This window comes from Anaerobium acetethylicum, assembly GCF_900096945.1.
GTDB classification, from domain to species: domain Bacteria; phylum Bacillota; class Clostridia; order Lachnospirales; family Lachnospiraceae; genus Anaerobium; species Anaerobium acetethylicum.
In genome coordinates this window covers 1-115,343 of the sequence record NZ_FMKA01000009.1, presented here as the reverse complement: position 1 = coordinate 115,343, position 115,343 = coordinate 1, and the positions used below count along the sequence as shown (strand labels likewise).

Genomic DNA, 115,343 nt, shown 5'->3' with positions numbered 1-115,343 from the left:
GAAGAAGCGGACTACGACAGCAAACTGACGAACTCTTCTTCGGTTATGATTTTCACGCCGAGTTCTTTTGCCTTCTTGTTTTTTGATGATGAAGACGCGGCATCGTTGTTGATCAGAAAATTGGTCTTTGCTGTGACGGAACCGGTTACTTTTCCGCCCTTTGATTCAATGATGTCCTTGACTTCGTTGCGGTTGGCGAAATGCTCGACGCTTCCTGTAATGACGAAATTCATGCCGGTGAAAATCTTTTCTTCTGCACTGACAACGGGGGCGGCCTCGATTTCCAGCTCCTTCAGAAGGTGGTCCAGTTTCCTGTTGTTCTCTTCCTTTTCAAAATATGCTGCAAAGGTATCCGCGATGATCGGGCCGATCCCGGCAATTGCATTCAGTTCCTCCCTGGTGGCTTTCCTTACTTTTTCCAGGTCAAATCCAAGTTCCCTGCAGATTACTTTTGCGTTGGAAAGTCCGACATTCTCGATCCCAAGGCTGTATATGAGCTTTGGCAGAGTCGTCTTCCTTGATTTTTCGATGGTTTCAATGAGGTTGACATAGGATTTTTCGCCGAAGCCTTCCATTTCCACAATCTCGTCCCTGCGTTCTGCAAGATGGAATATGTCTGCGTATTCATGTATGAAACCTTTCTGGATCATTTTTTCAAGAGTTGCTTCGGAAAGCCCTTCCATGTTCATGGCATCGCGGCTGACGAAAAGCGTGAAGGATTTTATTTTTTTCGCCTGGCATTCGGGGTTTGTGCAGTACAGGGCCTGAACGTCGTTGGCCTGCCTGATTTCAGTTGCTCCTCCGCAGACAGGGCATGTTTCAGGGATGTCCCTGACGCCGCTGCGCGTATGGTTGGATGCTACCTGTGGGATAATCATGTTCGCCTTGTAGACTTCGATGGTATCTCCCGCACCAAGCTCCAGGCTCTTCATGATGCTGATGTTGTGCAGGGAAGCGCGGCTGACTGTGGTGCCTTCCAGCTCCACCGGTTCGAATACGGCGATCGGATTGATGAGGCCGGTTCTTGACGGGCTCCACTCCACATAAAGGAGTTTCGTTTCCTTGATCTCGTCTGCCCATTTGAAGGCTATGGCATCCTTTGGAAATTTTGCAGTTCTTCCCTGGGATGCGCCGTATTCCATATCGTCATAGAGGAGCACCAGACCGTCGGACGGAAAATCATTATACTGTATGCTGCTTTCGAATTCCCTGACTGTCGTCTCAAGATTTTGTGCTGTGACAGCCTTGTATTCCACTACTTCAAAGCCCAGTGTCTTAAGCCATCTGAACTGTTCTTCCCTTGAATTCCCGAAATCCAGGTCGTCTGCTTTGACCAGTGAAAATGCGAAGAAATTCACGTTTCTCTTCGCCGTTATTTCGTTGTTGAGCTGGCGGACGGAACCGCTGCAAAGATTTCTCGGATTTTTGTATTTTGCATTTACGTCTTCTATTTCTGCGTTTATTTTTTCAAAATCGGAATAGGTGATGACTGCCTCTCCCCTGATGATGAGTTCATCCTTAAAATTGATGGAGTGGGGAAGGTTCTTGAATACCTTTGCATTGGGGGTTATGACTTCCCCGATTTCGCCGTTGCCCCTCGTAACGGCTTTCTGAAGCTCTCCGTCACGATAGGTGAGCACGATGGTCAGGCCGTCCAGTTTCCAAGACAGGAGAGCCTTCTGGTTTCCTACCCAGCTAACAAGCGCTGATACGTCCTTTGTCTTGTCCAGGGAAAGCATGGGTTTTTCATGCCTCTCCTTCGGAAGCTGGTCCAGGGATTCGTATCCGACCTGAGCTGACGGACTCCCGGCCATGATCATGCCTGTTTCATCCTCCAGCTCGAGCAGCTCATCATAAAGCCTGTCATACTCGAAATTGCTCATGATTTCCGTATCCTGCTGATAGTATGCCTTACCGGCTTCGTTCAGTATCTTTACCAGTTCTTTTATTCTTTTTATCTTATCTTCCATTACGTGATCTCCTCGGAGGTTGTTGTTTATTATGTTGTTTCTATGTTGTTATTTGTATTTTTCATGACAGCCGTCAATACCGCAATTCTACTTCTGGTATCCCCTGCTTTTGTTCTGGGGTTTCCTGTTGCCTGGCTTCTGGTTCGTGAAATTTTCTTTCTTATAACCAGGCTTATTCCCTGCCGGCTTCTGCTTCGCATTTTTCTGTAGTTCCTGCTTATATGGGGTGGTTTTCTGGGATGCTGGTTTCCCGGATGCTGGTTTCCCGGATGCTGGTTTCTGGAATGCCGGCTTCTGGGATTCTGGTTTCTGAGATTCTGGTTTCTGGGATGCCGGTTTCCACGATTCAGGCTTCCCTGATTCATGCTTCCCTGATTTAGGCTTTCCGGATGCTGGCTTCCTGGATTCATATTTCTGGGATTCCGGCCTTTTCCCGCCTGCTGCCGGGATCACCGTGGTGTTTGAAGAATTTTCCATCAATGAATTGAGGACCTTCAGTTCGGCATCGGTCACGTTCCGGTATCCGCCTACCTGAAGTTTCCCCAGGCGGATATTCATGATCCTGATTCGCTGGAGTCTGGTAACCCTGTAGCCAAGGTATTCGCACATCCTTCGGATCTGTCTGTTCAGGCCCTGGGTCAGGACTATCCTGAAGGTGTATTTTCCCGTCGCCTCAATCTCGCATTCCCTGGTTATGGTATCCAGTATCGGCACGCCTGAGGACATATTTTTTATGAAATCAGACGTTACGACCTTATTGACAGTTACCAGGTATTCCTTCTCATGCATGTTTCCAGAACGCATCATTTTATTTACGATGTCGCCGTTGTTGGTCATAAGAAGCAGGCCTTCCGACTCCTTGTCGAGCCTTCCGACCGGATAGATCCTCTGCTTGAAGCCGATGAAATCCACGATGTTATCCGGCTCCCTCTTATCCGTGGTACACACGATTCCAACCGGCTTGTTCACTGCAATGAGTATCATCTTTTCTTCCGGTTCTACGAGTTTCCCATCAACGCTGATCTGCTGGGACGGGCTGACCTGTTCACCCATTTCAGCCTTTCTGCCGTCTACCAGCACTTTGCCTTCCTCAATCAGGCGGTCTGCCTCACGTCTTGAGCAGAATCCGGCATCGCTGAGGTATTTGTTGAGCCTCACCGTCTCCTGTCCGTTTTCATTTATATGTTCCACTGATTCTCTTTTTATAGTTGTCATATTCTCTCTTTCCTGTCTGCGAATGCATACTGTTGCGCTTATTGCACAGGGTTTATTTTATCACACTTTCATTTATTTGTAACCATTCAGTCATGTTAAGCGGGCATTGATGATAAATAAATGTTGCTGTTCACAGATGAACAGTAACACGCTTCGCATAAACAAGGCATTAACAGCAGTCAACAAATCATCCCCTTTATGCATGGATATTTTTTTCAATTAAATCTGTTTTTCTCAATATTAGTAAGATATAATTATATGATACCAGATAATACAATCCCAGAAAGCAGGAAATATGTTATGAAAAACATCCATGATTTTTTCAATAAGAAACAAACCATATTAACGATCAGAGGTATTGGAATTATTTATTTAATCGCTATCATTATCAACACAATCTTTTTTTATGGACAATATATGTATGAAACTTTTTTAGGATCCGGTTTATGCGGTATTATAGCCGCCTTTATGATAGGTTACAAAATCCCCTCTCGGAAAGCAGCACATAACAAAGATAAAAAATCTAATACCTAATCACAATAAGGAATCAGGCCCGTGAACGCTATTCACGGGCCTGATTCCTTATCGCCAGCTTATTTGGTACCTGGTACCATTTTTCAAGCTTATTTGGTACCTGGTACCATTTGTTTATAATTCGATTTTATCCAATATTCCAGAAAGATAAGCAAGTACTGTCCCATAATTCGACATCGGCACTTTCTGGCTTCTTGCAGAATCTATCCTGTTCATCACGTATTTCCGGTTGAACATGCAGGCTCCGCACTGTATGACCAGGTCATACTCCGTGAGGTCTTTGGGGAAGTCGGTACCGCTTACGATATCGATGTGAAGCCCCTGTCCGATCCTGTTGCGGAGCATCCTTGGAAGCTTTTCCCTTCCGATATCCTCCTCGAGAGGAGCATGGGTGCAGGCTTCCGCTATGAGCACCCTGGAATCCTCCGTGAGGCTGTCAACGGCCGCTGCGCTTTCCGCATAGTATTTGATGTCTCCCTTGTATCCGGCGAAAAGGACTGAGAAAGAGGTAAGCATGCTCTCTTCTGGTTTCTTTTCATAAACGGTCTTGAACACCTGGGAGTCGGTTATGATAAGCTTCGGCGGTGCCGAGAGGCTCGACAGGGCGGCATCCAGCTTGTCCGTGGTACAGCTTGTTACAATCGCCTTTTTGTCAAGCAAATCTCTCATAGTCTGTACCTGCGGCAGGATCAGACGGCCCTTTGGAGCCTGGATATCCTGTGGCATTACCAGAAGAACCACGTCGCCTTCACTGACCAGATGGCCGGTTATGCTGGCCGCCTCATAGTCTTCCGGAAGCTTTCTCATGATTTCTTCCCTGATCTTTTCGACGCCTGTCTTTGTCTTTGCGCTGATCATCAGGGGTTCTTCTCCGCTGGCATCAAAAAACGCCTTGAAAATAGCGCCTGGATCTTCCAGTTCATCAATTTTGTTGATGATTATGATGTACGGTGTCTTCTGCTGTTTCAGAAGCTTTATCCATGCAAGCTCCTCGTCTATGTCAGCGTCACAGGTCACTATCAGGGCGATATCAGTCTTTTTCAAGGCTTCCTTCGTCTTCTCGACCCTCATTCCGCCAAGCTCTCCGACATCGTCGTAGCCTGCCGTGTCTATGAGGACGCAGGGGCCGATGCCGTAAATCTCCATTGTTTTGTAGACTGGATCTGTAGTAGTGCCCGCAACATCGGATACAAGCGCCGTGTTGTGACCGGTCAGGGCATTGATCAATGTGGATTTTCCGCTGTTTCTCTTCCCGAAAATCCCTATGTGAAGCTGGTTTGCTCTTGGTGTTTCATGTAAGCCCATAAGCGTCCTCCTTTAGAAGCGGAAATCTCTCTTTCCATCGTGCAGTTCCACAAGATGTTCCTTTGCGATTGCTTTTACTTTTTCGTTGGTAATATTCTCTACTTCTCTTGCAATAAGGGCTTCGCCTTTTTTCTGCGTATCTTCTGAAGCATAGTCTTCCAGGTATTCTTTCAGGGTCATCAGCGCGTTAGGCTGGCAGCAGTTGGCAATCTGTCCTGATTTGACGAGCTTCATAAAACGGTCTCCTGTTCTGCCTTCCCTGTAGCATGCGGTACAGAAGCTTGGAATATAGCCCATCTCAAGCAGCCAGTTTACAACCTGGTCAAGGGTTCTTTTGTCTTCAACGTCAAACTGTGCCGAATTGTCATCTTCCGCTTCTTCTTCCACGTATCCGCCGACGCTAGTCCTTGAACCGCCGCTCAGCTGGGTAACACCGAGGTTCAGCACTCTTTCCCTTGTAGCCTTGGATTCACGGGTAGAAACGATCATTCCTGTGTAAGGAACTGCTATACGGAGAATTGCTACGATTTTTTCGAAAATTTCCTCTGAGATGGCATTTTCAAAGTCTTCCGTATCGATGTCGTCTGCAGGACGGATTCTAGGAACGCTGACAGTGTGAGGTCCTACGCCCATTGCCGCTTCAAGATGCTCTGCGTGCATCAGGAGCCCGATGAAGTCATAACGGTACATGTTGAGTCCGAATAATACGCCTATTCCAACGTCATCGATTCCGGCTTCCATGGCGCGGTCCATGGCTTCTGTATGGTATGCGTAGTCATGTTTTGGTCCTGTCGGATGAAGCGCTTCATAATTTTCCTTGTGGTATGTCTCCTGGAATAGAATGTAGGTTCCGATTCCGGCATCCTTCAGTTTCGCATAGTTTTCCACAGTTGTTGCGGCAATATTTACGTTTACACGGCGGATTTCACCGTTTTTATGTTTGATCGAGTAAATTGTCTTGATGCTTTCGAGCACATATTCAAGAGGGTTGTTTACAGGATCTTCGCCTGTTTCCAGGGCAAGACGTTTGTGTCCCATATCCTGAAGGGCCATGACTTCCTGCACGATTTCTTCCTGTGTAAGCTTCTTTCTTGCGATATGTTTATTTTTCAGGTGGTAAGGGCAATATGTGCAGCCATTGATGCAGTAGTTCGAAAGGTAAAGAGGCGCGAACATGACGATCCTGTTGCCGTAGAATTTCTGTTTGATTTCCTTTGCCAGTTTATAAACCTTTTCGTTTTCATCCTGAAGGTCGCATTCCAGAAGGACTGCTGCTTCCCTGTGGGAAATTCCCTGCATTTTTGACGCTTTTTCGATGATGCTTTCAATGAGCTCCCTGTTGCTCTTATTAGCCTGTGCGTATGCCATGGTATCGAGGATTTCCTCGTCGCTGATGAATTCTTCTGCTTTTTTTGATTTTACGTCGTACATGTCTTCTTCTCCTTTGTTCTGTCGGGATCATGTCCCCGTTGTCTTATTGTCATTTGGTGGAACATATATAGTATCAAAACTGCTTATATAAGAGGCTGAAAATCTCCCCGTTCATTCACAAGACGGTAGCCGATTGATTCCATTCGGCCCTGCAGGCACATTCTGCATTCTGCCGCTTCATCCCCTGTGCAGATCTTATTGTCATACAGTTCATAATTCTTTCTTACATCGACCGGAGACAGGTTCGGCATCACCACATTTGCGCCTGAAAGTATGCCCTCTTCCCTTCCCCTCGGATTGATGGTTCCCAATGCCGTGGTAGACGGAATGTTCGCATTCGGTATCAGGAGCCTCAGTATGGCAATCAGGAGAAGCGTCAGCTCGTAGGAGCCTTTCTCCTGGTCAGCGAAAGGCGTCTGATGATGGGGGAGGAACGGTCCTATGCCGATCATCTCCGGCTGGAATTCTTTTATGAAAAGCAGGTCCTCTGCCAGATTCTCAGGCGTCTGATATGGCGAACCCACCATGAAGCCTGTCCCTACCTGATATCCGATATCCTTCAGGTCGTAAAGACATTTTTTTCTCGCTTCGAGTGTCAGCCTTTCCGGATGAAGCTTCGCATAGTGGTCTGCATTTGCAGTCTCATGCCTCAGCAGATAGCGGTCAGCCCCGGCCTCAAAATAGCGCTTGTAGCTTTCATAGCTTAATTCTCCCGCCGACAGGGTAATCGCGCAGTCCGGATGCTTCTCCTTGATGGATACGATGAGATCGGTCATGATATCGTCATTGAAGGCTCCGTCCTCACCGCCCTGCAAAACATAAGTGCGGAAGCCCAGCTCATACCCGATGTCGCAGCATTTCAGGATGTCTTCCTTCGAGAGGCGGTACCTGTCGACCTCCCCGTTGCTGCGCCTGATCCCGCAGTAGTAGCAGTCGTTTCTGCAGTAGTTTGAAAACTCTATGAGACCCCTTGTATAGATCTTATCCCCGAAAATGCTCTGGGCTGTCTTTCTGGCTTTTTCCCTTATATATGCAAAATCCTCTGCCGTGTATCTGGTGAGTAGCTCTATGAATTCCTCTTTATGCAGTGTCCTGTCGCGCTCTAGTCTGTCGATTAATGCTCTGATCTCAGCCATGCTTATTTACCACCTTCTTCTTATATTTTAGAATATACTGTCTTAGTCGAAACATGCGGAATCATGCCCAGCTTACCCGACAGACTGCTTATTACATCATTCGATGCATCTATGATCACGCTGATTACGGATATGCCCCTTTTGTGATACGGTACACCCATTCTGCCCACTATATACTGTCCGTATTCGTGCAGGACGTTGTTGATCCTCTCGGATGAGGCATTATCCTCCACGATAATTCCGATTAATGCGATTCTTGTCTCCATGCTCATTCCCTCCTTAATGCGTCCTCTCATGACAGCCCGGATGATTGCCTCCCCCGAATAAAAAACTCCGATACGCAACAAAAACCCCAGGCGCAAAAAGGCCTGGGGTACAGTGATAAAGGGATCTCCGAAATCCCGTCATCTTTATAATATCCCGCCTTTTCACTCGGGCGTACCCTCGTGCTCAGAACGAATTTATTTTCTTAGATATAAGTATATCTCAAATAAGCTAGCTTATCTGAGATATACTGTTTATTATGTTATATTTTTATCATACTTTCCGCTAAATTGCAATACTTTTATGCAATGCACTGTTTTTAGAACAAGTTACGGTTCGCTTAGTGAACATCAACACGCTTCGCGATGCACAAAAAAATGATTGAAATACACCATTTCGCACTACATGACTAAGGTGTGAACAGTTCCTTTCAAACAATAGCTCTGCCTTACATTACATCGCCATATACATGATCATGCTCGCTGTAATGATGGGCCTGTTCGAGCATCATATCCTTCACCTTCATCAGCCTTACCTGGGAGCTTCTTTCATTCTCGTCAAGCTTCATCACGATGAACTTGATGCTTTCCTCCATCTGAGGAATCATAACATGCTCCAGCGCATTTACACGGCGTCTTGTCTTCTCAATCTCCGCCGCAAGAAGCTGGCAGGATTTTTCAATCTCAGCAAGCTTGAGCATATCCGGAAGAATGTCCGAAAGGTATTTTACCGAGTCATCAAGATCGCTTGATGTAAATGCAAATCCATATGAATAGATGTCGTTTGCATCAGGAGTCTTTGTCTTATAGTGAAAAACCGGAATGTCAACGCTCATTACATTCCTGGACCCTATTTCAAGGTATACTTCCTGTTTTGGCGCCATCAGGGCAACATTGAGAACTTCATCCGTCGTGACCGCCCTTGCCAGTACAAACTTTTTGTTTGCCTCGAGAATGCCCTTTTCGACTTCCTCCCTGAGGGTCTTGTTCTGACGCACAAGCTCCAGGAACTGGCGCATAAGTTCATCCCTCTTGTCTTTTAAAAGCTTATGTCCACGCCTTGCAACCACCAGCTTCTTTTTCAAGCGGGTAAGTTCCATTCGCGTTGGATTCACATGTGCCGTAGCCAATATCCCAGCCTCCTTTCCTCTGACAGCCTGTTAGTCCTGCCCGTAATACTGATCAAGGAATTCGTCCTTGATCCTCTTGAGCTCAGTCCTTGGAAGGATGGAAAGCAGCTTCCAGCCCAGGTCCAGTGTCTCTTCAATGCTCCTGTTCGTCAGGTAGCCCTGAGATACATATTCGTTCTCGAATGCATCTGAAAACTTCGCATAGAGCTTATCTATTTCGGTAAGGGCTGCTTCACCTAATACTACCATAAGTTCCTTTGCTTCTTTTCCTCTTGCATAGGCAGCAAACAGCTGGTTCATCGTATTTGCATGATCGGCTCTTGTCTTACCATCTCCAATTCCCTTGTCTTTCAGACGCGAAAGCGAAGGAAGTACGTCGATTGGCGGTGCAATGTTCTGACGGTAAAGTTCACGGCTCAGAATGATCTGCCCTTCCGTTATATATCCCGTAAGGTCAGGAATAGGATGGGTCTTGTCATCTTCTGGCATTGTCAGGATTGGAATCATGGTGATGCTGCCTGCTTTGCCTTTCAGACGGCCTGCTCTTTCGTATAAAGAAGCGAGGTCGGTATACATATATCCCGGATATCCACGGCGTCCTGGAACTTCTTTTCTGGCTGCCGAAACTTCACGAAGAGAATCCGCATAGTTTGTGATATCAGTCATGATAACGAGAACATGCATGTTCTTCTCGAATGCAAGGTATTCCGCTGCGGTAAGCGCCATTCGCGGAGTCGCGATACGTTCTACGGCTGGATCGTTTGCAAGATTGATGAACATGACCGCTCGGTCAATTGCTCCTGTTTCTTTGAAGCTTTCTGTAAAGAAATTGGCTTCTTCGAACGTGATACCCATTGCTGCAAATACAACCGCAAAAGGTTCTTCTGTTCCCCTAACCTTAGCCTGCCTTGCAATCTGCGCCGCAAGCTGGGCATGAGGAAGTCCGCTGGCCGAGAATATTGGCAGCTTCTGTCCCCTTACCAGGGTGTTCAGGCCGTCAATAGCCGAAACGCCTGTCTGGATAAATTCCTGCGGATAGTTTCTGGCAGCCGGGTTCATTGGCAGACCATTTATATCCATCCTTTTTTCCGGCAGGATCTCAGGTCCGTTGTCGATCGGACGTCCCAGACCGTCGAAAACACGGCTCAGCATATCTTCCGATACTCCAAGTTCCATGCTTCGGCCAAGGAATCTGACCTTGCTGTTAGAAAGGTTGATGCCTGTTGAGCTTTCGAAAAGCTGCACCAGTGCATTTCCCTTGTCTATTTCAAGTACCTTGCAGCGGCGTTTTTCACCGTTTGCAAGTTCTATTTCACCAAGTTCGTTGTAGGTGACGTCTTCGACGCCGCGAACAAGCATAAGAGGACCGGCAACCTCCTGAATCGTTCTATATTCCTTTGGCATTAGGCTTCCTCCCTCCTGGATAAGTCTTCAATCTCACGTTCTAATTTATGCATGATATCCTGATATTCCTTTTCGATATTTTCGCTTGCGATGTATTTGAAACGTCCGATTTTTTCACGGACTCCCATCTTAACAAGATCATCGATCCTGATGCCTTTCTGAAGCGCTTCAAGGCCCATGTCATAGAAGGCAAGTACAAGTCCCATCATTTTGAACTGCTTCCGGGGCGGCGTATAGGTATCTACTTCATGGAATGCATCCTGATGCAGGAAATCTTCCCTGATCGAACGGGCTGCCTCAAGCTTCAGCCTGTCTCCTGCTGAAAGAGCATCCATACCGACGAGCTTTACGATTTCTTCCAGTTCGGATTCATCATGAAGCATCTTCATGATCCTTGCCCTGGTTGCCATCCAGGCTTCATCTACATTTCCATTGAACCAGCCGCTCATGCTGTCGCCGTAAAGCGAGTAGCTTGTAAGCCAGTTGATTGCAGGGAAATGCCTTCTGTAAGCCAGATTTGCATCGAGTCCCCAGAACACCTTTACGATTCTCAGGGTTGCCTGAGAAACAGGCTCTGATATATCTCCGCCCGGAGGTGAAACCGCTCCGATTACCGAAAGGGCGCCTTCTCTTCCGTTTTTGCCAAGGGAGATCACTCTTCCCGCTCTTTCGTAAAACTGAGCCAGGCGGCTTCCCAGATAGGCTGGATAGCCTTCTTCACCAGGCATTTCTTCAAGACGTCCGGACATTTCACGGAGGGCCTCTGCCCATCTTGATGTCGAATCAGCCATAAGGGCTACCGAATAGCCCATATCGCGGAAATATTCCGCAATTGTGATGCCTACGTAAATGGAAGCCTCACGTGCAGCAACCGGCATGTCGGATGTATTTGCAATCAGAACTGTCCTCTGCATAAGCGAATGGCCAGTCTTTGGATCCTTCAGTTCTGGAAATTCGTTCAGAACGTCCGTCATCTCGTTTCCACGTTCTCCGCATCCTATATAGACGACGATATCTGCTTCAGCCCATTTTGCAAGCTGATGCTGTACAACAGTCTTTCCGCTTCCGAAAGGACCCGGAACTGCCGCAACGCCTCCCTTTGCAATCGGGAAAAGCGTATCTATTACCCTCTGCCCTGTGATCAGGGGCATGTCTGGCGATAATTTCTGTTTGTACGGACGTCCGCGGCGTACCGGCCATTTCTGCATCATCATAACATCAATGGTACTTCCGTCTGCCGATTCGATCACGGCAACCGTATCCGTTATCGTATAATCCCCTTCGTTAATTGACTTGATTGTTCCAGCCACGCCAAAAGGAACCAGAATCTTATGGGCAACAATTTCCGTTTCCATAACCGTTCCCAGAATGTCTCCGCTTTCGACTTCATCTCCCACGGATGCCGAAGGAACAAAATGCCATACAGTATCCCTTTTCAAGGATGAAAATTCAACGCCCCTTGTCAGGTTGCTGCCTGTTGCATTCATGATATCAACCAGCGGCCTCTGTATACCATCAAAAATACTTCCAATAAGTCCAGGTCCAAGTTCAACGCTAAGGGGCGCCCCTGTAGATTCAACCGGCTCTCCAGGTCCCAGGCCCGAAGTCTCTTCGTATACCTGAATGGAAGCCTGGTCGCCGTGCATCTCTATGATTTCTCCGATAAGGCGCTGTCCGCTTACACGAACCACATCGAACATGTTAGCATCACGCATACCTTCCGCAATTACAAGCGGTCCTGCAACTTTCTTTATGGTGCCTTTGCTCATTTCCTATTCACCTGCTTCTTTTTATTTTTATCAAAGCGGATATTCGCAACCGCTTTTGCTGCCTGCCCGTAACGAGTTTTCAACAATCCGTAACATCAGTTTTACATCATTATCTGTTTTCATTAAAGATAATATCGGAACCTACCGCCTGTTCCACGGATTTCCTTACATTCATGATGCCCATTCCGGTGTTTCCCGCAACGCCCGGAATCGGTATGATTGCCGGAGTCTCGCTGCTTCGGTATGCATCGATTTCTTTTTCAAGTTTTGCCTGCAGCGCCTCCGTTATATAGATAACGGCATATTCGCCGCTTGCAAGCCTTTTGAGCATCTTTGCTCCTGCTTCGGGTGTGCTGACAGGGAACGTCTCCAGTCCCAGTGCCGCAAACCCATAAATACTGTCCCGGTCGCCTAAAACTGCTATTTTATACATACATATCCCTCAGCCTTTCCCTTATTGAATTTTCCGGAAGGCCGTTCAGCTTGCCGGACAATAAGATTCTCACAGTCTTTATTTCATTCTCACGCGCCAGAATATAGGCCGCAAGCGGTTCTATTGTAAATGGATTGTATTTCTGGGGCTTGATGAGTTCCACGATCCTGTTGTCGCACCATCTTTCAAAAGCAGACGGCGATTCCATTAACAGCTGTGCCGCCTCGTGGTAATCAGTTCCTTCCAGATAGCTGCTTATGGCTTCCATTCCGGAAAGGGCAGCTTCAGCAAGCTTTTCCGTATCCAGGCTTGTACACGAAGCAAGAGCCCTTTTGAAAAACTCCCTGTTCTTTCCTGTTCTGCTGCCTCTGACGGCGATATTGATGTCGGCAACTGCCGTCTTCAGTTCCGCATATTCCGCAAGCAGTTTGCTTCCTGATGTCCTGCCCTTCTGGCCGATTGCCTCAAGCACCGCCTTATCAAGAATAATCTCGCAAAGCTGTCCGTCTCCCGTATGCATCTGCACCTGGAACGCCTCTTCTGCAGCCGCCCTCATGAATTCAGGAAGTTCCGAAAAGTCATGGTGCTTCACAGCATTAATGATAATATCCTTGTCAATCGTTCCGTTATTGAAATAAATTCCTGGTACTTCTTCCTGTACATAAGTCTGCTTAATAGCCGCTTTCAGATTATGGAAATCTTTTTCATACAGGAAAACATCAAATACTGACATGTCATCCACCAGTTCTCTGATGAGATCCCATGTTTTTTCACGCTCGGCTGCAAGAAGCTGTTCAGCTGTCTCCTCACCAGACTTTCCCCATCCCTGATCCGAAAGGATTCTGAGACAGTCTTCATATCTGGTGCAGGCCATAAGCTGCTCAAGGTCTGTCTTGTCAAACAGCCTCAATTCCTTCGAACGGATACGTGCTACGGCGTAAGTATAAAGCGAATCAGCCATTTAATATTCCTCCGTTTCATGAATTGAACAGCAATGCGCTCACCTTATCCTGCAGGTTTTCACGCGCTGCAGAAAACAATGCCTCAAATGAACAGTTTTCTTCGATATCCCCATATATAAGAATGAATCCGCCATCGATATCCCTGGACATGTCTGAAATCCGAAGGGATGCATCCGGCTTATCTGAAATGGCATTCTTAATTTCCTTTTCAAACTGTCCCGGCAGGCGTTTTCTGTCATCCTTGGAAAAGACGATTTCTCCCTGCTGGTTCAATGCATGTTTTTTCACCATTTTCAGGATCGTCTCGAAATAATCCTGATCAGGGAGATCCAGTAAAGATTTTCTGGCGCCGTCAATTGCATCACTCATGATCTGCTGCTTTGCTTCGAGAATAATCTTTTTCTCCTGCAGGAGGGCTGCGGATTCTCCGCGATCAAGGACTGCTTTCACGTCCTGCGCAGATCTGCTGTTGATTTCCGCTCGTTTCTTTTCGCCTTCCACATTTGCAGCATGGATGATTTCACCGGCTTTTTTATTCGCTTCTTCAATTATTTTTTCAGCATTTTCCAAAGCATTATCTTCGATATGCTTCAGTATCTTCTCTAATCCGGTCATCGCCAAACTCTCCTAACTTTTTATATGTTGATGCCTCCGATTCCTGTGATTGCCAGGATGGAAATGAGCAGTGCAAGGATGGCATAGGTTTCTACCATGGCTGGGAAAATCATAGCTTTACCGAACTGTTCCGGTTTTTTTGCCACAACACTGATACTTGCAACAGATGCACGTGCCTGTGCGATTGCTGAACCATAACCTACGATAGCCATTGGAAGGCATGCTGCAAGGTATAAAAGCCCTTTTGCCAGTGACATGTTGCTGTCCCCGCCCAATACACCGATCTGTGAAAGGGTGATGAACGCAATCAGAAGACCATAGATACCCTGGGTACCCGGAAGAAGCTGAAGGATCAGAACCTTACCGAACTTTGACGGATCCTCTGTGATGACTCCTGCTGCTGCCTCGCCGCCCATTCCAACACCTTTTGCAGAACCGACACCTGACATTAATGCTGCTAAAACTGCTCCTGTCAACGCAAATACAATACCTAATTTATCCATTTTTCATCGTCTCCTTAAACTTATAATATTTTGTGTGTACACCAAAAGGGTTGAACTTTCGCCCTCCGCCTTCATAAAACTTGCCAAAAAACTCAACATACTGCAGACGCGTAGCATGCACATAAGCACCAAGGGCATTTATCGCAATGTTCAACGCATGACCCGCTACTACGATCACTGTAAAAACAACTGCTCCCAGAGGAATCCCTGCTGTCATGGCTGCCATCTTGTTTATTACAGAGCATATTACTCCTGTTGCCAGGCCAAGTGCCAGAAGACGCGAATAGGAAATCACGTCGCTGAGATAACCTGTAATTCCGTAAAGCGCATACAGCCCTTTTAAAAAGCGCTTGAATGGATTTTTCGATTCCCTTCCATTGGTTGCTGTAATTCCAGCTGCCGAAATCAAAGCCACTACTCCTGCTACCCTGCTTACAGAAGACGGGAGGATGAAACTCAGATTCACGGTATTTACAAATACCTCCATAGACAATAGCATGAGAATGCAGCTTATCAGAAGCAGATCCCAGAAGATGACATCATAGAGCATCCCTTTGAAATCCTTCTGCTTATAGCACTGATAGAGTTTCATTCCTAAACCTGTTAAGAGATGGATGCATCCTAATGCCATGGAAAAAACCAGCATCCTCATAGGCTCATTGATAGGCAGGAACCATAATGCAGGGATGGTGACTTTTTGCCCGAAGAACGTTTCCGATACGATATCAACCAAATCTCCGAAATAGCTTCCGAACATGACGCCCCAGAAAACGGTTGAGATACCACAGAACAGGAACATCTTGAGCGCATTCCTCATGGAATCCTCCAGCCTGTCCTTATATCTGATCAGAGCCCATCCACAGCCAGCGGTCATAATCAGTCCGTATCCCGCATCCGAAAGCATCAGTCCAAAAAGCACATAATAGAACAATGACATTACCATGGTAGGATCCACTTCATTTTTGCCGGGAAGACTAAAGGATTCAACCGTCCCGATCAGCGGAGCAGAAAATCCGTTGTTTTTCAGTTTGACCGGCACATCTTCCTCCTCATCCGGATCCTCAAATTCAATATGAAGCGTAAATCTTTCATTCAGCTTCTCCGCAAGACCTTCCGCCTCTTCCTGCGGTATGTATCCTGTCAGTACAAATACACTGTTGGACTGCAGAAGACCGCTCAATACGCCATATTTCTCAAGACGCATCGTCTCGTAATCGGTAAAGAACTTGAATTCTTCCCTTCTGGCAGCATACTTCCGGATTTCATCCATTGCCTCCTGAATGCTCTTTTCCGTAACCGCCATGTGGTTCTCCAGATCCCGGATCATCTCCGCAGGCGACTTGCTTCCTGCTATGGAAGGATATGAAAATCCGGCTGCCCGCAATTCATCTGATACAGATGATTCCTTCTCTTTGGTACAAAGCACGAATATGCAGGTCTGTTCAACTGACGTGCTGATGATATCAACATTGACAGGATCCAGATCAGCCAGCTGGCCATAGATTCTTTCCAGTGTCCACTCTCCCGGAAGAACACCTATGAAAGCAGCAGTTTCCTTCGTCCCCTTGAAAAGCAGCGGTATGTCCAATGTAACCCATGGAGACAGGACCTCGATCTGCGTCTTCTGTTTCAGTATTTCAGCCTTACCTTCGGCTATTTTCTTTTCCAGGTCATATACGTGCTTAGACGCATGGACCATTTCGTCATGTCGGATTTGGAACTCATCATATTCCTGTGCCGGAACTTCTTCCCTTCCATTCAGAACTGAGAGTTTAGACTTTTCTTCTTTCGAATAGACTTCAAGAATTTCAAGAGCACTTTTTCCAAGTGCAATATTTTTTTCAAACCCATTGACTGCTGCGAAAACATCAGTCTTGCGAAACACTCCGTCTTCCTGCAGCACGTCATTCAGTTCAATCACTCCGCAGCGTTGCAGTAATTCCAAAATATGCTTGCGATCCTTTTTCAGAGCGCATATGCATATACGCTGCATCTTTAACACTGCCATAATACAAACACCTCCTTGCTGTCATAATTTCAGCTAATCTCTTCTTAAAGCTAAATCACTTCTGAAATGATAATATCAAGCACTCCTTTTTCCTTGCTTTTCACCATTTCTTTGAGGAAGAGAACCTCTTTTTCAGCACGCTGGAGAGCCTCTGCCATAACCCGGGCATTTTTTTCCTGTGCTTTCTCAAGTTCACTGGCAGCTGTAGCAGAAACCTCCTTTGTCAAATTCAGCATCAATGCTTTGGCATCCTGTTGTGCTTTCTGAATGATCGCTTCGCTTTTTGCAACGGCATCCTTTTCTGTATCCGCAGCGTTTAGTTCTGCCTTTCGGACAGCATCCACTGTTTCTTTTGCCATTTCCTCACCTCCTGCCATCAAAATAAGTATGAATAATAAATTGCCCATTGTCATGCAAACATTTTCTCACAATCCGCTTCAAAAAACAAAGAAAACTGTCACATAGTTTCTCATCCATATACCAGAGTGCATAACAATATAAAATTAATTATATATTATGCCGTCATTATTTACAAGAAAATCACTCCAACAAATCTTAATTTTACATTTTTGTTTAAAAATTCACAAAAAAGAACTCCCGCACGAGAGCCATATTGGCTGCCGTACGGGAGTTCTGAACAGTTACTCTGTCATTTACAATTCAAATTCTACGAAAGAGCTGCTATATCTTATTCTGCAATTGAAGTGTACATGAAGTATTTAAATCCAAGAGGAGATGCATAGAATCCTTCTAAGCTGTCTGATTTCAGATAAAGGTCTGTATAGTAGTAGATAGGGATAATCGGCATTTCTGCTGCTAAGATCGCTTCTGCATCATGCATTGCAGCATATCTTTCTTCCTGGTCGGATGAACTCTTGACCGTTTTGACTAAAGCATCATATTCCGCATTTGACCAGTTGGCATCATTATTTCCGCCATCTGTTACCCACATGTCAAGGAATGAGATAGGATCGTTGTAATCCGCTAACCAGCCGTGACGGGCAACCTGGAATTCTCCTGCAACTCTTGTCTCAACAAATACATTCCAGTCCTGTGAAGAGATCGTAACGTTGAGTCCAAGGTTTTCACTCCACATGTTCTGGATCGCTTCCATAACAGATTCATGTCCCGGGTTGCACATTAATTCGATTGTAGGAAGTCCTTCTCCGTTTGGATATCCGGCTTCTTCAAGAAGTGCTTTCGCTTTCTCGATGTTTCCTTCATAATCTTCAACATCATACCATTTTTCTGCAACATCGCGGAATTCTTTAGATGTATCAACATCGGAAAGACCCATACCTACGAATGTATCCGCTGGCACCTGTCCGCCGCCTGTAACGCTTTCACAGATGAAGCTTCTGTCGATTGCAAGTGCAAGTGCCTGTCTTACTTTTGCATCTGAAAGCTCTTCTTTTTCAGTATTGAGGCAGAGGAAATATGTTCCCAACTGTCCTTCTGTGTATAATCCATTGTCAGTCATTGCTGCAATCTCTTCGCTTGGAAGATCATCCGCAAATAAGATTTCTCCGTTTTTGAAAGCAGAAAGGATTGTATTCTGGTCTTCCATAAGAACGAAGTTGATTTTGTCTGGTCCAAGTTTTGCTAAATCATAGTAGTTTTCATTTTTTTCATAAACCATTTTTGACTGGTGTTCCCATTCAGTCAGCACATATGGTCCATTTCCAACATAAGTTGAAGGATCAGTTGACCATGTATCAGGGTTCGCTGAAACCAGGTCTTCTCTTAATGGATAGGTTGTTGGGAATGCACAGATTTCAAGGAAGTATGAAGTAGGATTTACGATCGTAACTTCAAAAGTCTTGTCATCAACTGCTTTTACTCCTAATTCACTTGGAGCTTTATCGCCACTCATGATTTCTGAAGCATTTACGACCATTTCAGTCATATAGTTATATTCGGAAGCAGTTGCAGGATCCACTGCTCTCTGCCATGCGAATACGAAATCTTTAGCTGTTACAGCTTCTCCATCAGACCATTTTGCGTCGTCACGGATTGTAAAAGTGTAAACAAGTCCATCATCGCTTACTGTGTAGCTTGCAGCCTGTGCTTCAACAACTTTGCCTTCTGAGTCGATCTTCATAAGCCCCTCGAAAGCGTGGTTGATTAATGTAGCGCCATCAACTGTCGTGTTGAGTGATGGGTCGATTGTGCCTGGTTCTGGTCCGCAGTTTACGCTGAGTTCAAAAGCTCCATCTGCTGATGGCTTGGTTGTTTCTTCCTTGTTGTCGCCGCCGCAGCCTGCTAAAACTGTAGAGAACATGGAAACGAGTAATGCCAACGCGATTACGGATTTCTTCATTTCGATTTTTTTCATTTGTGTTCCTCCTTGTTTTTGGTGTATTTTCTGCCTTTCTGTCTTTCTGTCTTTGGAGACACGGGCAGTTCTATAGAAGCCTTATGGCATATATAGCACTTGATGATATTTGAATACCCCATATCAAAAACCAGATACTCCCTTATCCGGCCTGCCGTCTGGCAGCTTGTTACTTATACTTCCAAATTATGGCATGCAACAAAATGTTCCGTTCCATATTCCTTCAATTCTGGCGTAACCTGTGAACAGATTTCCGTCGCACGTGGGCATCTTGTCCTGAACGGACATCCGCTTGGCGGATTCAGAGGGCTTGGAATATCCCCTTCTAAAACGATACGTTTCCTGCTTCTGCTCACCTCCGGATCAGCAACCGGAATTGCCGAAAGCAGAGTCTGTGTATATGGATGCATAGGATTTTTATATAATTCCCTGCTATCTGTCAATTCTACAAGATGTCCAAGGTACATGACACCGATTCTATTGCTGATATGCTTCACAACCGAAAGATCATGGGCTATAAAGAGATAGGTAAATCCACGCTCCGCCTGCAGATCTTCAAGCATGTTTACGACCTGTGCCTGGATTGAAACGTCAAGGGCTGAAATAGGCTCATCACATACGATGAATTCCGGCTCTACAGCCAGAGCCCTTGCAATACCGATCCTCTGTCTCTGTCCGCCTGAAAATTCATGTGGAAAACGGTTAGCATGTTCGGCATTTAATCCCACCGTTTCAAGAAGCTTATAAATCTTGTTTTTTCTTTCCTCTTTTGAGCTGTACATTTTATGGATATCCAGCGGTTCCCCTATAATATCTCCCACTGTCATTCGGGGATCGAGTGATGCATAAGGATCCTGGAAAATAATCTGCATTTTTCTTCTGTATGGAAGCATGTCCACATGAGTTATGTCTTTTCCGTCATAGAAAATCTGGCCTTCTGTCGGTTCATGAAGCCTCAAAATAGTTCTTCCAAGAGTGGTCTTGCCGCAGCCGCTCTCTCCTACAAGACCTAAGGTTTCACCTTTTCTTATGAAAAGGCTTACATCATCAACAGCTTTCACATGATTTGTCTTGAAAAATCCCTCTTTGATCGGGAAATATTTTTTCAGATTTTTAATCTCTATAAGCTTTTCATTGTTATTGATCGTACCCATTATTTGCTGGCCTCCTTTTCAAATTCTTCTTTCACGCTCAGCCAGCATAACGCTTCGTGATTCTCTCCCACCTGGCAGACAGGCGGTTTCTTTGTCAGACAGATTTTCATGCAATGTTCGCATCTTGGTGCAAATGCACAACCTTGCGGCGGATTGATCAAATCGACCGGGGTACCCTCTATCGGGATAAGACGTTCATGTTCATCTGCGTTGATTTTTGGGACCGACTTAAGAAGTCCCCAGGTGTACGGGTGTTTCGGATTGTAGAAGATATCGTCTATACTTCCTCTTTCAATGATGTTTCCGGCATACATGACAGCCACTTTATCGCAGATTTCAGACACAACGCCGAGATCATGGGTAATGAAAATGATTGACATGTTGATCTTGTTCCTGAGTTCTTTTAAAAGTTCCAGGATCTGCGCCTGAATGGTAACATCGAGAGCAGTCGTCGGTTCATCGGCAATGAGGAGTTTTGGATTACATGCAAGCGCCATGGCAATCATGACACGCTGCCTCATGCCGCCTGAAAATTCATGCGGATATTGCTTGATCCTTTTTTCAGGCTGATTGATGCCCACAAGTTTGAACAGTTCGATGATTCGTTCTTTTCTCTGTTCCTTGTTGAGCTCTGTATGCTTCCTTAATGATTCATCGATCTGGTTGCCCACTGTAAAAACAGGATTCAGTGAAGTCATGGGATCCTGAAAAATCATGCTCACTTCTTTTCCCCGGATCTTTATCAGTTCTTTCTCCGACATCTTTGTAATGTCGCGGCCTTCGAAAACTATGCTTCCGCCTATTATTTTCCCTGGCTCCGGGATGATGCCCATAAGACCGAAGGAAGAAACTGATTTCCCGCTTCCGGACTCGCCGACAATTCCCATTACCTCGCCGAATTTCAAATCGTATGATATTTTACGTACTGCCTTAACTTCACCTGCGTAAGTAAAGAAAGACACTTCTAAATCATTCACGCTTAATAATGACTGGTTATTTGTTTCTGCCATGATATGTCCTCCTTCTTACTTTAATCTTGGATCAAGCGCATCCCTTAGTCCGTCGCCGAATAAGTTGAACGCCAGAATGATGATACTGATTGTTGCCGCAGGGAATAATAATCGGTATGGATAGGATGAAATACCGTTCAGGGCCTCTGATGCCAAAGAACCAAGACTGGCAAGCGGCTTGCTGACGCCTATCCCTAAAAAGCTCAGGAATGCTTCCGTGAAGATTGCTGACGGTATCTGAAGCATTGTTGTAACAACAAGCTGACCGACGCAATTTGGAAGCAGATGTTTTTTAATAAGTCTCTTATTATCAGCACCAAGTGCGCGCGCTGCATTCACGAATTCCATTTCCTTTAACTGTAAAACCTGGCCACGCACGATTCTCGCCATGCCTACCCAGTATAGGAGGCCATATACGATGAACATGGCTATGATACCAGGGCCTAAGATCTGGAGACCGCCCAAAAAGCTTCCGCTGTCAAAAGCTTTCTGCAGTGGATCATTTAATACGATACGGAGAAGAATGATGACCAGCATGTCAGGAAGGGAATAGATTACTTCCACAATTCTCATCATAACTGTATCCACTTTTCCGCCTATAAGTCCTGAAATCGCACCATAGATGGAACCGATGACAAGGACGAGCACAGATGCTCCCACACCGATCAGGAGCGAGATTCTGGAGCCTATCATAGTCCTTACCAGAAGGTCACGTCCCAGATTATCTGTTCCAAATGGATGTTTGAGGCAGGGGAAAAGATTTTCATCCCCTCTTACCTGCTGATCATATGTATATGGGCTCAATAACGGACCCACAATTGCAAAGATAAACACGATTGCGATGATCACAAGGGATACCATTGCGATTTTATTCTGTTTAAGCCTTCTCCATGCATCCTGCCAGTAACTGGTGTTTTCGCCAAGGGTCACGAGATTGCTCTTCTCTTTGTTCGTAGCCGGTGCAAAATCATCTGCACAAACTTCAATCTGATTACTGAATATTTTTGTATTTTTTAAAATCATGATTCTGCTCCTTTCTACTGGTCTAATTTAATTCTTGGATCAACTACCTTGTACAGTATGTCGCACACAAGGTTCATTAAAATAATCAGTGTTGCAAGGAACACAGTTGTACCCATGATAATATTGTAATCCCTGTTTTCAATAGATTTGATGAAATATCTTCCCAGTCCATTGATATTGAAGACCTTTTCAACAACAAAGCCGCCTGTAAGCGTATACGCAACAAGTGGTCCGAAGTAGGTAATAACCGGAATAAGGGAGTTTTTCATAGCATGTTTGAATGTCGTGATGAACTGTGTCATTCCTTTCGCTCTTGCGGTCCTGATGTAATCCTGTCCAAGTGCTTCAAGCATACTGGATCTCATGATTCTTGCGATATAGCACATCGGATAAAATCCCAGGGTGAATACCGGCAGAATATAACTCGAAGGCTTATCGAGGCCATATGTAGGCAGCCATTTCAATTCAATTGAAAAAAGAAGCATAGAGCCTGTTGCGAGAACAAATCCGGGTATAGCGATTCCTGTAGTCGATACGACTCGTATAATTCCATCCAGGACTTTTCCCCTTTTAAGGGCAGCAACACAGCCAATCGGAACTCCAAACAAAACTGCGAAAAGAATTGCGATTCCGCCGATTTTCGCTGAAACTGGAAACGACTGTTTGATAATATCTACAACTGGAACGTTTTTCTGGATTTTGTAGCTTACGCCAAGATCACCATGTATAAGCTGATTCAAATACTTTCCGTACTGCACATAAACAGGCTTATCAAGACCATATTTCTCATTCAGTGCGGCCTCTGCAATTTCGTTTGTCTTCTCAGACGTAAATGGGCTGCCCGGTACAAATTTCATTAATAGAAACGTGATTGTTGCTGCAATAAATATAGTAATAACGGCTCCGAAAATTCGCTTCACTATGTACTTTGCCATAAACTCAACCTACCTAACTTGTTTATTTTTTTGAAATTTTTTTCATTTTAAAAAAACTCCACACATAATAATAACCCTTATTGTCAACGAATGTCAACAAGCGCAAACATTTCAGTTATATAATTTGTGCATATTTGTTGTTGCATTTATTAATTCAGCTTATATATATAACCGGTATTCTATAATATGATGCAAGAGACAAAAGATTATATGTTTTATGCATGACTGAAACACATGATCTACTTCCACATAAAAAGTCCAGAACTCCTTTTTACATGGCTTTCCAGACTTTTTCCTTCACCCTTTAAAAATAAGATAACACCCCTTATTAAGAACGAATATCAATATGTGCAAGCATCGCTTTATATGATTTATTTCTCAGCGATACCGTATTTTCTGTTTCTCTTATATAACTAACAAATATTTGACAAGATGTATGCAAATGTTAGATTTATGCCCAAATCTTCCATTTTTCCCATTTCATCCTGACTGTATATCTTATTGGTAATAATCCCTGTGTAGTCCTTGAAATTATTGATTCTGAACATTGCCTTACTTGTGAATTTCGATTCATCTATTGCAAGAAAAGTCCTCTGGCATTTTTCCATAATAAGCCTGTTAAAAGACGCCTTATCTACATCTGCAGTCAGTACATTATAGCTTTCATCAATAGATCCTGCGCCAAAAAATCCTATATTCAGATGAAAATTCTCAATCATCTGATTCGCCAGATATCCATAAATTCTTCCATTTTCCTTATTGACATGACCTCCGCACACAACAATCTCAGCATCAGTCTTTTTAAAAAGAGCCGCTATTTCAAGATCATTTGTAAGCACTGTGAGGTTTTCGACATTCTGGATAAGAAGTGCTATTTCGTATGTGGTGGTCCCTGCATCCAGAAACACAGAACTGCCTGGCGTTACATATTCTGCACATTTCTTTGCGATTTCAATTTTCTCATTTCTGTGGTCATGTTCCTTTGAACCAAACTGTATCTCCTTCTTGATCACAGCACCACCGTGACACCGTTCAATTTTATTGCACGCCTGAAGTTTTTCAAGATCCCTTCTTATGGTCATTGGGCTGACTTCCAATATAGCCGAAAGTTGATCAACCTGTACGCTGCCGGTTCTGTTTATCAGTTCTAATATTTTTATGTACCTTTCTGCTGCCAACATATTCTTCACCTTTTCCTTAATATATTATATAGTTTTTTGTGTCCGCTTTTTCACTCATATTGCCGATTATTAAAGAATAAAGAGTTTTGCTTGTGAAACTCTTGCGCTGACGCGCGGTCGCTTCTGCGACATATTCTTCTTGCGCGTCATGCGCCTCCTCGCGGAGCGTTTCTAATTCATAGGAAATCCGAAGAATTTCTTATGAATTTAAAAAGGACACCCCAGACTACTCCCCCAAGCAGTCTGAGATATCCCCTTTTTACAATGCTTGTCCAAACATCGTCTTACTTATTAATTCCCTGTACAAATGCCTGTTACTACGCTAATTAAGCGTTTTTAAGCATTTTCTTGAATTCGTCAGCAACAAACTGCACCTGTGTTCCAACGATAACCTGAACACTGTTTTTACTTGGTCTGATAACGCCTGCTACGCCTGCTGATTTGATTTTCTTTTCATCAATTTTTGTATAATCTTTGATTTCCAGACGAAGTCTAGTAATACAGTTGTCAACGCTGGTTATGTTTGATTTTCCACCAAGTCCTGCCAAAACAGTAGCTGCGATTCCTGTGTAGTCATTGTTTGCTAATCTGACGTTCATTTCTTCATCAGTAATATCATCATCTTCCCTGCCTGGAGTCTTAAGGTTAAATGCAGTGATTACAAATCTGAATACTGCATAGTAGATTCCGCCAAATACAAGACCGATTGGAAGGAGTAATAATGGGTTCTGTGCCATTGGTGCTTTGAAGCTTAACGCAAAATCGACTAAACCTGCGCTGAACTGGAATCCTGCTCTTGCTGGAAGCATAGCAACAAGTGCAACTGAAATACCTGTTAATAATGCATGTACTGCATATAATGCTGGTGCTAAGAACATGAATGCAAATTCTAATGGTTCTGTAACACCTGTGAAGAATGAACAGAGAGCTGCTGCTCCCAATAAACCTGCTGCAACTTTTTTCTTGTTGTCTTTAGCCGTATGGTACATAGCCAAAGCTGCTGCCGGAAGACCAAACATCATAACAGGGAAGAATCCTGCCATGTACTGTCCTGTAGTACCTAATGTACCTTCTCCTGACCAGAAGTTTCCTAAGTCATTGATACCTGCAACATCAAACCAGAATACTGAGTTGAGAGCGTGATGAAGGCCGAAAGGTATCAGTAATCTGTTGAGGAAACCGTAGATGCCGGCACCAAGAGCGCCTAAACCAAGGATTCCTTTACCGAATGCTACTAATCCTCCAAAAATGATAGGCCATACGAAGTATAATACCAGCGCTGCCACGATTGTAAATCCAGCTGTAACGATGGCAACACTTCTCTTGCCACTGAAGAATGCAAGGAAATCAGGTAATTTCGTGTTCTTGAATTTGTTGTAGCATGTCGAACCAATGATACCGCAAAGGATACCAATGAACTGGGTCTGTGTTTTTCCAAATGCCGCAGGAACTTCTTCAACAGGAATTCCCCTGAACATTGCAACTGCACCTGTGGATAAAAGAGTTGTAAGCATCAGCCATGAAACAAGGCCTGCCAGAGCAGCTGTTCCATCGTTGTCATCGGCCATACCGACAGCGACACCGATTGCAAAAAGAATTGCCATGTTGTCAATAATTGCTCCGCCTGCTTTCAGCAGGAATGCTGCAACAGCGCTGTTTCCACCCCATCCGGTTGGATCGATCCAGTAACCAATACCCATAAGGATACCGGCAACAGGGAGTGTTGCTACAGGTAACATCAAAGATTTACCTAATTTCTGAAGATACTTCATCATAATAAAAACTGCCCCTTTCTTCTAGCGTTGCTGCCTTCTGCAGCCATCACGCATTGTTGCTTCTGTTTTTGCTATAGCTACAAATTTTCTTGCAAAAATTTTGCTACCGTTTCTGCTGCGTCTACCTCGTCTTCTCCTTCGAAAGTAAACATAACTTCATCGCCTTGTTTGGCGCCAAGTCCCATAACACCCATAATCCTTTTTGCATCAACTTCTTTTGCCGCATTTCTGACTTTAATCATGCATCCAAATGCCCCTGCAGTTTTTACCAATAACCCTGCGGGTCTTGCGTGCAATCCTAATTCGTCGTTGATTACGTGTCTTACTTCCTGCACTCTTTTGCCCCCTTTCCATTTAATGTTCTTTCTTTATGTAAAAAATTAATAGAAAGCCCTACTTTTTCAGAACCATGATCCGGTCCCTTTCTTTCACGTTTTTGCCAGTCACTGTATCAATCGTGGCATAATCTGATGTATTGCAGATGATTACAGGTGCGATTACATCGTAACCTTCTGCCGCTATCTTATCTATGTCAAATTCAAGGAGGAGATCTCCAGCCTTTACTTTGTCATCAGCTTTTGCATGTGCTGTAAAATGTTTGCCTTTTAATTTTACAGTGTCAAGGCCAATATGAATCAATATCTCAGCTCCATCGTCAGAGACGATTGAAACCGCATGTTTCGTATCGAACATCAAAGCAACTGTACCATCAACCGGCGACACCACTCTTCCTTTCGCAGGCTGAATTGCAATTCCTTTTCCTAAGATTTCTTCTCCGAATGTCGGATCGCTGACAGTACTGATTGGAACTGCTTTTCCTTCAATCGGCGACTGTATGACGCCTTTCTTATTCCCAAATAACCCTTTTAAAATGTCAATCATCTTTATCTCCTTATCCTTTTCTATAACATTTAACTAATCCATATGCGGATGACAAATATCTGCTTTAAATCAATACAATGCACTAGCTGTCAGCCAATACAACTCTTCTGATATGTACGGTAAGATATGCCAATTCTTCTCCTGTTATCTGATGCTGGAAGTGTTCCCCAATATACTGTGCGATTTCTTCACTGCATTTATATTCTTCCGGGTATAATTTTTCAATCATGCTCCTGAACTCTGTCTCTTTATTGTCTAAAAGCTCGCTTTTTACTACTCTCTGGGCCAGAAACTTAAGGTGCGTTATGAAACGTTCATAATGCAGGGTCCTTTCATCAATTTCAGCCTTGAAATGTTCTCTTACAATCCCCAGAACAACCGGTATCATTTTCGTTATATTCATGGCTTCGCCCATGCACGTATCATATTCCGCATTGACGATATGAAGAGCAATGGACGCAACTTCATCAACAGGCAGGAATATCCCAAGCTCTTTTCTGATCAGGGCAACAGCATATTCACCGATCAGATATTCCTGACGGTAGAAGCTCTGCACTTCCCACAAAAGAGGGTTCTGAAACATCATTCCCTGCTTGAACCGTTCTACGGCAAAATTAATATGATCCGTCAACGTAATATAAATATTCTGATTTAGCTTTTTGTTCAATACGTCTTTTGCATAAGATATAATATCACTCGATACCTGGATATGCTCGATTGGCAGATTTACCAGCAATTCCTTGAATATGTCAGATGAATTTTGATTATCCATATGAAAAATCTTTTCGATTTTATCCTCACAGATTTCGCATCCTTCTTTTACTTTAAAACCAATGCCTTTCCCCATGACGACTACTTCCCTGTCATTCAGGTCTCTTGCACTTACCACGTTGTTGTTGATTACCTTCTCAATCCTCATATGCCTCTCCTACTTGCAGTATTTCTCTGATTTCGAATTTTAAAATCCTCTTCGTTGAAACTGACATTGACAATTCTGTCATGTCATCTATTTGCATGCAGTCCCCCAACCACAAGCTATATAGCAATTATCATCACCCCGCAGCTCGTTCTTCATCTCGTCTGTGAGATAAAAAAAAACCAAATCCTGCAAAGCAGTAACAACTGCTTTGCAAAATTTGGTTTTGCCTGCTTCACCAGTAACAACCCATCAAATATTTATCATAGACCCAGTTTAGCATTAAGTTTTAACAAAGTCAATCTTTTTTTAAGATTCTTTATGCTTTTTTAACAATTGGTTATCCACATATTTTACATCTATTTACTTATTTCAATAAAAACAAACAATTCCGCATTCAAAGTCGATGAATCCTGGTAATTATCGATACTGAGGCTTCTAAGAACAATACATAGTTCCGCTCCTTCACCTTCTGTGATAAAAGTCATCTCCTCCAGACCAGCACCCTCTTTTCCAGAATTCCTGTCTTTGAATCTTTCGACCATGGCATCCGAACTTAAGCTGACAATATCATTTCCTTCCTTATCCTGAAGACTGATTGTCGCAAGACCGGCGCCAACGGTTTTCATGAGCTTATACTCTTCCCCGTTCTTTTCGATGGTGCAGATTTCACTTTCTTCAGACCTGCTATTGTATGTCCAGATACTGGTCATTACAAACCTGTCATATTTTTCGATATCCAGGGCTCCGCTCTCCTGCTCAGCAAGAGAAAGATAAATGTTTCGCCCTGTTTCTCCTTCATAATCATATTCATCAAATCCGAACATATCACGGAAACCCGCATACAGATCTTTATCCTTCAGCCATTCAATATCCTCTGTATAGCCCATATCCCTCAGATACTGGAATGTATTTCTGATTTTCGTTTTATCTTCGTCAGATACCGATGGGTTTGCAGTGACTTTTCCATCTTCCAGCATTCCATTTTTAGCCAGTATTTCCTCGAGCCTGTTCTTCTGGTTCGACTCGGCAATGTTAAACGCATCTATTGGCGGAACGATGGATATTGTAGAAAGAATGATCAGCACCAGTGCAATGATGCCATTTTTCCTGGCAGGCAAAAAGCTGAACACGACTCCTGCAAATACTGCGAAAACGCCGAACATAATGACATAGTATCTTCCATGCGTGACACCCATGTCTCCGATTCTGAGCACGGAGGCAATTGTCTGAAAAAGAACGATCGGTATCAGCACTTTAGGGAATATTTTTCTAAATGCAAGGGCAAACTTGTTTTCAAGATTGCAGGCAAGTATATATACGATGATCACGATCACTGAATAGGATACCAGCATAGGTTCGAGCAGGTTATTGCTCCAGAAGCTTCCCCTTATGTTTATCACGATATATAAAAGCAGGATAATCGTGAAAACAGCAGTCAGAGGAATAATGATGTAGGAAATCAGTATTTCAAGAAACTTCGGGCAGCTGATGGCCTTGCCAAGAGCCTCCTCATGGGCACCGGCATCTTCCGCTGAAGCTGCCTTTTCCTTTTCGCCCGGATAGAACGGCGTCAGGGAGAGGAAGTACATCGTCGCAAACAGAAGGTAGATTATGTTAGCCGCATGGGCTGTTGCATCTTCGTCAACCCTGAAGAGCAGCTGGTCTGTTGCCATGATGATCAGCGATACTCCCAGAAAAAGCACTGAAGCAAAGAAGACAGAGATGAAAAAGGCCTTGAATGTGGCCAGGAAGCTCTCGTTGAAGGTGACCCTGCTTCTGATTGACGGAACCCAGATAAAAACCATCAGCAGCGCAAAAATCGCAACGGCTGTCTTAACCGCTACCTCCATGGTGACTTCAGGTGCGGTTCCTATGGCAAGATAATATCCTCCCGCAAGCACCGCTGACGCCACCATGATTCCGATGCGGACAGCGATCTTGTCAAAGAACCTTTCATAGATGACCTGTCCGACTGCGGCAAACACCGCACCCACGCACAGCGCCATAAGCGGTTTATAATATTGATCCGTCCAGCTGGTAATAGCAATGGCATTTATGACCGCCCCCGCTAACAGGAACGCGGCTGACAATGGAAAGCGGGCTACTGCATCTGTTAATCCTTTGAGTCTTTTTACAAACCTGCCTATTTTTACCATATTACCATCCCTCTCTTTTCTGCTTTATATTTCTGTCTAAAACTCTTTTTATTTGCGGATGTCCTTGTCCGCCCTGTTACAAAACACAACTCCTGTTCGTATCTGAATAGTTACACATATTTTATCATATTCTGTCTTTTGCAACAACTCATTGTTTTTTCAGGGCTTTTCGTAATATTTTTTTACAGTTTATAACTCTTGACCATGGTTTCAAGATTTTCAGCAATCATTTTTTCTTCTGATACCATCTTTGAAATATCTCCTGCCATTTTTGAAGCATCCTCCACGCTTGTTATGATGCTGTCGCTGTTGTTTACAGTGTTCTGCGATGCTTCCGCAATATTCTGGATGGCAGCCATCACTTCGTTTAGGATGGTCTCGATATTGCTGGTCATCTCTACGATTCTTGTGGTCGTACTGTCGATGTCGCCTGCATCTTTTCCATACTGATTCGCAGCGGAAACAAAGCTCTGATAATCCGGGTTTACAGTTTCCTTAACAAACACCAGCAGCTGCTGCGAATTATCCGTCAGCCTGTTAAATGCTTCCTGAACGCTCACGATTGTCTTCTTTATGTTTCCTACGGTAGCGGCCGTCTGGCTCGCGAGAGAACCTATTTCGCCGGCAACCACAGCAAATCCCTTGCCCTGTTCTCCTGCCCTTGCCGCTTCAATCGAAGCATTCAGGGAAAGCAGGTTTACCTGGGCTGCGATTTTGGAAATAGCCTCTGCCATTACACCTACGGATGCAACGATCTTCGCATCTTCAATACTCTTATGCAGGTTGTTTTCATGCATTTCGGCAAGCTGTGTGGCTGCTTCAAAAGACGATATGCTCTTTTTTTCAATTTCTGCAGCTCTGTCTTTGATGTCTGTTGCCATCCTGTGGCTTTCATTTGTCGCCTGGGAAAGAAACAGGACCGCAGCGTTGACCTCTTCCACAGATGCATTGACCTCTTCGGTTGCCGCACTTGAATTCGTCATATCCTCGCCGATTTTTCTGATTGCATCCTCTATCATTTCAAAATTCGTCACCATGGTAACTGTGGCATCGTCAAGTGTTCCGCTTACACTACTAATGCTGTCCGCATCATCTGCAATGGATGTTATTACTTCCTTGTTACGGTACATCATTGTGTTGAGCGAACTGCAGAGCTGTCCTATTTCGTCTTCCGCCTTTATTTCAATCGCATCAACCGAAAAATCGCCTTCAGCAAGTCTGAGTGCAAAGCTGTTGGCCTTCCTGATTTCTCTGACCAGGCTTTTTACAAGCAGAATGATAATCACTACTGTTGCCAGAATTGCAGCGAATCCTAAGATGCACATTTTTAACATCAGTTCACGTACAGGGGCATTCACCTCTGATTGCGGGATCCTGAACAGAAGCTTCCATCCAAGAGTATCGATCGTCGTGTAATAGATGTCGTATTTTTCTCCATCCTCTGTCATAGTTCCGCTGCCCGAGCCATTCTTAAGAATGGCTTTGCTCAGTTCCACAAGGGATTTATTTTCATCCGACCCGATGTTTGCGGTCATAACCTTCTCGGAATTCCTGTTCGTGATATATGTGCCGTCTGCCGTCAGAAGCATTGCATTCCCGTTTTTTCCAACTTTGAGACTGCTGATCAGGTTCTGGATTTCACTGATATCGATATCGACGGTCACCGCTCCCAGGAAGGCCCCGTTGACATTCATTGGCGCCGTGCAGGACATCATCGTCGTATCTAAAGTTTCATCATAATAAAGTTCTGAAAATACAGGTTGGCCATTCCCGCGCACTGCATTTTCATACCAGTCATACTTGAAATAATCATATTCTTCATTGCTGTAGTCATACGTGACTTCGGGCTTATCGCCATTTTTAAAAATATAGGGGCCTGTATACTTTTCTTCAGGATTATATTTATAAGGCTCAAACCAGATGCCGCTTCCCAGGGCAAGTCCATTCTGATATATGGCTTTTCCTGCATATTCTTCATACTGCTTAAGGCTGACCGACTGATAAGTCGATTCCACTGCTTTGGCAATCTGTCCGGCCATTCCGGAAACTTCACCCAGTTTACTGGTAATGCCTCTGGCTTCAATGGTCATTTCGGCATTCATTTTACCGCTGATCTCTTCTCTGATGATTTTCCTGCTGCTCATATAGCTGACAGTAACCAGTAAAAACATAAACAGCATAATCACAGGCAGCAACATCACCAACATTTTTGTACTGATTCTTTTAAATTTCATTCTTTTCCTCCACTCTTTGCTTTGTCGCAATGATTCCCGCTACCCTGGCAACTCCAAGCACATCTCCTTTTTCCAGCCTGTGTTCCGTCACAGCTTCCATTACCAGACCGTTGATCCGTATTTTGTCTTTTGCAACAGCTGTTCTTACAGTCACTTCCTCGCAAGAAACATCAACCATTATGGCATTTCCCTCATCATCAAAATGTGACAACCGACTCATAATAACCACCTCATTCTTTTTTCTTTCTCATTTATGCCCCATAATTTTATCGGATATGCCGTTTCTATACTTTAGGAAAAATACTTTGATTGTAAAAGTATTTTTATATATCAGATATTCTGCCGCATGACCCTTTGCAATCATCGTTCATTTTGCCTGCTTTCCTTTACTTTCCTTCATGGCGCCGTAAACTCGTTGCTGTTTAACGAGCGAACCATAACACGCTTTGCGATGCGAAAATGACGCGCGAACAGTAACACAAACTCTTTCTTATGAGACAAAACAGCACAACCAAAAACAAAGTTGTGCTATAATAATGATACCAGGGTCAAAAGGTCATGTTTTTCATGCTTGCATGAAAAAGCATGACTTTGGGACCCGCATCATTAATAATTGTATTACAATAAATATAATTATGCAAAAAATACATGCATCAGCTCAGCCCCCTGTCTGAACAGGCAGACATAACGGAATTTCCCCGTAGAAAGCAGGTTAAAAATGGACGAATTTTATCCGATACTGGCAAAATGCCCCCTTTTCAAAGATATCGCAGAAGACGAATATAAGCTTCTGCTATCCTGTATAAACGCCTTCACAAAAGTATACTACAACAATGAATATGTGATTCTGACGGGAGATGTCGTAAACTATGTCGGCATTGTGCTCAAGGGATCACTCGAAATCAGCAAAGAGAACCCTGCAGGCACAAGACATATTTTGGATTTTCTAGGCCCCTCAAATATTTTTTCCGAGGTTATTGTCTGCACGTCAGAGCGCACATCTCCCGTAACCGTGAAGGCCAAGGAAGAATCGAAAATACTCTTTGTTCCATATGAAAGAATCATTAAAACCTGTGGCAGTTCATGTTCCTTCCATTTCAAGCTTATACAGAACATGATGCAGATCCTTAGCGATAAAAACATCAACCTGAACAAAAAAATCGAACTGCTTCTGATCAAGGGAATGCGGGCAAAACTGGCCGCCTATTTATTGAATGAGTCTAAAAAGAACAGAAGCCTTACCTTCCAGATCGTTCCAAACCGTAATGAACTGGCCGAATATCTCAACGTCTCCCGTACATCAATGTGCAGGGAATTGGCGAGGATGAAAGACCTCGGCATGCTCGACTACTACCAGAATTCCTTCAAAATCACATCACTGGACATGCTGAAGGAATCCCTGGCTGAAGAATAAAAGTTCGATATTTGTAGCCATGGCAACACTTTTAATTTTATTTCGGAGTATGATGATACTATAAACAACAACCATCATAGAAAAGCGAGGATAATCATATGGAAAACGCAAAAAATAAAATCATGAAAAATATCAAAAGTTCTACACCAATGGAGTTGAAGGATCTGGTAAACTACCAGGATGGCCAGGTCGTCAGCAAGACACTTGCCCAGAATCCGCATGTGAGCCTTACACTTTTCGCATTTGACCAAGGCGAAGAAATCAGCACGCACAGTTCCCACGGTGATGCTATGGTATATGTAATTGACGGAACCGCAGAGATTACAATCGGTGAAGAGCAATTCCAGGTCCCTGCCGGCCAGACAATTCTCATGCCGGCCGAGGTTCCACATGCTGTATCTGCTCCCGAGAAAATGAAGTTTATGCTTACCGTTATTTTTTAACTGTTTTTTATTTTTTCACTTCATTATCTGTCTATTGCATTCCTTTCTTTCGTTTGTTAGAATATAGGCAGATAAGTTGCAGCAGCAACAATCGATTCAACTACGGAAGGAGAGATAATTATGAAAGCATCTATTGACAGAGATGGCTGCATTTCCTGCGGGTTATGCGCATCTACCTGCCCAGGCGTATTCCGAATGGCAGATGATGATCTGGCTGAAGTATATGTTGAAGAAGTTCCAGAGGAGTTAGAAGACGCGGCGATCGAAGCACAGGAAAACTGCCCTGTATCAGTAATCACAGTTCAATAAGAGACATTTTCGCAACTGTTCAGAACCCCTGTCGCGTGATGGGAATCATGTCGCAAAAACGACAGCGCTCGGCACAAGAGTCTGCCTTAGCAGACTCTTTGTTCTGACAATACAAAAAGAAGGTGCAGTCAGAGGTTCATTTCTGACTGCACCTTCTTTTCGTATATTAAACGTTCAGCATTTTCAAAACTTCTGCCTTTGGTTTAACGCCAACTGAATTGCTTACCACTTTTCCGTCTTTTATAACGATGAGGGTAGGGATTGTCATAACTCCAAACTGCTGAGCCAGCGCCGGCTGTTCATCAACATTTACTTTGCCGATTTTTGCGTTAGATACTTCACCAGCAAGTTCTTCAATTACAGGTCCCAGCATGCGGCATGGGCCACACCACTCTGCCCAGAAATCAATCAAAACAGGTTTGTCTGATTTTAATACTTCGCTTTCGAAATTGTCTTTTGTTATTTTTAATGCTGCCATATTTATCTCTCCTTTAAATTTGCTTTATTTTATTGCTATGACTTTATTATACCCTTTTTTAGCTGGTTTTCTGTGAGTTAGTCACATTTCTCCACCTTCCGTTTTAAGTTCGAACCAGAACACAGTCCCTTTCCCAAGGGTGCTTTCCACTCCGTAAGGCATGCCATGCATGTCAAGAATACTCTTTACAATCGCCAGGCCCAGGCCGGTACCCGTGGATTTTTTGCCATTTTCCCATTTTCCTTTGTAATATCGTTCAAAAATATGTTCCAGATCCTCCGGTGCGATACCGCTTCCATTGTCTTTCACCGAAATCCTGACCCTGGCCTTCTTCCGTTCAGCAGCAATCTCCACCTGACCATCCGGTCCCGCATGGCGCATGGCATTGTTGACAAGGTTGAAGATTACCTGCTCAATCCGGCGGCTGTCGCCCAGCAGGTTGTCTGGAATACTGTCGGTCCCTGTAATTTTTAATGCCGGGGAACCCTCATCAGGTTCGTAGCGGCTTAAAATTCCTTCCAGCATGGGTTTTAAAGGAAATGGCTCTTCATGGAACAATACCGCCCCCGCCTGAAGCTGGGAGAGATTCAGTATATCCTCTACAATTATTCCAAGCCGCTCCGACTCGGCAATAATGATATCAAGCTGCTTTTCCCTTTTACCTGGATCTCCTCCGGTAACATCCCTTAAGGTTTCAGCATAACCCCTTATGAGGGTTAATGGTGTCCGCAATTCATGGGAAACATTTGCAATCAGTTCCCTCTGCAGAATTTCATTCCGGGCCAGCTTATCGCCCATCAGGTTCATCTGTTCTGCAAGCCTCTCGATCTCATCTCCGTCTGCCCCGGGATCCGAAGAGCCGTCTCCTTCAGCACCTGCCGTTTCTGATTCGCCATTTCCACCCGCCCTGGCATCATGTTTTTCCTTTTTATCCATCACCCTTGCGCTGTAATCCCCTTCCGTATATCTTCCGGCAACCTGGCTGATAGCAAGAATCTTTCCTGTAAATGCCTTGGACAGCCTGTATGAAATAATTACTGATACGATCAGAAGAATCACGGTTATAATAATGAGCTGCTTTTCCAGAATATTGACCGTTTCTTCTATTGAAACCAGAGGCAGGGTAATCATCATGAAACCTGCGATCTGGTCATCTGCGGCTATCGGGAGTGCAAGAATCATGAATTTGTTTCCAAACCTTGGATGGACAGCCTCTATCTGAGCCGTTCTGCCCGCCAGCGCCTCTCCTGCGGCCTCCGAATAAGCATTCCAAAGCATCCCATGCTGGGTCACTCCATTCTCCGCTTCGTTCTGATAAAGAATGGTTCCATCTGAATCCGCAATATTCACCGACACGCCTCTTGAATAGGCAAACCTATCAATATCTGACAGCACAGCTTCCGAGCCGGTGAACAGCCTGATATCCCCAAGATCTCCAATGTCTGCTGTGATATCCTCCGCCCCGGCAAGGACTCCCCTCACTTCAAAAGAGGTATAGAACTTTTCAAGAAACACAATCTGAAAAAACCACAGCAGCAGGATCACAATTCCTACAAGAACCATCATCCCAAGCCAAAGTTTTGTCCTTATGCTTTTCATCCATTTTCCTCCGATTCGAATTTGTATCCGATTCCCCAGACTGTCACGATCCACTTGCGGTATGCCCCGAGATTTTCCCTGAGCATTTTCACATGGGTATCGACCGTCCTGATATCTCCCAGAAAATCATACCCCCAGACAGAATCGAGTATCTGCTCCCTGGAAAACACCTTTCCCGGATTATTGAGAAAAAAAGCGAGAAGGTCATATTCCTTAGGCGTAAGCGTAAGCATATTCTGGCCAAGGACCACATTCCTTGCATCGAAATTAACCTGCAACTCTCCTATTTCCATCGTCTTCGGCTTTTCCGGCACGGCAGCCACCGCTTCCTGGCTCCTGGCAAAAATCGCCTTGATTCTGGCTAAAAGCTCTTTCGGACTGAAGGGCTTGACCATATAATCATCAACCCCAAGTTCAAAACCAAAGAGCTTATCATACTCCTCGCCCCTTGCCGTCAGCATAATGATTGGAACCTTTGATATCTTTCTGATCTCCCTGCACACCTTCCATCCGTCCAGTTTCGGAAGCATGACATCCAGTACGACCATAGAAACCGCATGATTGCGGAACTTGTTTATGGCATCGGCTCCATCCTCAGCTTCGATCACCTCAAACTCCTCCAGCGCCAGATATTCCTTTATAATGTCCCTGATTCCCTGTTCGTCATCTACGACCAGAATTCGTTTTTTATCCATACGCTCACCTTTCATGATCCATTGAATATTTTTGAAACTGCTCAGGACTATGACCTTCCTATTCACAAGAGATGCATAAAAATCAGGGTTCTGAACAGTTACTATTTCTTGTTCTTATTATACAACCATCTGTGCAGCTAATAACAGATGTATTTTCAAATTCCTGCTTATGCAGTATAATTGTAATTACTGTTCACTCTGTGAACAGCAACTACTTGTTGCTGCGGGGCTTTGTGATGTTGTCACAGAACTCCCGTACAGCCGCTGATATAATCAGCAGGAAGTTAATTACCGGAATAGGAGGAGGATCCAATGGATTCATACATATTTTACGGACTCACAGCAGTTCTGCTCACTCTTTCTTTCTTCAAAGATAAAAAGAAGACAAAGATGGCATTAAAAAAGGCATGGAAGGCCTTTGAAAACATACTTCCAGAATTTCTCGTCGTTATTCTGCTGGTCGGCCTGATGCTTGCCCTGCTCAATGCCGGAACGATTTCTAAAATCATAGGTTCAGAGTCAGGATGGTTCGGTGTTATCCTTGCCTCCCTCATAGGCTCAATAACCCTGATACCAGGATTCGTCGCATTTCCCATGGCAGCCCTTCTGGTTGAAAACGGAGCCGGATACATGCAGATTGCTGCCTTCATTTCAACCCTGATGATGGTCGGCATCGTTACGATGCCAGTTGAAATAAAGTATTTCGGCAAAAAAGCCACTATCGGCAGAAATATGCTGGCATTTGCATTTTCCTTCATAGTGGCCTTATTAATAGGAATGGTGGTGATATAATCATGAAAAAAATATTAAAAAGATACCGCGGTTTTCTTATCGTTCTGATTGCAATGCTGCTACTTACCGCGATCAATTACGATCTGGGCACAAAGGCCCTTGGCATATCCCTCAATTCAATAGGCGAAATGCTCCTGATCATTCCTCCCGTATTCATTCTCTTAGGTCTCCTGGACATCTGGGTACCCCGTGAGACTATGGTCAGATACATGGGCGAAGGTTCCGGTTTGAAAGGAATCCTCCTTGCCTTTTTTATCGGTTCTGCAGCCGCTGGCCCTTTGTATGGAGCCTTCCCGGTCGCTGCCGTATTTATGAAAAAAGGGGTGAAGTTCAGCAATATCCTTATTTTTATCGGTGCATGGTCGACCACAAAAATTCCTATGTTCCTTTTCGAAATGGGATCCCTGGGCAGCCGTTTCGCCATTGCGAGGCTTCTGATTGATATCCCCGGCATCATCTTAATCGCATACATACTCTCAAAGATCATGTCCAGGGAAGAAGTTGAAAAGATGTACGAAAATGCAAAAAACATGGACTGACAGATTTTGCAATCTGCGCGCATCATCTGTGACTATGAAGGACGTAGTCCTGAATAGTCACACTTTATCATTTATTTCACATGGATGCTCGCTTCCAGCTTCTTTCTAAGACGTGCCTTGTAATGTATCTCCATGAAACCCTGCAATATAGGACCGAAGAGAGCTGCTGTTATGACAGTGGCAGGTCCAAGAGGTCCTCCCACAACGAATGCCAGAATGCAGAAAATTACATCTACTATTATTTTTGCTTTTCTCACCGACAGATTGAACCTTTCCTTAACAGCCATTATGAATTCATCAAAAGCACTCTTTGAAAAATTCGAGCTGAAATATACGGCTGTACCGAAAGGCGCAAGCAGCAATGCTGCAAAGTATACAATCAGCCTCATGAGGAATCCCATCGGGCCAAACATCTCCGCGAGGATCCCGCCCCAGAAATCGAAAAACAAACCAAAAATGTAAGAAGACAGCAGCACCAGAAAATCAGGCTTCCTCCGAAGCAGCACTGCTGATATCAGCATCATTACAAACGCCGAAACAGCAACCCACTGGCCAGCTGTCAAAGCCGTCCTATCCGCCAGCCCTACGCAGAAAGCATCCAGGGAGCCTGCTCCAAAGCAAGCCACTACAAACATTCTCTGGCCCAGGGCCAGGATCCATACTCCAAGAATATATGCTGCCGCTCTTTTGAGGCAGCTGATTATTTTCATCCTGTCATTTCTCATTATTTCGCCTGCCCGTCCTTCCCGTAAAAGACATTTTCCGCAACATCATAGATTCCCCTTGCAGTTATCCTGATTTCAGGTATCACAGGCAATGCCATGAAGGACAGATTTATAAAGGTATCGATTTTAGGATTCACACCCATCTCCCATGCTTTTGAAATCATGGTTTTCAATTTCTCTTCAACCTCCTCATGTCCTGCATCGCTCATAAGCCCCATAACTGGAAGCGGCAGGGTACCGGCTGATTTCCCTCCGCTGATTATGGTATAGCCACCCTGTTTTTCTATCAGCTCGTTGACAGCGGCAACCATATCGTCATCATTGTCGCCAACTACAATTATATTATGGGAATCATGGGACACACTTGATGCAATTGCCCCATTCCTTATACCGAATCCTTTGAGCACCCCAACCCCTACCTTTCCGGTTCCTTTATGCCTTTCCACAACAGCTATCTTGCTGTAAATATTATCCGATATAAAGATCCCGTCTTTGGCTGGCAACTTTTCGAATACTTTCTTAGTAACAATCTGCCCTGGTATTATTTCAATTACCGGAAACTCCTTTTCACCGGTTTCTATCTCCAGCTTTTTCCTATTAAAATCTTTTACCTGGACTGTATGCTTGATGTTTTCTGGACATGGAATCCGTCCTTTGGCGCTGTATTCCTTTATATTCATGCCTTTATGGAATACATCAGCGACCCGGATGTTTTCAAGATCATCCAGAACCACAACATCTGCCTGATAACCTGGTGCAATCGCACCAAGATTCTTCATTCCGTAGCAAACGGTTGCCTGCCAGCTTGCCATTTTCAGGGCTTTTTGAGGTGGAATACCCAGACTTACCGCTTTTTTTACGTTAAAGCTTATGTGGCCGTCCTTTTTTATTTCTTCAATATGCTTGTCATCCGTACAGAAACAGTACCGCTCTGTCGATGCATGTTCAGATACGATACCCTTTACGATTGCTTCCAGATTCTTTGCAGCGCTGCCCTCCCTTATGAGCACGTAAATGCCATTTCCAATTTCCTTTTTAGCATATTCATAATCGCAGCACTCATGATCTGTTTTGATTCCCGCAAGTGCATACGCTGCAAGATCTCCGTCATTCAGAAATGGTGCGTGGCCATCCAGAATCTTTGGTTGGAACATGTCCAGTTTTTCCATCATGACACTGTCGCCGGTAATTACGGCAGGGCAGTCCATCACTTCCCCGAGACCCAGAATCCGCTCATTTTCAAGGTATTTTTTCATTTCTCCCGGATTCAGAATATAGCCGTTATCCTCGAACGGTGCTGCCGGAACGCAGGAGGGCACCATCACGAATACATTTGCGGCCACATCAGAAGTCTGGTCTAGTATATAATCTATTCCATCGAGACCTGCCACATTGGCAGACTCATGAGGATCCACCACAAAAGTCGTGGTTCCATATTTAAGGGCTTCATTTATCAGTTCAAATGGCTGCACCAGGGTTGATTCCAGGTGCAGATGGCTGTCCACGAAACCTGGCACCACATATTTTCCTCTCATGTCTATCTCCCTATTCCCAGAATAGGAGCCTACACCCACGATTGTTCCTCCGCAGATAGCGATATCCGCTTCGTGGAATTCCTCTGTAAATACGTTCAGCACGTTTCCGTTTTTTAGGACCAGGTCCGCTTTTCCCATTCCCCTTGCCACTTGCGACATGGCAGGGTAATTTTTATAATCCATTGATACAGCTCCTTCCCAGGCTTATAGCCGTTAAAATCCCAATTAAAAGTTATTTTTTTAGCCCCATTGCCGGAACGGCTCGAATTACTGAACCGCTCCACAAAAGGGCTATTATAACAAAAGATCAAATACCGCAGATATTCATCTTCTTTACATCAGATGATAGATGTTCCGTCGATTTTGGGGACAATTCCAAAATACTTCAGCACCGTTGCTCCGATATCGGCAAATGTATCCCTTGTTCCATAATTTCTGCTTCCAGCATTCTTCCCGAACATCACGAGAGGCGTATACTCCCTGGAATGGTCAGTGGATATAGTCATGGGGTCACATCCGTGGTCTGCCGTCACCATGAGAATATCATCATCCCTCATTTTATCCAGTATTTCCAGAAGGCGGTCATCAAAATAAGTCAGCGCTTTCGCATAACCGTCTATATCGTTCCTGTGACCGTACAGCATGTCGAAGTCTACCAGATTCGTGAAGCAAAGCCCCTCGAAATCCCTGTCCATGTATTCGACAGTCCTGTCCACCCCTTCCTCGTTGCCAGCCGTTCTCACATATTCCGTGATTCCTTTTTCAGCGAAAATGTCGATGATTTTTCCGACGCTTATGACGTCGAAGCCTTCCTCCGAAAGCTGGTCAAGCATTGTGATTTTGGGAGGCTGCAGGGAAAAGTCATGTCTGTTTCCTGTCCTCCTGAAGTTACCCGGTTCTCCGATGAATGGTCTGGCAATCACTCTGCCGACCCCATGTTCGCCAGTCAGAAGTTTCCTTGCTATCTGGCAGTATCGGTACTGTTCCTCGATTGGGACAATGCCTTCATGGGCGGCTACCTGGAAAACCGAATCCGCCGAAGTATAGACGATAAGATTCCCAGTCTTCATATGCTCTTCCCCGAAATCGTCGATTACTGATGTTCCGGAATAAGGAAGATTACAAAGGATTCCTCGTCCCGTAAGCCTTCTGAATTCATCCAGGATCTCCTTTGGAAATCCTTCAGGATATGTCGGCAGCGGCTTTGGATAAATGACGCCGGCGATTTCCCAATGGCCTATTGTGGTATCCTTGCCTTTTGATTTTTCCGTCATCCTGGCAAATGACGCTTCAGGCCTTTCCACCTTTTCACCAATGTTAACACCGTCAATATTGAATAATCCAAGACGTTTCATGTTTGGCATTGAAAAATGCACGCTTGTCGACGATGCTTTCAGGGTATTACTCCCTTCATCACCATACTCGAAGGCGTCCGGCATTTCACCGATTCCCACGCTGTCAAGGACTATTAAAAAAACTCTTTTAGCCATGCTTCCACTCCTTATCTTTTTGCTGCTTCCTGCAAGTATCTGACATTCCATCAATACCTAACGATTTTCTGTTTGCAGGTTTTCTGCGATTCGTATAATTGATCCGGTAATCAGTTTCTTGAATAATGGTGCAACCCTGTCGGCCGTCTCCTGCACCTCCACATGGCTTAACGGAGTTTCGCTTAAGCCTGCGGCGAGGTTTGATATACATGAAATACCGCAGATCCTCATACCCATATGATTAGCCGCAATAGCTTCACAAGCAGTGCTCATCCCGACAGCATCGGCTCCGATGGCACGGCACATCCTGATTTCAGCCGGTGATTCATAATTCGGTCCGGTGAGCTGAATGTATACGCCTTCCTGTAGCGGGATTTCCAGCTCGTTTGCGGTATCTTGAATGATGTTCCTTAAATCCATATCGTAGATTTCACTCATATCAGGAAATCGGGGGCCCAGTTCGTCTATGTTTTTTCCAATCAGCGGACATGGTACAAAGCTGGCAATCTGGTCTCTGATCAGCATGAAGTCTCCCGGACCAAAATCCGGGTTTGCACCGCCGGCAGCATTCGTCAGAAAGAGAACTTTTGCACCCATCATTCCCATCAGCCTTGTCGGAAGCACCACATCAGACATGGGATAACCCTCATAATAATGAACCCTTCCCTGCATGATCACCACAGGCACCTTGTTGACGTATCCAAAGATAAATCTTCCATTATGCCCTGCAACGGTCGATACAGGGAAGCCATCGATGTCCTTATAGTCAAGCGTCGCCTTAATTTCTATTTCTTCTGCATAATCCCCCAGGCCCGAACCAAGTATAATGGCCATCTGAGGCTTGAAATTCACTTTGTTTTCTATACTTTTTAAACAATTCTGTAATTTTTCATAAACAGGATTCATAAACGGCCTCCTTATTTTTTTATATCTTCTGCAATTCTGCTTATTACATTTTCAAAGCTGCCTTCAAAAATCTTCATTGAAGATGCGAACATCAGATTGACAGGATAATCAAAGTTCTCTACATTGCTTCCGCACATGTCCCTGTTTCCAGCTTCTTCCCCATAATTCGGAATTCTTTTCTTCATGATGGTCGTATCGTCCATATAGCCATACATCTTCTTGCCCAGCTGGAATGCCATGCCGCATTCAAATCCGGTATCATTGCAGGATTCCCAGCCTCTGAAATCATTCAGGTCCGCTATGATGATATCGCAGTTCCGCACATGCTGCTGATAGTTGTCGAATTCATTCGCAGCTCTTATATAGGGGTTATCGGTTGCAATCTTTTCTACCCCGTCTGCCATATCTAATGGGGAGACCGCATCAAATCCGTATTTCCTGCATATCTCTTTCATGATGCCATACTTTCTTTCTCCGTCCATGTCATATCTTGCAGGGCCGGAGAGATATACCAAAAGTCTGTCACTCTCTGCTTTCGTTGTTTTATTTGAGTGATCGATATATTCTGAGCGTTTTGCACTTTCTTTATATTCTTCCTCAATATCAATCATCATCATTTTCAGGCAGTCATCAAAATCGCCCTCCACAACCTTGGTAGAGCCGATAACGGAAGGGGCAAAAGGCAGGTCAGCATAAGGATGAATCCGTCCCGACTCATCGTATACGATGCCGTCAACCAGTTTCGCGCCTTGGTTTTTCCAGAGAACATTCCTCTTGTCCCTTGTGTAGCCATAGCATCTGATGCCCCTTGCATAAGCCATTCCTATTTCATAGATGCTTCCGTTATCCGGCTCGGAACCCCTGAAAGCCTCCAGGTCAACGATTATAGCTGTGGATTCATTCATGCTCTTGGCACAGTTTTCAAAAATCTCATCCGCGTTCTTTCGTAGATCCTCATGGCTCAGATCAAGAGAGTCATCGTTCGGCAGTGTCACGGAAAATCCGAAAGATTCAGACCTTCTTCTCATTGCGTTCAATATTTCATTCCCTCCGGTGTAGAAGCATTCCGGCCCTGCTATATAGATACTTTCATTTCTAAACATTTCATTTCCTCCTTTATGCAAGAACAAGATCCATCAGGAGATTTAAAAATCTACCGCAATCAGCCTTTGCACCTATCTCAATTTCCGGAAGGTTCTCCCACACGTGGTGATGCCTGCTATCCAGAACCGTATTTCCCAAAGTTAGTTTTCCTTCTGTTTCAATTCCTACTCTTCCCGTAATCGTTTCGACTAAAGTCGGATCGATTGCATAGCCCACTGCCATACAGTCGATTACAGTGCAGTATGCTTCAAACCCTCTGCCGTTTACAAAGCTGATTGCCTGGAGAAGGAATTTCGATTCCTTGTTGTTGCTATTTTTCAAGGCTTCCATATCGCTGTCTGTCAGGTTGACATCAAAGTGTGTCGCTACATCCAGGCCCAGAGCGACAAGCTTCACGCCGGAATTATACACGATTTCCGCAGCTTCAGGATCCACATACACGTTCCATTCGCTCTGCGGGGTATCTCCCGTCGCATTTGCAAATGCATATTTATTGAGTCCGAAAGCCCCTGATATTGCATAGATTCCAGAAATCATATCCTTGATTTCCGGCGCTTTTCTCATAGCCATGGCAATGTTGGTCATTGGTCCGGTTACTATCAGATAAATGTCCCCTGCGTTTTCCTTTACGGTATCGATGATCAGGTCGACTGCGTGTTTTTCGCTTAACGGCATTTTCGGTTCCGGAAGGAAATTCTCCGCCTGCCCGTCTTTTCCATGTGTGAAAGGATCTTTTGGAACATCCCTTACCATCGGTATTCCCATCCCTTTACCTACCGGGATATCAGTACGTCCTACCATCTCAAGCACTTTCCTTGCATTTACGTAAGTCACCTCTACAGGGTAGTTTCCATTCACTGTCGTAATTGCTTTGACATCCAGTTTTTCAGATTTGCAGGCCATGACTATGGCCATTGAATCATCCATTCCAGGATCGCAGTCTAATATGATTTTCTTCTTGTCCATTCCATTACACTCCATTTCTTCCTGTTAATCAGCCATTATTTTCACATAATATTCCCTGTTTCTCGGTCCGTCGAATTCGACGAAGAAAATCCCCTGGGATCCGCCTACGAGAAGCTTTCCGTCTTCGACTATGAACGGAAGGGAAACCCCTAATAATGAGGACTTCACATGTCCTGCCGCATCCTGTGGCGTATCATGCTGGTGCTTGAAGTCCACTCTTGTAGGAATCAGTCTGCAGAGCTCGTCCTGTAGATCATCAAATCCCTTAGGATCCCAGAATGAAGTAATTGTCATTCCGGCAGTCGAATGCGGATTATATACGAGACATAAACCGCTCTCGACCTTGCTTTCCTCAACGAATTTTTTCACATCCGCCGTAATATCGTATACCTCATTGAATTTTGTCTGTATCTGAAATTTTTTCAACATATTTTTTTCCTCCGTCTGTACCGCCTCTTATTCTACGATTATCTTGCTGTTCTGCACGCATGCGCCGCCCTCGGCAAATGACCATTCGTCCTTGCAGCCTCTTCCATACTCTTCACCTGTCATTTCTGAGATGTATCCAGCCAGAAGGCAGGTTGGTGCATACTGCGTCAGAGGCATCGTGATCTGGTATTTTGTCTTTGGCACTTTTATATAAGTAGTGTCAACTTCAAAATCCTCTTTCCCGCCATCTGTGATGACAATCATCGGCCTTCCAAGTTTATTTGCATAATATACAAGTTCCTTGTTTCTGCTGTCTGCCGGATTTGTCGTATTTGCCACGATTACAGTTCCGATTTCTTTCGCTTTTCTTGCAAAGAAATTCAGGTGGAACCACTCTTCAGAATTGATATGCATCGCAAATTTTCCCGTTGCCTCCAGGATTTTCGCCTGGCCAAACCATGCTGCCGCATAATCGAATCCTGCTCCTACGAAGTCAAATGCCGGAAAATCCTTCCATTGTTTTGAAACCACTTCCATCTTTTCATCCATTTCCGGCAGTAGCTTCCCGAGCTCATCTGCCTGGCTTGCAATGTCGTATCTGTAATCCATTGCCTGGTCCATGGTATATCTACCCCTGACTTCTCCGATTCTGATTGCAAGAAGCAGAAGAGACATTACCGACACCATGTAAGACCTTATTCCAGGCGCGGATTCAAAAGACGGGATATCCAGTTTCAGAATCCTGTCTGATGATTTTGCCAGAAGCGATTCCACATTTCCTGTGACTCCGAGTACGAAAGCACCGTATTTTTTTGCCCTCTGCACTGCTTCAGCAACCCTTGCGACTCCTCCCGAATTGCTTACAGCAATGACCAGCGGATTTAATGGAGAAAATCCCAATTGTTTCCTGTCATAATATCTGCTTAATTCAAGGGCTGTCACCACTTCCGTAGGGATTCCTGTCAGGAGTTCAAAAATATTCTTTGCCGCCATTGCAGCCGCATAGGAATCGCCGCATCCTACCAGCACAATCCTCTGTGCTGAAAATATTTCAGGTGTAGTCAGCACTTTCCTTGTTTTCGGTTCCAGATCTTCATACTGCTGTTTTATCAGCTCAGGAAGGCTGAATACCTGCCTTCTCATCGCATTGTCAAATTTGCTCATTTTATTTCCTCCCTATTTCTTCCATCATTTTTTTCAGCAGATCATTTGCATGATGCCTCATCTGGCTGTCTATAACAGCCGGAACCCCGTACTGTGCAAGGCACATGGCAGCTGAAATGCTTCCCATCAGCCCTGCTTCCAGCGGGCTCCTGCCTTCGCAAAATCCATAGAGGACAGCTGCCGAAGAGCTGTTTCCGCCTCCCGTGGCATCCACGACGCTGATATCTTTAAGGCTCAGGGCTTCGAACACTCCCCCTCCCGCAATCATGTATGCGCCATCTTTTCCCCGTCTCAGGAATATCAGAGGTATGTTCCACTTTTTGAATTCCTCAATGACCTCTCCCATGTCATTTGTCTTCAGAAGGCTAAAAGCTTCCGTTCTGTTGATTGAAAACACGTCTATCTGCCCTGCTATTTTCTTTACCTCATCCTTGTTTTCGAAAGTGGCTGCATCACTTGCAATTTCCCACATCACCCTGGCATTCCCGCGCTTCTTCATTTCCAGAATCCTGTCCCAGAATGCGCTGTTGCTGTTCTTAAAAATATAGATTCCTTTCGATGTTTCAAAGTATCCTTCAAGATCTTCAGGTCTTGCTTCAACTGACAGGTAATGGTCCGCTCCGTAAAGCGGCACTTCGTCCCTTTCGCCGTCTTCAAAATAGGTTATGACATTATGAGGGGTCTTTTCAGCTCTTACCCTAAGTCCATTCATTGATAGATTGTTCTTTTTGTACCAGTCACCGTAGATATCCGCATAATCTTCACCCACGCCGGTTACGATTTCCACACTGTCGCACCAGAGCCTGATTCCGGCCAGCGCATATATTCCGGCTCCGCCTGCCAGGTTGTTCATCACTTTCCCGTCCGGGAAATGCAGCTCATCCGTAACTGCTGTCGAACCTACAACATAATCCATTTTCTCTCTCTCCTTAGCTGATAATCAGGCTGTCCGCTGTCATCGTCCCTTCCGAAATGACGAATCCCGCTCCACCGCTTCTGTACTCACTATCCTGTGTAGAAACTGCCAGGCTGCCGTTCACATAGAATTCAAGCCTGTCTCCTTCTGCTTTGAAAACAGCTTCATAGCCTTCATCTTCCTGGTATTTATAAGGAACCCTTGCTAAAATTGTTGTTTCCCTGTCTTTTTTCCTATAAATGACTGCTTCCCTGAATTCAGAAAGCACGGCTCCGTAATAGCGTTTATGGCCTCTGCTTCTGAGTACGAGACCCCCGTTTTTATGGAGCGAAAAGTACAAGGTCGAGCTTACCGAATAGTCATCCCATTCTCTTGAACCGATTGTAACCAGTCCGTCCGCTTCCACATGAGAAATACAGTATGTCCTCTTGAAATCTGCCGCAAACTGCTTTGCTGAGCTTGCAAAGCTTCGAATCCAAAAAGGGTTTGTATTCCATATGGAGGTCATCAGCATTCCCTTTTGGGCAAAATCCGATGGAGCGCCTTTCCAGTCGATGTCCAGAATGACAAGTTCGCCGTCATACCGTCTCCTACAGCTCACCTCATAACCTAGTTTGAATATTGCCATTCCGCCAGTATCCGGAACTTTCCATTCCAGACTGTTCATCCCTGCTTTTAGTTCCTTATAATCGGAATATAAAGCTTGTACATCATTGTTTATGTCATAATATAAAATGTACTTCCTCATAAAAACTTCACTGTCATCCGACTTTTTGATTCTTGTCTTCACAATCTGCGAGGAATAAAGGGTAGGGGAAGCTATCGTAGAGAAGTTTGCCTGCAACCTGTTCATATCAATAAATGTAGGAGTTGAAATGTTCCCCGTTACTCCTGCAGCCAGCTGGCTGCATTTGATCGCGAGTCCGTTCATTCCCCCGTCTTCGTTTCCATTACGTATGCTCACAGTATTTTGTGAACCGCCTTCATATTCGCAGATTGCGAACCCCTGTGTCGAGCCCCTGTATGCAAAGGTATATTTTCCAGTAGGAATCGTAATTTCTTCGTCGCTTAATTCTGCAGCCGCTTTTAAAATCCTGTCTGCCTCCGTTACTGCGTCAGTTACTACCGAACCGCCATCCGACGCCACCACATACATGAGATCCGATACCGGAGTCCTAAAATCAGCTCCCGCATCGATTCCATCAAGACCGAGCCTGATCCCATTAAATGCACCTACGTTGCCTGCGTTGCAGTCTGTATCCCATGCTGCGCTTGTCGCTATGCTAATTGACTTCTGGAAGTCGTCACCGCCCAGGATAATCGATGCAATTACCATCGCATGATTCGGGACCATATGACAACATCCCGGATACACGTCATAGCCGTATTTCGGATTCAGGTAATCCCTGACCCTTCTCCAGTCCTTCTCCTCGCTGCATATCCTTCTGACATCGGCGATGATGCGGATAAGTTCTTCATTTTTTATATACTTTTGTGCCCTGTCAAGAAGCACGTCAATGTCCTTTTCTTCGAAGGCCATTGCTTCCAGCGCCGCCAGATGACAGGCTGCATCTAAAGCCAGTCCCCCGTGGCTCACACTTGCTGCTTTCCTTACCAGGTCGACGGCCATATCCGGATTATTCGGACATGCCATGGCTATTGCATCAATGAATATCTGTGCGCCAATCTGTTCAGCAAGGGTTTTTCCGTTCTGTTCAACGGAACCGCTCATTGGAGCATCTATGCCGTTTTTCAGATTCAGAAATGCCGTATGCTCAGTCGATCTTCCCAGACCTCCCCACCACAGGATCGTCTTGTCCTCAATAATATAATTGAGCCACGTATTCCCAAAATCTTTTGCGGTAATATTTTTGTATCCATTGTCTTCCAATGCTCTGAAAAAACCGAACGTTCCCGAAATATCATCATCTGCAACTATAAGAGGAAGTCCTAATTTTTCGTGTACATAGTATTTAATATCTCCGAACTCTTCGGTGATTTTTTCGTATGACCAGCCCTCTATGGGCCTTCCCAGATAGACTCCGATTAACTTTCCTAAAACGCCTGCATAAATCTGTTCTCTATATTCTAATACCGACATGTCAAGACTCCTTTTTAGTTTCTTTTTATTTCCAATCCATCCGCAAGGATGCAGCCTCTGTCTACAACAACCCCCGCTCCGCCTGATTTATATTCGTCATCAGTCGCTTTCACGAATTCCTTTCCATCGATGTACATTGTCAGGCTGCTGTCTTTTAAATCAAATCTGATTTCATGGACATCCTCAGCCATATATTTGAAATCTTCTGAGCCAAGCTCTATTACATCCCGGTCCTTTTTCTTCACGATCATTGCCTTGCCGTCTTTCAGAATTGCCCCATAATACCTGTTATGGCCTTTTGACCTGGCTACGATTCCTGCGCCTTCCTGATAAGAGAATGTGATTTTTGATGAAACGGAATAGTTTTTCCAGTCATGTGTACCCAGTGTGACAATACCGTTCTTTTCAGGATGTGAAAGAGATATGGTGGTCGTATAGTCTGGTGCAAAATTCTTTGCCGAGCTCATGAACATCTTCATCCATGCCGTCGTCGTTGTCCATGGTGTGAGCGACGGTGTAAGCTCCATTGCCATTCCCATCCTGAAATTCTTTGGTGCATCTGACCAGTCCAATGTCTTCAGGATAATGTCTCCATCCATCCTGCGGCCGCTGCATGTCAGTTCCATTCCCAGCTGGTAGATTGGATGTCCCATGGTATCCGGCACTGTGAACCGGATGACATTTCTTCCCTTTCCAATCATTGCAGGATCTAAAAAAACTGACTGCAGTTCATCGTTCTCATCGAAGTAATCTATAAAGAATCTTAAATCAGGGTTTTCATCGTATAAACCGATAATTTCTGCTTCCACTTCCTGAGTGCCATAAAGGGTCGGGGAACACAGCACGTCGAAATAGCTTGTGCCGTCTTTTCCCTTGGGCTTCAGGTCGATAAATGTATCGATACAGGCCGCTGCCCTTGTTCCTTTGGCCAAGCCCTCATAGCTTAATACAAGCCCTGTTTGTCTATATTTTTCATAGGCATTTTCAATCCCTGTAAGTACCTGATCTTCCATATCATTATTGTATGGTACGAATCCCTGTACAGAGCCCTTATATTCAAAGGAATATCTTTTATCCGGAAGCTTCGCTTCCTCTCCGTTCAAAGCTGCGCAGGCTTTTATCAGCTTTCTGGTTTCGAGTACCGCGTCCGAAATACATGATCCGCCATCTGCACTTACCACATACATTCTGTCTGCAACTGCTTTTCTTAAATCTGCTCCTGTCCCGAATCCTTCAAGTCCAAGCCTTATACCATTCAGGCACCCAACATTGCCTGCGTTGCAGTCTGTATCCCAGCCTGCACTTGTAGCTATCATGATTGATTTATTGTAGTCGTCTCCACCCATTAACAGAGCCATCATGACTGCCAGGTGATTTGTGACCATCGGGCAGCTTCCCGCGTATTTTTCATATCCGTGGTTTTTTTCTATCCATTCCCTTACTTCGTGCCAGTCATCCGCTTCAGCGCATACCTTGCGCACTTCCTCTATCAATACTGTCAGCCTGTCATCCTTTACGTATTTAACCGCTTCATCAATCAGTCTGTCTATATCATTTTCCTCAAAAGCCAGTGATTCCATGACTGCCAGGAATACGGCTGCTTCTATCGCGATTCCGCCGTGGCTTACACTAGCCGCCTTTCTTGCCAGATCAGCTGTCCTCTCTGGATTATTCGGGTTTACAAGCGCCCATGTGTCAATAAATATCTGCGCTCCTATCTGCTCAGCCATGCTCTCACCGTTTAGCTCAACTGATCCGCTCTCTGGAGCCTCAACGCCTTCTTTTAGCCTCAAATATGCTGTATGCTCGGAACTTCTTGAAAGGCCGCCCCACCAGAGAATGGTCTTGTCTTCAATCACATAGTTCAGCCAAGTGTCGCCAATCTGCCTGGCTGTCAATTCCAAATCATATCCGTTATCTTCCAATGCCCTGTAAAATACAAACGTTCCTGAAATATCATCATCGGGTACAATGAGAGGTGCTCCAGTCTTATGATTCTTGAAATTATATACTTCGCCGAATGTGCTGTCGATTTTTTCATATGTCCAGCCTTCCACCGGTCTTCCTAAATATACGCCCAGAATTTTACCTAACACACCTGCATAAATCTTCTCACTATAATCCTTCATTCCACACCTCTTTCATTAATCTTTTGCAGCTATTCAGGACTATGTCCTTCATAGTCACATAAGATGCACACAAATTTCAAAATCAGCCTTTTACCGCTCCACTTGCCATACCGTCCACAAAATATTTCTGTATACAAACAAAGAAAATAACGATCGGGGCAATCATAATAACCGCTGCTGCCATCAATATGGCCTGATCAGACGAATAAGTTCCATTCATAGATAAGAATCCCAATGTAGCCGTGAACGAATCCTCTCCCTGTAAAAACGTAGATGTAATAAGATATTCATTCCATGACTGCAGGCCTACAATTACAGCTACAGTTATGAGGCCTGGCGAAACAACAGGTCTCATTACGTGCCAGATCACCTGCCACGTGGAAGCTCCATCGATTCTTGCCGCTTCTTCCAGTTCCCTTGGAACATTCAGAAAAAAAGTCCTCATGAGGAACACTGCCAAAGGCATGCTTGTTGCTGAAAGAATCAGGCTGACTGCCGGAATATTACCGATCAGATCCAAGCTCGCCATCGCATAATAGAGAGGAAACAGGAACAGCTGGATCGGTACGGTCATCGCCATCATGAAATAAACAAGGACACCGTCACTTCCCTTTATCCTCTTTCCGGCAAGAACGTATCCCGCTAGCGATGCTGCTATCAAAACGATTATTATAGTTATTCCTGACAGAATCATGCTGTTGATGAATCCTGTCGAAAATTTTCCTGTTTCCCAGGCTGTTACATAGTTTTCGAAATGAAAAACAGTCGGCAGCGACAAAGGATTCCTTACAATCTCAGCATGAGATTTAAAGCTGTTCAGTACTACCAGCAGTATCGGTCCAAGCGAAATGCATGATATGAATATCAGTACCAGATGTGTGGATATATTTTTTCTTACTTTTTTCCCTTTTGTTGAAACCATTGTTATCTGAACCTCCTTTATGCTATTTCCTCGTTTTTACTTAATTTCGTATAGATAACGGATGCAATCATCCCGAAGAAACTCATGAACAGACCTACCGCTGATGCCTTGCCTACCTGCAGCGCAGAGAATGCAAAGGTATATGCATATGTTCCCAGAACTTCAGTGCTGTGTGCGGGACCGCCTCCCGTCAGAAGCTTGATATAATCGAATGCCAGGAATGAGAAAATGATTATCATTACGTACATGAGCTTGAATGTGGATTTCATGCTTGGAAAGTATACATATCTGAACACCTGCCATGCATTGCATCCATCCACCCTTGCCGCTTCCACCTGATCCGTAGGCGTCTGCCTTAATGCTGCCAGATAGATGACCGACAGATAGCCCCAGTAGTGCCATATGTCAACCGCCGCAACCGCATACAGGGCACCGCTCATGTTTGTAAGCGGGGATCCTATATCCAGCCCTATCGTCCTCAAATATCCTATTACCCCTGACATCGGGTTAAAAATAATATTCAGCCAGAGCATGGCATTTACTGCCGGTGCAAGTACATATGGAATAAGGAATATCACCTGATACAGGCTTCTGCTCTTCTTTTTTTCAACCAGCAGTGCGGATACTAAAAGTGCCAGTGCTACCGGTATCGTCAGGAATAAAATAGTCCATTTTACGTTATTAAATATTGATTTCCAAAAAACATCATCAGCAAATAGTTCCTGAAAATTCCCTAACCCGATAAAGTTGATATTAGGAGAAATTCCGTTCCAATCTGTAAATGACATAATAATTGTCAAAATACCAGGAACCAGTATAATTGCTATGCTGATCAGCAGTGCCGGCGCAATCAGAAAATAATTTATAGCGCTCTTTTTCATTTAGGTACCTCCCTAATCATCTAAGAAAACAAAGCCCCGACATTCTTACATGTTTATTTCAGAACTGTCGGAGGCTTTGTGTGAATTTTGTCAACCATTCAGAGCAATTCCCTGATAGCCGCCAATTCTATTTTATTCAGCCTTTACTCCAGCTTGTGGTACCGGTGGTACTAAGCCCTTTTCAAGTTCTTTCGTAAATTCGGTATCAGCTTTGTCCATAAGGTCTGAAGCTGACTCAGTTCCGTACCAGACGTTTTCAATGTCGATAAATACCTGCTGTGTTGCACTTGGGAAGAATACATTTGTATAATATCCAAAATTGCCATCATTTACTGCGGCTGCGATATTCTTGATTGTTTCCATATATGATTTGGACAATCCAGTCATGCTTTCAACATCCACCGTTGACAGATCCTTCAAAGGGGTTCCCCAGTATCCAGGCCATACGCTTGTCATTTCTTCCGTAAATTCAGGCTGCATCATGATATCGATAATTTTTGCAGCTTCGTCTTTGTGGTCCTGCGCAACATTTGCATTAATTGAGAAAGTACAGCATACGCTTAATGTATAGGTAGGTTCTGTCACTTTATCCGTAGCTGGGAATGGAATGAATGCTAAATTGTCGACTTTATCATCAGTAAAGAATGACTGCGCCCACTGGTATCCCAAAGTAGGCCCGATGAAGAATGGTGATCTTTCATCTGCAAGCATCTGAAGAGCTTCTGAGAAATTCATATTTCCATAATCTTTACCTGCAAGGTAACCTTTGTCGTACCATTCTGCTGATTTTTCAATTGCCGATACGACAGCTTCGTTATTCCACTTTTCTTCACCCTTTAAGCATTTGTATACCGTATCTGCTCCTGCATAATGAGTCAGGAATAAGGAAGCATAATTTTCATTTACCGGTTTCCAGCCTTTGTTCCCTGTCACAGAAGCATACATGCCTTTTGCCATTGCCTCATCCATGATTTTTTCCATCTCGGCAACTGTGGTCGGAACCGCCCATCCGTTATCCTCAAGCACCTTTTTGTTATAAAATACACCTACCGTATTTAGCGAGTTTGCAAGGCTGTAAAGCTTTCCATCAACAGTGCCTGATTCATAGATAGGCTTTAAGATTCTGTCTGCCCACCCATACTGCTCAGCATATTTATCCATCGGCTCCAGCTTTCCTGCTTCTACAAGCGGCATAACGAATGATGGACCAGATCCGTAAACGATATCAGGACCTTTGTTTGCTGCAAGGGCTGTTGTCATGTCACTGTCTACTGAGTTCCTGTATTCGATCTTCAATGTGTATTTATCCTGTGAAGCGTTATATTTATCTGCCAGGTTCGCATTTAACACTTTCTGTGCATACGGTTCAGCACCCCAGAACCACATCACGATTTCTTCTTTTGCTCCGTCCGACTTTCCATCATCTGCACTTTCGCTGCTTTTCTTTCCACAGCCTGCCATCATTCCAACTGTCATTGCCAATACTAATAAAATAGATAAAATTCTTTTAAGTTTCATTTTTTTCCTCCCTGGTTCTTCTCTTTCATATTTTTCTTATTCCAGTCAGTTCTTTGATAAATCATTTACCTAATTCGTTTTCGCAGTTTTTCAGTGTTCTCGTTATGTGCGCCGGTTTATACCTCCTTGAGATAAATTTTGATAAATTTCTTTTTCGAAAATGTACATTTCTAGAAAGGTTTTTATTTACCTAGATAAATTGTTTACCTTTTATGAAATTATAACAGCCTTTGAATCCTTTTTCAAGTGGTTTTTTTATTATTTTGTTATTTTTTTAATTACTATTTGGGCTTATTTGGTAGATATCACTACATTATGTACCACTAAATCCGTATTTTTATATCCATCTTGCTATCAGAACACCTCCAAACCCTTGTTTTATCACATGGTAAATATATTTATCACATTCACTATAAGCACATTAAGTTTAGCTTACTAAACCCTCGCCAGATCAAAAGGTATTTTGTCCCCCGATACCTACAAACAAAAAAAGAAACCCTTGGTCCATCAGACCCCAGGGTTTCTCTTTTCGACACACCATTTCTTTTATATTATTTTCCCAGTTTCCTGACAGATGCCCTCTCTATAAGCACAGGAGTAAAATAATAATTTTTAGGTTTCTTCTCATCAAGACTGTATTTTGTCTTCATGCAGTTTTTAATCACTTCTGCAGCTTTTTTGCCCATGCTTTCGGCGCTCTGGTCGATGCTGGAAAGCTTTACAGGCAGCATCTCGCAAAGCTCCGTATTATCATACCCCAGGAGGGACAAGCCTTCAGGTATCCTTATCCCGTTCTTCACCGCATAGACATATACGCCATATGCCATCAAGTCGTTTCCTGCAAAAATCGCGGTAACTCCTTTTTCATGAAGAGACTTTGCTGCTGAAATACCCGATTCCTTCGTAAAATCGCCGTAACTTATAAAATCCTCATTGAATTCCAGCCCATTCTCTTCCAACGCTTCTTTATATCCTTTGATTCTTCTGGTACTCACATAAGCCAACTTGTCACCTACAATTAGTCCGATTTTTTTATGTCCTTCTTTAATGAGGTATTCCGTTCCCACATAGGCTCCAGATTGATTGTCACCTGTCACAAAATCACAGAAAACAGAATGAACCGCCCTTTCAAGCAAGATCATTGGCACTCTGGAGGTATTGAAATACTGCAGCATCTTATCATAATTTCCGTCATCGTTGATTCCATTCGGCGGTATTATTATCATACCATCCACAAATTTCGAATGCAGATTCTCAATCGCCTTAAAGCATCTCTCCGGTGATTCCGAAACGTCGCATCTGAACACCTCGTATCCATAATTGTTTAACGCCTCTTCTGCTCCTTTCACACAGGTCTGGTAAAACATATTTTCACAATTAGGCATTACAATACCTACGGTTTTGATTTTAATCTTCTCTTCCATGTCGCTGTACTGCTTCTCTTCGTACTGCATCTCCTGTGCGATTGCCAGTATTTTATTTTTTGTAGCTTCAGATATCCTGGACGGTTTCTTGTTCAGCACCAGCGAAACCGTAGTCGGGGATACCCCTACCATTTCTGCAACATCCTTAACTTTTACTTTCACACCTATCACCTCGCACTATTTTTCCCGGAAAAAGCAACTTTACTTTCTTTCCGATTTCATTATCTGCATCTATCAGATATGCAGTCCTGCATATCCCGCTTTCATATACCAGCGCATCGACTGCTGCCTTTTCTTCCAGAGAAGAATAATCACATATCTTGTCAAACTTTATCCCGCCAATATTTTTTTCAAACCCCTCTACTATGCAGGACAGCTCCATGAGATTCAGTGATTGCACTTCCTTTCTGGTCTCCTTCGACATGATTTTCGTAATATCCAGGCTCATGCCGGCCAATGCATATTCGAATTCCAGGTTCCATCTTTTAAAAAGAACATAAGCCCCCGTAAAAACAGCCACGCCACAGACTGCCGCAAACGGAACGAACGCTTCCAGCACCATAAAAGCCACACCCAAAAGAACCATCAGCATTTTCCGGGTTTTCAGCCGCCATGTCTGTTTCCTTTTTACTGTCACTTCAACAATATAATCATTCATTCTCAGTCTCCTCAAAGTCTCACACTTCCCTGTTTATTAAAGATCCCCACCGTTTCAGCCCCTTCACCGCTTTCTTAGTAAAAATTTTACCATCTTGATAAAATATTGTCAACATTTCTTTATCTATATATTTACCCTGTCATTCATAATTAACATCTAATCTCAGCGCCTTATCTTTATCGTTATAAAACAAAATAACATCCTTTACGAATAAAGAGTTTCGCTTGCGAAGCTCTCGCCCTGACACGCAGTCGCTTCTGTGACATATTCTTCTTGCGCGTCATGCGCCTCCTCGCAGAGCGTTTTGATTTATAGGAAATTCGAGGAATTTCCTATAAACCAAAAACACTGCCCGGCCAGATTCACCGGCCGGGCAGCTTATCACATATCAAACTTTTAATTACTTATTGCATTTCATGCTCTTTGATGTATTTATCCATAATCTCAGCAGCCATTGCAACCAGCTCCTGGCACGCTCTCTTTTTATAGTATTCATCCGTCCTTTGTTCAGGTACTGGGCTGTCTTTTCCGCTTCCCAGCCCCAGAAGTTCACGGCATATGATAGAATGGTTCTTTTCTTCGAATTCTCTCGCCAGATACTGTATCCTTTTATAATGCTCTGTTTTTGCAGCATGGTCTTTCGGATCGGAATATCCATAGAGAATCCCCGCGACCATAAACATGCCAGTTACAGCTCCGCACACTTCCCTTAGCCTTCCCATCCCTCCTCCAAAGGAGGAGCTAAGCCTGAGAGCGGCTTCCACGTCAATTCCGTACATATCGCTGAAGGCAAGAAACACGGACTGCGAACAGTTATAACCATTTTTAAACAGCTCTTCCGCTATTTCGCTATGACTCTTCCCTTTTCTATTTTCAGCAGAAATAATTTCTTCTTTGCTCTTTTCCATAATCTGATGTTACCCCTTATACTTTTATATGTCCTGCAGATGCACAAGTGTCAGACACTTCCTTACCTCTCGTGGAGCGTAACTTTCACCACATCGCCAGGCTGCTTTCCGATTTTTGCCCTGATCTCTTTTCGGATTCCAATGATATGGCAGGGCGTCTTCATCTTCACAAGGCTTCCGTCATAAGGTTCTCCATCAAAAGTAACCGAAACAGGCACTCTGCCCTTTCCAAATTCAGCTTTCACATCAAACGGGATCTCGACATAGGCACCATCAATGTCAGGCACCTTCTTGATCTCCGCTTCAAATTCATATACTTTTCCCATGGGTCTTCCTCCCTTTCGAATCAGCGATGACATTCAATAAGTTCTGCTATTGCTCCGCCAGATGCACGACCTTATTTTTCGCCTTATTTTCTCGGATTTCAAGCTGGCTGATGCTCTGTACGAATTTCGCGAATGTCGAATATCCATATTCCTTCACCCCGAAGTCTTCGAATTTGTTATGCAGCTTCCTCCCAAGGACGCCAAGATCCATGCCTGTCTTTCCACTGGCCGCCACTAAAGCAATTGCAAATTCTTCCACCTTTTCCCTTGATATGCTGTTATCCTTAAGCTTTACGCTGTATGCGTTGTTTACCCTGCTCAGTTCAAAGCCTTCCATCTCTTCAAGAAACTTTGACAGCGAACTGTATCCATAGTTCCTGACATCAAAATCGGAATATTTTTTTACAAGCCTGCTTCCAATCTCGCCAAGGCCTGTATCCCTTCCCTTGCTTTCGTTTTCATTGATAATTTCGGTTATATCGTTTTCAATCAGCTTCTTGCTTATAACATTGTTGTTTTTGACTTTATGCTTTGCCTTGGTGCCTGTTCCGCTTTCCGCTGCGCTTCCGCTCTGGACTGCTGCGGCATCTCCGTTTTCTTTGATCTGGCCGATTCCCTCTTCATCCTGATCAATCAGTATCTCAAGGTTCGTAAATACCGTGCAGGCAGCCCTGAAGGAACGCGGCGTCTTATCCTCGCCCATCCCGATCACATCCATGCCAGATTCCCGAAGCCTGCTGGCCAGCCTTGTAAAATCACTGTCGCTGGATACAATACAGAATCCCTCCACATTTTTTGTATACAGGATGTCCATGGCATCTATGATTAGCGCTGAATCCGTAGCATTCTTTCCCACCGTATTGCTGAACTGCTGTATCGGAGTGATTGAATATTCAAGGAGTGCATTTTTCCATTTTGCCGTCTGGGTACTTGTCCAGTCGCCGTATATTCTTTTATAGGTTATCACCCCGTATTTCGTCATTTCACTCAAAATATGTGCTACGTATTTTGATGAAATGTTGTCTGAATCAATCAGAACCGCAAATCGTTTGTCTTCCATTTTCTTCTCCTTTTATATGATGCCCTTAATGGCAATATTTTCTTCGTTCTGTTTCAAGCTCTAACCGGGTGTATTTCCTTTGCAGACTCTTGGTTCATGCTGGAACAAAGAGTTGCGCTTGCGAAACTCTCGCGCTGACGCGCAGTCGCTTCTGCGACATATTCTTCTTGCGCGTCATGCGCCTCCTCGCGGAGCGTTTTTGATGTATAGGAAATTCGTGGAATTTCCTATACATCAAGATATATCGGCTTGATTACATCAATTTACACAGGAAAGACACGCCACATTTTTACATATATATTTATATTATCACGTCTGCAGGCAGTTATCAAACGATATCGGGGGATTGCGCTTCTTTTAAAGATTCCTTTGGCACTGTTTACTCTGTGAGCAGTATCACGCTGCGCGATAAACAGAAATGGTACAAGGCAAATACCGTTTAAAAAAGGGCGCAGGCTGCAAAAAGAGCCGCGGGCATCATATCGCACCGCGGCTCTTTTCAAATTTATTCCTTATATCCGATGTCTTCAAGCACAAATCCAGGAATTTTATCCTGATTCATATAGAAGGATATCCCTTCCTCATTATATCCATACTCGCTTGAAAATTCCGAACCAGTCCATACAGTCAGATCCGGGTCCACGTTAAGCATGGAGTCGTTGCACCAATAATATCCCGTCGAAAAAATGCTCCCTAAAATCTCCCTGATCTGTTCCTTATCCGTATAGGTAACCGATTTTTCCAAAGATTCATCCGATTCTGTCGCTGCATTTCCACTCTCACCAAAAAAAGGCTTGGTATAGACAACTTTCAGTTCCTTTACTTCTTCCTCCCAGGCCGTTTGATCCAGATCAAGTCCCTGCTCTGTTATAAATGCGATTGTCTGTTCAAAACCCGGGTAGATAAAGTACTCTTCGTTTGACGTTTTACTTTCTATATTTAAAACAGCCACAGGATTTTCCGCAGTACGTTCATCCCACGTCAGACCTTTCAATTCTTCCCTGTACAGTTCCAGTAATTTTTCAATTCCACCCCTGTTGACAGTAATCTCATTTCCGATATTGGCATTCCGACAGTAGACAGCGTTGATATCTTCCGTCTTGTATCGGTAAACGGAATAATGTGATTCCTTATATTCTGCGTTTTCGTACAGATTACTCACCATAGCCTCGGCTTCATCAGCCGGGACACTGTATACCCTGTAGATTTCCCGGCCGCTTTTCAGTTTGAACTTCACATAATACCGATACTGGCGTTCCTGTTCACTGCTTCCCGAAGCATTACTGTAAAATGCCCCGTTTCTGCGGTGATCAGCGCTGATTTTCTCTGCCCTTGCGGCTCCCAATTCTGCCAGCTCGTATACGGTTGTAAAATCAGTCAGCTCCATACCCTCAATTTCATAATCATATCGATTGGTAAGCACCCGGCTATATGCCAGACCCTGTTCATCCACATCTGTCACATAGGATAGATTCTCATCCATCCCCTCAAAGGAAATACTCATGCTTTCAACGCTATCCTTCCCCGGCAGATAAGAATCATATTTGATAAAGTCAAACCTGAATACCATCACCACAGCAGCTATGACAGCCGCACATGCAGCGAACTGTATTTTATTCCTGAAGGCGCTTCTGATATCGAAGTTATAGATCATTTCGATCACCGCATAAATTATGATCATTGTAAAAACGGTTCCAAATATATTCCATTCCAAAGCCCTGCTTCCTGAAACATACTGGAACAGGATCCCTCCTCCAAGAGAAAGAGGAACAACCAGCATAAACTTGATAATGGGTTTTACAAAGTCGAACGCCATTGCACTTCCGGCAGCTTCTGAAGGACGTTTTTTATATAGAAATACCGAGCAGGCAATCAGCGCCACTGTAACTGCAGACACCTTTATGAGCATCCAGATGATTTCAGATTCCTTGACGGACGAAGCCCTGAAACCAGTAACAAGATAAATTCCAACCGGAGACAGAGTATTGAATATGGCTGTATCTATATCACCGCCATAATAGGTTGCAAAGTATTCGCCGAAATAGATTGCCCTGACAAACACGAGCAGGGGGCCATAAGCAAGAAATACGGCCGTTCCAAGACAGCTGACTATGATATTCCCGGTCAGCATTACGGCGTTTATGGTAATCGTATAGATCAGGCTGTAGAATACTACATTGATAGCGATAGAAGCCAGAGCGCCCATGAAAATTCCGCTATCCATAAAACCATTCATCTGCAATAAAAGAAAACACAACAACAGATTGATCAGGTAAGAAACCACATAGCAGCCAAGTCCGTTGACATAGATAACCGCATACTGTACTTCTCTCCGTACCGGCATGCTGTGGTAAAGGTCCACTTTTTTTCTCGAATGCAGATAAAAGAATCCGCTCAAGCCAAAGATGACCGCTCCCAGAATAGAAATCAATATAATCGCAACATTGCCTACTCCAACAGCGTTTGTGAGCATCTGGGCTAAATATTCTGCATCGTACAGCTCATTTCCAGCCTGGTTTTCAATCGTCATCGCACAGCTGACAGGCAGCGCAAGGAAAAACAGTAGAAATACGAGCACAACCGGCCAAGGCCTCCTTTTTATATCTTCTTTCTGTAGCCTACAAAATAAGTTTCTTGATATCATAACCCACTACCTCCGTCTCGCTTATAAAAATTTCCTCTAACGTCAGAGGAAGGACCTCCACAAATATCGTCTTCACCTTGTCAAGACGTCCCATAATCTCTTCGTATCTTCCCTTTGCCGTAATCGTATAGAGCGATGCCCTCTTATCTACCTTAAGAAGTTCAATGCCTGAAAATATTTCCTCCACGCTCTCTTCATTCTGAAAAACACACTGTATCTTGTGAATGCCCAGCTTCATGTCAAACAGATCCTTCTGCAGGAGCATCCCTCCCTTATGAAGCAGCCCCACATGATCGCAGATATCTTCCAGTTCTCTTAAATTATGAGAGGCTATTACGGGCGTCATTTCCCGTTCTGCTATTTCTTTGACAAATATGCTTTTGACAGCCTGGCGCATCACCGGATCAAGACCATCAAAAGTCTCATCACAGAACAGATACTTTGTATGGGCGCATATCCCGCAGATTACCGAAACCTGCTTTTTCATTCCTTTAGAAAATGTATGAATCTTGCGTTTCTGATCTAGATCAAACTGTTTCAGCAGTTTAACGAACCTTTCCCCATCAAAATCCGGATACATGATCTGATAATAGGACTTCATATCTTCCGGTGTTGCATTGTTGAAAAAATACTGGTCATCAGAGATATAGAAAAACTGTTCTTTCACCCTGACATTCTCAAAAACCTCCATGCCATCAATTTTTACTGCTCCGGCATCCGGTTTCAGCACACCGCACAGCATTCTCAGAAATGTGCTTTTCCCGGCACCATTCGTCCCTACCAGACCAAACACATTCCCATCAACTATCTCGGCAGTCACATTATCGACCGCTGCGATTCCGCCAAATTTCTTGCTCACTCCCATCGCTTCAATCATCTTTATTTCCCTCCTCGTAACATTCCACTACTTTATCTAACAAATGCTCCTTTGAAACCCCCATGTCCTTCGCTTTCCTGACAAGTTCCTTTACTTCTTCCAGTATCTCTTCCCTTTTGCACTGTACCAGCCGGTCATTTGCAGCTATAAAATTCCCCCGGCCTTTGACCGAATAGATATATCCGCCCCGTTCCAGTTCCGCGTAGGCTCTCTGGATTGTATTCGGGTTAATGGATAGCTCCATTGCCAGATTCCGCACCGATAGAAGCTGGCTGTCTGGTTCCAGTACACCCTTCAGTATGAGTTCCTGAAACCGTTCCGCGATCTGTTCGTAGATTGGCCTGCGGTCTTTATAATCAATCAATATCATGGGATTCTCCTTTCCTGATTCCATTTCATGCAAATCATCGTGTATTAACTGTACTAACTGTGTTAATACACAAATAATAAATGAAACGTAAGTTTTTGTCAATACACAAATTATTTTTACATTATCGCAAAAACCTCCCCTGCTTATTCTCAGCAGAAAAAAGTACCAGGTACTGTGAACATGCTGTTCACAATACCTGGTACATCTATTACAGAAGACTTTTCAGTTCTTCCAGTGATCCGTCGTTCCTGATACATTCAACGATTCTTCTTCCAAGCGGAAGCAGTTCAGGCGTCATATACTGTTCCAATTCATCTTTAAAGAACTGAATCAGTATTTCTGCACCTTTTTGGAAACCTTCCTCTCCGACTTCCGGCTGCTGCGCCACATCAAGCATAAATTCCGGGATTTTCGAACCGTCGATCTCCATGTAATTCGCTTTGTATCCCAAAAGCGTGCATCCCGATTCTGCAAGCTGGTCCTCAGCAAAAACCGCACCTTCATTTCGTGCCAGGTACTCCCTTACAATCCACTGGGGATTGAATCCGACCCTGTACGCACCTATATGCTGGTTTGGTATGAGCAGATAATCAGTATTCGGATTGCCTGCAATCTGCTCAAGAAGCAGATTAGCCTGAGCCACCTTCGTTCCTGTTGCAAAAGGCCAGTAGGAGCCGACACCTTCACTGGTAAGGGCTTTCGATCTTGTCGTGATGCTCGGGTTGTTGTCGCCTCTTGGGGCCACCAGCCTCCACACCCATGCAAGAGCTGGTGGAAGCACATGCACTAAGCCTATAATACCGTATGTCGGCTTGTGTTTCGTGCAGACAGGAGCACGCATACCGAAGCTTCTGATATCTACAGCTACAGGTTCACTGATATTGCCTTCAATCCTGTCTCTTGGCATGATAACCCTTGGATTTGGACACGGTTTTCCCGGCGCATCCATAGCATGGTCCCAGATCAGGCATGTCGAGCCTGGTACCGCATCATAGTTCAGAAAGATAAGTGGTTCCTTCGGATGCATACAAAGGCTTTCCAGCTGGGGCGCCGTTCCATATTCAGTGATATGGTCAGTCCTCAGAAACCAGCCATTTTCAGCATCCATAACCATTAGTTTTCCGCTTTCATTCTGAAGTTTTGGGTGGCACAATGCCATATCGTCAGTTACAGGATTAATCGAGCAGGCTTCCTTCAGCCTGATTGACAGCCCTTCTCCAGTCACCCTGTTGATGCCAAGTTTGACTTTTCCATCATGATCCATTACAAGATGTTCCGTCATCTCGCTCTTTCCACCACCGCTGGCTCCCTCATGCATGAGCACCACTTCTCTGCGTCCCGAAGCTCCTATTTTCACTGTGGAGCCATGGAGTGTAATCCACCCTTCCTCCTCTCCAATCTTCAGAAGCACTCCGTATACGCCTTTTTTAGCACTTGGTCCCGGATACAGATTATATGAAAAAAGTTCGTAAACCTCATCAAGCCTGTTATGGACAACCATCTGCTTTCCGTCGAAATGCGTGTGTCTGAAGGTCGGTGCCAGATAAATGACTGCCCTTGGCTTAAATCCTTCCTTTACCTGGCTGCACGGTATGAAGCCCTGAAGGTCAGCCAGTCCTGCCGCAAAGAATCCCGCATTTGCCGGCGCTACGAGAAGCATCGGATAACCAAACTCGCTGCCCCCTGCCATGAACGGCAGAATGATCAGATCATGATTTTCAAGCCATTCAAAGGTTTCATCCCTGAGGCTGTCAAATTCATAGCCGTATTTATCAACAAAAGTCTGCTTGTCCGTCTTCTCGTTGTCTGCAATCACCATCGAATCCGGATCGCGCCTTCTGAGATAGATATCAGTATAGTTTACGACCAGACCATTCTTACATCTGGCAACAGTAGCCTCCACAACCTTCTCCTGCCCCGGCACATCATATGCAACTTCGAAATAGTCATTTTCTTTGCCGCCAAGAGCGATATCGATCAGCTCGTCTCTTGTTTCCGGAAATATGATCCTGTTGCTGCTTCCTACCATTTTCTTTACCGCTTCCGGCAATACCATTCTGTTCAGTACATCTCTCATAATCAAACCTCTTTCTTTATCTAATAATTCAAAAAAGCCAATATCCATACCCCTTATCGTCAAAGGAATATAAATATTGGCTTACCAGCGTCTTGTACGCATACTTTACGCTAAATCTTCCAAACTTCTATTTATTGAATCTCTCTTCCAGATTTTCGCTGGCTATGATAACTATCACTTTCTCTCCGGTACGTGTGCTGACGTCGGAGTGTATGCTGATGATATCCATATCTATTACTTCTTTAATCATGTCTTCCATGTAGTCCTTCGAATTTTCAAAAAGCGTGGTCCTGACTTTCTTCAGCAGTTCAACTCCCTGGCTGCTCTCTGCCAGCTTCTGTTCTGACTGGCTTAGGTATCCCTTGAGTCGTATGATGATCATGTCCTGGACAATGGCGGTTCGGATCTGTTTCGGTCCTCTTCCCATGAATTCAACTTCAAATCGGCTGACATTCTCGCTAATCTTTGCTTCAGCCTGGCCTTTTGTCATATCATCCTCCCCTTTCGCTTTCTCTGAATATAAAATATCATATCCAAATAAAATAATCAATACCTAAAATGAATTATTTTTAATTTATTCCTGCATTTTATATTTTCTATTTATCCTTTGTATTTTCATTTCATTTTCAAAACCCTTGTTAACAAGGGCTTTCATTGATTTTTGCAAACTTTTTCAAACCCTGTATTTTCTTAAAATGAATTATGCAAATCGCTTTCCTGCATTTCATCCTCTTGGTTTTGATTTCGCATTCTACAAACGCAGCCCCAAAACGATGTAAAATCAGCTCTTCTCCGTCTGTATCCTGCTGCCCTCTCTGACCAGACATACAAGTGGAAACATCAGAATCATGCATGCAATCCACACTGTTTTCACAGCAAAATATTCCGACAGCAGCGTCGCGGCGATTCCTCCGGTCAGAAACGACCCTATTACAAGGCTGTACCTGTTGGCAGATTTCATTGCGTCTTCGTTTTTTTGAACAAGACCCTTGTAATACAGCTCAGCACAGCTTCGCAGGTTTCCCGTACAGAAGACAGTTGCATAAGGGCCGTTTACCAGAACCCGGAACGAGCAGAACTGGAGCGCTGATGCAAAAGCTATAGGAGCATTTGCAAATACATCCGGAACTGATGATGGCATAAACCCTACCATGAACAATATCATGACCTCAAATATCAGGATATAGGACTGCCAATATTCCTTTTTTTCCAGGCTTAACTTATTTTTCAAAAACTGGTATGCAAAAACGCCCATCACAAAGAATAAAATCGGCACAGCTGCCATAAACGCATCATAGAAGTTTTTATCCGCTATTCGGATTCCGATCAGAACGAGGTTGCCGGTCTGCCCTGTGGCAAAAACGTTACCCCGATTCACATACGTATAGGCATCTATCAAGCCTCCTGCCAGTGCCAGCTGCATTCCGACAGGCAGCGAATCTGCCGCATTTACTTTCATTGTTTTACTCATAATATTGTTCCTACCTCACTGTTACTCTTAAAATTCCCTGTAATCATAATACCTAAAATCACAATGAATGTAAATGCGTAACTGTTCAGAACCCCTGTCTCGCGAGGTGTTTTTATGCTGATTTTGCATAAAAACCCGAGACATTCGTGCGCCAAATTGCTGATTTTGCAATTTGTGTGCCTCATATGTGACTATGAAGGACGTAGTCCTGAATAGTTACGTAAATGCTTATCATAAAAGCGCCAGCCACTGTGACTGAAAATTCACAATGACTGGCGCCTTTTATCTTTACCTGTACTTGCTGGTAACTTTAAGCCTGTTCATGGCACGATTCAGTTCAGCCTGGGTCTGGTAATATTCTTTGATACTCTGCTTCTGGCGAAGTTTTTCCTCTGCACGGAGTTTCTCTGCCTCTGCCCTTTTTATATCGATTTCCTCCGGCAGTTCTACTGTATCAGCAAGCAATACCGTCGCTTCCGGCCTGACATTCACAAAACCGTCGCTCACGGCCGCATAACGCCACTCGCCATCCACTTTAAACCTGAGTTCTCCTGCTTTTAAGCAGGTAACCATGGCTTCGTGGTTCGGAAGGATGCCAAACTCGCCGTCCAGTCCCGGGAAACTCAGCATTTCACAATCGCCTTTAAAAAACGGACGGTCACTTGCGATTATTTCAAGATAAAAAGTAGTAGCCATTTCCCCTCCTATCTACCTGCATATCAGGTTCATAGTATAATCCTTATTTTTTATCGGAAGTTTCTGAAGTTTCTTTCACACTTGCCTCCGGGGTGCTTTCCATCGCTTGGGCTTTTGCTTTTACTTCTTCTATGGTTCCTACAAAAAGGAATGCTGATTCAGGATATTCATCCATTTCTCCGTCAATGATCGCTTTGAAGCCTTTAATCGTTTCACTTAAAGGCACATATTTTCCCTTCATGCCTGTATAATTTTCCGCTACATTGAATGGCTGCGATAAGAATTTCTGGATTTTTCTAGCACGGTATACTGCAAGTTTATCGTCCTCATCCAATTCTTCCATACCCAGGATTGCAATGATATCCTGTAGTTCTTTGTATTTCTGCAAAAGCTCCTGCGTCTTCCTTGCAGTTGTATAATGTTCCTCACCTACAACATCAGGTTCCAGGATTCTCGAAGAAGATTCAAGCGGATCTACAGCCGGGTAGATTCCCTGTTCAACGATTTTTCTCGAGAGAACAGTCGTTGCATCCAGATGGGCAAACGTCGCCGCAGGAGCCGGGTCAGTCAGATCATCCGCAGGGACATAAACTGCCTGCACAGATGTGATGGATCCGTTCTTTGTCGAAGTGATCCTTTCCTGCAGCTCTCCGACTTCATTTGCAAGAGTAGGCTGGTAGCCTACTGCTGAAGGCATACGTCCCAAAAGCGCAGATACCTCTGATCCTGCCTGTACATAACGGAATATATTGTCGATGAAAAGCAGAACATCTTTCTTTTCTTCATCCCTGAAATACTCTGCCATTGTAAGGCCTGTCTGGGCAACCCTCATACGTGATCCAGGCGGTTCATTCATCTGTCCGAATACAAGAGCCGTTTTCTCAATAACTCCCGATTCTTTCATTTCCATCCAAAGATCATTTCCTTCACGGGATCTTTCACCTACACCGGTGAAAACCGAGTATCCGCCATGCTCTGTTGCGATATTTCTGATCAGTTCCTGTATCAGGACTGTCTTGCCTACACCGGCGCCGCCAAAAAGGCCGATTTTACCACCCTTTGCATAGGGCGCCAGCAGATCGATAACTTTAATTCCTGTTTCGAGTATTTCTACAACGGGCATCTGGTCTTCAAATGTGGGCGGTTTTCTATGGATTTTCCATCTGTCATCCCCTTCAACCATTTCGCCACCGTCAATCGCATCCCCAAGAACATTGAACATTCTTCCAAGTGTCTGCTTTCCAACAGGAATCTTAATGCAGTCTCCCGTTGCGGTTACTTCCATTCCTTTCGCCAGACCTTCGCTTGAAGCAAGCATGATGCAGCGCACCATGTTGTTTCCCATATGTCCGGCTACTTCCATTACAAGTCTTTTCCCATCCAAAATTATTTCCAGGGCGTCCTTGATCATCGGAAGCTTTCCGCTTTCAAATTCCACATCGACAACAGGTCCTAAAACCTGTACTATTTTTCCTTTTTCCATAAGCGTATATGTATTCTTCGCACACTGTGCGCAGGAATCCCCTTTCTTCTGTTATTATGTAACTACTCAGGACTATGTTCATCATAGTTACATTTTTACTGACTGTTCAGTCATACAGCTAATAATTACGATTTTTGTGCACATTTTGCCCCGCTGGCAATCTCAGTGATTTCCTGCGTAATCGCCGCCTGTCTCGCACGGTTGTACAGCAGATCCAGCTCCCGGAGCATATCTTTAGCACTTGATGTAGCCGTTTCCATAGCTGTCATCCTTGCATTCTGTTCGCTTGAAAAAGCTTCAATCAGCACGCCATAAATAAGGCCTCTGACATAGTTTGGAACCAGATTGTCCATAACCTGGGCAGCTGATGGATAGAAAGCTGCATGCGGGATGCCTGCCGCCCTTCTCTCGAACTTCTTCCTTTCAAGAGGCAGCAGTTTTTTTATCTGAGTTTCAGCCTTCAACGGTGAAACCATCTCATTGTATATTACATACACATCATCCAGCTCACGTTTCTCAAACATCTCCAGTATGATATCCGTCATTTCACCAGCACGATACATTGTCGGATTCTGGGCTGTATACAGAAATTCCACGTCAATCACAACATTTTTACGCATGAAATACTGGCGCCCTACCTGGCCTACCACAAAAAGGAAATTGTTATCTCCTTTTGCCATCTCTTCCTCGGCAAGCTTGATTACATTGTGATTATATGCACCACAAAGTCCCTTGTCCGCCGTTATGACCAGATACCCTCTTTTCCTGTCCGCCTTTTCTAATTCCTCCCTGCGCTCGAAATAAATCTGATGCATGTGGGGTGCAACCAGCAGAATATCGTTGATCGTTTCCTGAAGCTTATCGAAATAGGGTTCTGTCGCAAGAAGACTTTTCCTTGCTTTTTTCAGTTTGGAAGATGATATCAGATACATGGCATTGGTAATCTTCATGATATCCTTGATGCTTTTCATTCGTGAATGAATTTCTTTCATATTTGCCATGCTATCACCTACTTTTTAAATTCTATGGCTGCATCTGTAATCCTGCTGATCAGTTCATCATTCAGGGCTTTTTTCGTGTTGATTTCCTCCACTATTTCCGGATGTCTGTTTTCAATGAAGTCCATCAGATCAGTTCTGAATGTCCTGATTTCCTTAACAGGCACATCCAGGAGCAGTTTCGCATTTGCAACACACAGCAGAATGACCTGTTCATGGAGTTTTAGCGGCTTGGAAAGCGGCTGTTTCAACAGTTCAACAAGCCTGTTTCCGTGATCGAGAAGATCCTTGGTGGTCTTGTCGAGTTCCGAACTGAACTGGGTAAATACTTCCATCTCCCTGAACTGTGCCAGGTCGATACGAAGGCTTCCTGAAGCTTTTTTCATTGCCTTGGTCTGAGCCGCACCGCCAACACGGGATACGGAAAGTCCAACGTTTACCGCAGGACGGATTCCGGCAAAGAATAGTTCGCTTTCCAGGAATATCTGCCCATCCGTTATCGATATGACATTTGTCGGTATATAAGCCGAAACATCCCCTGCGAGAGTTTCAATAATCGGAAGCGCCGTGATCGAACCGCCGCCATATGCCTCGTCAAGCCTGCAGGAACGTTCAAGCAGCCTTGAATGGAGATAGAAAACGTCTCCCGGGTATGCTTCACGTCCAGGCGGCCTCTGGAGCAGCAGGGACATTGTCCTGTAAGCTACCGCATGTTTTGAAAGGTCATCATATACAATCAGTACGTCTTTTCCCTGATTCATGAAAAATTCGGCCATGGCCGTACCTGAATAAGGAGCGATATACTGCAGCGGTGCCAAATCGCTTGCGGATGCTGAGACGACTACAGAATAGTCCATAGCGCCATGTTTTGTAAGCGTGGATACGATCTTAGCAACAGTCGATGCTTTCTGTCCGATAGCCACATAGATGCAGATTACATCCTGGCCTTTCTGGTTCAGTATTGCATCTACCGCAATTGAGGTCTTTCCCGTCTGGCGATCCCCGATAATAAGTTCTCGCTGTCCCCTTCCGATAGGGAACATGGAATCGATTGCAAGGATACCTGTCTGAAGAGGCACTGTAACTGATTTTCTTTCTACAACGCCCGGTGCTTCGTTTTCAATCGGGAAATAATCTTCCGCAGTGATAGGACCGTTCCCATCGATTGGTCTTCCTAATGCGTCTACTACCCTTCCAATCAGCGCATTCGCAACAGGAACGCTTGCCTTTTTTCCTGTCCTGACTACTTTGGTTCCTTCCGTGATACCATAATCCGTTCCAAGCAATACGCAGCCGATGGATTTCAGTTCAAGATTCTGCACGATGCCGCTGGATCCGTTTTCGAATTCAACGAGTTCTCCGTACATAGCCTGTTCCATTCCATAGACGGTTGCAATACCATCGCTGATACGGATTACTGTTCCAGTCTCTCTGACTGTTGTTTTTTTATCATAATCTTCTATTTCTCTTTTAAGTACAGAAATTATCTCATTCTGATTTATACTGCTCAAGCACGTCACCTCCGTACAAGCGTTTTGCCCAGACCTTCAAGAGCGCCCCGTATGCTTTTATCATACTCGGTATTGCCTACGGTTAAAATAAAACCGCCGAGCAATGTGGGATCCTCTTTCAGTTCAAGCAGAACACCTGATTTATTAAATTTTCTGCAAACCATTTTTTTAATTTCTTCAAGCTGATCATCATCAGGCCTTGTCATGTAAGTAATGGTCACCTTGATTATATTTTGACTGTTTAACGAAATATCATTGTACGCATCAAATATTTCGCCTGCAATTCCCATCGCTTCGTTATCGCACAGAACCTTCAGAAAACTCCTTATCCGTTCATCGAAGACAGCATCTATCACAGCATGTTTTTCCTTCTTCTTTACGGCCGGATTTGAAAGGGCCTCCGCTATTTCCCTGCTATTTCGGATAATCTCCTCTGTGCCCTTCACGCAATCCACCTGGATTCCAAGATCAAACAAAGCCTTTGCGTAGTTTATAGCACCTTGTGTCATCTGCCGGCACCTTCCTCCGCTAAGAAATCATCGATAATCTTTTTATTCGTGCTGTCATCCACATTCTTCCTGATAACCTTGGCCGCTGCAGCCATGGCAACGCCTGCGATTTCCAGCTGGATATCCTGCATGGATTTCTGTTTTTCCAGTTCGATGGATTTTTTTGCACTCTCCATCATTTCCGAAATTTCCTTCTGTGTTGCATTGATCTGTTTGTCATGCTCGCCCAAAGCCCTCTGCTTTGCTTCTTTTACAATAGCTGTGGCTTTTTCGTCTGCATCTTCTAAAGCTTTTTCATAGTCCTGTTTCAGTTTCAATGCTTCGTTGTTCTTTTCATCGGCCTCTGCCAAAGAAGCTTCGATTGCATTTTTTCTCTTTTCCATAATTTCAGTAACGGGGCCGAATAAAAACTTTCTCATTAACAGGTATAAAACAAGAACATTGATCATGTTTAATACCAAATTCCACCAATCTAATTTTAACATCAGACTTGCCTCCTAAAATTCTAAAATTATTTTAAGAACAGTATAATCAGTACAGCGATTACGAAACCGTAAATAGCCGTTGCTTCCGCCAGTGCGCAGCCTAATAATAATGCCTTGTTGATATCTCCCTTTGCTTCCGGCTGTCTTGCGATTGCCTCTGCCGCCTTTGAAGTTGCAATACCGATACCGATACCTGCTCCTGCTCCTGTTAATACCGCAATTCCTGCTCCTACTGCTATTAATGCTTCCATAGTAATATCTCCTTTTAATTGAATTTAGATTAATTTTTTAGTTGTAATCCCGTAACCTTATTTAAGGAATAAAATAATCAAAACCGCAATTACGAAACCGTAGATCGCTGTTGCTTCCGCCAGTGCACAACCTAATAATAATGCCTTGTTGATATCTCCCTTTGCTTCCGGCTGCCTTGCGATTGCCTCTGCTGCTTTTGAAGTTGCGATACCGATACCGATACCTGCTCCTGCTCCTGTTAATACCGCAATTCCTGCTCCTACTGCTATTAATGCTTCCATAATCCACATCTCCCATCTTCTGATTTCAATCCGATTGTTAATACGTCTCCAGATTCTTTTAACAACATCAATTGTCCAATCTCTTATTCGTGTTCCATTTTTTCTTTCATGAATAGTAATGTCAGGAATACAAATACATATGTCTGGATCAGTCCATCGAATATGTCAAAATACAAGCTGAACACTACTGGTATGATTGCCGGTGCAATCAGTTTGATCAATTCCATAACAACGAATGCACCCAGAACATTACCGAACAGTCGCATACACAAAGACAATGGTCTGATAAAAATTTCCAGAACATTGATCGGCGCTATAAGCGGCATCGGTTCAGCAAAGCTTTTCAGCCACCCTTTGGCTCCTTTTTTTCTGATTCCCGAGTATTCAATAAGAATGATACTCATGATTGCCAGCCCTGCTGTTACATTCAGGTCCTTTGTCGGAGGTGTAATTCCCAAAACGCCCATGACATTTGAAATTCCGATGTAGATTGCCACAGTTCCAAGATACGGTGCATACTTTCTGCCTTCTTCACCCAGGATGTCAGCTACGAAGCTGTTGATCCATCCGACTGCAGCTTCCAGATAAAGCTGCTTTCCGGTCGGCACCATTTTCAGATCACGTACCATCACCTTTGCGAGGATCACCAGAAACAGCATGATGCCCCATGTAATCACGACCGATGTTGCGATGGGTATTCCGCCGAATATGGGTATGACAAAAGAAACCTTGCTTTCTAGCTGCGACATCAAATCACTTGCAAACTCTTCCAATGTTTTTCACCTTCTTTTTTATTAAATTGTAATATAAACCGGGCGGATTTCCGTTAGCCGCCCTGCTATAATGAACAGCATACGAAGTATTTCTCCGTACCGCCATCCATTTTATGTATGTAATTCATTAAATCAAGAATATGCCTGAATGAGGTATATTCGAAAAATTCTCTTTTATCATTTCTTAATTTCTTATGCAGTGCAAATGTTATAAACACAACAAAGGCTTCAAAAAGCATACCGCTTTTCAGATGCCTGTTAAGATATTTCATGTATGATTTGTCATGCTCGCTGTCGTCTGCTATATGTAAATTGGGATTATAAATCTTCTGGGCTTCACTGTCTGCATCAGTTCTGTCAGCGTCAGATAATACTGATCCATATACAGAGGTTTTGGTGCTCATTTCAGTATATCGTATTCTATTTGAAAGGTTGCCGGCAGCAGCGTACGAAAACAGAAGGCTCATGACGATCATAACCGTCGTTACCAGTAAAAAATATCGGCCTGTTCTGTAAAATCCAGTGTTCATATCTGCTACCTCCCTTTAATATCAATTTCATTTCCATATATTAAACCCATTTTTTTCAAATGTCTAGCATGAATAAAACTTTTGTTAATTATATAACATTTTTAGGGCAAAAATGAAAAGTTATTGTATATTTATCCATACAATCTTACTGGTCAGGAGAGATTACTGCTTGTTTTTTTGTATACAGAATCCGGCTATTGTGCAATTTTATAAGTATATTTATGTAAAACTCTGCACTATATCCCTTCTCAAAATCACATATTAACACCGTATAAATTATATCACATTTATTCATTTAATGCTCTATTTATCAGTTAACACCATTTCAAACGCCGAATATTCCGAATATTATCACACTTTTAGAATTGTATTTTGCGTGGGGAGGAATGCTTAAGACTTAGCAATCAAGTTCCTTTGAAATTTAAAAAACTTCCGACTCAGGCAAATTTCTTTTCCCCCGTCGGAAGTCCTATCACTTACATTTTACAGTTTCTCTTCAATTTATTAAAATTCATTCTGAACCAGCTTCCCGTCTGCGTCTGACTTCTTTGGAAAGACCATTTTCAGTAAAATCGGCGTTATGAGTGTTGTTACAATTACAACAATAATAACAGGTGCGAAGATTTCCTCGCTGATCAGACCTACAGAAGCCCCCTTGTTTGCCACAATCAGGGCAACCTCGCCTCTTGAAATCATTCCCACCCCAATACGCAGGGCTTCCGGATTTGAAAACTTCATTAGCTTAGCACCGAAACCGCATCCGACAATTTTCGTCAAAATAGCGATTGCAAGCAGTACTATTGTAAAAATGATAATTCTTCCATCCATCGATTCGACTGATGTCTTAATTCCTATGCTTGCAAAAAAAACAGGGGAAAACAGCATATAAGAGGCTACCTCTACTTTTTCAGCTACATATTCATTGATCTTCAGGTTCGCTATGATAATACCTGCAAGGTAAGCACCTGTTATATCCGCCATTCCAAAATAATGCTCTGCAATATAAGAAAGAAGCAGGCAGAAGACAAGACCATAAATTGGAATTCTTCTTCTTCTTCCGTAACGTTTTCCCATATACGCAAAAACTTTATACATAATAACTGCACAAATAATCGCAAAGGCGAAAAAGAGCAGGATTTTAATCAAAATTGCACCTATCGTTACACTGCTGTCTTTGAATGACATTACCACGGTCAGGATAATAATGCCCAGAATATCGTCAATGATTGCCGCTCCCAGAATTGCTGTTCCTTCCGGACTTTTTAATCTTCCCATTTCACGAAGCGTCTCTACGGTAATGCTGACAGATGTTGCTGTCAGAATAACGCCGATAAAGATATTTTCCAGCAGTTCAGCCTGCGTCATGTTTCCCAGTGTATCATGAAAGATTGCCGCCGCCAGGAATCCGCCTCCAAGAGGAATCAACACTCCCGCTATTGCAATCACTAAAGATGCCTTGCCTGTTTTCTTCAGTTCCTTAATATCAGTCTCCATTCCGGCAGTGAACATAAGCATGACGACTCCCAGCTCAGCCATCTGACTGATAAATTCCGTTTCCTGCAAAACGTTCAGAAAAGTGGGCCCAAGAAGAACACCTGCCAGAAGTGCTCCTACGACCTGAGGCATCTGGACCTTTCGGGTAAACAGACCAAAAATCTTGGTGCTTAATAGTATGATTGCTAAATCAAGAAAAAATTTGTACGACAAAACAAAAACCTCCTAACTTTCATTTTCTGCAGACTTTTTGACTTCCATTAAACATCAATGGCAATCATTATGTCTTTCCGGCATGAACTTTAGCCGAAAATCATATCCATTATAACACATTTCAAGGAATTATGTTTAAAATTCTTTATGAAATTTTAATTATTTTCATGATATTTTTATATCATTGTAAATTTCATCTATATTCTTTTGTAAAAAAAGACGATGCATCTGCCTTTTACCATAGCGGCAATCAGCAGGCCCGTCTTTTTTTACCATTTCATTCTTAGTCCAATTCTTTTTTCTTTTTCTCAGTCACTTTCCTATGTTCAGACATAATCAGGATTCCGGAATTTCAGGACAATGGCCCCTATTTCTTATATTCCGCAATCGCCTCAAGGAATATCTCACCGTATTTCTGATATTTCGCCTCAGCAACCCCCGAAACATCCAGCATTTCTTCCTTTGTTACCGGCATTAGTGCGCTCATTTCAGCAAGTGTCTTGTCCGTAAACACGACATAGGGTGGAATTTTCCCTTCTCTTGCGATCTGGGTCCGGAGCCCTCTGAGGACTTCGAACAATTCCGGATTCGCCGTGATTTCGACATTTCCCTTCTTCCCGCCGGATTTGGCGGTTTTCGCAGGCTTTGCAGTCTTCTCCCGCTCTTTTGCAAGTTTCATAAAGACCTGCTCTCTGCCTTCAAGGACCTCAAAGGATTTTTCCGTCAGCTTGACGATTGCGTATTCCTCGTTCGTCTGATATAGCCATCCATTCACCAGCAGGTGATTCATGATCTGCCGGAGCCTCGGTATGCTCATATCCTGTACAGATCCATAATACCTGTTCTGGTTCATCCTGTACTGGAGGATCTTTGCAGCGGCGCTTCCATGGACCGTATCGACGATTACCGAAACACCGTAACGCTCCCTGCTTTCCTGCACGCAGCCTATAAGCTTCCGGGCAGTTTCCGTGATATCCATGGTTTCGAACTTTGTCAGGCAGTTTGAGCAGTTCCCGCAGTAATTGGATCCGTATTCGCCGAAATACCTGAGAATGTAATCCCTCAGGCATTCGTTCGTGAAACAGTAATAGGTCATCTTCTTAAGACGCTCCCTGTCGCGCTCCTTGATCTCTTCAAGCCCTTCAGCATCCATTTCCTCATTGTCACTGTTGTTATCAATAAAGAACTGGTTCATGACCACGTCCTGGCCGCCGTACAGAAGCAGGCATTCTGCCGGCTCGCCGTCCCTGCCTCCTCTTCCGGCTTCCTGATAGTAGCTTTCTATATTTTTTGGCATATTGTAATGGATCACGTACCTGACATTCGACTTGTCGATGCCCATTCCGAAGGCATTCGTCGCCACCATGATCTGCCTGTTGTCATAGATGAAATCCTCCTGGTTCTTCCTGCGCTCCGCATCGCTGAGGCCGGCATGATACCTGGTCACGGAAAAGCCATCCTTCTCGAGCTTCCCGCTGACCTCTTCCACTAGTTTTCTCGTAATGCAGTAGACGATGCCGCTTTCGCTGCCGTGGCTTTTGATATACTCCTTCGTCGCCGCATATTTATCTCCTGGCGTGCTTACAGAAAAGCGGAGATTTTCCCTGTCAAATCCCGTCGTCATGACCAGGGGGTTCCTCAACCGAAGTATTTTGATTACATCCTGCTTGACGACTTCGGTCGCAGTTGCCGTAAAGGCTCCCACTACCGGACGCTTTGGCAGCATTTCTATAAATTCGGTGATTTTCAGGTAGCTCGGTCTGAAATCCTGACCCCACTGCGAAACGCAGTGTACCTCGTCGACTCCGACAAATGAGATATTGGCATTCATGGCAAACGATAGGAAAGAATCTGTCAGCAGCCTTTCCGGTGCCACGTAGATCATCTTGTATTTTCCTGCCCGGGCAAAATCCAGGGCCTTCAGGTACTGTCCCTGGGTCAGCGAGCTGTTCAGGAATGCCGCCATGACTCCCGCCTGGTTCAGGGCAGATACCTGGTCCTTCATAAGCGAGATCAGGGGCGATATGATGAGGGTTATACCGTCCATCATCAGCGCCGGCACCTGATAGCATATGGATTTCCCGGCTCCTGTCGGCATGATTGCAAAGGCATCGCGCCCTGACATGATTTCGTCTATGATGTTCTCCTGTCCATCCCTGAAGGTGTCATATCCGAAATATTGTTTTAAAATCTGAAACTTTTTATTCTTATTATATTGCATGTACATTTCTCCCTGATGTCTGCAGACTGTTATTTTTTCACTGTTATTTCCTGTAACAGGATATCATAAAACTCTTCTTTTGCATATTTTTCTTCCCATGGCGTATGGCCGCACTTCTCAAGAACGTATGCCTTAGGCTTCATGCCACGCATCTTCATGGGTTCCAGGACCCCCTCAACCGGATGGCTGTCATTCCTTCCATGTATGATGACCACAGGGCAGGTGATGCCTGCAAATTTATCCAGCAGTTCTCCGCCCGCCCTCAATTTCGAGGCCTGGCCCCAGATCTTCGTATGCATCTCTGCATCCGGTTTCAGAGCATTCTGCTCCGCTTCTTCCATTCTTATCCTGCAGAAATAATCAGACTTTTCAGCAAGATGACCCAGCCGAGCCAGTTTTCTGTCTTTCTCCGCATCTCTTCCCACATCTGTTCCCGCATCTGTTCCCGCATCTGTTCCCGCATCTGTTCCCGCATCTGTTCCCTCATCAAGCTCCCTGATGAGCATCTCAAATTCCCTGCCCTCTTCCTCTGTCAGATTCCGTTTCCTCCTGATGCCGATCTCGCCTGCGTAATGAGGCTGAAGAGGACCACATCCCACCAGTATCAGCCTGCCCACGGATTCAGGATATTTCTGTGCAAAAAGCCCGGACAGCCACGCTCCCCAGGAATGGCCGATCAATATCACCGGTTCCTTGCAGGATGCATGGATCTGCTCACGCAGTTCTTCCATGAGGCCTTCTATCGTAAGACGTGTCTGAAGGGGCTCCATGACTCCGCATTGCGACGACAGCATCCCTGCAAGGCCTGCCATTGTTCCTGGGGCTCCAGGGCCCCCGTGGACCACTACGACACTGTATGGCCCGCTCCCGTAAAACCTGACATTCATATTGTTTCGTCCTTTCCTGCTGATCTCTGCAACTATTCAAAACATGTAACTATTCAGGATTATGTCCTTCCGGGTTCTGAACAGTTGCCAGAACAGTTACTTGTCTTTCGCATACTCCAGGATATCTCCCGGCTGGCAGTCCAAAGCCTCGCAGATCTTTTCAAGCGTAGAGAATTTAATAGCCTTTGCCTTTCCGTTCTTCAAAATGGAAACATTGGCCATCGTAATCCCGACGCGCTCGGTCAGTTCTGTAACACTCATTTTCCTTTTTGCCAGCATCACATCTATATTTACTACTATCGCCATAACAGCACCTCAAATCGTCAAATTATTTTCGTCCTGGATATCGCATGCTTTCAGCACCAGATGAGACAGTGCAGCTGATAAAATCGCAACCGCAATGCCGGCAAAAACCAACAGCAGGGACAGGAGCACGATTCCCGGGTGGTTCATATCCAGCAACAGGAACAGGATATTCCCCGCAAAAAACAGGGCTGAATCTCCTGCTGCCAGCTGGCTTATCCTCTTCAGTTTAAGGGCATTCTTTTCCGAAAAGGAATTGTCAGCCCCGATTTCACAGCAGATCTGCCAGAAATCAAACAGTGCAATATAACAGATGACTCCGGTCAGCCAGATGAAAACCATCCAGGGCCAGAATGCATGGGCCAGTTCAGGATTCTGCTCTGCCAGACCGCTTCCGAGATATGGCACGATTCCAAAATAGAAAATCAGCCCGCAGACTCCAACTCCAATCGTAATTACTTTAAGCCATTTCGCCAAGCTCATTTGATTCATAAATCTTCCTCCAGTTTTTAGATTCTATATTGCAGTTTTCAGCCGGAACTGCTGAGCCGCTTTCTTAATTCACGAACGATACCGCTTTATGAAGCGACATATTGAAATTCCGGATTCCCGTATTTTCAGTCCTCTTTTTAATACTGTCAAAATACACCATGATAATCTGCCTGTCAGGTTCAGCCATATCTTCGCTGTGCGCTTCCATATATACAGCGACAGCTGGTGCCGCATCGGCAGACAGTTCCGCAATATAGCTTATGTCTGGCTCCGCCTGGCTTCTGTTCAGGTTATATTCTGCAATCCAGTAATCGGGACGGCTGAAAGCCAGGCATATATAAAGAATCGTAACAACGACGGTACAATAATGAAATAACGGAAAACCGTCTTTATATATTCCTGCCATCAGGCCCGCCATAATGAGCGCGATCACCAAAAGGGCCCATAACACCAGAATCCTCAGAGATGTCAGATTGTAGGTCCGGATATATAAGATCATCCTGAACGCGCTTGAAGCGGTCATGATATAGGTACAGATTGAAATTACTGTCAGGATTCCTGTGAGAACCTTATTCTTCCTGAAATAGGAAAGACATGCCGTTACCACTGCGAGATTGATCACACATACAAACAGGAGCTGAAAAAATCCTTCCCTTGCATAGCTTGCATATGTGTAGCCCTCAATAAGAGTCATTTTCCCGATAAAGAGGTACAAGATCTGGATCACTGAAAACACCAGGTATACAGCCGCAAGAAGCATCGTAACGGTGATTGCTATAACAGGCTCCATAATGCGCCTGTTCTTTTCCGGTCCGCCAGCATCCGCTTTTGCCATTCCGGCAATCATCCCATAGGAAACAAAAAACATCACCAGCATCATGATAACAGGCCCCATAATATTTGACGGAAGAACCAGATGCTCAAATAATTTCCCAAAAAGCTTATTGAACACGGCATCTGCTGAAGCCAGAAGATTTATAACCAGGAGAAGCAGCGGAACAGATATCGACAACCCGATCACTACAGCTTCTGCCTTGTCATTCATTTTCAGCTTGCGATTCTTCCTGTATCTGTTGAAATCCGGAAATGCCTTCGGAGCGTTCCAGGCAGCTCCTGCCAGCACGGCCGCCACTCTTTCAATATACTTTGCAAGTCCCCATCCTTTTTCCTCATAGAAATGAACGACCAGAAAAACGCAGATCAGTACAAGCATCCCCATATAATTCATTATGATGATGGTTTCATTGTCTGTCATAAACATGGATATTCCAAGCAGAATAATACCGGCAAAATAGAAGCCTGCTGTTTTCTTCAGCCCCACTTCCAGTTTTTTCATACAAAATACGAAATAGACCAACGTTCCTGCCGTAAAGAAGGGGGCAGTGATTCCCGCTCCGTTCCGGTACAGGCAGAGTGTGAAAAAGACAGCATATAGTAAGCTGGCTCCTCCGAATATGCCAAATTGATCCCTCATCAAAGTCCTCATTGGCGAGTTCTCTTTCAGACTCCGAGCGCTTTCCAGCGTATCTTGCTTTCTTTCAATATCAGTTTTAGTTGTTTCATACTGTTCCATAAAAAGCACCTCCTTTTTTTTACTATTATATACCATATATTTCGCATGTCAATATTTATTTATTGTTTTACAATAAATAAATATTGTATATGCGATGAATGTGATTAATATTTGGTTAATAGTAGCACGAGATGCCACTTTGTAATCCGAGATGCCATATTTGTAAACGACAACTGAATATTTTAAAACGAAACGTCACTTTTGGACCCCAGATGCAGCTACCGGAGTCTAATGCATATCAGTCTCCCGAACTGGCAGCCGCTGTACTCGCGATCACCGCCGCTGCGATTGCTGCCTGCTCTGCAATGATAATGCTCGTGATACTGTTCACTGCCGTTATGTTCATGGTGCCGCCTGCGTCCTGCCCTGTAAATTCCCCGCTGACCATAATAGATGCGTACATGATTCTCTGAGCTCTTCCTATTCCAAAGGCACCGAATCCCTTATTCTGATGGAAATATTCGTCTGCCGCAGCTATGTCCGTTACCATTTCCTCTGTCACCTGCTCCGTACCGTCTCCTGAAAGGGCAAGCACGCCCAGTGTCGCAAGCTCCATTCCAGTGCCGTATTTACAACCCCTTTCCTTCAGTTTCCGGTATAGCGCAATCGTTCTTTGGCATTTGGCAGCTGCATCCTCTTCCCCAAGGGCAAGCACATGGCTAAGCGCCTGCAGGGCATTGCCTGCGCTGAACTCCTGCCTTAACATCTGGTAGCACTTTTCGATTTCCATGATCCCTGTTTCAACAGAAAGGCTGTTCAGAGCAAACAGCACTGCAAATCCTGTATCCTCGCTGGATGTAAGAAAAGGATGTTCCTTCTTCATTTTTTCATAAAGTCTCTTTGCCTTCACTGCAATCCCTGGAAAGTCATTGGCTCCTGCCATTCCCGCTGCCATATATGCCGAAAGCGGAAGGTATGGCGATGCATGGAATTCCTTTTTCAAAACCTCGTATGCATACTGGGCTGATTCAAACCTGCTCTCCGAATCCGCTTCCATGGCCAGCATAGCAGCCAGCACAAGATTAGCTGTTCCCCTGAATTCCGAAAAGAATCCTGTTTTCTGCTTGATGATCTCCTTGCACATCTTAATCCGGGACGGATCGATGACCATGTTCCGCCCCGCATATATAGCTGCGCAAAGTGGGAAAATCATAGAATTTTCCCAGGTAAAACCCTCTTTCATGATTTCCCTGTTCTTCACAAGCAGTTCGCATCTTTGTTTTAATGAATCTTTCATAATTTTTTTAGCAGCAGGCTGTATAATATGCCTGAAAACATTGAGAAATAAGCTTTTCTCACATGGTTGACACTTTATACTTTCTGCTACGTTCTCCTTTCTTAAATACTTGTATTTTTGTTGAATAGTATTTGAATTATATCCATTTTTATGGGAAGCTATATGATCTCTCTTAATTCGCATTCGGGAAACATTACGAGTCAACTTATAGATACCTGTTTTTTCTTACCTATAGTATTTGACAGAATTAGAATTAAGGCTATTATCGTTAAATATCCCCCAGGGAATAACCACTGCAAGTATTTGGGCAATTCACCCTCAAAACATATTAAAACGGCTAATAATATTGTTATAAGACTGAGTCCCCCTCCAACTATATGATTTAATCGTTTTATATTGTATTTTTCTTTTTCTTCTTTGCTTGCAGTGTTATATCCCGCTATAAGAAAATTACCCTTTCCACTAAGTATTAAAATAGACATCACTGCAAATAGGATGACTATTATCCATCCAAGCCATATTGGTCCATTCATAACGACACCTCCTGCAAAACATAAAGTTGTTCTCATAAGATCCTATTTCTTATCTTACTTTTCTTCATCATCTTTATGTTTGGTTTTCCTTTTTGTAATCGAAAGAGCAATACCAATGTATGCAAATCCTAATACTATAAACACTGTGTTTCTCCCTGCTATTCCTGCTATCATAAAACAAACAGCAGCAAAGAGCCAGAGTTTTTGAGTGATATTTTTATCCATATGATTTTCTCCTAATCCTTTCGTTTCTATCCATCTAAATATTCCCCTAATTTCATGACGCGCTTTCTAACAATTAAGGCTAAGTCTAATTATAATGTAACTATTTAAGACTACGTCCTTCATAGTCACAAATGATTCACACAAATTGCAAAATCAGCAATTTGGCGCACGCATGTCTCAGGTTTTTATGCAAACTCAGCATAAAAACACTTCGCGAGACTGGGGTTCTGAACAGTTACATTATAATACAGATATTGGAAATATCCAACATTTGTTTATTTATCAACCTCCAACTTTTTAACTTGTTCCTTAAGATATGCATTCTTATAAAATATTGCTCCGTAAACTTTTTATCCCCTCAGAAATTGCATCTCATAAAATAACAAAGAGTTTCGCATTCGAAACTCTCGCGCTGACGCGCAGTCGCTTCTGTGACATATTCTTCTTGCGCGTCATGCGCCTCCTCGCGAAGAGTTTTTAATTTACAGGAAATTCGAGAAATTTCCTGTAAATTAAAAAAAGGGCGGTTCCCAGCCGCCCTGATTGCATTGAATTTTTATCTATGAATTTCTATCTATGAAATACTCTCCCTGACCATCTCCACAAAATACCTGTGCATATCCGTATTGCCTGTAACCTCCGGATGGAATGAAATTCCAACCTGGTTCCCGCAGCGCACGCCTACAATATTTCCGCCTGTCGCCGCAATCACCTCGGCTCCTTCAAAAGCCTCTTCTATATAAGGCGCCCGTATAAAGACCATGGGAATCTTCCCGACTCCTCTGACTTCCTCTTCGACCGTAAAACTTCCAAGCTGACGGCCATAGGCATTTCTCCTTACCACAACCGGCAGCGTACCAAAGCCGACGCCGGTGTCATTTGACAGTTCCCCGGCCAGAAGAATGAGGCCGGCACAGGTTCCGAATACCGGCAGTCCGCCTTCTATCCGTTTCTTCAATTCCTCATACAGGTCCAGCTCCTTCAAAAGCTTTCCCTGTACCGTGCTTTCGCCGCCCGGAAGGATCAGGCCGTCAAAATTACGGTCCAGATCCTCCTTCCTGCGTATCTCAAAATGCTCCACTCCAAGTTCTTCTAACATCTGTTCATGTTCGGCGAATGCTCCCTGCACTGCCAGTACCGCTATCTTCATTGCTTATTTCCCTCTTTCGGCCATCAGAAGTTCGATTTCCTGTTCATTGATTCCTACCATTGCTTCACCGAGATCTTCTGAAAGTTCTGCAATCATTTTTGCATCATTGTAATTTGTAACTGCCTTTACGATAGCCGCTGCTCTCTTGACCGGATTTCCTGATTTGAAGATTCCCGAGCCCACGAAAACGCCCTCTGCGCCAAGCTGCATCATAAGCGCCGCATCAGCAGGTGTAGCCACTCCGCCTGCTGCAAAATTTACAACCGGAAGCTTTCCGTTTTCATGTACATAACGGACAAGTTCATAAGGAACCTGGAGTTCCTTTGCAGCCTGGTAAAGCTCATTCTCCATCATGGAGGAGATTCTTGCCATTTCACGCTTCATCATCCTCATATGGCGGACCGCCTGTACGATATCTCCTGTTCCAGGTTCTCCCTTGGTCCTGATCATGGATGCGCCTTCATTGATCCTCCTAAGGGCTTCTCCAAGATCCTTCGCCCCGCAGACGAAAGGCACTTTAAAGTTCCTCTTGTCGATATGGTAAACGTCATCAGCTGGTGAAAGGACTTCGCTTTCATCTATATAGTCGATTTCAATGGCTTCAAGCAGCTGTGCCTCAACAAAATGGCCGATGCGGCATTTTGCCATTACCGGAATCGATACCGCCTCCTGGATGCCCCTGATCATCTTAGGATCGCTCATTCTCGAAACCCCTCCTGCTGCTCTTATGTCTGCCGGAATTCTTTCAAGAGCCATAACCGCACAGGCACCTGCCTCCTGGGCAATCCTCGCCTGCTCCGGATTGGTTACATCCATGATTACTCCGCCCTTCAGCATCTGCGCAAGTCCTCTGTTCAAATCATATCTTTCATTAATCATTTTAAATACTCTCCCTCGTTTTTATGTTATGACGTCGTGGTTAAAAGGTACTTTGACCACTGATACCGACGGATTGTTCCGCACTTTGTGCTTCCACAATCCTAAAAACATTATAAATGATATTGGCATTATTAAAATAACCAGTTTATAACTTTTTGACCATACCAGTTTATTAAGACAACAAAACAGCAGGCATTCATTTCTGAATCCCTGCCCATTTTCATGAAAACCCTGGTTAAAACCTCGTCAGCGCGTCGGTCCCATCATCCTCAAGATTCTCTATCTTCCTGATAACGACATCATACCCATAGTTGTCATTTATCCTAACAGTTACCTTGTCGCTGACTTTATGGTGCATCAAAACCTTTCCAAGGGGCGAATTGATGCTGATTAATCCTTTCGTCGAATTCACCCGGACTGTCGTCACAATCTTGTAGGTCTCTTCCTCATCATCTTCAGGCACGTAGATCGTCACCAGATTATTCAATCCAACTTCATCCTCTTTGGAATCTTCCGGTATGATTCTGGCGGTCTTTATCATCTTCTCCAGATATCTGATCCTGCTGTCATTCTGGTTCTTGAACTGTTTCGCTGCCTTATATTCAAAGTTCTCGCTCAGGTCCCCATGAGCCCTTGCTTCCTGGACGTCCCTGATTGCTTCTTTTCTGACCACATGCTTACGGTGCTGAATCTCTTCTTCCATTCTCTTGATATCTTTTTCCGTTATTTTATCATACATTTTTATTTTTCTCCGATTGATTCCAATTAACTATTCAGAACAACGCTCTTCGTTGTGCTTTTCTTCTTTTTTACTGATTTTGTCTTTTCTTTACGTCTCTCTTCCTTGAGCCGTTTATATTCCAATCTTTTTTCTTCTGCTTCTTTCGCTAAAACCTGCTTCTTTTCCTGTACCATCAAAAGACATTCTGCCTCTAACACCTCATTATCCAATATCAGAAAACCATCAAATGAATCCGGAAACAGAAATTGCTTCTTTTCTACACCATTCTTGAATTCCACTTCAATTTTCCCTGATTCTCCTCCTGTAACGATTCCCCTGCCATATTTTTTATGTTCAACATATTCATTTATAAGCGATTCCATACCTGCTCCTTTCGTGAAAACAAAATTTTCCTTTTCTCCTCCTTGTATGCAAGTCCACAAAACACAAAAAAGTCGTCCCACTCTTCTGAACGAAACGGCTTCCTTAACTTGCCCTTTGTGTAGTTTGCTTCTTTCTAAACCAGTCTGGTAGTTTTTCAGTACCAGATTAATATGTTTTGTTGGACCCAAAGTCATATTTTTCATGCTTACATGAAACACATACTTTTATACCCTGATATCATATTATCAGAAAATCATTGCTTTTGTAAGCTATTTTTTTAATCATTATAATATTTCTTTAAATTATCCCTATATATTAGCCGCATTTTTTGTGCACAATCACAATATGTTGGTTAACTCCTGTTTTCAAAGATGATATTGGCGTGTATGTTGTTAAAACGGATATTCGCAATCTGCTAAAATTGCCTCCTAATAACCTTATCGTCACTTGTTTGATTAAGTTATTAGGAGGCAGTACCTGTCTGCAGCCATCATTATTAGAAATAAAAGTTGAACCGTTACAGAATCCTGATCTCTTATACTTACAAAAAACAGCTCGCATTAACTAAGGATTGACCACTAACGATATCAGTTCCGTAATATCCTCAAGTTCCATATACTCTACAGTTGCCTGCTCTCCGGCATCCAAAAGCATCAGCTTCTCCTCAAATGCAATCTTGTAACAATTCATTCCATCCTTGATATAACAGAATGTCTCGCCATCCACGGTTATAAAATCCAGGGAGGCAATTGTAATTGTTGCCGTGACGATTTCCTCTGCCGCCGATGCCATAGGTGAAGTTTTTGCCATAACTTTCCTGTATTCAGACAGCGCATCTGCCTGTGTCTTTCCTGTTACCACGATATTGTAGTTCTCCACATTTACCATGGCATAGAGCTTCACAATATGATTGGAGTCCTTCAGCACCATGAGATATGTCGGACTTCCTCCAACATTAATCAGAGACGGGAAGGATGCCTTGTACTTGTACTGCTGCACCTCGCCTTGCGCTGCGGACATGGCCGAATATTCTTCTGCTCCGGACACCGGATAATACCTGCATTCACCGGTCCTGCAGTTTGTCATGATGAAGCCGATGTTCGATTCGTCTTCGGCAGTAAGAGATGTGGTGCCGGTTATCACGTAGACGTCTTCTCCGATTGTCTTGTAGCCGTAGTCGTCGGTAGTAGCCGTGCAGCCTTCCTGGCTGAAATTGAAGAATCCAAGATGGTAACGGCCATACCAGTTATAGATTTCCGAAATCCGTTCACCGGAATATACATAGTCGACCCACACAGGGACTTCGTTTATTTCATACTCCCTGCTCTCCCCAGTGACCGCATCCATAATAATGACAGACTTAATGGTCTTAGCGCCAAACAGTCCGGCATTGGGCTTCAGCGTCGGGCAGGTCCAATATGGCTTTCCGGATTCGTCGATTTCAAAGCGTACCGTACCTAAAATTGCCGTCGGGTTGTCAAATGTGAGCTTACGGTAAAGGTCTTTCCCGAAGAATGCAGACTTGCTGTACTGGATTTTCTCGTCCAGCCGTACGAACTCCGCCGTATTTGCAACCGGGTCAACCAGCGTATAGCCGGGAATCCCGTCATTCTTCATGTATTTGAAGAAGCCTGCATAGTTCAGCGGTGCAATCTTCATCGGAGCCCCCTTATAGTTGATCTGCGTGTAGCTTTCTGATACCTTGAACTGTGATACAAGGTCGGATAACGTCCCGAGAGTCCTTCCTCCTATGATTCTGGCAGATGCAGTATCCATAAGCGCCACATCTGCAACATTCTCCTCTTCCGGAAAATCCGTTGCGAAGTCGCCTTCGCTCATGACAAGCTGCGACGCATAGTTGTCTGCGTTAAACATGGCGCTGCCTCCGATCACAGCCCCTATGAAAATTACAAGCAGTATCCCCAACGCAATACAGGCAAACCGGAAGCTTGGCGGCGCGCCGTCTCCATCTTCACCAATGCTCATGATTACCCTGTTTCCGATAAAGATGACAACCAGCACAATTGCATATACCCAAAAATCGGTGCTTCTGATATTGATGGCAGGCAGAAATATGTAATATATAATTGCTGCCATGATGCAGGTCGCGATGCCTGCGAAAATTGTTCGTTTTATTTTTTTCATTTCAATCTCCTTTTTCTGGTGTTTTTACACAATTCAAACACTACATTATATCAACTGGCATGTCAATACAATATGTATATTTTTTATATTATTTACATTTTAAAACATTTTCAAACAAAAAAAATACATACTATGATCATTCGTATTTCAAATGTACGTCTTGCCTTGATTTTCTCGTGCAATGCAGTATAATTATTAGTAAAATGATAAATTACAGAGTATTTTACTAATCAATAAGGAGCTCCCATATGAAAGATAAAACCGAATTACTCCCCATCTTGAAAGACTTACACACTATATCAGGCTTCCGCATTTCCATTTATGATACGAACCTGAACGAAATCATTGCATACCCGAAGGAACTTTCTACCTTCTGTGCACTTCTCCAGAAAGATTCTAAAGTAAGGGCATGCTGTGTCCGGAATGATGCTGACGCCTTTGAGATCGTCAAAAAAACTGACGAGGTCCATATCTACAAATGCCAGTTCGGACTTTATGAGGCCGTGGCGCCCCTCTACCATTTCGGTGTCCTGACCGGGTACCTGATGATGGGACAGACAATCGACAGTAAAAACGAAAGCCGTGAAAACATATATGAAAATGCCAGTCCCTACACAGAAGACAAGCTGCTTCTGAAAGACGCCATCGACCGCATTCCCGCCAGCACGAAGCAGAAGATACGTTCCTGCATCTCCATCATGAACATATGCGCCGAATACATCAGCCTGAGCAACCGGCTCAATCTGTCTGACAAAGATCTTGCGCATGCCGTCCGAAAATATATCAACAAGAACTTCTCCCAGAAAATAACTATGGATTCACTGGCCTCGCACTTCTTTTACAGCAAGCCGACGATCATGGATACTTTCAAAAAGACTTATCATATATCCATCAGCCGTCATCTACTGGAAGTCCGCATGAAGCATGCCTCAAAGCTTCTCGCCAACACTTCTGATTCCATAAATTCGATTTCGATGGAATGCGGCTTTTCCGACCAGAACTATTTTTCCAAAGTGTTTTTTAAGGAATATGGTGCAACGCCCAGCGAATACCGCAAGCGTTCTGCTTCATCATAGGAAATATTGCCCTGAACGCAGAAAGAAATCCCAGGCCTGCCCGGCCTGGGATTTCTTTCTGTTAGTTCTTATGATAGATTTTGTCTGATTCGTATTTCGGTTCGCTTGTGAGATGAAGTCCCAGCTTCTTGAATACCTGTTCGTCAACTGCTGAAAGAAGCACTGAAGAATGTACTTCGCAGTCTTTCAGCTTTGGAAGCTGTTCAAGGGCAAGTTTTGCATCGGCGTCATGGGCCGCGCTGACAGAAAGGGCAATCAGTATTTCATCAGTATGAAGTCTCGGATTTCCGCTTCCAAGATAGAGTGTTTTCAGTGTCTGAATAGGCTCTATTGCTTCCGGAGAAACAAGGTGAAGATCGTCAGGAAGCCCGCAAAGCACTTTTACTGCATTCAGAAGTGCGGCTGCTGAAGCGCCCAGCAGATCAGATGTCTTTCCTGTAATGATCTGGCCGTCCGGAAGTTCAATTGCGACTGCCGGATGTCCTGTTCTTGCTTCGCGAGTCATTGCGGCATCTATGACTTTTCGATCATCCTCTGTAATTCCAGCCTGCTTCATAAGCAGTTCCAGTTTATACAGGATGGATTTTGAGCTGCTGCCGCGTTTCAGGTCACAAAGGCACTGGTAATATCTTCTGATGATTTCCTGCTCTGATGCTCTTCTGCAAGCTTCATCATCTATGATGCATTTTCCTGCCATATTTACCCCCATGTCGGTAGGTGATTTGTACGGGCTCTTTCCGATAATCTTGTCAAGCATTGCATCCAATACCGGGAAAATCTCGATATCACGGTTATAGTTGATGGTCGTCTCTCCATATGCTTCCAGATGATATGGGTCGATCATGTTGACATCGTTAAGATCTGCTGTTGCTGCTTCATATGCGAGATTGACCGGGTGCTTCAAAGGGAGGTTCCAGATAGGGAAGGTTTCGAACTTCGCATATCCCGCCTTGATTCCGCGTTTGTTTTCATGATAGAGCTGTGAAAGGCAGGTAGCCATCTTTCCGCTTCCAGGCCCCGGGGCAGTTACTACCACCAACGGCCTGGTGGTTTCTATATAATCATTTTTACCATATCCTTCTTCACTTACGATATGGTTGATATTGCTCGGATATCCTTCTATTTTATGGAGCACGTAGGATTTGATGTTCAGTTCCTTCAGGTTCTGGCGGAAGCGGTCAGTGGAAGCCTCTCCGGAATACTGTGTGATCACGACGCTGCCCACATAAAGTCCAATGTTGCTGAATTCATCGATGAGACGAAGCACATCCACCTCATATGTGATTCCCAGATCTCCACGCATTTTGTTGTTTTCGATTGCCCCTGCACTGATTGCTATGATGACTTCCGCCTGCTCTTTAAGCTGTAAAAGCATCCTTAATTTGCTGTCCGGCTGGAATCCCGGCAATACTCTTGATGCATGGTAATCATCAAAAAGCTTTCCGCCAAATTCAAGATACAGCTTATTTCCAAACTGGGCAATCCTTTCCTTAATGTGCTCCGACTGCATTTTTAAATACTTATCGTTATCGAATCCTATTTTCATAAAAAGACATCTCCTTCTCTTAAGATCAGCGTGATTGTATATCATCTGAAATACATGTTGACATTTATTCTGTTTCTTTTTTTAATCTGGCAGTCCGAAAAAAATTCAAGCGTCTGTTAATAAGGGAATCTCTAATTCCCATTATCGCAGACGCCTTTGTCTTTCCTGAACTATATGAAGCGTCTGCAGATAACGGAATCCCATTACTTCAGACGCTTTTCTTTTTACCCGAAATATCGTTCTATACTGTCCGTGTAAGATTTCATATACTCAAAAGATATTTTACAAGGCATCACAATTTAAATCGGTTAACCAAATTCACTTCATCTATTATAATTACTTCTTATAAAAAGCACAATAGTTTTTTACTAAGTTTTTTAATTAAATCTTCTTTCCTTTTTTGCCTCTGACACTTTCAAAGTCTTGCCCTTTACTGTCCTGTCCTTCATCGCCTCAAGGACCTTCGATCCTTTTCCATTCATGATTTCGATATAGGTGACCGTATCCCTGATATCTATGATGCCGATATCTTCATGTGTGATGCCTTCGATTTTGCTGATCGTTCCGACAAAATCCACCGCCCTCAGCTTCTTTTTCTTGCCGCCGCTGAAATAGATCTTCATGATCTTCCTGTTCAGACCTGCCCCCTTGGATTTCTTGATTACCGGTGCCGATTTCATTTTCAGTTTGAATTCAGGCTTCCTGCTGCTGATCTCCTCTTCGGAGGGCGGTTCAAGCTCCGTCATCCCGAATCCAATATACTCCTCAATCTGCTGCAGATATCTGCTTTCCGAAGGAGTTGCAAAAGTAATTGCCTTTCCCTCAAGACCTGCCCTGCCGGTCCTTCCTGTGCGATGGACGTACCTTTCTTTTTCCAATGGGATTTCATAATTGATCACATGGGTAATATTCTCCACATCGATTCCCCTTGCTGCAATGTCGGTAGAAATCAGATATCTGAATTCCCCGCGTCTGAATCTGTTCATCACCTCGAAGCGCTTGTCCTGCTCCAGGCCACCATGCAGCCTGTCACAGCTGTATCCGAGATTTTTCAGGAATTCCCATACAAAATCCACCTGCTCCTTTGTCCGGCAGAAAACCAGGCAGCTGTCCGGATTCTCCACTATCGTCACATTACGTAGCAGGGCCGGCTTGTCCATTTCCGCAACCCTGTACAGATAATGCCCGATTCCCTCGGTCGTTATCCCTGATGCTTCGATTTCAATATCCTCCGGCTCCCTCATGTAGCGCAGAGCCAGCTCCTTGATCTCCTCGGGCATGGTCGCTGAAAAGAGCATGGTGACCCGTTCTTTCGGAAGCCTTTCGATGATAGCCTTAACCTGGTCGATGAAGCCCATGTTCAGCATTTCATCCGCCTCGTCTATCACCAGGTATTCTATCTTTTCAAGGGCGATCGATCCCCTTTCCATATGATCGAGCAGGCGCCCCGGCGTTCCCACGACCACATGAGATTTCTGTTTCAGTTCTGTCTTCTGTATGGATATTGGCTGCCTCCCGTAAACGGCCGTTGCCTTGATGCGTTTGAATCTTCCGATATTGATGAAGTCCTCCTTCACCTGTACGGCAAGTTCCCTCGTTGGCGTCAGTACAAGGGCCTGGGGCTTGTTCTCCAGCCAGTCGATCATATCGCATAAGGGAATTGCATAGGCAGCCGTCTTTCCGCTGCCGGTCTGGGATTTCACCACGACGTCCTTCTTGTCAAGCACCAGGGGGATTGCACGGGCCTGGACTTCGGTAGGCTCCCTGTATCCCAGGATGTCCAGTGCGTTCTGTATCTCTTTGCTTAATTTGTAATCTTTATAGCTTGTCTGGTTCATATTTCACCGGTTCTTTCTTATTTTCTGCAGCTGCAACAGCTGCTGTTCTGTATATGTTGTTCTTCCTGCTGTTTTTACTATTTTGTGGCAGGTTTCTTTTTCTCCTTCTGCAATCTTACACGCTTCATCACCATATTACAACTTTTCTTCGTTCTTTTGCAACTATTTAGGACCGTTACGTTCTTTTTTCCTGACCCGGAGACGACAATGCTATAATTGTCAGAAAAAAATGGAGAAACCTGCCCCAAAAATAATGTGACAGGTTTCCCCATTTCGTTTTTCTGTTCCTTTTATTTCTCTGGATATTTCTCTTCCAGCTCTTCCACGATTGCCATGTATTTTTCCTGGATGCCCTGGCGCTTTGCTTCTTCCTCGAATTCTTCCGTCTGTCTGTTAATCCGTTCCAGCACTTCTGCGCCGAGCCTGTTTTCGGCAAAGGTATAGACTGCAGTATCCTCCTTGACAATATGCCTTGCCAGATGGTTGGCATATCCCACTGCATTTGCAATAACATCCAGCCTGCTGTCTTCGTTTCCTGCCTTTACGCTTTCAAGGGCCGCCCTGAGTTCACTAATGAACAGCCTCCCCCAGTCATGCTCCACAAGCATCCCGTGGTTGATCAGATTCACTCCTACCTGACCGAAGCTTTCCACCATTTCCCTGAACAGGAACTGCTCTTCTTTTCCGTGGTGATGCTTATCTGCATAGTTTGCAATGAAATCGATCATTTTTTCAAAATCATCATAATTGATCTCTTCCCCTGCCATCACCCTGGCCGATGCAGTTCTGACAACCCTGAGCATTCTGACTATATACTTATGCTCCTCAACCATCAATTGGATGCTATTCATAACAGGTCACCCCTTTTTATCGCGCTTACTGTCTCATCGATTTTTTCAAACACAAATGGAGTCCCGGAAAGGAATCCCTTTATAAAGGATTCTCTCAGCAGATAATATATGCTGATATCTCCGCCTGACGCTTCCCAGTATGACTTGTGTACACAGGTATTTCGTTTCCAAATAACCTGATCTGCATCTTCTTCCATAATAGCGTTCGCATGGTCGCATGGCATTCCGTCCAGAAGGCTGTCGCTGAGCGCTTTATAGACAGCAGCAGCGCTCGAACTGTCGATTCCTTCAGCAGCTTTCCTTCCATTTTCCGCAAAAATATCTTCTATTTCTTTCAGCATTTCCGGCTGCTTGCCGATAAGTTCCGTTACGGCTGCTGCCAGCTTGGATTCAGTCTGAGATACCCTGTACTGAAGCCATCCGTGAATATTTCCCCCGTCGATTACATCTTCAAGCGGCCTGGATTCGGAAACGTCGAACTGTTCATCCAGCTTTTCAGCAAGCTGCGGGGATATTCCCTTCCCTGCTTCTACGATCTGCTCAACGATTCCCTGCTGGATCTGTATTTTATTATAAAGCCAGTAATGTATAGGTCCTAAAAATAAACTCATCATATACCTCCATGATTTCTCTAATGCATACGATACACGGCTTCTGCCGTAAATCATATATTTTATTGGTAACGTGATTATTCGCGACTCCTGAGGAGCCGTACTGAATCATTACAGTTATTCTAGCAGTTCCTGAACATCTCATATGTTGCCATGGCTACATATTTTATTCTTTCAGCATGATATATTAACTTCAGAACAACTGATCACAACTGGTCAGGCACACATAACCAAACAAATTCAAGGAGGTTTTCAAATGGTAAAAGTAGAAAAAAGCATGATAATCGGTGATATCTTAAGAACATACAGCGGAGTTGCTCCAATTTTAATGGAATCAGGAATGCACTGTCTCGGATGCCCATCCTCACAGATGGAATCTTTATCAGACGCATGCATGGTTCACGGAATAGATGCCGATACTCTCGTTAACAAGCTCAACGACTACCTGGCTGCGACAGAAGCTTAATCCCGTTAATCCAATAACCAGAAACACCCGGAGCACTCCCATGCTCCGGGTGTTTCTGGTTACGATGCTGGTGCACTGACATTCTAGTCCAGGCAGATATGTCCCCTTGTTTCATCATTTACAATATAATATGCCTTGTTATCTTCAGGTTTGATATAGAGTTTAAATGATTCTATCATGGATTCCTGATTCCCTTCAGCCATGTAAGCTTCCTTTGCTTTTGCAAAGATATCATTAGCAAGAATTTCCTGGCCATAGAACTGGAAGTAAACTTCCTCTGTTTCGCGCCTCATCTCTTCTGCCGTTTTTTTGGTTTTCTTAGGTGCCGCCTTCTTCTTTGGTGCTGCCGGTTTCTTCTCTTCCCCGTCAATCGCTTCTGCTGATGCCTTTGGTGCCTTTGCTGTTTTCGCTGTTTTCGAAGACTTCGCAGTCTTTGCTGCTGTTTCCTCAGCTGCTGTTTCTACAATGTTATCAGCAATTTCTTTTTCAGTACTCTTAACTGCACGTTTGTTAGCCATATCATACTCTCCTTTTAATACCCCGTCTTTATTTGTCTACTATTTCCATATAAAAAAGTGAATTTACAGTTTTTAATTATAATGTAAAACAAGATTTATTCAACCATCAAACACTATTATACTGACGTTTAAACTACATTTATCACATTTGTGTTGTTTTAAGTCTCATTGCTTTACATTTATTGCCTATTTTCTTTTCATGATTTGTGTTGTTTTTCTGAAAACTCTGTATTATAATGTCAAAAGTTACGGAACTGCTCCGTCTGCAAGGAGCAAGAGCTTTGTTTGCACACCCTGCATGGGGCAGACAGATCATGACCATACTGTTTACGAGGGGGGAGAACTTATGGAAATCAGGAAAACAGACAGACGTGTAAGGCATACCCAGGCATTGCTGCAACAGAGCCTCATAAAGCTGATGCGGGAAAAACCGCTGATCAAAATAACCGTTACGGATATCTGTAATCTTGCAGATATCAACAGAAGCACCTTCTATCTTCATTACACGGATCCGCTCAGTCTGCTCTATGCAATCGAAACTGAATTGCTTGAAGATGTAATCGATCTGATCAGGGTTCCTGACAAGGATTTTTCTTTCACGTCCTTTATTCATACTCTGTTGAAAGCGCTGGATGAAAACAAAGAGACAAGCACCATTTTTTTAAAGTGCCATGACGGACATCTCTTTTCCAACAGTTTTTTCGAATCCTTTCATGATTGCTTTATCTCTATGCTGAACAGAACCTTGCCAGCAGCATCTTCTTCCTGCCATGAATACCTTTACACCTTTGTTGCAAACGGATTGATTTCCGTAGTCAGAAAGTGGATTGCTGATGGTTTTTTGGAAGAGCCCCGGGAGATTGAAGAACTTCTAGAGACTGTCTGCAGCTGTGCATTGATAAAAAAACAATGTATTTTGTGAGTTCTTCTTGTAATGCCATATCTATAGATGGTACATTATAGCTTGGTGCTGTGTGCATCGCGAAGCGTGTTACTGGTCACGGAGTGAACAGTAACAGACGCAGTCCTGAATACCCACAAAATTTCACAGCACTGTTGACAGACGTAACCATAATTAAGAATAACAATAATAAGGAGTGAATCAATAATGTTCGACAGCATTAACAATTTTATCAAGTGGTTTGATGGTGTTGTCTGGGGCCTTCCCCTGATCATACTAATCCTGTCCACCGGTATTTTCCTGACCATCAGACTTGGCCTGCTGCAGCTTATCCATCTTCCCAAAGCCCTGAAGTTCATGGTCAGAAACGAAGAAGGCGGAACTGGCGAAGTTACAAGCTTCGGCGCTTTATGTACTGCCCTTTCTGCAACAATCGGAACCGGCAATATAGTCGGCGTGGCAACAGCTCTCGTCGCAGGCGGACCTGGCGCCCTTTTCTGGATGTGGGTAGCTGCCTTTTTCGGGATGGCTACAAAATACGCAGAAGGCGTCCTTGCAATCCTGTACAGGACAATCGACAAGGACGGACATGTTCTCGGCGGACCTTTCTACTATATCGAAAACGGTATGGGCGCAAAATTCAAATGGCTCGCAAAAATCTTTGCATTCTTCGGCGTGGGAGTAGGTCTTCTGGGGATCGGTACATTTACCCAGGTAAACGGAATCGCCTCATCCGTCAGGAATTATTTTGATCCTGGCAGCACAATGATGATAAATGTTTTCGGCAATGATATCTCCATCGCTGTCATGATCGCTGGAATTGTTGTGACCATCTGCACCGGCCTCGTCCTCATCGGCGGAATCCAGCGAATTGCGCGCGTTTCAGAAATCATCGTTCCTTTCATGGCAATCATCTATGTAGGAATCTGCCTGGTTCTGCTGCTCGTTAATTACAAAGCAATCCCCGGAGCCTTTGTCGAAATCTTTGAAGGTGCTTTCGGGCTGCGGGCTGCTGCCGGCGGTGCATTGGGCGCAATTTCAGTAGCGATGCAGAAAGGGATTGCCCGCGGCATCTTCTCCAATGAAGCCGGCCTTGGAAGCGCTCCAATCGCAGCAGCTGCCGCACAGACAAAAGAACCTGTCCGTCAGGGCCTCGTTTCCATGACAGGTACATTTATCGACACAATCATCGTATGTACCATGACGGGGCTGAGCATCGTCGTCACGGGTTCCTGGAACATCGGTCTCGAGGGAGTTGCAGTCACCACAAACGCATTCCAGGAAGGTCTTCCGTTCAATCCTGGCATATCCGCCTTTCTGCTTATGATGTGCCTTGTATTCTTCGCGTTCACAACAATCATCGGATGGAATTATTACAGCGAACGCTGTCTTGAATATCTTCTCGGAGGCAACCAGAAGCCGTTGCTGTTTTACCGCTGGCTGTACATTGCAGCTGTCTTCATCGGCCCCTACATGACTGTAGAAGCTGTATGGAACATTGCCGACATCTTCAACGGACTGATGGCCATCCCGAATCTGATTGCCATCATCGCTCTGAGCGGGGTTATCGTGAAAACTACGAATGAATTCTTTGCAAGAACAAAATCCGTTTCCGGTACGAAAATGCTCAAGATCGATACGGAAAAATAGCATCAGCAAATAATAGAAAATAAAAAGAATCCCGGAGGTGCAGTTTTCAATACTATGACTGCACCTCCGGGATTTCTTGATTCTTTTTGCATTTCCCAAAATCGTTACGTTATATTCTTCCGGTTTGTTTATGCCTCCGTCTCCTGTTCCGGCGTATAAATCCATTGCGATCCCACTATTTTCTCTAATACCAGCACTATGATCATCGCACACAGGATTCCAAGAACCGCCCCTGCCAGGATATCGCTCGGATAATGCATGAACAGATAAAGCCTTGAAAAGCCCATCGCTGCTGCCAGTATCCAGAAATATGCTGCCTGTTTCTTCAGATACCGTCCAAATACCCAGGATGCCGTAAACGATGATCCTGTATGCCCAGAAGGAAACGAATAGCTTGTCAGTTTTTCAACCAACGGCTGTATCTCTGGATAGTCCCTATAAGGCCTCGGCCTGCATACAAGATGCTTCAGGATTCCCTCTCCCATTATTGTCGTAAGCAGAAGCGTTGCCAGGGCTGCAATCCCAACCAGTCTGGTTCTCTTGCGTGCTGCCAGGAACAGGGCCATTACAATCCATATAAATCCTTTGTTTCCCAGCGTCGTTATCGCAATCATTACTTTATCAAGTATTGGAACATGCATAAACTCCTGCACGAAAAAAATGATTGCCCTGTCCAGATTCGTTATAAATTCTATCATTGATTTCCTCCCTTTTTTGATATACAGCAACAATTATAACGTCTCTCTGCGAATTCCGCCAGTGGTTCACATATAATTCAGGAACTTTCATGCCATAGCTGGCACTCTTCCTTTCCGGATTTTTCATCTGCTTCTCTGCGTTACCTCTCCTATCGATTGGGCACAGATGGATACCGCTTTCTCAATCTCTTCTTCCTTGATGGTAAGCGGCGGATTGAAATAAAGCACATTCCCGAGAGGCCTCAGTATAAGGCCTTTCTCAAGAGCCTTTTTATAGATCTGGTATCCTGTCCTGAGCCCGGAATCGAACCCTCTTTTCGTATTCCTGTCAGCAACAAGTTCCATTGCATTCACCAGCCCCAGGTGTCTGATTTCACCAATATTCGGGTGTCCCATAAGCGCCTCATTCAAGCGGCTATTTAGATATTCTGCCCTCTTTGACGCATTTTCCAGTACGCTTTCCTCCCGGAAAATGTTCAGGACCGCCAGGGCAGCCGAACATCCCAGCGGATTTCCGCTGTAGGTATGACTGTGCATAAAAGCTTTCCCTTCGCTGTAGTCCGCATAAAATGCATCATAAATCTTATCCGTCGTTATTGTTATTGCCATTGGCATATAGCCACCTGTCAAACCCTTGGAAATACAAATAATGTCGGGACTCGCCCCTGCATGGTCGAATGCAAACATTTTTCCTGTCCGTCCGAACCCGGTAGCGATTTCATCGGCGATCAGAATTACTTCATATTTGTCGCACAGCTTTCTAAGCTTCTTCAGATATGCAGGCGGATAAATCCTCATGCCCGCACTTCCCTGGAGCAGAGGTTCGACTATGATTGCGCATGTCTCATCCGCATGCTCTTCAAATGCTCTTTCCGCATGCTCGAAACACTCTGTGCTGCAATTATCCCTGCTTTTCTCATATGGACACCTGTAGCAGTCCGGTGCTGTAATCTGTATTGCATCCATAAGCATAGGCTTATAGATTTTAGCATAAAGATCCATGCTGCCAACAGACAGCGCGCCGATGGTTTCCCCATGATATCCTTCTGAAAGGCACATGAACTTCACTTTTTCCTTATGGCCCGTCTGATACTGGTACTGAAAGCTCATCTTCAGAGCCGCCTCGACAGATGCTGATCCATTGTCGGAAAAATTGAATTTCGTAAGCCCTTTAGGAATCACCTCTGACAGCTGCTCACATAGTCGTATTGCCGGCTCGTGGGAAAAATTTGCGAATATGACATGCTCGACTTTTTCAAGTTGCTGTTTAACCGCCGCACTTATTTTCGGATTGCAATGCCCCAGAAGATTGCACCACCAGGAGCTGATAATATCGAGATATTCCTTCCCATCCCTATCATAAAGATAAACTCCTTCTCCCCTGTCTATTATGATCGGCTTCATCTCCTCGTAATCCTTCATCTGAGAGCACGGATGCCATATATATTTAAGATCCTTTTCAATGAGATTCATACTATGCTTCCTTCTTTCTGTGCCTGCTCTCCGTAAAGACGGGCCAGACTGGCTGCATCAATGCCAAGTTCCTGACCGCCCTCATCAACCGTTGCAATAACAGGAATACCAGTCAGGATTTCCACCATCCTCCGGTTGTCTTCCTCCATTACATCCCCCTCATGAAAGCGGTTTAAAATGATGCCCTTAACAGGTATATCCTTTTGTTTCATGTAAGCCACGGTCAGAACGGTCGCATTGATTGTTCCAAGTCCCGCATCTGCAACAACCAGTGCACTAAGGTTCATCTCTTTGATGATGTCCTCCAGCATGATCCGCTTATGGTCAAAACGTATCGGACATACGATTCCTCCGGTTCCTTCGACTGTCACAAAATCATATCCGGCTGAAATATCCAGATAGTCTTTGATGATTACGTTCATCTCGGGCGGATTTCCTTCAAGCTTTGCAGCCAGATGGGGCGAAACAGGAGTTTCATATACATAGGATACAAGCTCTTCCGCCTTCATTTCCAGGCCTGCCACGCCTCTTACGTAGTCTGCATCCCCAGGAATCAGTCCGGCCTCCGATTGCATGGCGCCGCTCAGTGCAGCTTTGTAATATCCTGCATGAAATCCCGCCTCACGCAATTTCTTCACAATAAGTGCCGATACGAATGTCTTTCCCGCATCTGTTCCTGTCGCCGTTACGAAAATTCCTCTACTCATCCCAAAGTACCGCCTTATATCCCAGTTCTTTCAACATACCCATGTCCTCCCTTATTGAAATACCTGCGGTCGTCAGCATATCCCCCGAAATGGCGGCATTTGCCCCCGACTTAAAACAGCTTCGCCCTTTGTCAGCCAGGAGCCCTCGTCCTCCTGCCATTCTGATGGATGCATCCGGTACCAGGAACCTGAAAACCGCTAAAATCCTTCTCATCTCATCCTCTTCAAGCTGCTTTTCACCCTCGTAAGGGGTGCCGGCTATTGGATTCAGCATATTGACAGGAATGGATTTTATTCCCAGCCCCCTGATTTCCAGCACCATGTCAATCCTGTCCTCCATCGTCTCTCCGAGTCCCATTATCCCGCCGCTGCAGACTTTCAGACCTGCCTTCTGGGCAGACTTTATTGCATCGATTTTTTCATCGTAGGTATGGGTCGTACAGATCTTTGTAAAGAATCCCCTTGATGTTTCAAGATTATTGTGTATCCTGCTGACTCCGGCTTCCTTAAGCTTCCTGAACTGCTCCTCGCCAAGCAGGCCAAGAGAAGTGCACACTTCAATTCCAGTCTCAGACTTAATCTTCCTTATGCTTTCGCATACCAGGTCAAGTTCCGGATCCGGCATACTCCTGCCCGAAGCGACCAGAGAGTACCTGAGCACTCCCCGTTCATGGTTATAGGCAGCCTGATCCACAATCGTTTCCATATCCAGAAGTGGATATTCTTCCGTACCTGTACCGTAGAAAACCGACTGTGCACAGTATTTGCAGTCTTCCGTGCATCTTCCGCTTTTTGCGTTGACAATCGTGCATATATCAAAGCTGCTGCCGCAGAAATATTCCCTTATTTCATCTGCGGCAGAACAGAGTTCTTCCAACGGCGCTTTCACCAGAAAAAGTGCTTCGGCTTTTCCTATCATTCTGCCATTTATAATTTCTTCTTTTATTACTTCCAATTCCTGCATGTCATAATTCTCCATTCTGCTAATTTCAGTCTGATGACCGGCAGCTCTAATGCTCCCGCCGGCCAATGAAACTTCTTTATTGCCTGCTATATTGCTCCATCCGTTTCTTTCAGCTATATCATCTCTGCATCCTTGAAACTATCGGAATCAGCTTTTTTGCAAGCACTGCACTCAATATGCAGAGCATGATGTCGCCTGGAACAGCCAGAATAAAGCAATACAGAAACAGGGGCCAGATTCCGATCAGCGTATCTGTTACAAAGTTGGCAATCAGATAGTAATACACCATACCGCATACATACACGATAACAAGACCCATGAAATTCGCAGCCAGAAGCCTTATATAGGAAGGTGCTTTCATCTGATTTGCAATTCTTCCTGTCACATAGCTTGCCGCCATAAATCCGATAATATAGCCGAAACTCGGCTTTAATATGTACCCGATTCCACCGCCTTCTGCAAAAACCGGAAGCCCCGCCAATCCAATGACTATATATGCCAGTACGCTGAATGCCCCGAGTCTGCCGCCTAAAAGAAGTCCCGCCATCATTGTAAACAGGAACTGCAGGGTAAACGGTACAACCGGAACCGGAATTTTTATAAACGCCCCGACTGCAATCAGCGAGGTAAAAAGCGCACATAGTACCATCTCCTGAGTTTTGATTCCTGATTTCTGCAGTACTCCTGCATTTGATTTCGTATCCATATTTCTCCTCCTCATTAACATTTTTTGTCTGATAAGGGTAAATATACTTTATTGTTTTTCAATTGTCAACCTTTTGTGTTATCAAGTTGACAATTAGTGCAAAAAAATTCCTGTTGCTTCATCCGCATTCAAAAGCTCAGTCTAATGTACATCTTCAAGCTTTTCGCCACACTTTGGACAGAACTCAAATTCTTCATCAGTAGTGAAACCGCACCTGCCGCATCGCCTGGAAGCCTTGTACCCTCCTCGCACCCAGATCAGATCGTCTTCCGAAATCTCGATCTTTTCACCTCTGGCTATCCTCTGCCCAAGCTCTTTTGGAAGTTCATAAACTACGTTGCAGCATTTGCTCCTCACGAAATATCTTTTATTCCATTTGAACAGCGGTATGAAAAAAAGGCTTAAAACCATGTAGTGCATAAACACTTCATAACGCCCATATTTGCCGCAGCGGCTGCATATGACCATCTGTGAAAAATCCAGTTTTTTCTCGTCACTGTTCATTCCCATAATAAAAAACATTCTTCCGCCCATCCTTTCATCAGAAATCACTTTTTCTTACAATTATAAAACAAATCGTAACTATTCAGGACTACGTCCTTCATAGTCACATATGCTGCAAAAAAGACCTGGCACCATGAAAACTTCACGGTACCAGGTACGTTTATTGTTTATTTTTTATTGTCCGTAATATGCGTTTGCTCCGTGCTTTCTCAGGAAGTGCTTGTCAAGGAGAACCTGCGGAGTCGGTTTCACTCCAGGATTGAGCATTTCAGTCCTGAAAGCCATCTTTGCAACTTCTTCCAGTACAACAGCATTATGTACTGCTTCAGCCGCATCTTTTCCCCATGTGAAAGGTCCATGGTTTGTACATAAAACACCCGGGACAAACATTGGGTTCTTTCCTTCGAAAGTCTCGATGATTACAAGGCCGGTATTCTTTTCATATTCTCCCTGGATTTCTTCAGGCGTAAGGCTTCTTGCGCATGGGATTTCACCGTAGAAATAATCTGCATGGGTCGTTCCATAGCATGGGATGCCTTTTCCAGCCTGAGCCCATGTAGTTGCCCATGGCGAATGTGTATGTACAACTCCACCCATTTCCGGATATGCTTTGTATAACTCTATATGAGTGGCTGTATCTGATGATGGTTTGTATTTCCCTTCAATCCTGTTTCCTTCCAGATCCATAACCACCATGTCTTCAGCTTTCAGGTCATCATAATCGACACCGCTCGGCTTAATTACAAAATATCCTGTTTCCCGGTCAATCGCGCTTACGTTTCCCCAGGTATATGTAATAAGTTTACGTTTTGGAAGCTCCATATTCGCTTCATACACGAGTTGTTTCAATTGTTCTAACATATTTTTCCTCCCTGACTAAAAATTTTATCCAAAGTTGCGGATGTTTATATAACAATTCACCGAAGCTAAAGTTGTACAATACATCTGGCTGCAGCATTGCACAAGTTGTACTTACAAGTGAACTTGTCATTGGTATTATAACACATTTTTTTTCAATAATATAGTTCTATTTAACTTATTTTGTAACCATTCAGGACTACGTCCCGCATTTATGTTCCTTGCAGCAGCTGTTCACCCTGTGAGTTACTCCTCACCTGCTTAGTAGACCTGTTCTATCTTCTCTCTGAGAAAATCATTGGCAAATTTCAAATCCTTTTCCCATTCTGGTGATCCGATATACCAGAATTCTCCGACGAACATCCTGATCCCCAGTTCCTTGAGCAGTTTGAGATGTTTTACATAATCAGTGTGTCCCGTTCCAAAAGGAATTTCCCTGTAATGTCCCGGAATCGTTTCCTTGAGGTGCGTCGCAACGATATGTCCCCTGCCTGTCGCGATATCGTCATTCACGCTCTTTCCGTAAATCAGGCTTGCATTCGTGAGGTTCCCGATATCCGGATATACCCCTAAATAAGGGCTGTCCATTTTATTGACATAATGCATCGCCTTTTCAACTGTATCCATAAACGGAGTTTCCATCGTCTCGAATCCCATCATAACGCCCTTTTGGGCAGCCATATCACAGGCTTTTTTCAGGTTCTCTTCGAACAGGGCTCTTGTATCCTCAGCCCCTTCCTCATAATATACATCATAGCCTGCAAGCTGTATGATACGTATCCCAAGATCTGCAGCAAGCCCAACCGCTTTCTCCATAATCTCAAGGCCTCTGGTCCTTACAGCCTCGTCACGGCTTCCCAGCGGATATTTCCGGTGCCCGCTCAGGCACATCGTATAGATGGGGATGCCCGTTTCCTGAATCGCCTTCTTCAGTTCATATCGTTCCTCCCCTGTCCATTCGAGCCTTGCCAGTTTCTCATCCGTTTCGTCAATGCTGATCTCAACGTAGTCAAAGCCGGCCTGCTTTGCACTCTGCAGTTTTTCCTTCCAGGTCAGCTGTCCGGGCATAGATTTTTCATATAGTCCCAAAGTATATTTTTTCATGCTTCCTCCTAAATGATTGGCCGGCCTGATACCTTAACAGGCCCTGCCAGTTTTCCAGAATCTTAAAAATATCGTTGCTCTAATGCTCATAGGTTTATGTTGTCACAATCCGATCATTTTGTCAATCTAGTTTTGCATTTTTTTGTTTGTTTTTGTTGCTTTTACGATTGTTTAAATGATTGTTTTATTTCACTAATCATTTATATGTTTATTTTTATGTTCATTTAAACATTTTATTCATTTAAACGATTGTTTTATGGCGCTTTTCTGTTTTGTGATTTTTCGTATTTTTGGCACGTTTTTCCCGCCTATTTATATTAAGGTTAGCTTGTCAAAAGGCGGCCTCCGCAATAAACTGCAGAGGCCGCCTTCTGGTGCCGTGAAAAATTCTTCTTTTTTATTGTTATGCAGTCATGACGGCCGCTTCCGCTGTACTGCTACTCCATGTACAAGGTAATCCTGCCCTCTTCCAGAGTCTTCTTTATATCGATTACCCTCTGGTTGCTGCTACCTCTGAATCTGAGGCTGAGATCCTTCTTATCCTGCTCAAACCTGCCGTCTACCAGGACATCTATATATTCGAAGATCTCAGATTCTCTTTCCGCAAGCTCTTCGAAGCAGTACCCTGAGTATACCCATATGCTTTTTTCGGGATATTCCGATTTCAGCCTTTTAGCCAGTCTGGTCACGCATTCGCAGTTAGCCGGATGAAGGGGCTCTCCGCCAAGGATCGTGGCACCTGCTATATGGGGCTTTCCGGTCAGTTCGACAAACTGCTTTTCGATACTTTCGTCCCAGAGCCTGCCTCCCTCAAAGTCCCATGTATCTGTGTTGAAGCAGCCTTTGCACTGGAACGTGCAGCCCTGCACAAACAGGGATGTCCTGATTCCTTTTCCGTTTGCAACGTCACATTTTCTGATCTGGGCATATCTCATCTTAAGCTTCCTCGTATACTCTGTTGTCCAGATGGACATATCTTTCCCCGATTTCCTGCGTTCTTCCCTTATTCCAGAAATTATCTCCGAGATATCCGCAAGTTCTTCTGCAGACATTCATCCTATTGCGTTTCTTATTTCCGCAGTTCGGGCAGAACCATTCATAATTATCATCAAGAAGGATTTCTCCTGTGTATCCGCAATCCTGGCAGTAATCTGATTTTGTATTGATTTCTGCATACTGAATGGTGTTGTACATATAATCGATTAGTTCCGAAAGGGCATCAAGGTTGGAATTCAGGTTTGTAACCTCAACATAGCTGATTGCACCGCCCGATGATATTTTCTGGAACTGTGCTTCGAATCCCAGCTTGTCAAAGGCATCTATGTTTTCCCTGACATTTACATGATAGGAATTAGTGAGGTAATCTTTGTCCGTAATCCCTTCGACGATACCGAATTTTCTCTTCAGTGCTCTTGCGAAGGTATAGGTCGTCGATTCTGCCGGTGTTCCGTAGAGGCCAAATCCGAGGCCTGTCTGTTCCTTCCAGGTTTCACATGCTGTCCTCAGTTTATTCATGATTGCAACTGCGAGCTCTTCGCCCTTTTCGCTTGTATGGGTTTCACCAAGCATTGCAAGCACGCATTCGTAGAGGCCAATATACCCTAGCGAAATGGTTGAAAAGCCGTCCATCAGAAGCTTATCGATTTTTTCCCCCTTTTTCAGACGGGCAAGGGCTCCATACTGCCAGTGGATCGGCGAAATGTCTGATGTGGTGCCTTTCAGGCTTTCATGCCTTAACATGAGGGCATCTTTGCAAAGATCCAGTCGTTTATCAAGGATATCCCAGAACTGATTCATGTCTTGCTGGGCTGTAAGGCCGACATCAGCAAGATTGAGGGTAACAACGCCCTGGTTGAATCTTCCGTACCACTTGTATTTTCCGTCTTCATCCTTCCATGGCGACAGGAAGCTTCTGCATCCCATGCAGGGGAACACTTCACCGTCATAATTCTGACGCATGATTTTCGCTGAGATGAAGTCCGGCATCATGCGCCTTGCAACGCATTTGACAGCCAGATCTGTAAGGTATCTGTATTCGCTGTCCTGAGGCATGTTGTTGTCATCGAGCACGTATAATAATTTCGGGAAGGAAGGTGTTACATAGACTCCCACTTCGTTCTTCATTCCGAAATATCTCTGGTTGAGCATCTCTTCGATCAGCAGGGCTGTTTCTTTGACATACTCTGGTTCTTCAAGCAGATACATGAAGATCGATAAAAATGGAGCCTGTCCGTTTGTTGTAGAGAACGTGTTGATCTGGTACTGTATTGTCTGGATTCCTGCAATGATTTCCTCGCGAAGACGTTTCTCTGCGATTATGCTGACCTCTTCTTCCGCATACGCCCTTCCGACAAGAATTCCCTCTTCGGCAACGTTTCTCCTGTGTTTGTGAAGGCTTACCCTTACATACGGCGCCAGATGGGAAAGTGCTATTGTCTGCCCGCCATACTGACCGTTCGCCACCTGTTGGACGATCTGGGTAGCAACCGTACATGCAGTCTGGAATGATTTCGGCGTTTCAATCAGTTTTTTATTGATGACTGTTCCTTTTTCAAATATGTCTTTCAGATTGACAAGGTCACAGTTATGCATTTTCTGTATAAAATAATCCATATCATGGAAATGTATGATTCCATCATCATGGGCCTGCACGATTTTAGTAGGAAGCTTCGTCCTGCGGCAGTAATCCTTTGAAAATTCTCCAGCAATCAGATCCCTCTGCGTAGCCAGGACATAAGCATCCTTGTTTGAATTTTCATCGATTGCTTCCTTATTCTCGCCTGTGACAATCCCGTAGATTTCTTTATCTATGGTATTGCTCATACGCTGGAATTCCCTTACCTTCCGGTATCCTTCGTATGATTTGGCAGTCAGAAGCTGGTTCTTGCTGATCAGCTTTGCGAAAACCATATCCTCGATGCTGTAAATGCTTACCTGCTCGCGCATACCGCTTTCGTTCTGAATCTCATTTGCCACTTCCTCTGCGCATTTTTCATCTATGATTCCGCTTCCGTATTTCATAGCTTTCAATATGGCACTCTTTATTTTCGAGCTGTCAAACTCCACAAGATTTCCATTTCTTTTTAAGACCTTCATTTCATCTGCACTTCCTTTGCTTCGTATTATTATGTCTGGCATCTCTCTTTCAGATCCGCCTGTTATATCCACTTGAAATATCCTTATCTAGTGCTTCGCTGCCCGATTGACACTATATCTTGTGTTGCCGTTTCTTCAGGCGCAATATATAGTGTACCTTCCTTTGCCTAAGAATACAAGTTAAAACTTCTATCTTTTTCAAATTCGTCACTTTGCACATGTTTGTCCTTTTGCCATAAATCAATTTTTCTTTGCCTGGGATGCAATTACCTGCAAAACCGGAAAAACCTCCATCAACGGAAAAAAATGACGTTGAAGAAGGTTTTTTTAATCATGATTTCTCTTTATTCATTCGACCGGAGCATTTAATGTATCGCACGTTTCTTATGCTTTCCACCCATCACCTCATAGACATCGCTGATTGTCAGGAATGCCTGCGGATCTTTTTCATGGATAATTGCTTTCAGCTTTGCTACTTCCAGACGGGTAATGACTGAATACAGGATTACTTTTTTGTCCTTCGAAAATCCGCCCCTGCCCTCCATATAGGTAACACCCCTTCCGAGTCTCGCCATAATCGCGTCTGCAATCTCATCAGGGTGATCCGATATGATAATAGCCGCCTTGTCCTCATCAAGGCCTTCAATCGTTATATCGATTGTCTTAAAAGCGATGAAATAGGCAAGGAAGGAATACATCGCCCTGTCCCAGCCGAAAACGAGACCTGCACTGCTTAATATGAACAGATTAAAGAACATGACGATTTCTCCAACAGAGAAAGGGATTTTCTTACTCACGACTATGGCTACCATCTCTGTACCGTCAAGGGAGCCGCTGCTTCTTATGATAAGCCCGACTCCGATTCCAAGTATCAGTCCCCCGAACACAGCTGCGAGAAGCACATCATTTGTAACAACCGCTCTGTGATGGAAAAGAAAAGTCAGGAGCGACAGCGATATAATTGAAAAAAGAGAGGAAAAAACAAAAGTCTTGCCTATCTGCTTATATCCAAAAACAAGAAACGGCAGGTTCAGGACAACCACAAAAATGCCCAGCGGCCATTTCGTCAGATGGCTGGAAATGATAGAAATACCGATGATTCCTCCATCGATTATATTGTTTGGGACAAGGAATACTTCCAAACCAAGGGCCGCAAATATTGATCCTATGAATAGAAAAATATACCTCTAGACTTCTCTTTTTAAATCTGTCTTATGCTCCATCCATTCTCTCCCCATTTATGCTTCCTTGTTCCAACTTCCTGTATTGTGCGATTATTATACACCCGAAGCTGTGAAATCACAATAACCTGAAACTATTCCTTGCAAAACCGAATGACTGAACAGTCACGATAACTTCATGCAATCCGTTCACCGGTCCTTTTTCCTGTTCACCCCGACGCATACGCCTCCTACTGCAAAGGGGATTACCGTAACCATTAATCTGTATACCACAAGTGCCAGGACAAGCGTTTCGGCATCCGCAATTCCAGCGTAAAAAATAACAAACGCAAATTCCATAGCCCCAATTCCTGATGGGACCAGCATGACAGTTGCCAACATAAACACAATGGAAGTCATCATCAGGGAGGTACTGATTTCCAACCCTTCTTTCGAAAACAGTACAATCCCCGGAATGATATACCAGCAGGTCATCTTGACAATATTGATTACAAATACATGCAGAAACCTCTGACGGTCTTTCAGCAGGGCAGCTGCCTCCTCCTGAAGTGCCAGGGTCTGCATCTCCCATACTCCTATTTTCTCAATCCATTTCGCCCTGGATCCTGCAACTCTTCCTGCTAATACAAATATCCTGTCGGATCCGCGTCTCCAGGTGCAAATCACCAGGATGGCTGCAATGTAAATTGCTGCTGCAAGAATGCCGGCCAGCAGATAATACCTGTATCCCCCAAGAAGTTCCGGATACCTTACATATATCAGAATACAGCCAGCTACACCATATAGAGATATGGCCATCCGCTGAATGGAATACTGTACCAGACTCATGCCGGTCCCTTTCGCAGCGGGTATTCCCTTCGTATTCAGGTAATATACCTGTGCGACCCCCGCCCCGCTTCCAAAGGTAAGTATCCTGTAAAAACTGCAGTACAGGGCACAGAATGTACCCTGCCTCCAGGTAAAATCTCTGTTGTACTTTCTTGCAAGGGTATGGATGATTCTCCCTTCCTCGACAAAGTAAAGGGCCGAAAACATTCCGCAGGCGGCTAAGACTTCAGGACGCACCCTCCTGAGTTCTTCATTTATATCCTGCAGCGTGCCCCGGTTCATGGCACAGGCAAGCAGCATGACAATTGCCAGGGCAAGCCATTTAAAGACAAGTCTGCTTTTCATTGGAAGCACCTCTACTCTCAAAAACGCATGGGTGGACAGGTCAGTTCTATATCTTTATTCTACGCTTTTTCAGCGCATTTTTCAATTATTTCGAACCTGCCGAAGGGCTTGGGCCGTTATCTCATTTCCTGCTGCCGGTCATCAATGTCCCAGGGATTTGTACAAAAATCAGCTGCAGCCTGACCGGAAAATTGTCAGGCTGCAGCCATATGATTTCACTCTTCTGTTATATTATTTTTTCCAGTTCATTCCGCTCTGTCCATTGCTTGTAACAACAGAGGATAATGTGAGTTCCGCTGTCTGTTCTCCGCAGATCAGATTATAAACATCATCCTTTTCAAGATCCGGCGTACTGATTACAACCGACTGGTACTGTTTTTCCGGTGTATAGGAAACCAGAATATTGCCAGCCGCATCAGTAAGCTTTACTTCTGTCCCGCCATCGCATGAAGAGGTCAGGTTGTATAAAACAGAGTACTGTGTTGATGTCTCCGAAAATCCCTGCGCCATTCCGGAGCTGCCAGCCACTACAAATGTTCCACCTGTGATTTCAGCACTCCCGTTATAATCCATGCCGGCGTTGTTATTGTCTGCTGGTCCGCTCACATATGTTGTTCCTCCCGACACATAAATCGATCCATTGGAATCTATTCCATCTCCCGAAGAATCGATGGTTGTGGTTCCTCCTGTGATCGAGATATAGCAGTTAGCGTCATTTCCCATTGCTCCGCCGCCAAAACCGCCGCGGCCTCCATGTGCCATCTGGCCGTCCTGTGCAGCCTCAGCATCTGAATCTGCTGTCCCTGTGCTTCCCGGCTTCATGTCTCTCTCCGGTATATCTCCTGACGGAATTTCTTTTGTCGGCATCGCTCCCTCCGCTGCCGTGCTTTCTGTCTTATCCTCTGCTGATGCTGTATCCCCCGGAGTTCCTGCTGCCGCAATCTGCGCTGCTGCCTTATCGCTGTCAGTGCTGCTGCCGCTGGTATCGCTTGCCGCATTAAGACCGTCATCTTCCGCAACGATATCGATTGTTCCGCCTTCAATCACGATAGCGGTTCCCTCGATGCCTTCACTGCATTTCGTTATGTTTATCCCGCCTCCGCAGATATACACATATCCTTTTGTCGTATCATCCCCATTCTTCGACTGTATGCCATTGCCTTCCAAAACGCTCAGGTTGAGTATTCCGTCTTTTATCTTAACGCAGTCCTTGCCGTTCAATGCATCCCTGACTGCAGTTATATTCATATTCCCGCCTGTTATGACAAGGTCGTCGTTCGATGCAATTCCATGCTGGTAATTGCCGTTTATATTCAGTGTGCCGCTTCCGTTGATTGTCAGGTCTTCCTTGCTGAAGATGACGCCATCGACGTTGTTTTCATCATCCAGTACATATTCTGCGCCGTCCTCAAGTGTATTTTCAGTCCCCTCCGCCACGGTAATGAATACCTTATCTGCTGCTTTGATATAAATTGCCGCATTGTCTGCGCATGTGATGGAAGCTCCATTCAGGACAATCCTTATTTTATCAGCATCCCCGGCATCAACGATTATCTGTCCGTCATCAAGGACTCCGCTGATCACATAAGTACCTTCACCGCTTATGATCAGGTTCCCGTCTGTGGCTTCTGCCCCTTCCCCGGCAACCTCGATATTTCTTCCATCAAGCACGACATGGGTAGCCGTGCTGTCTTCATACCCGACTTCCAGATCTCCTGCAGTAAACTCTTTATCGACTACTATTGCTGAACCTGTCGTACCCGATGCTGTTTCCGTTCCCGATACAGCCGTATCCGTGTTTCCAGCCTGGCCTGAGCCGCAGCTAGCCAGGACAGTAACGGATGCCATCACAGCCGCTATGTAACAGTTAAACTTTGTTCTCATTACATTACCTCACTTTCAGATATTTTAAATCCATTACAATTCTTCACTTCCATATGCAACCCTTCCGCATGATATTTCAAGATTTCCGTTCCTGCAGCGCAGGCCGTCAATAAAAGCCTTTTCCGCCGCTGCATTTTTCAATCTGATGCGGTACTCTAATTTGTAAAGGCTCCCCATGTTTGCTGTCTTCACTTTTACGAGTTCATGCTTTTTTGTGTATTCTTCAAACAGATCATCAAAAATCCCCGAATAATCAAGGCTTTCCGGAATTGTGACCTTTAATTCCTTTTCCTCACAATCAGACTCGCCAAATTTCGTGACATTGAACAGGATGCTTGCGCCGCCTATGATCACGACGAAGATCACCGCAGTTATCAGATATCCGGTTCCCGTCGCAAGGCCTACAGCCATAGCCATGAAGATACTGCTGATTTCCTTTGCGCTTCCCGGCACCGAGCGGAACCTGATCAGGCTGAAGGCGCCCATTACGGCAACTCCTGTACCGAGATTTCCGTTTACAAGCATGATGACGACCTGAACGATTGCCGGAAGCAGGGCAATCGTCATCACAAGCCCCTTGCTGCTGCTGTTATACCTGCTGTGTATCCATGCGATTACCGATCCGAGCACCAGCGAGCATACCATGCATACTAAAAAGGTTCCTATTGTAAATGTGTCCGTTAAAATTGTATTAAGCATATCTGATTTCTCCTCTTCTTATAACATTACTGTCTGTATTTGATTTTTCCAGCTTTTCCGACTCCTGATATCCCTTTCCGTATTTTGAAAATGATATCGGATATATTTCCAATTCATCAAGTATATGGGCCAGCCATAACGGCATTGCCCCCGGAATCTTGATTTCCATCAGTCTCTGCCCCTCTTCAAGCAGCGCATTTCCCCAGGCGCCTGACTCAAGGCTGAGCTGCTCCCTGCGCCACAGGATATTGCTGTCAAAGGTCACCCGCAGCTGTGGATCCTCGCTCCCGTACATCGCAATGCGGTTGTATGAAATATACATCGCCGGTACCAGGCCTTCATAATACCCCAGGACCCAGTCAATCTCCCTGGTAATCTGTGACGGCTTCTTTACCGGAATCCTGTCATACAGATAATGCTCCGCTTCGGACAGCTCCATATCCACACGCCTTTTATAGACGATGCCCTTATACTTCTTTTTCAGCTCAATGAACACCTTATCGCCTCTGGCCGGTGTTCCATAGCTTCTGAGCCTCAGTTTTTCCTTATAGACCGGCTTGTCCAGAGATGTCCGGATCAGCAGGCTTTCGGGTGTGTCGAAATAGATGTTGCATATGGTTACCTTGCCATAGTTATCTATATGAAGCCTGTTCTGCAGTTTCTGTCTCAGCATCCTGTATTTCTTTTCGCTTAGCAGATACTTCTTTTCATATCTTTTAAATGTCTCCTGATACTGGTTCATGGTAATACCTCCTTGTCTTTGCTTGTTGTTATCTCATAGATACATTCTACCGGCTTAACTTAAAATTTACTTTAAACCTTCTTTTTACTTTTGCATCACATCTCATTATTAAAACTTATGCAAACAGACAAATGCTGTTTTTTAGATGGGCTTTTGATACTCCACCCCTGACAGATCAAAAAAACGGGCAGAAGAGAGTTCTCAACTCCCTGCTGGCCGATTTCGGATTACCTAAGTCCAAAGCTATTCATAATATCATTAAATTCCTGTGAGTTGACAAAACCAAGGAGAATTTCCTCGCGGCTTACTTTGTTTTTCAATCTCTCCATATGGTAATCAAGCCCATCCTGGTCAGATTCTCTTCCCATAAAGGTTCTGTAAAGAACTTTTACATATTCAGAATCAGAAAGATTTTTGCTTTTGAATTCAGGTGAAGAAATGAAATTCTGCGCCGCCTGAACAGGATTTAAGTTACCGGCCATGATTTCCCCTGTAAAATAGTCCAGTCCTTCCACTTCTGCTGTTCTTCCCAGGGCTTTTGCATATAAGCGGTTGACAAACATCGTGAGGCTGGCGTTCTGGTTTCTTGGTTCGTTAAGCACATATGAGCCTGTAACGATTCCATAATGCTTACAGAGGCTTGCATATTCCGTGGATTCCACAAAACCTTTAAACACAAATTCCCTGGATACTCCGTTGTCCAGCATATTCAGCCAGTAGGTTTTTCCACCTGCATCTGCATTACGATCCATAAAAGTGTTATAAAGAACTTCAGTAAATTCGGGATTGCCCAGGTTACGTTCTTTGAATTCCGTACTGAATACAAATCCCTGTCCTACTTCTGCTCCGGTCCTCTCTCCTTTTACTAAAAGATCATAGGCGTTTGATAAACGCCGCAACCCATTGATTTTACTGGGTTTTATTGCTTCATTTATATAAATTTTCTCTCCGCAAGTGGTAAAATAGAGGT

General features: G+C 44.2%; 112 protein-coding genes. 11 read left to right on the top strand and 101 right to left on the bottom strand.

All coding sequences use genetic code 11. The features are described 5' to 3' along the window. Positions 1-11: 11 nt before the first annotated feature. Entirely contained in the window at positions 12-1,970 is a 1,959-nt protein-coding gene (ligA, locus tag BJR36_RS09460; RefSeq protein ID WP_091233265.1) for an NAD-dependent DNA ligase LigA, read from the bottom strand. 87 nt (positions 1,971-2,057) lie between these two features. Next, the gene (rluF, locus tag BJR36_RS09455; RefSeq protein WP_091233262.1) at positions 2,058-3,185 is read right to left on the bottom strand and encodes a 23S rRNA pseudouridine(2604) synthase RluF; all 1,128 of its coding nucleotides are present in this window, start codon (positions 3,183-3,185) and stop codon (positions 2,058-2,060) included. 300 nt (positions 3,186-3,485) lie between these two features. Between rluF and BJR36_RS09450 the strand changes: the two genes are divergently transcribed. Then, entirely contained in the window at positions 3,486-3,719 is a 234-nt protein-coding gene (locus BJR36_RS09450) for a hypothetical protein (RefSeq protein WP_091233260.1), read from the top strand. Positions 3,720-3,833: 114 nt separating this feature from the next. On the opposite strand, the gene hydF is transcribed toward BJR36_RS09450, so the two are convergent. The 26 genes from hydF to BJR36_RS09320 form a co-directional block, all read right to left on the bottom strand. After that, positions 3,834-5,024, bottom strand: coding sequence for a [FeFe] hydrogenase H-cluster maturation GTPase HydF (gene hydF / locus BJR36_RS09445; protein WP_091233257.1), 1,191 nt, complete (start codon positions 5,022-5,024; stop codon positions 3,834-3,836). 12 nt (positions 5,025-5,036) lie between these two features. Further along, a complete protein-coding gene (hydG, locus tag BJR36_RS09440; RefSeq protein WP_091233256.1) occupies positions 5,037-6,455 on the bottom strand; it encodes a [FeFe] hydrogenase H-cluster radical SAM maturase HydG in 1,419 nt (472 codons plus the stop codon). Between the two features lie 83 nt (positions 6,456-6,538). After that, on the bottom strand, positions 6,539-7,591 hold the full coding sequence (gene hydE / locus BJR36_RS09435; protein WP_330387878.1) for a [FeFe] hydrogenase H-cluster radical SAM maturase HydE: 1,053 nt from the start codon (positions 7,589-7,591) through the stop codon (positions 6,539-6,541). A gap of 20 nt (positions 7,592-7,611) precedes the next feature. Continuing rightward, the gene (locus BJR36_RS09430; protein WP_091233253.1) at positions 7,612-7,857 is read right to left on the bottom strand and encodes a TM1266 family iron-only hydrogenase system putative regulator; all 246 of its coding nucleotides are present in this window, start codon (positions 7,855-7,857) and stop codon (positions 7,612-7,614) included. A 446-nt stretch (positions 7,858-8,303) separates the two neighbouring features. Continuing rightward, on the bottom strand, positions 8,304-8,984 hold the full coding sequence (locus BJR36_RS09425) for a V-type ATP synthase subunit D (protein WP_091233250.1): 681 nt from the start codon (positions 8,982-8,984) through the stop codon (positions 8,304-8,306). 30 nt (positions 8,985-9,014) lie between these two features. Then, positions 9,015-10,388 (bottom strand): V-type ATP synthase subunit B, encoded by a 1,374-nt coding sequence (locus tag BJR36_RS09420; RefSeq protein WP_091233247.1) that lies wholly within the window; start codon positions 10,386-10,388, stop codon positions 9,015-9,017. Then, positions 10,388-12,157 carry a V-type ATP synthase subunit A gene (locus tag BJR36_RS09415; RefSeq protein ID WP_091233245.1) on the bottom strand — a complete coding sequence of 590 codons (1,770 nt, stop codon included), beginning with the start codon at positions 12,155-12,157 and terminating at the stop codon, positions 10,388-10,390. The genes BJR36_RS09420 and BJR36_RS09415 overlap by 1 nt, the downstream gene beginning before the upstream one ends. A gap of 109 nt (positions 12,158-12,266) precedes the next feature. Beyond that, positions 12,267-12,590 (bottom strand): V-type ATP synthase subunit F, encoded by a 324-nt coding sequence (locus tag BJR36_RS09410; RefSeq protein WP_091233242.1) that lies wholly within the window; start codon positions 12,588-12,590, stop codon positions 12,267-12,269. Further along, the gene (locus BJR36_RS09405) at positions 12,583-13,551 is read right to left on the bottom strand and encodes a V-type ATPase subunit (protein WP_091233239.1); all 969 of its coding nucleotides are present in this window, start codon (positions 13,549-13,551) and stop codon (positions 12,583-12,585) included. The genes BJR36_RS09410 and BJR36_RS09405 overlap by 8 nt, the downstream gene beginning before the upstream one ends. A 16-nt stretch (positions 13,552-13,567) precedes the next feature. After that, positions 13,568-14,167: a V-type ATP synthase subunit E gene (locus BJR36_RS09400; protein WP_091233236.1), complete on the bottom strand. Its 600-nt coding sequence runs from the start codon at positions 14,165-14,167 to the stop codon at positions 13,568-13,570. Between the two features lie 20 nt (positions 14,168-14,187). Continuing rightward, positions 14,188-14,670, bottom strand: a complete 483-nt coding sequence (locus BJR36_RS09395) for a V-type ATP synthase subunit K (protein WP_091233232.1) — start codon at positions 14,668-14,670, stop codon at positions 14,188-14,190. Continuing rightward, complete coding sequence (locus BJR36_RS09390; protein WP_242875510.1) at positions 14,663-16,678, bottom strand: V-type ATP synthase subunit I; 2,016 nt, start codon at positions 16,676-16,678, stop codon at positions 14,663-14,665. Before BJR36_RS09390 ends, BJR36_RS09395 begins: the two co-directional genes overlap by 8 nt. Before the next feature lie 50 nt (positions 16,679-16,728). Further along, the gene (locus BJR36_RS09385) at positions 16,729-17,037 is read right to left on the bottom strand and encodes a hypothetical protein (RefSeq protein WP_091233229.1); all 309 of its coding nucleotides are present in this window, start codon (positions 17,035-17,037) and stop codon (positions 16,729-16,731) included. A 329-nt stretch (positions 17,038-17,366) separates the two neighbouring features. Then, positions 17,367-19,013 (bottom strand): peptide ABC transporter substrate-binding protein, encoded by a 1,647-nt coding sequence (locus BJR36_RS09380; RefSeq protein WP_242875509.1) that lies wholly within the window; start codon positions 19,011-19,013, stop codon positions 17,367-17,369. A 173-nt stretch (positions 19,014-19,186) separates the two neighbouring features. Next, positions 19,187-20,167 (bottom strand): ABC transporter ATP-binding protein, encoded by a 981-nt coding sequence (locus tag BJR36_RS09375; protein WP_169823647.1) that lies wholly within the window; start codon positions 20,165-20,167, stop codon positions 19,187-19,189. Next, complete coding sequence (locus BJR36_RS09370; RefSeq protein ID WP_091233226.1) at positions 20,167-21,177, bottom strand: ABC transporter ATP-binding protein; 1,011 nt, start codon at positions 21,175-21,177, stop codon at positions 20,167-20,169. Before BJR36_RS09370 ends, BJR36_RS09375 begins: the two co-directional genes overlap by 1 nt. 15 nt (positions 21,178-21,192) lie before the next feature. Further along, on the bottom strand, positions 21,193-22,200 hold the full coding sequence (locus tag BJR36_RS09365) for an ABC transporter permease (RefSeq protein WP_091233223.1): 1,008 nt from the start codon (positions 22,198-22,200) through the stop codon (positions 21,193-21,195). 14 nt (positions 22,201-22,214) lie between these two features. Next, the gene (locus BJR36_RS09360) at positions 22,215-23,135 is read right to left on the bottom strand and encodes an ABC transporter permease (RefSeq protein WP_091233220.1); all 921 of its coding nucleotides are present in this window, start codon (positions 23,133-23,135) and stop codon (positions 22,215-22,217) included. A 413-nt stretch (positions 23,136-23,548) separates the two neighbouring features. Further along, complete coding sequence (locus tag BJR36_RS09355) at positions 23,549-24,316, bottom strand: DeoR/GlpR family DNA-binding transcription regulator (RefSeq protein ID WP_091233217.1); 768 nt, start codon at positions 24,314-24,316, stop codon at positions 23,549-23,551. Positions 24,317-24,642: 326 nt separating this feature from the next. Beyond that, complete coding sequence (nagE, locus tag BJR36_RS09350) at positions 24,643-26,091, bottom strand: N-acetylglucosamine-specific PTS transporter subunit IIBC (protein WP_207648843.1); 1,449 nt, start codon at positions 26,089-26,091, stop codon at positions 24,643-24,645. 77 nt (positions 26,092-26,168) lie between these two features. Next, a complete protein-coding gene (locus BJR36_RS09345; RefSeq protein ID WP_091233214.1) occupies positions 26,169-26,426 on the bottom strand; it encodes an HPr family phosphocarrier protein in 258 nt (85 codons plus the stop codon). A gap of 58 nt (positions 26,427-26,484) precedes the next feature. Further along, a complete protein-coding gene (locus BJR36_RS09340) occupies positions 26,485-26,973 on the bottom strand; it encodes a PTS sugar transporter subunit IIA (protein WP_091233211.1) in 489 nt (162 codons plus the stop codon). Positions 26,974-27,055: 82 nt separating this feature from the next. Then, entirely contained in the window at positions 27,056-27,892 is an 837-nt protein-coding gene (gene licT / locus BJR36_RS09335) for a BglG family transcription antiterminator LicT (RefSeq protein ID WP_091233207.1), read from the bottom strand. A 356-nt stretch (positions 27,893-28,248) separates the two neighbouring features. Further along, complete coding sequence (locus BJR36_RS09330; RefSeq protein WP_091233204.1) at positions 28,249-30,048, bottom strand: DUF4153 domain-containing protein; 1,800 nt, start codon at positions 30,046-30,048, stop codon at positions 28,249-28,251. Between the two features lie 182 nt (positions 30,049-30,230). Further along, on the bottom strand, positions 30,231-32,282 hold the full coding sequence (locus BJR36_RS09325; protein ID WP_091233201.1) for a methyl-accepting chemotaxis protein: 2,052 nt from the start codon (positions 32,280-32,282) through the stop codon (positions 30,231-30,233). Beyond that, positions 32,272-32,502 (bottom strand): cyclic pyranopterin monophosphate synthase MoaC, encoded by a 231-nt coding sequence (locus tag BJR36_RS09320; RefSeq protein ID WP_091233198.1) that lies wholly within the window; start codon positions 32,500-32,502, stop codon positions 32,272-32,274. Before BJR36_RS09320 ends, BJR36_RS09325 begins: the two co-directional genes overlap by 11 nt. A 498-nt stretch (positions 32,503-33,000) precedes the next feature. Between BJR36_RS09320 and BJR36_RS09315 the strand changes: the two genes are divergently transcribed. The 3 genes from BJR36_RS09315 (at position 33,001) to BJR36_RS09305 (ending at position 34,448) form a co-directional block, all read left to right on the top strand. Further along, on the top strand, positions 33,001-33,696 hold the full coding sequence (locus tag BJR36_RS09315) for a Crp/Fnr family transcriptional regulator (RefSeq protein WP_091233195.1): 696 nt from the start codon (positions 33,001-33,003) through the stop codon (positions 33,694-33,696). A 98-nt stretch (positions 33,697-33,794) separates the two neighbouring features. Next, positions 33,795-34,139 (top strand): cupin domain-containing protein, encoded by a 345-nt coding sequence (locus tag BJR36_RS09310; protein ID WP_091233191.1) that lies wholly within the window; start codon positions 33,795-33,797, stop codon positions 34,137-34,139. A gap of 120 nt (positions 34,140-34,259) precedes the next feature. Further along, positions 34,260-34,448 carry a ferredoxin gene (locus BJR36_RS09305; protein ID WP_091233187.1) on the top strand — a complete coding sequence of 63 codons (189 nt, stop codon included), beginning with the start codon at positions 34,260-34,262 and terminating at the stop codon, positions 34,446-34,448. 166 nt (positions 34,449-34,614) lie between these two features. Here the strand turns inward: BJR36_RS09305 and trxA are convergent, their stop codons facing one another. The 3 genes from trxA to BJR36_RS09290 all read right to left on the bottom strand — a co-directional run bounded on the left by trxA (position 34,615) and on the right by BJR36_RS09290 (position 37,220). Further along, positions 34,615-34,926, bottom strand: coding sequence for a thioredoxin (gene trxA, locus BJR36_RS09300; RefSeq protein WP_091233183.1), 312 nt, complete (start codon positions 34,924-34,926; stop codon positions 34,615-34,617). Positions 34,927-35,007: 81 nt separating this feature from the next. Next, positions 35,008-36,525 carry a sensor histidine kinase gene (locus BJR36_RS09295; RefSeq protein ID WP_091233180.1) on the bottom strand — a complete coding sequence of 506 codons (1,518 nt, stop codon included), beginning with the start codon at positions 36,523-36,525 and terminating at the stop codon, positions 35,008-35,010. Then, on the bottom strand, positions 36,522-37,220 hold the full coding sequence (locus BJR36_RS09290; protein WP_091233177.1) for a response regulator transcription factor: 699 nt from the start codon (positions 37,218-37,220) through the stop codon (positions 36,522-36,524). Before BJR36_RS09290 ends, BJR36_RS09295 begins: the two co-directional genes overlap by 4 nt. 312 nt (positions 37,221-37,532) lie before the next feature. Between BJR36_RS09290 and BJR36_RS09285 the strand changes: the two genes are divergently transcribed. Together BJR36_RS09285 and BJR36_RS09280 are read left to right on the top strand one after the other, a co-directional pair. Next, positions 37,533-38,012: a permease gene (locus BJR36_RS09285; RefSeq protein WP_091233174.1), complete on the top strand. Its 480-nt coding sequence runs from the start codon at positions 37,533-37,535 to the stop codon at positions 38,010-38,012. A 2-nt stretch (positions 38,013-38,014) separates the two neighbouring features. Continuing rightward, entirely contained in the window at positions 38,015-38,551 is a 537-nt protein-coding gene (locus BJR36_RS09280; RefSeq protein WP_091233171.1) for a permease, read from the top strand. A gap of 71 nt (positions 38,552-38,622) precedes the next feature. Here the strand turns inward: BJR36_RS09280 and BJR36_RS09275 are convergent, their stop codons facing one another. The 49 genes from BJR36_RS09275 to BJR36_RS09040 form a co-directional block, all read right to left on the bottom strand. Then, a complete protein-coding gene (locus BJR36_RS09275; RefSeq protein WP_091233169.1) occupies positions 38,623-39,276 on the bottom strand; it encodes a YczE/YyaS/YitT family protein in 654 nt (217 codons plus the stop codon). Next, positions 39,276-40,994, bottom strand: coding sequence for an adenine deaminase (gene ade, locus BJR36_RS09270; RefSeq protein ID WP_091233166.1), 1,719 nt, complete (start codon positions 40,992-40,994; stop codon positions 39,276-39,278). The genes BJR36_RS09275 and ade overlap by 1 nt, the downstream gene beginning before the upstream one ends. A 155-nt stretch (positions 40,995-41,149) precedes the next feature. After that, positions 41,150-42,301, bottom strand: a complete 1,152-nt coding sequence (locus tag BJR36_RS09265) for a phosphopentomutase (RefSeq protein ID WP_091233302.1) — start codon at positions 42,299-42,301, stop codon at positions 41,150-41,152. 57 nt (positions 42,302-42,358) lie between these two features. Continuing rightward, on the bottom strand, positions 42,359-43,207 hold the full coding sequence (locus tag BJR36_RS09260) for a purine-nucleoside phosphorylase (RefSeq protein ID WP_091233163.1): 849 nt from the start codon (positions 43,205-43,207) through the stop codon (positions 42,359-42,361). Between the two features lie 11 nt (positions 43,208-43,218). Further along, a complete protein-coding gene (locus BJR36_RS09255) occupies positions 43,219-44,310 on the bottom strand; it encodes a nucleoside 2-deoxyribosyltransferase (protein ID WP_091233162.1) in 1,092 nt (363 codons plus the stop codon). Between the two features lie 13 nt (positions 44,311-44,323). Next, complete coding sequence (locus BJR36_RS09250; RefSeq protein ID WP_091233159.1) at positions 44,324-45,277, bottom strand: nucleoside hydrolase; 954 nt, start codon at positions 45,275-45,277, stop codon at positions 44,324-44,326. A gap of 24 nt (positions 45,278-45,301) precedes the next feature. After that, complete coding sequence (locus tag BJR36_RS09245; RefSeq protein ID WP_091233158.1) at positions 45,302-45,706, bottom strand: secondary thiamine-phosphate synthase enzyme YjbQ; 405 nt, start codon at positions 45,704-45,706, stop codon at positions 45,302-45,304. Positions 45,707-45,733: 27 nt separating this feature from the next. Next, a complete protein-coding gene (locus BJR36_RS09240; RefSeq protein ID WP_091233155.1) occupies positions 45,734-46,870 on the bottom strand; it encodes an SIS domain-containing protein in 1,137 nt (378 codons plus the stop codon). A gap of 1 nt (position 46,871) precedes the next feature. Further along, a complete protein-coding gene (locus BJR36_RS09235; RefSeq protein WP_091233152.1) occupies positions 46,872-47,786 on the bottom strand; it encodes a carbohydrate kinase family protein in 915 nt (304 codons plus the stop codon). Between the two features lie 13 nt (positions 47,787-47,799). Then, positions 47,800-49,887 (bottom strand): ADP-ribosylglycohydrolase family protein, encoded by a 2,088-nt coding sequence (locus tag BJR36_RS09230; RefSeq protein WP_091233150.1) that lies wholly within the window; start codon positions 49,885-49,887, stop codon positions 47,800-47,802. 14 nt (positions 49,888-49,901) lie between these two features. After that, positions 49,902-52,016 carry an ADP-ribosylglycohydrolase family protein gene (locus BJR36_RS09225; RefSeq protein WP_091233148.1) on the bottom strand — a complete coding sequence of 705 codons (2,115 nt, stop codon included), beginning with the start codon at positions 52,014-52,016 and terminating at the stop codon, positions 49,902-49,904. An 82-nt stretch (positions 52,017-52,098) separates the two neighbouring features. Further along, positions 52,099-52,938, bottom strand: a complete 840-nt coding sequence (locus tag BJR36_RS09220) for a carbohydrate ABC transporter permease (protein WP_091233145.1) — start codon at positions 52,936-52,938, stop codon at positions 52,099-52,101. A 17-nt stretch (positions 52,939-52,955) separates the two neighbouring features. After that, the gene (locus tag BJR36_RS09215) at positions 52,956-53,819 is read right to left on the bottom strand and encodes a carbohydrate ABC transporter permease (RefSeq protein WP_091233143.1); all 864 of its coding nucleotides are present in this window, start codon (positions 53,817-53,819) and stop codon (positions 52,956-52,958) included. 132 nt (positions 53,820-53,951) lie between these two features. Then, the gene (locus BJR36_RS09210; RefSeq protein WP_091233141.1) at positions 53,952-55,337 is read right to left on the bottom strand and encodes an ABC transporter substrate-binding protein; all 1,386 of its coding nucleotides are present in this window, start codon (positions 55,335-55,337) and stop codon (positions 53,952-53,954) included. Between the two features lie 551 nt (positions 55,338-55,888). Further along, on the bottom strand, positions 55,889-56,923 hold the full coding sequence (locus BJR36_RS09205) for a LacI family DNA-binding transcriptional regulator (RefSeq protein WP_091233139.1): 1,035 nt from the start codon (positions 56,921-56,923) through the stop codon (positions 55,889-55,891). Beyond that, positions 56,907-57,419 (bottom strand): hypothetical protein, encoded by a 513-nt coding sequence (locus BJR36_RS09200; RefSeq protein ID WP_091233136.1) that lies wholly within the window; start codon positions 57,417-57,419, stop codon positions 56,907-56,909. The genes BJR36_RS09205 and BJR36_RS09200 overlap by 17 nt, the downstream gene beginning before the upstream one ends. A gap of 404 nt (positions 57,420-57,823) precedes the next feature. Next, positions 57,824-58,327: a C-GCAxxG-C-C family protein gene (locus tag BJR36_RS09195; protein ID WP_091233134.1), complete on the bottom strand. Its 504-nt coding sequence runs from the start codon at positions 58,325-58,327 to the stop codon at positions 57,824-57,826. 62 nt (positions 58,328-58,389) lie between these two features. Next, the gene (locus BJR36_RS09190; protein ID WP_091233131.1) at positions 58,390-58,653 is read right to left on the bottom strand and encodes a DUF1905 domain-containing protein; all 264 of its coding nucleotides are present in this window, start codon (positions 58,651-58,653) and stop codon (positions 58,390-58,392) included. A 46-nt stretch (positions 58,654-58,699) separates the two neighbouring features. Further along, positions 58,700-59,713 carry an NYN domain-containing protein gene (locus tag BJR36_RS09185; RefSeq protein WP_091233128.1) on the bottom strand — a complete coding sequence of 338 codons (1,014 nt, stop codon included), beginning with the start codon at positions 59,711-59,713 and terminating at the stop codon, positions 58,700-58,702. Between the two features lie 505 nt (positions 59,714-60,218). Further along, entirely contained in the window at positions 60,219-62,291 is a 2,073-nt protein-coding gene (locus BJR36_RS09180) for a DUF6449 domain-containing protein (RefSeq protein ID WP_139133535.1), read from the bottom strand. Between the two features lie 40 nt (positions 62,292-62,331). Beyond that, on the bottom strand, positions 62,332-63,234 hold the full coding sequence (locus BJR36_RS09175) for an ABC transporter ATP-binding protein (RefSeq protein WP_091233123.1): 903 nt from the start codon (positions 63,232-63,234) through the stop codon (positions 62,332-62,334). Then, entirely contained in the window at positions 63,227-63,604 is a 378-nt protein-coding gene (locus BJR36_RS09170; RefSeq protein ID WP_091233121.1) for a GntR family transcriptional regulator, read from the bottom strand. Before BJR36_RS09170 ends, BJR36_RS09175 begins: the two co-directional genes overlap by 8 nt. A 208-nt stretch (positions 63,605-63,812) precedes the next feature. After that, on the bottom strand, positions 63,813-65,681 hold the full coding sequence (locus tag BJR36_RS09165) for a DUF4914 family protein (RefSeq protein ID WP_091233119.1): 1,869 nt from the start codon (positions 65,679-65,681) through the stop codon (positions 63,813-63,815). A gap of 127 nt (positions 65,682-65,808) precedes the next feature. Beyond that, positions 65,809-66,171: a Na-translocating system protein MpsC family protein gene (locus BJR36_RS09160; RefSeq protein WP_091233299.1), complete on the bottom strand. Its 363-nt coding sequence runs from the start codon at positions 66,169-66,171 to the stop codon at positions 65,809-65,811. Positions 66,172-66,462: 291 nt separating this feature from the next. After that, the gene (locus BJR36_RS09155; protein WP_091233116.1) at positions 66,463-67,152 is read right to left on the bottom strand and encodes a YoaK family protein; all 690 of its coding nucleotides are present in this window, start codon (positions 67,150-67,152) and stop codon (positions 66,463-66,465) included. Between the two features lie 288 nt (positions 67,153-67,440). Next, positions 67,441-67,848, bottom strand: coding sequence for an ATP synthase F1 subunit epsilon (gene atpC / locus BJR36_RS09150; protein ID WP_091233114.1), 408 nt, complete (start codon positions 67,846-67,848; stop codon positions 67,441-67,443). Positions 67,849-67,891: 43 nt separating this feature from the next. Then, on the bottom strand, positions 67,892-69,331 hold the full coding sequence (gene atpD / locus BJR36_RS09145) for a F0F1 ATP synthase subunit beta (RefSeq protein ID WP_091233111.1): 1,440 nt from the start codon (positions 69,329-69,331) through the stop codon (positions 67,892-67,894). Between the two features lie 125 nt (positions 69,332-69,456). Then, positions 69,457-70,332, bottom strand: coding sequence for an ATP synthase F1 subunit gamma (gene atpG / locus BJR36_RS09140; protein WP_091233109.1), 876 nt, complete (start codon positions 70,330-70,332; stop codon positions 69,457-69,459). An 8-nt stretch (positions 70,333-70,340) separates the two neighbouring features. Then, a complete protein-coding gene (gene atpA / locus BJR36_RS09135; protein WP_091233107.1) occupies positions 70,341-71,849 on the bottom strand; it encodes a F0F1 ATP synthase subunit alpha in 1,509 nt (502 codons plus the stop codon). Next, positions 71,846-72,349: an ATP synthase F1 subunit delta gene (gene atpH / locus BJR36_RS09130; RefSeq protein ID WP_091233104.1), complete on the bottom strand. Its 504-nt coding sequence runs from the start codon at positions 72,347-72,349 to the stop codon at positions 71,846-71,848. Before atpH ends, atpA begins: the two co-directional genes overlap by 4 nt. Next, positions 72,346-72,834, bottom strand: a complete 489-nt coding sequence (gene atpF / locus BJR36_RS09125) for a F0F1 ATP synthase subunit B (protein WP_091233101.1) — start codon at positions 72,832-72,834, stop codon at positions 72,346-72,348. The genes atpH and atpF overlap by 4 nt, the downstream gene beginning before the upstream one ends. A gap of 26 nt (positions 72,835-72,860) precedes the next feature. Continuing rightward, on the bottom strand, positions 72,861-73,085 hold the full coding sequence (gene atpE / locus BJR36_RS09120; RefSeq protein WP_091233098.1) for an ATP synthase F0 subunit C: 225 nt from the start codon (positions 73,083-73,085) through the stop codon (positions 72,861-72,863). Between the two features lie 57 nt (positions 73,086-73,142). Continuing rightward, positions 73,143-73,367: an ATP synthase F0 subunit C gene (gene atpE, locus BJR36_RS09115; RefSeq protein ID WP_091233098.1), complete on the bottom strand. Its 225-nt coding sequence runs from the start codon at positions 73,365-73,367 to the stop codon at positions 73,143-73,145. An 83-nt stretch (positions 73,368-73,450) separates the two neighbouring features. Then, the gene (locus BJR36_RS09110) at positions 73,451-74,116 is read right to left on the bottom strand and encodes a F0F1 ATP synthase subunit A (RefSeq protein WP_091233296.1); all 666 of its coding nucleotides are present in this window, start codon (positions 74,114-74,116) and stop codon (positions 73,451-73,453) included. 89 nt (positions 74,117-74,205) lie between these two features. Next, the gene (locus BJR36_RS09105; protein ID WP_091233096.1) at positions 74,206-74,670 is read right to left on the bottom strand and encodes a hypothetical protein; all 465 of its coding nucleotides are present in this window, start codon (positions 74,668-74,670) and stop codon (positions 74,206-74,208) included. Between the two features lie 504 nt (positions 74,671-75,174). After that, positions 75,175-76,377, bottom strand: a complete 1,203-nt coding sequence (locus BJR36_RS09100; RefSeq protein ID WP_091233094.1) for a cation:proton antiporter — start codon at positions 76,375-76,377, stop codon at positions 75,175-75,177. Between the two features lie 367 nt (positions 76,378-76,744). Next, on the bottom strand, positions 76,745-78,598 hold the full coding sequence (recQ, locus tag BJR36_RS09095; protein ID WP_091233091.1) for a DNA helicase RecQ: 1,854 nt from the start codon (positions 78,596-78,598) through the stop codon (positions 76,745-76,747). Positions 78,599-78,627: 29 nt separating this feature from the next. Next, complete coding sequence (locus tag BJR36_RS09090) at positions 78,628-79,485, bottom strand: alpha/beta hydrolase (protein WP_091233090.1); 858 nt, start codon at positions 79,483-79,485, stop codon at positions 78,628-78,630. Positions 79,486-79,581: 96 nt separating this feature from the next. Next, positions 79,582-79,791 carry a helix-turn-helix domain-containing protein gene (locus BJR36_RS09085; RefSeq protein WP_091233087.1) on the bottom strand — a complete coding sequence of 70 codons (210 nt, stop codon included), beginning with the start codon at positions 79,789-79,791 and terminating at the stop codon, positions 79,582-79,584. Positions 79,792-79,800: 9 nt separating this feature from the next. Then, positions 79,801-80,280 (bottom strand): DUF2975 domain-containing protein, encoded by a 480-nt coding sequence (locus BJR36_RS09080; protein WP_091233084.1) that lies wholly within the window; start codon positions 80,278-80,280, stop codon positions 79,801-79,803. A 64-nt stretch (positions 80,281-80,344) separates the two neighbouring features. Beyond that, entirely contained in the window at positions 80,345-81,853 is a 1,509-nt protein-coding gene (locus tag BJR36_RS09075; RefSeq protein ID WP_169823646.1) for a DUF4153 domain-containing protein, read from the bottom strand. 238 nt (positions 81,854-82,091) lie between these two features. Continuing rightward, positions 82,092-83,090 carry a DUF4003 family protein gene (locus BJR36_RS09070; RefSeq protein ID WP_091233295.1) on the bottom strand — a complete coding sequence of 333 codons (999 nt, stop codon included), beginning with the start codon at positions 83,088-83,090 and terminating at the stop codon, positions 82,092-82,094. A gap of 200 nt (positions 83,091-83,290) precedes the next feature. Then, positions 83,291-83,623 (bottom strand): DUF3784 domain-containing protein, encoded by a 333-nt coding sequence (locus tag BJR36_RS09065; protein ID WP_091233078.1) that lies wholly within the window; start codon positions 83,621-83,623, stop codon positions 83,291-83,293. Between the two features lie 54 nt (positions 83,624-83,677). Continuing rightward, positions 83,678-83,848 carry a hypothetical protein gene (locus BJR36_RS20280; protein WP_169823645.1) on the bottom strand — a complete coding sequence of 57 codons (171 nt, stop codon included), beginning with the start codon at positions 83,846-83,848 and terminating at the stop codon, positions 83,678-83,680. Between the two features lie 574 nt (positions 83,849-84,422). Beyond that, positions 84,423-84,998, bottom strand: coding sequence for a pyridoxal 5'-phosphate synthase glutaminase subunit PdxT (gene pdxT, locus BJR36_RS09060; RefSeq protein WP_091233075.1), 576 nt, complete (start codon positions 84,996-84,998; stop codon positions 84,423-84,425). Between the two features lie 3 nt (positions 84,999-85,001). Next, positions 85,002-85,877, bottom strand: a complete 876-nt coding sequence (gene pdxS / locus BJR36_RS09055) for a pyridoxal 5'-phosphate synthase lyase subunit PdxS (protein ID WP_091233071.1) — start codon at positions 85,875-85,877, stop codon at positions 85,002-85,004. 235 nt (positions 85,878-86,112) lie between these two features. Beyond that, positions 86,113-86,616, bottom strand: coding sequence for a GreA/GreB family elongation factor (locus tag BJR36_RS09050; RefSeq protein WP_091233068.1), 504 nt, complete (start codon positions 86,614-86,616; stop codon positions 86,113-86,115). A 26-nt stretch (positions 86,617-86,642) separates the two neighbouring features. After that, entirely contained in the window at positions 86,643-87,185 is a 543-nt protein-coding gene (locus BJR36_RS20050; RefSeq protein WP_139133533.1) for a hypothetical protein, read from the bottom strand. 361 nt (positions 87,186-87,546) lie between these two features. Further along, on the bottom strand, positions 87,547-89,127 hold the full coding sequence (locus tag BJR36_RS09040; RefSeq protein ID WP_091233063.1) for a hypothetical protein: 1,581 nt from the start codon (positions 89,125-89,127) through the stop codon (positions 87,547-87,549). A 248-nt stretch (positions 89,128-89,375) separates the two neighbouring features. On the opposite strand from BJR36_RS09040, the gene BJR36_RS09035 reads away from it, so the two are divergent. Further along, entirely contained in the window at positions 89,376-90,203 is an 828-nt protein-coding gene (locus BJR36_RS09035) for a PocR ligand-binding domain-containing protein (protein WP_091233060.1), read from the top strand. 61 nt (positions 90,204-90,264) lie between these two features. Here BJR36_RS09035 and BJR36_RS09030 read toward each other — a convergent pair whose 3' ends face one another. From BJR36_RS09030 to BJR36_RS09015, 4 genes are all read right to left on the bottom strand, one after another. Further along, on the bottom strand, positions 90,265-91,749 hold the full coding sequence (locus BJR36_RS09030; RefSeq protein ID WP_091233058.1) for a DUF1846 domain-containing protein: 1,485 nt from the start codon (positions 91,747-91,749) through the stop codon (positions 90,265-90,267). Positions 91,750-92,126: 377 nt separating this feature from the next. Further along, positions 92,127-93,587, bottom strand: a complete 1,461-nt coding sequence (locus tag BJR36_RS09025) for a DEAD/DEAH box helicase (protein ID WP_091233055.1) — start codon at positions 93,585-93,587, stop codon at positions 92,127-92,129. Between the two features lie 290 nt (positions 93,588-93,877). Beyond that, positions 93,878-94,438: a hemerythrin domain-containing protein gene (locus tag BJR36_RS09020; protein WP_091233052.1), complete on the bottom strand. Its 561-nt coding sequence runs from the start codon at positions 94,436-94,438 to the stop codon at positions 93,878-93,880. Continuing rightward, a complete protein-coding gene (locus BJR36_RS09015) occupies positions 94,435-95,049 on the bottom strand; it encodes a hypothetical protein (protein WP_091233049.1) in 615 nt (204 codons plus the stop codon). Before BJR36_RS09015 ends, BJR36_RS09020 begins: the two co-directional genes overlap by 4 nt. A gap of 256 nt (positions 95,050-95,305) precedes the next feature. Between BJR36_RS09015 and BJR36_RS09010 the strand changes: the two genes are divergently transcribed. Continuing rightward, positions 95,306-95,515, top strand: a complete 210-nt coding sequence (locus BJR36_RS09010) for a DUF1858 domain-containing protein (protein ID WP_091233044.1) — start codon at positions 95,306-95,308, stop codon at positions 95,513-95,515. An 83-nt stretch (positions 95,516-95,598) separates the two neighbouring features. Here BJR36_RS09010 and BJR36_RS09005 read toward each other — a convergent pair whose 3' ends face one another. Continuing rightward, a complete protein-coding gene (locus BJR36_RS09005; protein ID WP_091233041.1) occupies positions 95,599-96,033 on the bottom strand; it encodes a DUF6465 family protein in 435 nt (144 codons plus the stop codon). A gap of 236 nt (positions 96,034-96,269) precedes the next feature. On the opposite strand from BJR36_RS09005, the gene BJR36_RS20275 reads away from it, so the two are divergent. The 3 genes from BJR36_RS20275 (at position 96,270) to BJR36_RS08995 (ending at position 98,584) form a co-directional block, all read left to right on the top strand. Next, positions 96,270-96,410: a hypothetical protein gene (locus BJR36_RS20275; protein ID WP_169823644.1), complete on the top strand. Its 141-nt coding sequence runs from the start codon at positions 96,270-96,272 to the stop codon at positions 96,408-96,410. Continuing rightward, positions 96,380-96,955 (top strand): TetR/AcrR family transcriptional regulator, encoded by a 576-nt coding sequence (locus tag BJR36_RS09000; RefSeq protein WP_169823643.1) that lies wholly within the window; start codon positions 96,380-96,382, stop codon positions 96,953-96,955. Before BJR36_RS20275 ends, BJR36_RS09000 begins: the two co-directional genes overlap by 31 nt. Positions 96,956-97,141: 186 nt before the next feature. Then, positions 97,142-98,584 carry an alanine/glycine:cation symporter family protein gene (locus BJR36_RS08995; RefSeq protein ID WP_091233035.1) on the top strand — a complete coding sequence of 481 codons (1,443 nt, stop codon included), beginning with the start codon at positions 97,142-97,144 and terminating at the stop codon, positions 98,582-98,584. 128 nt (positions 98,585-98,712) lie between these two features. On the opposite strand, the gene BJR36_RS08990 is transcribed toward BJR36_RS08995, so the two are convergent. The 16 genes from BJR36_RS08990 to BJR36_RS08915 form a co-directional block, all read right to left on the bottom strand. Beyond that, positions 98,713-99,282 carry a phosphatase PAP2 family protein gene (locus tag BJR36_RS08990; RefSeq protein ID WP_091233033.1) on the bottom strand — a complete coding sequence of 190 codons (570 nt, stop codon included), beginning with the start codon at positions 99,280-99,282 and terminating at the stop codon, positions 98,713-98,715. Between the two features lie 123 nt (positions 99,283-99,405). Continuing rightward, on the bottom strand, positions 99,406-100,755 hold the full coding sequence (gene bioA, locus BJR36_RS08985) for an adenosylmethionine--8-amino-7-oxononanoate transaminase (RefSeq protein WP_091233031.1): 1,350 nt from the start codon (positions 100,753-100,755) through the stop codon (positions 99,406-99,408). Continuing rightward, complete coding sequence (gene bioD / locus BJR36_RS08980) at positions 100,752-101,462, bottom strand: dethiobiotin synthase (RefSeq protein WP_091233026.1); 711 nt, start codon at positions 101,460-101,462, stop codon at positions 100,752-100,754. Before bioD ends, bioA begins: the two co-directional genes overlap by 4 nt. After that, complete coding sequence (gene bioB, locus BJR36_RS08975; RefSeq protein WP_091233024.1) at positions 101,455-102,426, bottom strand: biotin synthase BioB; 972 nt, start codon at positions 102,424-102,426, stop codon at positions 101,455-101,457. Before bioB ends, bioD begins: the two co-directional genes overlap by 8 nt. A 118-nt stretch (positions 102,427-102,544) precedes the next feature. After that, a complete protein-coding gene (locus BJR36_RS08970) occupies positions 102,545-103,132 on the bottom strand; it encodes a biotin transporter BioY (protein WP_091233021.1) in 588 nt (195 codons plus the stop codon). A 141-nt stretch (positions 103,133-103,273) separates the two neighbouring features. Then, the gene (locus BJR36_RS08965; protein WP_091233019.1) at positions 103,274-103,654 is read right to left on the bottom strand and encodes a zinc ribbon domain-containing protein; all 381 of its coding nucleotides are present in this window, start codon (positions 103,652-103,654) and stop codon (positions 103,274-103,276) included. A gap of 156 nt (positions 103,655-103,810) precedes the next feature. Beyond that, positions 103,811-104,497 carry an L-ribulose-5-phosphate 4-epimerase gene (gene araD, locus BJR36_RS08960; protein WP_091233016.1) on the bottom strand — a complete coding sequence of 229 codons (687 nt, stop codon included), beginning with the start codon at positions 104,495-104,497 and terminating at the stop codon, positions 103,811-103,813. Positions 104,498-104,755: 258 nt separating this feature from the next. Next, entirely contained in the window at positions 104,756-105,598 is an 843-nt protein-coding gene (locus BJR36_RS08955; RefSeq protein ID WP_091233014.1) for an L-ribulose-5-phosphate 3-epimerase, read from the bottom strand. Positions 105,599-106,035: 437 nt separating this feature from the next. After that, entirely contained in the window at positions 106,036-106,533 is a 498-nt protein-coding gene (gene nrdG / locus BJR36_RS08950) for an anaerobic ribonucleoside-triphosphate reductase activating protein (protein WP_091233012.1), read from the bottom strand. A gap of 1 nt (position 106,534) precedes the next feature. Next, positions 106,535-108,694: an anaerobic ribonucleoside-triphosphate reductase gene (gene nrdD / locus BJR36_RS08945; RefSeq protein WP_091233292.1), complete on the bottom strand. Its 2,160-nt coding sequence runs from the start codon at positions 108,692-108,694 to the stop codon at positions 106,535-106,537. Positions 108,695-109,059: 365 nt separating this feature from the next. Continuing rightward, on the bottom strand, positions 109,060-109,875 hold the full coding sequence (locus tag BJR36_RS08940) for a YitT family protein (RefSeq protein WP_091233009.1): 816 nt from the start codon (positions 109,873-109,875) through the stop codon (positions 109,060-109,062). A gap of 189 nt (positions 109,876-110,064) precedes the next feature. Then, positions 110,065-111,048 carry a lysylphosphatidylglycerol synthase transmembrane domain-containing protein gene (locus BJR36_RS08935; protein WP_091233006.1) on the bottom strand — a complete coding sequence of 328 codons (984 nt, stop codon included), beginning with the start codon at positions 111,046-111,048 and terminating at the stop codon, positions 110,065-110,067. A 231-nt stretch (positions 111,049-111,279) separates the two neighbouring features. After that, a complete protein-coding gene (locus tag BJR36_RS08930; protein WP_091233003.1) occupies positions 111,280-112,932 on the bottom strand; it encodes a carbohydrate-binding domain-containing protein in 1,653 nt (550 codons plus the stop codon). A gap of 33 nt (positions 112,933-112,965) precedes the next feature. After that, positions 112,966-113,631 (bottom strand): DUF4956 domain-containing protein, encoded by a 666-nt coding sequence (locus tag BJR36_RS08925; RefSeq protein WP_091233000.1) that lies wholly within the window; start codon positions 113,629-113,631, stop codon positions 112,966-112,968. After that, on the bottom strand, positions 113,624-114,373 hold the full coding sequence (locus BJR36_RS08920) for a polyphosphate polymerase domain-containing protein (protein WP_091232997.1): 750 nt from the start codon (positions 114,371-114,373) through the stop codon (positions 113,624-113,626). The genes BJR36_RS08925 and BJR36_RS08920 overlap by 8 nt, the downstream gene beginning before the upstream one ends. Positions 114,374-114,600: 227 nt before the next feature. Continuing rightward, the coding region (locus BJR36_RS08915; protein ID WP_139133532.1) for a DUF4214 domain-containing protein at positions 114,601-115,343 on the bottom strand (743 nt) is incomplete at its 5' end.

Bases quoted from the DNA above. Each gene is read 5' to 3' on its own strand.
- BJR36_RS09395 (WP_091233232.1), bottom strand. From the start codon at position 14,670: ATGGATAAATTAGGTATTGTATTTGCGTTGACAGGAGCAGTTTTAGCA.
- BJR36_RS09210 (WP_091233141.1), bottom strand. From the start codon at position 55,337: ATGAAACTTAAAAGAATTTTATCTATTTTATTAGTATTGGCAATGACA.
- BJR36_RS09390 (WP_242875510.1), bottom strand. From the start codon at position 16,678: ATGGCAGTGTTAAAGATGCAGCGTATATGCATATGCGCTCTGAAAAAG.
- BJR36_RS09175 (WP_091233123.1), bottom strand. From the start codon at position 63,234: ATGATTGAAGCGATGGGAGTGAGCAAGAAATTTGGCGGAATCGCAGCG.
- BJR36_RS09285 (WP_091233174.1), top strand. From the start codon at position 37,533: ATGGATTCATACATATTTTACGGACTCACAGCAGTTCTGCTCACTCTT.
- BJR36_RS09275 (WP_091233169.1), bottom strand. From the start codon at position 39,276: ATGAGAAATGACAGGATGAAAATAATCAGCTGCCTCAAAAGAGCGGCA.
- atpD (WP_091233111.1), bottom strand. From the start codon at position 69,331: ATGGAAAAAGGAAAAATAGTACAGGTTTTAGGACCTGTTGTCGATGTG.
- BJR36_RS09370 (WP_091233226.1), bottom strand. From the start codon at position 21,177: ATGGCAGAAACAAATAACCAGTCATTATTAAGCGTGAATGATTTAGAA.
- BJR36_RS09320 (WP_091233198.1), bottom strand. From the start codon at position 32,502: ATGAGTCGGTTGTCACATTTTGATGATGAGGGAAATGCCATAATGGTT.
- nagE (WP_207648843.1), bottom strand. From the start codon at position 26,091: ATGATGAAGTATCTTCAGAAATTAGGTAAATCTTTGATGTTACCTGTA.
- BJR36_RS09380 (WP_242875509.1), bottom strand. From the start codon at position 19,013: ATGAAAAAAATCGAAATGAAGAAATCCGTAATCGCGTTGGCATTACTC.
- BJR36_RS20275 (WP_169823644.1), top strand. From the start codon at position 96,270: ATGTCAAAAGTTACGGAACTGCTCCGTCTGCAAGGAGCAAGAGCTTTG.
- BJR36_RS09235 (WP_091233152.1), bottom strand. From the start codon at position 47,786: ATGGATTATGTTGTAGGTTCGACAGCAGTTACGGATGAGCTGCATTTC.
- BJR36_RS09050 (WP_091233068.1), bottom strand. From the start codon at position 86,616: ATGTATGATAAAATAACGGAAAAAGATATCAAGAGAATGGAAGAAGAG.
- BJR36_RS20050 (WP_139133533.1), bottom strand. From the start codon at position 87,185: ATGAAAAATATGACTTTGGGTCCAACAAAACATATTAATCTGGTACTG.
- BJR36_RS09200 (WP_091233136.1), bottom strand. From the start codon at position 57,419: ATGAATGATTATATTGTTGAAGTGACAGTAAAAAGGAAACAGACATGG.
- atpE (WP_091233098.1), bottom strand. From the start codon at position 73,367: ATGGAAGCATTAATAGCAGTAGGAGCAGGAATTGCGGTATTAACAGGA.
- pdxT (WP_091233075.1), bottom strand. From the start codon at position 84,998: ATGAAGATAGCGGTACTGGCAGTGCAGGGAGCATTCGCCGAACATGAA.
- BJR36_RS09000 (WP_169823643.1), top strand. From the start codon at position 96,380: ATGGAAATCAGGAAAACAGACAGACGTGTAAGGCATACCCAGGCATTG.
- BJR36_RS09365 (WP_091233223.1), bottom strand. From the start codon at position 22,200: ATGATTTTAAAAAATACAAAAATATTCAGTAATCAGATTGAAGTTTGT.
- bioB (WP_091233024.1), bottom strand. From the start codon at position 102,426: ATGCAGGAATTGGAAGTAATAAAAGAAGAAATTATAAATGGCAGAATG.
- BJR36_RS09160 (WP_091233299.1), bottom strand. From the start codon at position 66,171: ATGACAAAAGGCCAGGCTGAAGCAAAGATTAGCGAGAATGTCAGCCGA.
- BJR36_RS08990 (WP_091233033.1), bottom strand. From the start codon at position 99,282: ATGATAGAATTTATAACGAATCTGGACAGGGCAATCATTTTTTTCGTG.
- BJR36_RS09255 (WP_091233162.1), bottom strand. From the start codon at position 44,310: ATGTTTAGAAATGAAAGTATCTATATAGCAGGGCCGGAATGCTTCTAC.
- BJR36_RS08965 (WP_091233019.1), bottom strand. From the start codon at position 103,654: ATGTTTTTTATTATGGGAATGAACAGTGACGAGAAAAAACTGGATTTT.
- BJR36_RS09090 (WP_091233090.1), bottom strand. From the start codon at position 79,485: ATGAATGTCAGGTTTTACGGGAGCGGGCCATACAGTGTCGTAGTGGTC.
- BJR36_RS09015 (WP_091233049.1), bottom strand. From the start codon at position 95,049: ATGAGTTTATTTTTAGGACCTATACATTACTGGCTTTATAATAAAATA.
- BJR36_RS09400 (WP_091233236.1), bottom strand. From the start codon at position 14,167: ATGACCGGATTAGAGAAGATACTGAAGCATATCGAAGATAATGCTTTG.
- BJR36_RS09215 (WP_091233143.1), bottom strand. From the start codon at position 53,819: ATGAAAAAGAGCGCTATAAATTATTTTCTGATTGCGCCGGCACTGCTG.
- BJR36_RS09040 (WP_091233063.1), bottom strand. From the start codon at position 89,127: ATGAAAAAAATAAAACGAACAATTTTCGCAGGCATCGCGACCTGCATC.
- BJR36_RS08970 (WP_091233021.1), bottom strand. From the start codon at position 103,132: ATGGATACGAAATCAAATGCAGGAGTACTGCAGAAATCAGGAATCAAA.
- BJR36_RS09355 (WP_091233217.1), bottom strand. From the start codon at position 24,316: ATGTTGGCAGCAGAAAGGTACATAAAAATATTAGAACTGATAAACAGA.
- araD (WP_091233016.1), bottom strand. From the start codon at position 104,497: ATGTTAGAACAATTGAAACAACTCGTGTATGAAGCGAATATGGAGCTT.
- BJR36_RS09420 (WP_091233247.1), bottom strand. From the start codon at position 10,388: ATGCCAAAGGAATATAGAACGATTCAGGAGGTTGCCGGTCCTCTTATG.
- BJR36_RS09020 (WP_091233052.1), bottom strand. From the start codon at position 94,438: ATGAATAGCATCCAATTGATGGTTGAGGAGCATAAGTATATAGTCAGA.
- hydE (WP_330387878.1), bottom strand. From the start codon at position 7,591: ATGGCTGAGATCAGAGCATTAATCGACAGACTAGAGCGCGACAGGACA.
- atpE (WP_091233098.1), bottom strand. From the start codon at position 73,085: ATGGAAGCATTAATAGCAGTAGGAGCAGGAATTGCGGTATTAACAGGA.
- BJR36_RS09250 (WP_091233159.1), bottom strand. From the start codon at position 45,277: ATGGACAAGAAGAAAATCATATTAGACTGCGATCCTGGAATGGATGAT.
- BJR36_RS08930 (WP_091233003.1), bottom strand. From the start codon at position 112,932: ATGAGAACAAAGTTTAACTGTTACATAGCGGCTGTGATGGCATCCGTT.
- BJR36_RS09360 (WP_091233220.1), bottom strand. From the start codon at position 23,135: ATGGCAAAGTACATAGTGAAGCGAATTTTCGGAGCCGTTATTACTATA.
- pdxS (WP_091233071.1), bottom strand. From the start codon at position 85,877: ATGATTAATGAAAGATATGATTTGAACAGAGGACTTGCGCAGATGCTG.
- BJR36_RS09290 (WP_091233177.1), bottom strand. From the start codon at position 37,220: ATGGATAAAAAACGAATTCTGGTCGTAGATGACGAACAGGGAATCAGG.
- BJR36_RS09010 (WP_091233044.1), top strand. From the start codon at position 95,306: ATGGTAAAAGTAGAAAAAAGCATGATAATCGGTGATATCTTAAGAACA.
- BJR36_RS09035 (WP_091233060.1), top strand. From the start codon at position 89,376: ATGAAAGATAAAACCGAATTACTCCCCATCTTGAAAGACTTACACACT.
- atpF (WP_091233101.1), bottom strand. From the start codon at position 72,834: ATGTTAAAATTAGATTGGTGGAATTTGGTATTAAACATGATCAATGTT.
- bioD (WP_091233026.1), bottom strand. From the start codon at position 101,462: ATGAGTAGAGGAATTTTCGTAACGGCGACAGGAACAGATGCGGGAAAG.
- hydG (WP_091233256.1), bottom strand. From the start codon at position 6,455: ATGTACGACGTAAAATCAAAAAAAGCAGAAGAATTCATCAGCGACGAG.
- BJR36_RS09155 (WP_091233116.1), bottom strand. From the start codon at position 67,152: ATGAGTAAAACAATGAAAGTAAATGCGGCAGATTCGCTGCCTGTCGGA.
- recQ (WP_091233091.1), bottom strand. From the start codon at position 78,598: ATGCAATATAATAAGAATAAAAAGTTTCAGATTTTAAAACAATATTTC.
- rluF (WP_091233262.1), bottom strand. From the start codon at position 3,185: ATGACAACTATAAAAAGAGAATCAGTGGAACATATAAATGAAAACGGA.
- BJR36_RS09375 (WP_169823647.1), bottom strand. From the start codon at position 20,167: ATGGGTACGATCAATAACAATGAAAAGCTTATAGAGATTAAAAATCTG.
- nrdD (WP_091233292.1), bottom strand. From the start codon at position 108,694: ATGAAGGTCTTAAAAAGAAATGGAAATCTTGTGGAGTTTGACAGCTCG.
- BJR36_RS09340 (WP_091233211.1), bottom strand. From the start codon at position 26,973: ATGATTGACATTTTAAAAGGGTTATTTGGGAATAAGAAAGGCGTCATA.
- BJR36_RS09330 (WP_091233204.1), bottom strand. From the start codon at position 30,048: ATGGTAAAAATAGGCAGGTTTGTAAAAAGACTCAAAGGATTAACAGAT.
- BJR36_RS08920 (WP_091232997.1), bottom strand. From the start codon at position 114,373: ATGAACCAGTATCAGGAGACATTTAAAAGATATGAAAAGAAGTATCTG.
- BJR36_RS09190 (WP_091233131.1), bottom strand. From the start codon at position 58,653: ATGGGAAAAGTATATGAATTTGAAGCGGAGATCAAGAAGGTGCCTGAC.
- nrdG (WP_091233012.1), bottom strand. From the start codon at position 106,533: ATGAGATATGCCCAGATCAGAAAATGTGACGTTGCAAACGGAAAAGGA.
- BJR36_RS09230 (WP_091233150.1), bottom strand. From the start codon at position 49,887: ATGTCGGTATTAGAATATAGAGAACAGATTTATGCAGGCGTTTTAGGA.
- BJR36_RS09385 (WP_091233229.1), bottom strand. From the start codon at position 17,037: ATGGCAAAAGAAACAGTGGATGCTGTCCGAAAGGCAGAACTAAACGCT.
- BJR36_RS09165 (WP_091233119.1), bottom strand. From the start codon at position 65,681: ATGAGAGATGTACTGAACAGAATGGTATTGCCGGAAGCGGTAAAGAAA.
- ade (WP_091233166.1), bottom strand. From the start codon at position 40,994: ATGGATTATAAAAATTACCCTGCCATGTCGCAAGTGGCAAGGGGAATG.
- atpC (WP_091233114.1), bottom strand. From the start codon at position 67,848: ATGGCTACTACTTTTTATCTTGAAATAATCGCAAGTGACCGTCCGTTT.
- BJR36_RS20280 (WP_169823645.1), bottom strand. From the start codon at position 83,848: ATGGATAAAAATATCACTCAAAAACTCTGGCTCTTTGCTGCTGTTTGT.
- BJR36_RS09240 (WP_091233155.1), bottom strand. From the start codon at position 46,870: ATGAGCAAATTTGACAATGCGATGAGAAGGCAGGTATTCAGCCTTCCT.
- BJR36_RS09105 (WP_091233096.1), bottom strand. From the start codon at position 74,670: ATGAACACTGGATTTTACAGAACAGGCCGATATTTTTTACTGGTAACG.
- BJR36_RS09305 (WP_091233187.1), top strand. From the start codon at position 34,260: ATGAAAGCATCTATTGACAGAGATGGCTGCATTTCCTGCGGGTTATGC.
- ligA (WP_091233265.1), bottom strand. From the start codon at position 1,970: ATGGAAGATAAGATAAAAAGAATAAAAGAACTGGTAAAGATACTGAAC.
- BJR36_RS09310 (WP_091233191.1), top strand. From the start codon at position 33,795: ATGGAAAACGCAAAAAATAAAATCATGAAAAATATCAAAAGTTCTACA.
- bioA (WP_091233031.1), bottom strand. From the start codon at position 100,755: ATGAATCTCATTGAAAAGGATCTTAAATATATATGGCATCCGTGCTCT.
- BJR36_RS09005 (WP_091233041.1), bottom strand. From the start codon at position 96,033: ATGGCTAACAAACGTGCAGTTAAGAGTACTGAAAAAGAAATTGCTGAT.
- BJR36_RS08995 (WP_091233035.1), top strand. From the start codon at position 97,142: ATGTTCGACAGCATTAACAATTTTATCAAGTGGTTTGATGGTGTTGTC.
- BJR36_RS09110 (WP_091233296.1), bottom strand. From the start codon at position 74,116: ATGTCGCAGCTAGAAAGCAAGGTTTCTTTTGTCATACCCATATTCGGC.
- BJR36_RS09405 (WP_091233239.1), bottom strand. From the start codon at position 13,551: ATGGCTGATTCGCTTTATACTTACGCCGTAGCACGTATCCGTTCGAAG.
- BJR36_RS09295 (WP_091233180.1), bottom strand. From the start codon at position 36,525: ATGAAAAGCATAAGGACAAAACTTTGGCTTGGGATGATGGTTCTTGTA.
- BJR36_RS09085 (WP_091233087.1), bottom strand. From the start codon at position 79,791: ATGGCGATAGTAGTAAATATAGATGTGATGCTGGCAAAAAGGAAAATG.
- BJR36_RS09430 (WP_091233253.1), bottom strand. From the start codon at position 7,857: ATGGAGACAAGAATCGCATTAATCGGAATTATCGTGGAGGATAATGCC.
- hydF (WP_091233257.1), bottom strand. From the start codon at position 5,024: ATGGGCTTACATGAAACACCAAGAGCAAACCAGCTTCACATAGGGATT.
- BJR36_RS09080 (WP_091233084.1), bottom strand. From the start codon at position 80,280: ATGAATCAAATGAGCTTGGCGAAATGGCTTAAAGTAATTACGATTGGA.
- BJR36_RS08925 (WP_091233000.1), bottom strand. From the start codon at position 113,631: ATGCTTAATACAATTTTAACGGACACATTTACAATAGGAACCTTTTTA.
- BJR36_RS09225 (WP_091233148.1), bottom strand. From the start codon at position 52,016: ATGAAGGATTATAGTGAGAAGATTTATGCAGGTGTGTTAGGTAAAATT.
- BJR36_RS09260 (WP_091233163.1), bottom strand. From the start codon at position 43,207: ATGAATCCTGTTTATGAAAAATTACAGAATTGTTTAAAAAGTATAGAA.
- BJR36_RS09075 (WP_169823646.1), bottom strand. From the start codon at position 81,853: ATGGAACAGTATGAAACAACTAAAACTGATATTGAAAGAAAGCAAGAT.
- BJR36_RS08955 (WP_091233014.1), bottom strand. From the start codon at position 105,598: ATGAAAAAATATACTTTGGGACTATATGAAAAATCTATGCCCGGACAG.
- BJR36_RS09030 (WP_091233058.1), bottom strand. From the start codon at position 91,749: ATGAAAATAGGATTCGATAACGATAAGTATTTAAAAATGCAGTCGGAG.
- BJR36_RS09025 (WP_091233055.1), bottom strand. From the start codon at position 93,587: ATGAACCAGACAAGCTATAAAGATTACAAATTAAGCAAAGAGATACAG.
- BJR36_RS09410 (WP_091233242.1), bottom strand. From the start codon at position 12,590: ATGTATAAAATAGCAGTTTTAGGCGACCGGGACAGTATTTATGGGTTT.
- BJR36_RS09220 (WP_091233145.1), bottom strand. From the start codon at position 52,938: ATGGTTTCAACAAAAGGGAAAAAAGTAAGAAAAAATATATCCACACAT.
- atpH (WP_091233104.1), bottom strand. From the start codon at position 72,349: ATGACACAAGGTGCTATAAACTACGCAAAGGCTTTGTTTGATCTTGGA.
- BJR36_RS09265 (WP_091233302.1), bottom strand. From the start codon at position 42,301: ATGGCTAAAAGAGTTTTTTTAATAGTCCTTGACAGCGTGGGAATCGGT.
- BJR36_RS09070 (WP_091233295.1), bottom strand. From the start codon at position 83,090: ATGAAAGATTCATTAAAACAAAGATGCGAACTGCTTGTGAAGAACAGG.
- BJR36_RS09245 (WP_091233158.1), bottom strand. From the start codon at position 45,706: ATGTTGAAAAAATTTCAGATACAGACAAAATTCAATGAGGTATACGAT.
- BJR36_RS09450 (WP_091233260.1), top strand. From the start codon at position 3,486: ATGAAAAACATCCATGATTTTTTCAATAAGAAACAAACCATATTAACG.
- licT (WP_091233207.1), bottom strand. From the start codon at position 27,892: ATGAGGATTGAGAAGGTAATCAACAACAACGTGGTAAGTGCAAGAGAC.
- BJR36_RS08935 (WP_091233006.1), bottom strand. From the start codon at position 111,048: ATGAAAAGCAGACTTGTCTTTAAATGGCTTGCCCTGGCAATTGTCATG.
- BJR36_RS09170 (WP_091233121.1), bottom strand. From the start codon at position 63,604: ATGATATTGATTGATTATAAAGACCGCAGGCCAATCTACGAACAGATC.
- trxA (WP_091233183.1), bottom strand. From the start codon at position 34,926: ATGGCAGCATTAAAAATAACAAAAGACAATTTCGAAAGCGAAGTATTA.
- atpG (WP_091233109.1), bottom strand. From the start codon at position 70,332: ATGGCAAATATGAAAGAAATTCATTCACGAATGAAAAGCATCAAGGAT.
- BJR36_RS09315 (WP_091233195.1), top strand. From the start codon at position 33,001: ATGGACGAATTTTATCCGATACTGGCAAAATGCCCCCTTTTCAAAGAT.
- BJR36_RS09325 (WP_091233201.1), bottom strand. From the start codon at position 32,282: ATGAAATTTAAAAGAATCAGTACAAAAATGTTGGTGATGTTGCTGCCT.
- BJR36_RS09415 (WP_091233245.1), bottom strand. From the start codon at position 12,157: ATGAGCAAAGGCACCATAAAGAAAGTTGCAGGACCGCTTGTAATTGCG.
- BJR36_RS09185 (WP_091233128.1), bottom strand. From the start codon at position 59,713: ATGGAAGACAAACGATTTGCGGTTCTGATTGATTCAGACAACATTTCA.
- BJR36_RS09065 (WP_091233078.1), bottom strand. From the start codon at position 83,623: ATGAATGGACCAATATGGCTTGGATGGATAATAGTCATCCTATTTGCA.
- BJR36_RS09280 (WP_091233171.1), top strand. From the start codon at position 38,015: ATGAAAAAAATATTAAAAAGATACCGCGGTTTTCTTATCGTTCTGATT.
- BJR36_RS09195 (WP_091233134.1), bottom strand. From the start codon at position 58,327: ATGGAAAAGAGCAAAGAAGAAATTATTTCTGCTGAAAATAGAAAAGGG.